At 63.2% G+C, this 115343-nt stretch carries 87 protein-coding genes and 1 pseudogene (2 of these 88 running past the window's edge); 46 read left to right on the top strand and 42 right to left on the bottom strand.

Features of this window, described 5'->3' with window-relative positions:
* The 4 genes from gmhB to glyQ form a co-directional block, all read right to left on the bottom strand.
* Positions 1 to 112, bottom strand: the 5' end (the start) of a protein-coding gene (gene gmhB, locus ACFOW7_RS14850; RefSeq protein WP_378165638.1) for a D-glycero-beta-D-manno-heptose 1,7-bisphosphate 7-phosphatase. 455 nt of this gene lie to the left of the window's left edge; 112 of the gene's 567 nt are visible here — the first part of the coding sequence; the start codon lies at positions 110 to 112; its stop codon lies off the left edge, out of view.
* Between the two features lie 405 nt (positions 113 to 517).
* Entirely contained in the window at positions 518 to 2596 is a 2079-nt protein-coding gene (glyS, locus tag ACFOW7_RS14855) for a glycine--tRNA ligase subunit beta (protein ID WP_378165640.1), read from the bottom strand.
* A gap of 43 nt (positions 2597 to 2639) precedes the next feature.
* Positions 2640 to 3113, bottom strand: coding sequence for a surface-adhesin E family protein (locus ACFOW7_RS14860; RefSeq protein WP_378165642.1), 474 nt, complete (start codon positions 3111 to 3113; stop codon positions 2640 to 2642).
* Positions 3114 to 3123: 10 nt separating this feature from the next.
* Positions 3124 to 4017: a glycine--tRNA ligase subunit alpha gene (gene glyQ / locus ACFOW7_RS14865; protein ID WP_378165645.1), complete on the bottom strand. Its 894-nt coding sequence runs from the start codon at positions 4015 to 4017 to the stop codon at positions 3124 to 3126.
* A 167-nt stretch (positions 4018 to 4184) separates the two neighbouring features.
* Between glyQ and recC the strand changes: the two genes are divergently transcribed.
* From recC to ACFOW7_RS14885, 4 genes are all read left to right on the top strand, one after another.
* Entirely contained in the window at positions 4185 to 7370 is a 3186-nt protein-coding gene (gene recC, locus ACFOW7_RS14870; RefSeq protein ID WP_378165647.1) for an exodeoxyribonuclease V subunit gamma, read from the top strand.
* 592 nt (positions 7371 to 7962) lie between these two features.
* Entirely contained in the window at positions 7963 to 10254 is a 2292-nt protein-coding gene (locus ACFOW7_RS14875) for an RHS repeat domain-containing protein (protein WP_378165649.1), read from the top strand.
* 53 nt (positions 10255 to 10307) lie between these two features.
* Positions 10308 to 12908, top strand: coding sequence for an RHS repeat domain-containing protein (locus tag ACFOW7_RS14880; RefSeq protein WP_378165651.1), 2601 nt, complete (start codon positions 10308 to 10310; stop codon positions 12906 to 12908).
* A 400-nt stretch (positions 12909 to 13308) separates the two neighbouring features.
* Positions 13309 to 13704 (top strand): hypothetical protein, encoded by a 396-nt coding sequence (locus ACFOW7_RS14885; protein ID WP_378165653.1) that lies wholly within the window; start codon positions 13309 to 13311, stop codon positions 13702 to 13704.
* Positions 13705 to 13875: 171 nt separating this feature from the next.
* Here the strand turns inward: ACFOW7_RS14885 and ACFOW7_RS14890 are convergent, their stop codons facing one another.
* The gene (locus tag ACFOW7_RS14890) at positions 13876 to 14805 is read right to left on the bottom strand and encodes a LysR family transcriptional regulator (RefSeq protein WP_378165655.1); all 930 of its coding nucleotides are present in this window, start codon (positions 14803 to 14805) and stop codon (positions 13876 to 13878) included.
* Between the two features lie 330 nt (positions 14806 to 15135).
* On the opposite strand from ACFOW7_RS14890, the gene ACFOW7_RS14895 reads away from it, so the two are divergent.
* The gene (locus ACFOW7_RS14895) at positions 15136 to 16560 is read left to right on the top strand and encodes an MFS transporter (protein ID WP_378165657.1); all 1425 of its coding nucleotides are present in this window, start codon (positions 15136 to 15138) and stop codon (positions 16558 to 16560) included.
* Positions 16561 to 16670: 110 nt separating this feature from the next.
* On the opposite strand, the gene ACFOW7_RS14900 is transcribed toward ACFOW7_RS14895, so the two are convergent.
* Positions 16671 to 17114: a hypothetical protein gene (locus tag ACFOW7_RS14900; RefSeq protein ID WP_378165659.1), complete on the bottom strand. Its 444-nt coding sequence runs from the start codon at positions 17112 to 17114 to the stop codon at positions 16671 to 16673.
* Positions 17115 to 17612: 498 nt separating this feature from the next.
* Here ACFOW7_RS14900 and ACFOW7_RS14905 point away from each other — a divergent pair, with 498 nt between their 5' ends.
* Positions 17613 to 19112 carry a carboxypeptidase M32 gene (locus ACFOW7_RS14905; RefSeq protein WP_378165661.1) on the top strand — a complete coding sequence of 500 codons (1500 nt, stop codon included), beginning with the start codon at positions 17613 to 17615 and terminating at the stop codon, positions 19110 to 19112.
* Positions 19113 to 19370: 258 nt separating this feature from the next.
* On the opposite strand, the gene ACFOW7_RS14910 is transcribed toward ACFOW7_RS14905, so the two are convergent.
* The 3 genes from ACFOW7_RS14910 to ACFOW7_RS14920 form a co-directional block, all read right to left on the bottom strand.
* Positions 19371 to 20384 (bottom strand): lipase secretion chaperone, encoded by a 1014-nt coding sequence (locus ACFOW7_RS14910; RefSeq protein ID WP_378165663.1) that lies wholly within the window; start codon positions 20382 to 20384, stop codon positions 19371 to 19373.
* 4 nt (positions 20385 to 20388) lie between these two features.
* Complete coding sequence (locus ACFOW7_RS14915) at positions 20389 to 21687, bottom strand: sphingomyelin phosphodiesterase (protein ID WP_378165665.1); 1299 nt, start codon at positions 21685 to 21687, stop codon at positions 20389 to 20391.
* A gap of 366 nt (positions 21688 to 22053) precedes the next feature.
* A complete protein-coding gene (locus ACFOW7_RS14920) occupies positions 22054 to 22638 on the bottom strand; it encodes a protein-methionine-sulfoxide reductase heme-binding subunit MsrQ (RefSeq protein WP_378165667.1) in 585 nt (194 codons plus the stop codon).
* 128 nt (positions 22639 to 22766) lie between these two features.
* Between ACFOW7_RS14920 and proB the strand changes: the two genes are divergently transcribed.
* Positions 22767 to 23882, top strand: coding sequence for a glutamate 5-kinase (gene proB / locus ACFOW7_RS14925; protein WP_378165669.1), 1116 nt, complete (start codon positions 22767 to 22769; stop codon positions 23880 to 23882).
* A 46-nt stretch (positions 23883 to 23928) separates the two neighbouring features.
* Here the strand turns inward: proB and ACFOW7_RS14930 are convergent, their stop codons facing one another.
* Entirely contained in the window at positions 23929 to 24792 is an 864-nt protein-coding gene (locus tag ACFOW7_RS14930; protein WP_378165672.1) for a lysophospholipid acyltransferase family protein, read from the bottom strand.
* Positions 24789 to 25745: a lysophospholipid acyltransferase family protein gene (locus ACFOW7_RS14935; RefSeq protein WP_378165675.1), complete on the bottom strand. Its 957-nt coding sequence runs from the start codon at positions 25743 to 25745 to the stop codon at positions 24789 to 24791. Before ACFOW7_RS14935 ends, ACFOW7_RS14930 begins: the two co-directional genes overlap by 4 nt.
* 3 nt (positions 25746 to 25748) lie before the next feature.
* On the opposite strand from ACFOW7_RS14935, the gene metK reads away from it, so the two are divergent.
* Together metK and parE are read left to right on the top strand one after the other, a co-directional pair.
* On the top strand, positions 25749 to 26918 hold the full coding sequence (metK, locus tag ACFOW7_RS14940; protein ID WP_378165678.1) for a methionine adenosyltransferase: 1170 nt from the start codon (positions 25749 to 25751) through the stop codon (positions 26916 to 26918).
* Positions 26919 to 27322: 404 nt separating this feature from the next.
* The gene (gene parE / locus ACFOW7_RS14945) at positions 27323 to 29296 is read left to right on the top strand and encodes a DNA topoisomerase IV subunit B (RefSeq protein WP_378165681.1); all 1974 of its coding nucleotides are present in this window, start codon (positions 27323 to 27325) and stop codon (positions 29294 to 29296) included.
* Between the two features lie 357 nt (positions 29297 to 29653).
* Here the strand turns inward: parE and amrB are convergent, their stop codons facing one another.
* The gene (gene amrB, locus ACFOW7_RS14950) at positions 29654 to 30460 is read right to left on the bottom strand and encodes an AmmeMemoRadiSam system protein B (protein ID WP_378165683.1); all 807 of its coding nucleotides are present in this window, start codon (positions 30458 to 30460) and stop codon (positions 29654 to 29656) included.
* 242 nt (positions 30461 to 30702) lie between these two features.
* Here amrB and mnmG point away from each other — a divergent pair, with 242 nt between their 5' ends.
* The 14 genes from mnmG (at position 30703) to glmU (ending at position 43423) form a co-directional block, all read left to right on the top strand.
* The gene (gene mnmG / locus ACFOW7_RS14955; RefSeq protein WP_378165685.1) at positions 30703 to 32607 is read left to right on the top strand and encodes a tRNA uridine-5-carboxymethylaminomethyl(34) synthesis enzyme MnmG; all 1905 of its coding nucleotides are present in this window, start codon (positions 30703 to 30705) and stop codon (positions 32605 to 32607) included.
* On the top strand, positions 32604 to 33248 hold the full coding sequence (rsmG, locus tag ACFOW7_RS14960) for a 16S rRNA (guanine(527)-N(7))-methyltransferase RsmG (protein ID WP_378165687.1): 645 nt from the start codon (positions 32604 to 32606) through the stop codon (positions 33246 to 33248). The genes mnmG and rsmG overlap by 4 nt, the downstream gene beginning before the upstream one ends.
* The gene (locus tag ACFOW7_RS14965) at positions 33248 to 34012 is read left to right on the top strand and encodes a ParA family protein (RefSeq protein WP_378165689.1); all 765 of its coding nucleotides are present in this window, start codon (positions 33248 to 33250) and stop codon (positions 34010 to 34012) included. Before rsmG ends, ACFOW7_RS14965 begins: the two co-directional genes overlap by 1 nt.
* Positions 34013 to 34022: 10 nt before the next feature.
* Entirely contained in the window at positions 34023 to 34868 is an 846-nt protein-coding gene (locus ACFOW7_RS14970; protein WP_378165691.1) for a ParB/RepB/Spo0J family partition protein, read from the top strand.
* A 148-nt stretch (positions 34869 to 35016) separates the two neighbouring features.
* Positions 35017 to 35361 carry an ATP synthase subunit I gene (locus ACFOW7_RS14975; protein WP_378165693.1) on the top strand — a complete coding sequence of 115 codons (345 nt, stop codon included), beginning with the start codon at positions 35017 to 35019 and terminating at the stop codon, positions 35359 to 35361.
* Positions 35362 to 35378: 17 nt separating this feature from the next.
* Positions 35379 to 36188: a F0F1 ATP synthase subunit A gene (atpB, locus tag ACFOW7_RS14980; protein ID WP_378165695.1), complete on the top strand. Its 810-nt coding sequence runs from the start codon at positions 35379 to 35381 to the stop codon at positions 36186 to 36188.
* A gap of 51 nt (positions 36189 to 36239) precedes the next feature.
* The gene (gene atpE / locus ACFOW7_RS14985) at positions 36240 to 36512 is read left to right on the top strand and encodes a F0F1 ATP synthase subunit C (protein WP_449252234.1); all 273 of its coding nucleotides are present in this window, start codon (positions 36240 to 36242) and stop codon (positions 36510 to 36512) included.
* Between the two features lie 53 nt (positions 36513 to 36565).
* Complete coding sequence (locus ACFOW7_RS14990) at positions 36566 to 37036, top strand: F0F1 ATP synthase subunit B (RefSeq protein ID WP_378165697.1); 471 nt, start codon at positions 36566 to 36568, stop codon at positions 37034 to 37036.
* A gap of 6 nt (positions 37037 to 37042) precedes the next feature.
* Positions 37043 to 37579 (top strand): F0F1 ATP synthase subunit delta, encoded by a 537-nt coding sequence (locus tag ACFOW7_RS14995; protein ID WP_378165699.1) that lies wholly within the window; start codon positions 37043 to 37045, stop codon positions 37577 to 37579.
* Between the two features lie 8 nt (positions 37580 to 37587).
* Entirely contained in the window at positions 37588 to 39129 is a 1542-nt protein-coding gene (gene atpA / locus ACFOW7_RS15000; RefSeq protein ID WP_378165701.1) for a F0F1 ATP synthase subunit alpha, read from the top strand.
* A 28-nt stretch (positions 39130 to 39157) separates the two neighbouring features.
* Positions 39158 to 40024 carry a F0F1 ATP synthase subunit gamma gene (gene atpG, locus ACFOW7_RS15005; protein WP_378165703.1) on the top strand — a complete coding sequence of 289 codons (867 nt, stop codon included), beginning with the start codon at positions 39158 to 39160 and terminating at the stop codon, positions 40022 to 40024.
* Positions 40025 to 40061: 37 nt separating this feature from the next.
* Positions 40062 to 41456: a F0F1 ATP synthase subunit beta gene (gene atpD / locus ACFOW7_RS15010; RefSeq protein WP_378165705.1), complete on the top strand. Its 1395-nt coding sequence runs from the start codon at positions 40062 to 40064 to the stop codon at positions 41454 to 41456.
* A 15-nt stretch (positions 41457 to 41471) separates the two neighbouring features.
* Positions 41472 to 41900, top strand: coding sequence for a F0F1 ATP synthase subunit epsilon (locus ACFOW7_RS15015; RefSeq protein ID WP_378165707.1), 429 nt, complete (start codon positions 41472 to 41474; stop codon positions 41898 to 41900).
* A gap of 146 nt (positions 41901 to 42046) precedes the next feature.
* A complete protein-coding gene (gene glmU / locus ACFOW7_RS15020; protein ID WP_378165709.1) occupies positions 42047 to 43423 on the top strand; it encodes a bifunctional UDP-N-acetylglucosamine diphosphorylase/glucosamine-1-phosphate N-acetyltransferase GlmU in 1377 nt (458 codons plus the stop codon).
* A gap of 318 nt (positions 43424 to 43741) precedes the next feature.
* Here the strand turns inward: glmU and ACFOW7_RS15025 are convergent, their stop codons facing one another.
* From ACFOW7_RS15025 to ACFOW7_RS15050, 6 genes are read right to left on the bottom strand one after another with little or no spacing between them, the layout of a single operon-like run.
* Complete coding sequence (locus tag ACFOW7_RS15025) at positions 43742 to 47536, bottom strand: pilus assembly protein (protein WP_378165712.1); 3795 nt, start codon at positions 47534 to 47536, stop codon at positions 43742 to 43744.
* 34 nt (positions 47537 to 47570) lie between these two features.
* On the bottom strand, positions 47571 to 48239 hold the full coding sequence (locus tag ACFOW7_RS15030; RefSeq protein ID WP_378165714.1) for a pilus assembly PilX family protein: 669 nt from the start codon (positions 48237 to 48239) through the stop codon (positions 47571 to 47573).
* Between the two features lie 7 nt (positions 48240 to 48246).
* Complete coding sequence (locus tag ACFOW7_RS15035; RefSeq protein WP_378165716.1) at positions 48247 to 49464, bottom strand: PilW family protein; 1218 nt, start codon at positions 49462 to 49464, stop codon at positions 48247 to 48249.
* 26 nt (positions 49465 to 49490) lie between these two features.
* Positions 49491 to 49982: a hypothetical protein gene (locus ACFOW7_RS15040; RefSeq protein ID WP_378165718.1), complete on the bottom strand. Its 492-nt coding sequence runs from the start codon at positions 49980 to 49982 to the stop codon at positions 49491 to 49493.
* Entirely contained in the window at positions 49979 to 50587 is a 609-nt protein-coding gene (locus ACFOW7_RS15045; protein ID WP_378165720.1) for a GspH/FimT family pseudopilin, read from the bottom strand. Before ACFOW7_RS15045 ends, ACFOW7_RS15040 begins: the two co-directional genes overlap by 4 nt.
* Positions 50588 to 50595: 8 nt before the next feature.
* The gene (locus ACFOW7_RS15050) at positions 50596 to 51048 is read right to left on the bottom strand and encodes a type IV pilin protein (RefSeq protein ID WP_378165722.1); all 453 of its coding nucleotides are present in this window, start codon (positions 51046 to 51048) and stop codon (positions 50596 to 50598) included.
* Positions 51049 to 51218: 170 nt separating this feature from the next.
* On the opposite strand from ACFOW7_RS15050, the gene ACFOW7_RS15055 reads away from it, so the two are divergent.
* From ACFOW7_RS15055 to glmS, 11 genes are all read left to right on the top strand, one after another.
* On the top strand, positions 51219 to 52217 hold the full coding sequence (locus ACFOW7_RS15055) for a serine/threonine protein kinase (protein ID WP_378165724.1): 999 nt from the start codon (positions 51219 to 51221) through the stop codon (positions 52215 to 52217).
* Between the two features lie 365 nt (positions 52218 to 52582).
* Positions 52583 to 56299: a DUF4132 domain-containing protein gene (locus ACFOW7_RS15060; protein WP_378165726.1), complete on the top strand. Its 3717-nt coding sequence runs from the start codon at positions 52583 to 52585 to the stop codon at positions 56297 to 56299.
* 450 nt (positions 56300 to 56749) lie between these two features.
* Positions 56750 to 60466: a DUF4132 domain-containing protein gene (locus ACFOW7_RS15065; RefSeq protein ID WP_378165728.1), complete on the top strand. Its 3717-nt coding sequence runs from the start codon at positions 56750 to 56752 to the stop codon at positions 60464 to 60466.
* 328 nt (positions 60467 to 60794) lie between these two features.
* A complete protein-coding gene (locus ACFOW7_RS15070) occupies positions 60795 to 64478 on the top strand; it encodes a DUF4132 domain-containing protein (RefSeq protein ID WP_378165731.1) in 3684 nt (1227 codons plus the stop codon).
* A gap of 103 nt (positions 64479 to 64581) precedes the next feature.
* Complete coding sequence (locus tag ACFOW7_RS15075; protein ID WP_378165733.1) at positions 64582 to 65682, top strand: ATP-binding protein; 1101 nt, start codon at positions 64582 to 64584, stop codon at positions 65680 to 65682.
* The gene (locus ACFOW7_RS15080) at positions 65679 to 68072 is read left to right on the top strand and encodes a DUF5682 family protein (protein WP_378165735.1); all 2394 of its coding nucleotides are present in this window, start codon (positions 65679 to 65681) and stop codon (positions 68070 to 68072) included. Before ACFOW7_RS15075 ends, ACFOW7_RS15080 begins: the two co-directional genes overlap by 4 nt.
* Complete coding sequence (locus ACFOW7_RS15085) at positions 68072 to 69211, top strand: VWA domain-containing protein (protein ID WP_378165737.1); 1140 nt, start codon at positions 68072 to 68074, stop codon at positions 69209 to 69211. Before ACFOW7_RS15080 ends, ACFOW7_RS15085 begins: the two co-directional genes overlap by 1 nt.
* A gap of 37 nt (positions 69212 to 69248) precedes the next feature.
* On the top strand, positions 69249 to 71288 hold the full coding sequence (locus ACFOW7_RS15090) for a hypothetical protein (protein ID WP_378165739.1): 2040 nt from the start codon (positions 69249 to 69251) through the stop codon (positions 71286 to 71288).
* Positions 71289 to 71916: 628 nt separating this feature from the next.
* Positions 71917 to 74253, top strand: coding sequence for a hypothetical protein (locus ACFOW7_RS15095; RefSeq protein WP_378165741.1), 2337 nt, complete (start codon positions 71917 to 71919; stop codon positions 74251 to 74253).
* A gap of 305 nt (positions 74254 to 74558) precedes the next feature.
* Positions 74559 to 76892, top strand: a complete 2334-nt coding sequence (locus tag ACFOW7_RS15100) for a hypothetical protein (RefSeq protein ID WP_378165743.1) — start codon at positions 74559 to 74561, stop codon at positions 76890 to 76892.
* A gap of 474 nt (positions 76893 to 77366) precedes the next feature.
* Positions 77367 to 79190, top strand: a complete 1824-nt coding sequence (glmS, locus tag ACFOW7_RS15105; RefSeq protein ID WP_378165745.1) for a glutamine--fructose-6-phosphate transaminase (isomerizing) — start codon at positions 77367 to 77369, stop codon at positions 79188 to 79190.
* A 159-nt stretch (positions 79191 to 79349) separates the two neighbouring features.
* On the opposite strand, the gene ACFOW7_RS15110 is transcribed toward glmS, so the two are convergent.
* On the bottom strand, positions 79350 to 79718 hold the full coding sequence (locus tag ACFOW7_RS15110; RefSeq protein WP_378165747.1) for a VOC family protein: 369 nt from the start codon (positions 79716 to 79718) through the stop codon (positions 79350 to 79352).
* Between the two features lie 216 nt (positions 79719 to 79934).
* A complete protein-coding gene (locus ACFOW7_RS15115) occupies positions 79935 to 80921 on the bottom strand; it encodes an MBL fold metallo-hydrolase (RefSeq protein WP_378165749.1) in 987 nt (328 codons plus the stop codon).
* Between the two features lie 118 nt (positions 80922 to 81039).
* Between ACFOW7_RS15115 and ACFOW7_RS15120 the strand changes: the two genes are divergently transcribed.
* A complete protein-coding gene (locus tag ACFOW7_RS15120) occupies positions 81040 to 81975 on the top strand; it encodes a LysR family transcriptional regulator (RefSeq protein WP_378165751.1) in 936 nt (311 codons plus the stop codon).
* Positions 81976 to 82093: 118 nt separating this feature from the next.
* On the opposite strand, the gene ACFOW7_RS15125 is transcribed toward ACFOW7_RS15120, so the two are convergent.
* The 4 genes from ACFOW7_RS15125 to ACFOW7_RS15140 form a co-directional block, all read right to left on the bottom strand.
* Positions 82094 to 82594, bottom strand: coding sequence for a DUF6328 family protein (locus tag ACFOW7_RS15125; RefSeq protein WP_378165753.1), 501 nt, complete (start codon positions 82592 to 82594; stop codon positions 82094 to 82096).
* 204 nt (positions 82595 to 82798) lie between these two features.
* Positions 82799 to 83905, bottom strand: a complete 1107-nt coding sequence (locus tag ACFOW7_RS15130; RefSeq protein WP_378165755.1) for a S41 family peptidase — start codon at positions 83903 to 83905, stop codon at positions 82799 to 82801.
* A 96-nt stretch (positions 83906 to 84001) separates the two neighbouring features.
* Entirely contained in the window at positions 84002 to 85561 is a 1560-nt protein-coding gene (locus tag ACFOW7_RS15135; protein ID WP_378165757.1) for a cytochrome c oxidase assembly factor Coa1 family protein, read from the bottom strand.
* 24 nt (positions 85562 to 85585) lie between these two features.
* Positions 85586 to 85972, bottom strand: a complete 387-nt coding sequence (locus ACFOW7_RS15140) for a BlaI/MecI/CopY family transcriptional regulator (RefSeq protein ID WP_378165759.1) — start codon at positions 85970 to 85972, stop codon at positions 85586 to 85588.
* 221 nt (positions 85973 to 86193) lie between these two features.
* Here ACFOW7_RS15140 and ACFOW7_RS15145 point away from each other — a divergent pair, with 221 nt between their 5' ends.
* The 5 genes from ACFOW7_RS15145 to ACFOW7_RS15165 all read left to right on the top strand — a co-directional run bounded on the left by ACFOW7_RS15145 (position 86194) and on the right by ACFOW7_RS15165 (position 90517).
* Entirely contained in the window at positions 86194 to 86400 is a 207-nt protein-coding gene (locus ACFOW7_RS15145; RefSeq protein ID WP_378165761.1) for a cyclic-phosphate processing receiver domain-containing protein, read from the top strand.
* A 212-nt stretch (positions 86401 to 86612) separates the two neighbouring features.
* Entirely contained in the window at positions 86613 to 87146 is a 534-nt protein-coding gene (locus ACFOW7_RS15150; protein WP_378165763.1) for a CbrC family protein, read from the top strand.
* Between the two features lie 94 nt (positions 87147 to 87240).
* Positions 87241 to 88545, top strand: a complete 1305-nt coding sequence (locus tag ACFOW7_RS15155; protein WP_378165765.1) for a DEAD/DEAH box helicase — start codon at positions 87241 to 87243, stop codon at positions 88543 to 88545.
* A gap of 306 nt (positions 88546 to 88851) precedes the next feature.
* Complete coding sequence (locus tag ACFOW7_RS15160; protein ID WP_378165767.1) at positions 88852 to 89652, top strand: substrate-binding periplasmic protein; 801 nt, start codon at positions 88852 to 88854, stop codon at positions 89650 to 89652.
* 289 nt (positions 89653 to 89941) lie between these two features.
* A complete protein-coding gene (locus ACFOW7_RS15165; protein WP_378165769.1) occupies positions 89942 to 90517 on the top strand; it encodes a TerD family protein in 576 nt (191 codons plus the stop codon).
* Positions 90518 to 90887: 370 nt separating this feature from the next.
* Here ACFOW7_RS15165 and ACFOW7_RS15170 read toward each other — a convergent pair whose 3' ends face one another.
* Positions 90888 to 91421, bottom strand: coding sequence for a peroxiredoxin family protein (locus ACFOW7_RS15170; RefSeq protein ID WP_378165771.1), 534 nt, complete (start codon positions 91419 to 91421; stop codon positions 90888 to 90890).
* Between the two features lie 159 nt (positions 91422 to 91580).
* On the bottom strand, positions 91581 to 92117 hold the full coding sequence (locus ACFOW7_RS15175; RefSeq protein ID WP_378165773.1) for a carboxymuconolactone decarboxylase family protein: 537 nt from the start codon (positions 92115 to 92117) through the stop codon (positions 91581 to 91583).
* 177 nt (positions 92118 to 92294) lie between these two features.
* Between ACFOW7_RS15175 and ACFOW7_RS15180 the strand changes: the two genes are divergently transcribed.
* From ACFOW7_RS15180 to ACFOW7_RS15190, 3 genes are all read left to right on the top strand, one after another.
* Positions 92295 to 93170: an AraC family transcriptional regulator gene (locus ACFOW7_RS15180; RefSeq protein ID WP_378165776.1), complete on the top strand. Its 876-nt coding sequence runs from the start codon at positions 92295 to 92297 to the stop codon at positions 93168 to 93170.
* A 198-nt stretch (positions 93171 to 93368) separates the two neighbouring features.
* Positions 93369 to 93821: a GNAT family N-acetyltransferase gene (locus ACFOW7_RS15185; RefSeq protein ID WP_378165779.1), complete on the top strand. Its 453-nt coding sequence runs from the start codon at positions 93369 to 93371 to the stop codon at positions 93819 to 93821.
* 217 nt (positions 93822 to 94038) lie between these two features.
* Positions 94039 to 94878, top strand: a complete 840-nt coding sequence (locus ACFOW7_RS15190; RefSeq protein WP_378165782.1) for a universal stress protein — start codon at positions 94039 to 94041, stop codon at positions 94876 to 94878.
* Positions 94879 to 95115: 237 nt separating this feature from the next.
* Here the strand turns inward: ACFOW7_RS15190 and ACFOW7_RS15195 are convergent, their stop codons facing one another.
* The 4 genes from ACFOW7_RS15195 to ACFOW7_RS15210 all read right to left on the bottom strand — a co-directional run bounded on the left by ACFOW7_RS15195 (position 95116) and on the right by ACFOW7_RS15210 (position 98528).
* The gene (locus tag ACFOW7_RS15195; protein WP_378165784.1) at positions 95116 to 95604 is read right to left on the bottom strand and encodes a TPM domain-containing protein; all 489 of its coding nucleotides are present in this window, start codon (positions 95602 to 95604) and stop codon (positions 95116 to 95118) included.
* Positions 95605 to 95612: 8 nt separating this feature from the next.
* Positions 95613 to 96455, bottom strand: a complete 843-nt coding sequence (locus ACFOW7_RS15200) for a TPM domain-containing protein (protein ID WP_378165786.1) — start codon at positions 96453 to 96455, stop codon at positions 95613 to 95615.
* Positions 96452 to 97066 carry a LemA family protein gene (locus tag ACFOW7_RS15205; RefSeq protein WP_378165788.1) on the bottom strand — a complete coding sequence of 205 codons (615 nt, stop codon included), beginning with the start codon at positions 97064 to 97066 and terminating at the stop codon, positions 96452 to 96454. Before ACFOW7_RS15205 ends, ACFOW7_RS15200 begins: the two co-directional genes overlap by 4 nt.
* Positions 97067 to 97850: 784 nt before the next feature.
* Positions 97851 to 98528, bottom strand: a complete 678-nt coding sequence (locus ACFOW7_RS15210; protein ID WP_378165790.1) for a hypothetical protein — start codon at positions 98526 to 98528, stop codon at positions 97851 to 97853.
* Positions 98529 to 98860: 332 nt separating this feature from the next.
* Here ACFOW7_RS15210 and ACFOW7_RS15215 point away from each other — a divergent pair, with 332 nt between their 5' ends.
* Positions 98861 to 100387 (top strand): sigma 54-interacting transcriptional regulator, encoded by a 1527-nt coding sequence (locus ACFOW7_RS15215; RefSeq protein WP_378165792.1) that lies wholly within the window; start codon positions 98861 to 98863, stop codon positions 100385 to 100387.
* Between the two features lie 5 nt (positions 100388 to 100392).
* Here the strand turns inward: ACFOW7_RS15215 and ACFOW7_RS15220 are convergent, their stop codons facing one another.
* The 7 genes and pseudogenes from ACFOW7_RS15220 to ACFOW7_RS15250 all read right to left on the bottom strand — a co-directional run bounded on the left by ACFOW7_RS15220 (position 100393) and on the right by ACFOW7_RS15250 (position 107474).
* Complete coding sequence (locus ACFOW7_RS15220; RefSeq protein ID WP_378165794.1) at positions 100393 to 100944, bottom strand: hypothetical protein; 552 nt, start codon at positions 100942 to 100944, stop codon at positions 100393 to 100395.
* A 175-nt stretch (positions 100945 to 101119) separates the two neighbouring features.
* On the bottom strand, positions 101120 to 101680 hold the full coding sequence (locus ACFOW7_RS15225; protein ID WP_378165796.1) for a hypothetical protein: 561 nt from the start codon (positions 101678 to 101680) through the stop codon (positions 101120 to 101122).
* Between the two features lie 224 nt (positions 101681 to 101904).
* Entirely contained in the window at positions 101905 to 102471 is a 567-nt protein-coding gene (locus ACFOW7_RS15230; protein WP_378165798.1) for a hypothetical protein, read from the bottom strand.
* Positions 102468 to 104591, bottom strand: a complete 2124-nt coding sequence (locus ACFOW7_RS15235; protein WP_378165800.1) for a protein kinase domain-containing protein — start codon at positions 104589 to 104591, stop codon at positions 102468 to 102470. The genes ACFOW7_RS15230 and ACFOW7_RS15235 overlap by 4 nt, the downstream gene beginning before the upstream one ends.
* 364 nt (positions 104592 to 104955) lie before the next feature.
* Positions 104956 to 105672, bottom strand: a complete 717-nt coding sequence (locus tag ACFOW7_RS15240; RefSeq protein ID WP_378165802.1) for a LysR family transcriptional regulator — start codon at positions 105670 to 105672, stop codon at positions 104956 to 104958.
* A 922-nt stretch (positions 105673 to 106594) separates the two neighbouring features.
* Positions 106595 to 107212: pseudogene (locus tag ACFOW7_RS15245) on the bottom strand (integrase core domain-containing protein).
* Between the two features lie 31 nt (positions 107213 to 107243).
* Entirely contained in the window at positions 107244 to 107474 is a 231-nt protein-coding gene (locus ACFOW7_RS15250) for a hypothetical protein (RefSeq protein WP_378165804.1), read from the bottom strand.
* 514 nt (positions 107475 to 107988) lie between these two features.
* On the opposite strand from ACFOW7_RS15250, the gene ACFOW7_RS15255 reads away from it, so the two are divergent.
* On the top strand, positions 107989 to 109257 hold the full coding sequence (locus ACFOW7_RS15255) for a tyrosine-type recombinase/integrase (RefSeq protein WP_378165806.1): 1269 nt from the start codon (positions 107989 to 107991) through the stop codon (positions 109255 to 109257).
* A gap of 328 nt (positions 109258 to 109585) precedes the next feature.
* On the opposite strand, the gene mobH is transcribed toward ACFOW7_RS15255, so the two are convergent.
* Positions 109586 to 111304: a MobH family relaxase gene (gene mobH / locus ACFOW7_RS15260; protein ID WP_449252235.1), complete on the bottom strand. Its 1719-nt coding sequence runs from the start codon at positions 111302 to 111304 to the stop codon at positions 109586 to 109588.
* A gap of 317 nt (positions 111305 to 111621) precedes the next feature.
* Between mobH and ACFOW7_RS15265 the strand changes: the two genes are divergently transcribed.
* Positions 111622 to 111987: a DUF3742 family protein gene (locus tag ACFOW7_RS15265; RefSeq protein ID WP_378165808.1), complete on the top strand. Its 366-nt coding sequence runs from the start codon at positions 111622 to 111624 to the stop codon at positions 111985 to 111987.
* 6 nt (positions 111988 to 111993) lie between these two features.
* Here ACFOW7_RS15265 and ACFOW7_RS15270 read toward each other — a convergent pair whose 3' ends face one another.
* The 4 genes in view from ACFOW7_RS15270 to ACFOW7_RS15285 are tightly spaced (at most 15 nt apart) and all read right to left on the bottom strand, a layout consistent with a single transcriptional unit that may run on beyond the window.
* Positions 111994 to 113508 carry a conjugal transfer protein TraG N-terminal domain-containing protein gene (locus ACFOW7_RS15270; RefSeq protein WP_378165810.1) on the bottom strand — a complete coding sequence of 505 codons (1515 nt, stop codon included), beginning with the start codon at positions 113506 to 113508 and terminating at the stop codon, positions 111994 to 111996.
* Positions 113509 to 113523: 15 nt separating this feature from the next.
* On the bottom strand, positions 113524 to 113877 hold the full coding sequence (locus ACFOW7_RS15275) for a hypothetical protein (protein ID WP_378165812.1): 354 nt from the start codon (positions 113875 to 113877) through the stop codon (positions 113524 to 113526).
* A complete protein-coding gene (locus tag ACFOW7_RS15280; RefSeq protein WP_378165814.1) occupies positions 113874 to 115256 on the bottom strand; it encodes an integrating conjugative element protein in 1383 nt (460 codons plus the stop codon). The genes ACFOW7_RS15275 and ACFOW7_RS15280 overlap by 4 nt, the downstream gene beginning before the upstream one ends.
* Positions 115253 to 115343, bottom strand: partial view of a TIGR03756 family integrating conjugative element protein gene (locus tag ACFOW7_RS15285; RefSeq protein ID WP_378165816.1) — the 3' end only. Its footprint extends 872 nt past the window's final position; the window shows 91 of its 963 coding nt (coding positions 873-963); its start codon lies off the right edge, out of view; it ends in the stop codon at positions 115253 to 115255. Before ACFOW7_RS15285 ends, ACFOW7_RS15280 begins: the two co-directional genes overlap by 4 nt.

Below are 115343 nucleotides of genomic sequence, written 5' to 3' on the forward strand. Positions count from 1 at the left end.
TGGCGATTGCCTCCAGGCTGCCGTTGATCGGCACCCATTCGGCCGCGTTTTTCACGAAATCGTCGCGATCGTGGTTGATCACGCCGTCGCGGTCGAGAATCACGAGTTTCATGACATGGCGCCAGAAAAAGTGAAGGCGGGAAGGCATCCCGGCCAACCACACGACCCGGGTGGCCGGGTCGCGACTCGATAGGATTTGCCTAAATCTCCTACAAAACACTCATAGGCTTTCAACGCAGAGACACCTCAGGCGCTGACAAGCCCTCTCCATCCTATGCGAGTCAGGAAGAAGCAATAAGCCTATCTGGCGCTCCAGGCCGCAAGGGCCAAAGCACCAGATAACCTACGAATCTTCCATAGTTTATTTATTGATTTTCTTGATTGGTGCCGCCACGCTGGCGTTCAGGCACGCCGACCTCGCCGGGGAATCCGTCGGCCCGTGCCGCAAATGGTCGGGTATGTCAGAGACGCCCTGCGCTGTGGCGGCCCTGAACGCCAGGTCCAGGGCAAATCGGTATTACTCGGCCAGCAGCGAGATATCCGCCACCCGGTTCATCAGCCGGCTGAGCTGCTCGAGCAGGGCCAGCCGGTTGGCGCGCACGGCCGGGTCTTCGGCCATCACCATCACATGGTCGAAGAAGGCATCGACCGGCGTCTTCAGGCTGGCGAGCTTCTTGAGCGCGCTGGTGTAGTCGCGCTGATCGAAAGCGGCCTCGACCGGGGTTTTCAGATCGAGCAGGGCGCCATGAAGCGCCCGCTCGGCGTCTTCGCTCAGCAGGGCGGCATTGAGCGTCGGTAGCGCGGTCTCGGTCTTTTTGAGGATATTGCGGATGCGCTTGTTGGCAGAAGCCAGCGATGCCGCCTCGGGCAGCGCCTTGAATTCGGCCACGGCGGCGAGCCGCTCGCCCAGGTCGTCAAGCCGGCCCGGCCGCTCGGCCAGCACCGCTTCGACATCGGCCTGCGGATAGTCGGCCGCCAGCAGATGCTTCAGCCGTTCCTGCATAAAGCCGAACACGCCCTCGACCGTGCCTGCAGCGACCACCCCGGCCGGGAAGGTCTGGGCAGCCCGCTCGAGCAGGGCGCGCAGATCGAGCGGCAGACGGGCTTCGAGCAGGATGCGCAGCACGCCCAGCGCCGTGCGGCGCAGCGCAAACGGGTCCTTGTCACCGGTCGGGATCATGCCGATGCCCCAGATGCCGACCAGCGTTTCCAGCTTGTCGGCCAGCGACACGGCCTGGGCCACGGCGCCTTCGGGCAGACTGTCGCCGGCAAAGCGCGGGTGGTAATGGGCTTCGATCGCGGCGGCTACCGTGGCGTCCTCGCCGTCGAGGCGGGCGTAGTAGGTGCCCATGATGCCCTGGAGTTCCGGGAATTCCCCGACCATGTCGCTGACCAGATCGGCCTTGGCCAGATGGGCGGCACGGCTGGCCAGTGCCGTGTCGGCGCCCAGTTCATGGGCGACGGCGGCGGCGATGACTTCGAGCCGGCCGATCCGTTCGAGCTGGGTGCCGATCTTGTTGTGGTAGACCACCTGGCCCAGCCGGGGCACACGGCTGTCGAGCCGCTGCTTCTGGTCCTGCTGATAGAAAAAGCGGGCATCGGACAGCCGGGCGCGCAGCACGCGGCCGTTGCCGTGGATGATCGGCGTGGGGTCGGCCGTCTCGAGGTTGGAGACGATCAGATAACGGTGGGTCAGCTTGCCTTGCCGATCGAGCAGCGGGAAATACTTCTGGTTCTGCTGCATGGTCAGGATCAGGCATTCCTGCGGCACTTCGAGGAATTCGGGCTCGAATTCGCCTTCGAGCACCACGGGCCATTCGACCAGCGCCGTCACTTCATCGATCAGGGCGTCGTCGCCAGCGATCGTGGCCTCACGGCGGGCGGCCATCTCGGCCAGGCGGCTGGCGATCAGGGCACGCCGTTCGGTGAAGCTCGCCACCACGCGGCCGACTTCCCGCAGCCGTGCGGCGTACTGGTCGGCATGGGCGATCTCGACCGGGCCTTGCGACAGGAAACGATGACCACCGGTCTGGCGGCCGGCGCGGAAACCGAGCAGTTCGACCTCGATCACCTGGTCGCCCCACAGGGCGATCAGGCCATGGACCGGACGGATAAACTGCCCGTCGCGGTCGCCCCAGCGCATCATCTTGGGTGCCGGCAGGCGCTTGATCGCCTCGTGCAGCACCGTGCCCAGATGCTGGGCCAGCGGCTCACCGGCCTTGTCGGCGCGGAAGACGAACACTTCCTGCTTGCCGTCGGAGCCACGCTCCAACTGGTCGAGCTGGTCGGGGCCAAGGCCATTGCTGCGGGCAAAGCCCAGCAGGGCCGGGGTGGGCTGGCCGTCCTTGAAGCCGGCGGCGACCGCCGGGCCTTTCTTCTCGATCACCCGGTCGGGCTGGCGGGCGGCAACGCCGGCCACGCTGACCGCCAGCCGGCGCGGGCTGGCGTATTCGGTGACGGCGGCGTCACTGGCGGCAAAGCCCAGTTTCTTCAGGTCGTCGGCGATCGATTGGGCGAACGCGGCGGCCAGGCGCGGCAGCGCCTTGGGCGGCAATTCTTCGGTGAATAGTTCGATCAGTAGGGTCTGGGTGGTCATCGCAGGCTGGTTTCGTAACTTTGTTCAGGGGCGGACAGCGCACTCAGCGCGCAGCGGCTTCCTTGTCGCGGGCGATCTTGCACACCTGGTAGACGAAGTTCTGCAAGTAGTTCTGCTGGGCGGTGGCCGGCTGGAATTCCCACTGATAGCCGGGCACATCGCGACGCATCACTTCGTCATCCTCATGGTCGTGCAGCTCGATGGCGATACCGGCGGCGCTCGATTTGGCGCAATCGACGGCAAAGCGGCTGTACTCCTTGCGGTAGGTGTCGCCTTCCTTGTTTTCCTGGTCCTTCTTGAACTCGCGCAATACCCAGACGTAGACATAGCTGTCGTCACCCGAGACATCTTCATGGCCGATCGAATTCCAATCGACCTTGACGTCGTAGTCGGGCATCTGGCCGAACAGCCGCCAGTCGGGTTTGTCGGGCACGGGCTCTGGGTCGCTGGCGTTGGCGTCGAACTTCTTGCAGGCCGACAGTGCCAGACAGAGCGCGAGCGGAAGGAGCCATTTCATGGGCGAAGCCTTATTGGGCCTTGGCGCACATCGGGAAGCCAAGCGCCTCGCGGGCATCGTGGTAGGCCTGGGCCACCTGCCGTGCCAGCTGGCGGATGCGTCCGATATAGGCGGCACGCTCAGTCACTGAGATCGCGCCGCGCGCGTCGAGCAGGTTGAAGGTATGGGCCGCCTTGAGCAGCATTTCGTAGCCCGGCAGTGCCAGACCGGCGTCGATCAGGCGCTGCGATTCGGCTTCGAAACCGTTGAACTGGCCCAGCAGGAAGTCGACATTGGAATGCTCGAAGTTGTACTTCGACTGTTCGACCTCGTTTTGATGGTAGACGTCGCCGTAGGTGACGCGCCGGCCATCGGGGGTCTGCACCCAGGTCAGCTCGTACAGGTTCTCGACGCCCTGTAGATACATGGCCAGCCGTTCCAGGCCGTAGGTGATCTCACCCAGTACCGGTTTGCAATCGAGACCGCCGACTTGCTGGAAATAGGTGAACTGGGTGACTTCCATGCCATTGAGCCAGACTTCCCAACCCAGGCCCCAGGCACCCAGCGTGGGGTTTTCCCAGTCGTCCTCGACAAAGCGGATATCGTGCACGGTCGGGTCGATGCCGAGTTCGCGCAGCGAGTCGAGGTAGAGATCCTGGATATTGTCGGGACTGGGTTTGAGCACCACCTGGAATTGATAGTAGTGCTGGAGTCGGTTGGGGTTTTCGCCGTAGCGGCCGTCCTTGGGGCGGCGCGAGGGCTGGACATAGGCGGCGTTCCACGGTTCCGGGCCGATGGCGCGCAGGAAGGTGGCGGTATGCGAGGTGCCGGCGCCCATCTCCATATCGTAGGGCTGGAGCAGGGCGCAGCCTTGGCGGCCCCAGTAGTTCTGCAGCTTGAGAATGATGTCCTGGAAGGTCAGCATCGGGACGGGTCTGATTCGTTGATTAAGGCCTGGATTCTACTGACTTTCGGCGGGTGCACCAATCGGACGGCCGTCCCGTTGCCGCCCGTCCGGCGACAGGCGCTGCCGGTGCGCCAATCGGAGCGCGGCTGTCGCATAATCGCGGCTCTGCCACCTTGGGCTGCACCGTGCTGCATCTTTACCAATCCGACCGTCTTGAGCATCTGGCCGAGCTGTTATCGGCCGTGTTGGCCGTACCGCCGTCCGATCCCTTCTGTCCCGAGACGGTGATCGTCCAGGCCAAGGGCATGGGACGCTGGCTGACGCTCAAGCTGGCCCAGCGTTTCGGGGTATGCGCCAATGTCGAATTCCCGCTGCCCGCCTCGTTTCTGTGGGACCTGATCGAGACCGCCCTGGGTCGCCAGCCGCGCCGGGGCGGTTTCAGTCCCGATGCGCTGGCCTGGCGGATTTTCCACCGCCTGGCCGCCACCCCGCCGCGCGGACTCGCACCCTATCTGGCCGAAGGCGATGAGCGGCGGCGCTGGCGGCTGGCGCGGCGGATTGCCGATATCTTCGACCAGTATCTGGTGTACCGGCCCGACTGGCTGACCGACTGGGAACGCGGCCAGTTGCTCGAACTCGGGCGCGACGAGCATTGGCAGGCCGAACTATGGTGCGAGCTGGCGCACGATCGCAGCGGGCCGCACCGTGCCGATCTGCTGAACCGGCTGGTGGCCCGCCTGAACGATCCGGCCCCGCTGCCCTTGCCCGACCGCATCGTGGTGTTCGGCGTGTCCTCGCTGCCGCCAGCGCTGATGACGGTATTGGAGGCGCTGTCCGGCCGGCTCGATGTCTGTCTGTTCGCCCTCAACCCCTGCCGCGAATACTGGGGTGATCTGGCCGACCAGGCCACCGTGGCCCGGCATGCCGAGGAAGCCGACAGCCTGTTCCTCAATGTCGGCCATCCGCTGCTGGCCGCCTGGGGCAAGCACGGCCGGGTGTTCTTCGACCAGCTCAGCAACCACGACCGTCTGGTCAATCTGTTCAGCGACGACGAGCAGCTCGACGAGAGCCGCCTGCTGACGGCCTTGCAGGCCGACATCCTGCGCCTGAAAACGCCGGATTCGCCCCGTCCGCTGGCCGACGACGATCACTCCCTGCAAGTCCATGTCTGCCACAGCCCGCTGCGGCAGGTCGAAGCGCTCAAAGATGCGCTGCTCGCCCGTTTCGATGCCGACCCGACGCTGGAGCCCGACGATGTGGTGGTGCTGTGTCCCAATATCGAAATCTTTGCGCCCTATATCGATGCGGTGTTCGGCCCGCGCGAGGGTGAACCGGCGGTGCCTTATGCCGTGGCTGACCGGGGCGGGCTGGCGGCCCTGCCGCTGATTGCCGGCTGGCTCGATGCGCTGCGGCTGGGCGAGCGCGAGTGGAGCGTGGAGCGGGTATTGGCGCTGCTGGAATTGCCTGCGCTGGCACGCCGCTTCGAACTCGATGAGCATGCGCTCGAAGCGATCCGCGACTGGACGGGCCGCGCCGGCGTGCGGCGTGGCTTGAGCGGCGACGAATACGGCTGGCAGGCGGGCCTGGGCCGGCTGTGGCTCGGCGCGCTGGCCCCGGCGGTCAGTGCCGGCGGGGCGTTGCCGCTGTTTGCCGATCTCTATCCGACGGGCGACCTCGATCTCGCCATGGGCGAGCGCGTGGCGGCACTGTCGGCGGCGGTCGATGCGCTGTCCGGGCTGGCCGCGCTGCTGCAAACACCCCGACCGCTGGCCGAGTGGGCAGCCTTGCTGGCGACTTCACTGGGCGAGCTGTTCGACCCCGATACCGAAGAAGCCGTGGCGCTCGATGCGGTCTACCGGGCGCTGACCGATCTGGCCGAATTGCAGCGATTGAGCGGTATCGATGCCCCGATCGGCTTTGCCCCGATCCTCGACTGGCTCGAAGAGGCGCTCCAGGCGCCTTCGGGTGCCGGGGGCTTTCTGACTGGTGGCGTCACCTTCGCCCAACTGGTGCCGATGCGCAATCTGCCGTTCCGGGTGGTGGCGGTGCTGGGCCTTGAAGATGGCGCCTTCCCGCGCGAGCGCGATCTCGATGGCTTTGACCTGATCGCCTGCCATCCCCGCCGTGGCGACCGTTCGCGCCGGCTCGACGAGCGCTGGCTGTTTCTGGAGACCCTGATGGCGGCGCGCGACGCGCTGCTGGTGTTCTATACCGGGCGCGATCCGCGCAGCGACAACGAATTGCTGCCATCGACCGTGGTGTCCGACTTGCTCGATACGGTCGAGCGCTGCTGGGTCGGCAGCGACGGTTCGTCGGTACGCGAACGCATCGTGCGGCAACACAGCCTGCAACCGTTCTCGCCGCAGCGCTTCGAGGCCGGCAGCTATGCCGCGCCGTGGCTCGGTGCGGCGCAATTGGTCGGGTTGGGTGACGACAAGCCCCCACCGTTTGCCGCCACGCCGCTGGCGGCCGAGGCGCCGTCCGATATCGAGCTGGCCGATCTGCTGGCGTTTGTGCGCGACCCCTCGCGCTGGTTTCTGCGTCGCCTGGGCATCCGTTTCGAGCGTGCCGCGCCTGATCTGCCCAACCGTGAACCTTATGCGCTGGGTCGGCATGAGGAAAAGGCACTGCTGGCGCTGGCGGGCGATCTGGCCGACGACGCCGCCGCGCTGGCCCAGCTTGGCCGCGCCTCGGGCCATCTGCCGCGCGGGGCGATCGGTCGGGCCTGGGCAGCGCGCCAGGCGGCTCAATATGCACCGTTGCTGGCGGCCTGGCGTCCGCTGGCTGCCCAGCCACGGGCGCCGCTGGCGGTCGATCTGGCGCTGGGGCGCTGGAGCGTGAACGGCCGCCTGCCCCAGGTCGGCAGCGACGGCCTCGCTTATCGCTTCGACGGTAAATTCGACAACAGCCCGCGCGAGTACGCGCTGGCCTGGCTGCGCCATCTGGTGCTGTGCGCCCAGGCGCCCGAGGGGATCGACCGCCGCACCACGGTGCTGGCCTTCGACGCCACCGTGACCTTCGAGCCGGTGGACAGCGCCCATCACCATCTGCGCGATTGGCTGGAAATCTACTACGCCGCCCATCGCCAGCCGCCCCCGCTCTTCCCCAAGACCAGCCTTGCCTACGCCGAAACCCTGCGCCGCCATGCCGACCGCCCCGACGCCGTGGCCCTGGCCGAACAGGAGGCAAGAAAGGTCTGGGTCGGCAACGACCGCTCGATGGGCGAGCGCGACTACGACAGCGTGCGGGCGGTCTGGCGCGGCAATGAACCGTTCGGCGAAACCTTCCATGCGCTGGCCGTGCAACTGTTCTCGCCATTGGTAGAGGCGAAGAGGCGCAGTGCAGTCGGGGAGAAGGAAGAACAGATGTAGAGGCCGGATATTGATAAAAATGTCTACATTTCGCTATAAATCTTGCGGAGATATTGCTGGAATTTTTATTAATTGGCTGCGATACCATTCGGCCTCGCTGGTGTGGCTTGGACGCTCTGATCGGCCACGCCAGGGACACTGCGCTCATCCCTCTCCGCGGCGTCCTTGCGCAAACGGTTGCCTCTTCCCGCTGAGGTATCTGCCGTTTTCTCCGGAACGATCCGCTATGCCATCGGACTGGCAGTGGGGCGGGTTCCGTTGACTGTCCAAGCCATACGGTCGGTCATAACGTTTCTCGGGTGATCCATCCCATACAGCTTGTCTGCCTGCTGCCGCTGGCATTCCCTTAGCGGCAACCGTGTCCGCCTGCTTGTCTCGGGTGGGACCGGTGGACGCTGGGGGCAGGAAACAGGGTGGCTGCAAAGGTAGCGGAAAACGCTACTTTCTCACCATCATGCAGCTGGCTCAGCTGGTGAGAAAGCGTGCATCGATTTTCTTTGGTTGACGATCGTTCACCATCTCCTCTAGCGTTGCGGTCGCGACAGGCTGTGATCACGGCCGGTCGACTTTTCATAAGCGTATGGAGGTTACGATGATGCGATCGATTCAAAGGACCGGATTGGCGGTCACGCTGGTCTGGCTGTTGCCCTCGGCGGCATGGGCGGGGGGGACGTGCAGTACGCTAGGTGGCCCGACGATTGTCGGGTTTGAATATATCTCCAGCGAATGTCCGGCTTCCAGCGACGCGCCGCTGCGTTACCAGCGCGTCGCCCTGCAATGCCTCGACGGCCGGCTCGAACCTCTGGGCGCGCCGGTCGAACTCCATCTCTCCCCCTTGCAGCTCGCCAGCAGCGAGCCCGCCGCCAGCAACGCCGAACAAGGCTTTATCAACCGCCTGGGCACCCAGGCCATCTTGATCGATCGCACCTTCCAGGGCCGCTTCCGACTCGACGACAGCGGCCAGGCCAATTCCACTCCTGTTGCGCTTTCCCAGGCCGGCCGCTGTGCCGGCACGCCCGGTGCGGGCGATCCGCCCAGCGGCGACAATCCGGGCTGCCAGTCGGACGCCTGCCTCGAAGCGGTGGCTGAGCGGCTGCCCGCGGTGAATCCGGGCTGGCGCGGCAATCTGTTCCATGTCGACAACGACTATCGTGGCGGCGGGGCCACACCGCTGCAATTCACCCGTTACTACAACAGCCAGCCGCTGGTGCTGCCGTTCGATGCGGCGGTGCTGGGCAGCAATGCCGCGCTGGTGGGCCTCGAATTCTTCTATGCCGGCTCGCCGGTCAATATCCCCAGCATCCAGTATCACGCCCCCTTGCCGACCGCCGAGCAGCGCCTCGCACGCGGCGAACTGGGCAATGGCTGGCGCGGCAGCCTGTCGCGGCGGGTGGTGCCGGGCGTGCTCGACGGTCGCACGGTGGTGGCGCTGGTGCGCGACGATGGCAAGTCCTATCTCTATCGGGAGCCGGAGGCCGGCCAGCCTTTCTGGCGTGGCGATCTGCCAAGCATCGGCCGACTTGAATCCGGTCCCGGCACCGGCTGGCGTTTTGTTAGCGACGCCGGCGAAGTCGAGCTATACGACCCGCAGGGCCGGCTGGTCCAGGTGAGCCTGCCCGATGGCCAGGTGCAGATGCCTGAGTACGATGCAAGCGGCCGGCTTCAGGCTATCCACAACCAGGGCGAGGGCCGTCTGCGCTTCACCTATACGGCCGAGGGCCAACTGGCCAGTATGCTCGACCTGAACGCACAGGAAACCCGCTATGAATGGCAGGACGGACAGTTGGTGCGGGTGCTGTCTCCCTACCGGCCACCGCTTGGCTACCGCTATGCACCGACTTCCCCGGCACGGCTGACCGAGCTGCTGGAGCGCGGCCAGATCGTGGCGTTCTACCGCTACGACCAGGAAGGCCGGGTCAGGGAAGGGGGCTTGAAGGAGCAGGCGCCGTTTCATATCGACTACAGCCTGGGCCAGAACCAGCCGGTGCTGGCCGGGCCGGCCGGGGTGACGCACTTTGTCTACCGCGACCATCCGCTGCGCCGACTGCTGTCGTCGGTCAGAACCGACTGCGTCGGATCGGCGGGCTGCCAGCCTGAGGACGCGCAATTCGACTACGACGAAGCCGGCTTGCTGCGCAGCTATCAAAGCGGTCCGCGGCGCAGCGAATACCAGCACGACCCGCAAAGCGGCCTCGAAGTGCTGCGCCGCGAGTTTGCCCCGGGCATTGGGATGGTGCAGACCGAGACGAGCTGGGACCATATGCTGCGCCGGCCGCACTGGCGCCAGACCGGGACGGAACGGACCAGCTACCGCCATGACTTCCTGGGCCGGCTGACCGACCGCGAGCTGTCGGTCGGCGGTACGGTGGTGCGCCGCTGGCATATCGAGCGCGATGAGAACGGTCGTCCGCTCGCCTTCTCCCTCAACAATTTCATCACCCGCTACGCCTACACCTCGTCAGGCGAGCTGATGAGGCTCGACAACCCCAATCGTTCGCTTATGTGGCGGCGCGATCAGGCCGGGCGGATCCAGGCGATCGAGGGCATGGGTTTCGATCCGATCAGCCTGGATCGCGATGCGCTGGGACGGCTGCGTCTCTATCGCCAGGGCAATACCTTACTGAGCCTTGACTACGATGCCGAAGGTCGTCTGAGCCGGGCAGAAGGGCCGCGCGGCAGCATCAGCTACCACTATGGCTGGTCGGGCCAACTGGAGGAAATCCGCAGCCCGAGCGGTGCTTCCCTGCGCTACCAGTACGGCGGCTCGCCGGCGGGCGCGACCGTCGGCGAGACGGCGTTCGATCCCGATGGCGAGATCGCTGCCATGCTGGCCCAGGTCCGTACCGCTTTCGATGCCCAGGCCGAACCTGTGCTGCCGCGCTGAGCGCCGTTTCCCTTGCTGACGGCCCGTAAGCGTGGGCCGGGAGGAATTCCAAGATGAAAACCGTTTATCGTTTATCCGCGATTGCCTTGGCAATGATGCTGGGGACCGCTCAGGCGGCCGATCAGGCCGAGCCTGGCGTATGGCGCTTCGGTGACGATCTGTACAAGATCAGCGACCCATCCTCGCCGTGGTACTACGGCTGGCGCCATGCCCTGGGGCAGCCGACGCAATTGCTCAACGGCGTGGTGACGCAGGGCAACCCGCGCGGTCGCTATACCCTCTACAACCTGAGCGGGCGGCGCGATCAGTTCCAGCCGGGCGTCTGGTTCAACGCCGGCACTGCCATCCTCAATTCGGTCAAGCCCGGTGAGACCGCACTGCGTCCCGGCCCGCAACGCCAACCGGTCTTTGCGCGCTGGACCGCCCCGGCGGCCGATACCTATACGATCGAGAGCCGTTTCGGTGCCGGCAACGCGCCGGCTGCCGATTGCTATGTGATCCATAACGGCAGGGTGCTGTTCTCGGCACTCAACGAGACGCGCGAGCGCGTCTTCAACACCGTGCTTGCGCTCAAGGCCGGCGACCAGCTCGAATTCGTGGCGGTCAATGCCTTGAATACCACCGACAACCAGGTGCCGCTCGAGGTGACGATCCGGGCCAAGACCACCGTGCCGCCGCAGCCTGAGCCGCCCGTGGTGGTGCCGCTGCCGGCCGATGGCCAGCAGATCCAGCGTGAAATCCGTTACGACGGCCGTGGCCGGGTGGTCGGCTTCCAGGTCGGCAATGGCCGCTATCAGGGCCAGTTGAACCGTCGCCCTGACGGCTCGGAAGAATTCGCCGTCCTGGAAGACGGCCGCGAAACCCGTTACACCGAGATGCCCGGTGCGCCGTGGCTCGAAGTCCTGCGTGACGGCAGCCGTTTCGGTCTGCTGTTCGACCCTACGGGCCGGATGGTCGAGCGCATGGACCAGCGCGGCGTGGCGGTGCGCTACCAGCGTTCGCTGACGCCTGATGGCACGATGCTGCGCATCGATGACGCCGACCGCGGCGCGTCGGAAATGAACTTCACTGCGGTGAGCGGCCGTCTGGCCCATACGCGCGATGCGCGCGGGATGTCGCTGTCCCCCAGCTACGATGCAAGAAATCGGCTGATCGGGCTGACCTACAGCAATGGCGAGCGGTCCACGTTCGACTACGAAGCCTCGGGTTTGGGTCGGATGGTTCTGCTGCAGAACGAGTCGGGCCGCCGGATCTACGAATACCTGAGCGGCGGCGGTCCGTTGCGACGGATCAGCCAGGTGGTCGGCAGCAAGAATCTAGAACAGCTGTTCGATTACCAGGAGCCGGGTCAGCGGCTGACGCGCCATACCTACCACAGCGGCCGGGCGGTCGAGTTTGTCTGGACTAAGCAGCGGATCACCGAGGTACGTTTCAACGGTATGCCGCTGCTGAGCCAGATCGTCTACCACGGCGACGGTCAGCCCAAGTCCTGGGTCTGGCCGACCGGCCAGATCTGGCGCGCCGCGCTCGATCAGGGCGGCCGCACCATCGGGGTCACCCTGGCCGATCGCAACGAGATTGTCGGCTACGGGGCGCAAGGGACGGTGCAGACCCTCAGCGCCGGTTATGGTGATCAGCTCTACCAGCATCAGGCAGCGGGTCCGCTGAGCGAGGCCAGGATCGGTACCAACCAGTACGCCTACGACTACGACCTGAGCGGCAACCGCAGTGTGCAACGGGTCAATGGCAACGAAATCCGCTACGACATCCTGCCAAACCGCCATCGGGTCAACCGGGTCACGGGGCTTGGCATGGATCGCCTCTGGAGCTACGACCCGATCGGCAATCGCGTCAGCGACGGCAACGGGGTGGCCGAGCTTTACAACGCGGCCAACCGGCTGGTGCGTTACGGCAACTGGACCTACAGCTACGGCGCCGACGGTGCCCGTCTCAGCAAGAAGGCTCCCGATGGCCGCGAGACGCTGTTCCTCTATGCTGCCGACGGCAAGCTGCTGGGCGAATACGACAGCAGCGGCCAGCCGATCGACGAGCTGGTCTGGTTTGCCGATCGGCCGGTGGCCCTGTGGCGGGCGGGCGAGCTGTATCTGATCCTGACCGACCATCTGAAGACGCCGCGCCAACTGGTTTCGCTGAGCAGCCGCAAGGTGGTGTGGAACTGGTCGATCGACGAGCCGTTCGGGGTCAGTACGCCTGATGAGGACCCCGACCGCGACGGCCAGCGTTTCGTGTTCAATCTGCGCTTTGCAGGCCACTACTTCGACGTCGAGAGCAAGCGCCACTACGCCTTCAGCCGCTACTACGAGCCGGCCAGCGGGCGCTATCTGCAACCGGAGCCGAACCAGCCGTTTGCGCTGACCAACCCGTATGCCTATGTCGGCGGCACACCCTTGCTGCACAGCAGCCCCTTGGGCGAGGAGCGGCTGGCCGGCAGCGGACGCATCCGGCTTGGCAAGCTGCCCGGTGGGGTGATGACCACTACCGGTGGTCAGGCGATCATGCAGGTCAGGGCCAATGCCCAGCCGCTGGTCGAGTCGTGGACGACCCGTCCGCTGGTCGATCTGGCCCCGGCGCCGATTGTCGAGCCATGGCGCGACGAAGATATCAATCGGCTGCGTTCGAGCTATCGTTATTGAGTGATGTCCGGCGCCGTGATGAGGATCGCGGCGCCGTTTTCCCTTCTGCGCTTGCCGTATGTCGGATCAGATCGAAGCGCTCAAGCACTAACTTGAATAAAATTTTCCTTTTGCTATTTATGCATAATTATATCTTGCAAAGATTTTGCAGATATTTTTATAAATAGAACTGCCTGGCATTGGTCAGCCCGAGGCGGCGCTGTGGAGGACGTGCTCCGTCGTTCAGTGCGCCGGGGCGGGCAAGATGCGGGGGCCAATCGGAAAAAACGGTGGGCAGAAAGTGTTGAGCAGGAAGTGGCCTTGAGTGGTCCGCTTCATGACATCGGCCTATTTTCTTGTCACCAATGGCTTGGCTCCGTTATAGTCGTCGCCCCTTGCGACAAGACAGGATCGTCGGCCCATGCAGCGTTATTTTTCCGATCAGGATTCCGCTTCCGACCCACTGACGCCGATTGGTCGGCTGGCCTCGCAGCGCGCCGCCATGGCGCTGATGCGTGCCCTGCGCGGTACGCTCTCTCTGGCCGAGATTCACGCCTTATTGTGTGTCTGGCGCGATATGGGCACACCGCTGACCGAAATCCGGCAGAACCTGACGGCCTGGCTTGCCGACTGTAGCGAGCCTTATCTGCGTGAACGGCTGGTGCAGGCCATCGATCTGGCCACCGGTTTTTGCGCCATCCGTCTGTCGCCGGTGGCCAAGTCAGGCCGGCGCCATGTCGGGATTCCCCACGTCGCCGCCTATGTGCCACGCGCCCGCCCAGGTGCCCGGCCGCACTACGCCACTTCCGGCAAATAAGCGGACCGCGCTGCCAGCGAGCGGACCCCACTGCGATGGTGGAGTCCGATCCGTCCATCTCCGCTTCACTTTGTTTCAACTCAGCCATGCCTGGCCGGTGCGCGCCAGTTCCGCTTGCTGTCTGGTCTGCCTGTTCTGGGCAGACAGCCTGACGGAGCGGGTGTGTAAGGTTTACCGACAGGTCCAGGTGGCGGCCCGGTGGCCAGGCAGCGGCTCGGCACAGACCTCCCGTACACAGGCCCGCAACCAGCGATGGGCCAGATCGGCGTCGAGCCGTGGATGCCACAGCAGCGACAGGGTGATCTCGGGCGTGGCAAGTGGTAGCGCAAAGGTATACATCCCGCTGCGCAGACCTGCTGTATGCCGCTGCGGAACCGTGGCGATCAGATCGGATGCCCGTGCCAGCGCCAGGGCCGTGGCAAAGCCGTCGACAATGGTGCTGACCTGACGCGACAGGCCAATCTGCGCCAAGGCGTCGTCAACCAGATTCCGATCAAGCCCGCGGCGCGAGACGCACAGATGGTCGCCAGCGGCATAGCGCTCTGCACTGATCTCGCCCTGGCTCAGCGGATGGCCAGTCCGCACCACCCCGACAAACTGATCGCGGAATAAAGCCTGGCTGCGCAATTCCGGCGCGGTCGATTCATCCACCACCCCCGTCTCCAGATCGACCAGCCCCTCACGCAGCGGCTGGCTGTCCTTATTGGGCTTTTGCATAAAGCGCAGTCGCACGCCAGGCGCTTCCTGGCGCAGCCGCGCCATCAGCGCCGGCCCGAAACTCTCGGCAAATCCTTCACTGGTCCGCAGCGAAAAGGTGCGTGCCAGTTGCAACAAGTCCAACTGCTCGCTGGGCCGCAGCACCGTTTCAATTTCCTGCACCAGCCGGCTGACCTGCTCGCGGATTTCCAGCGCACGCGGCGTCGGCACGAGCCCACGGCCGGCCCGCACCAGCAACGGGTCGCCCATGGTGTCGCGCAGGCGTGCCAGCGCCCGGCTCATGGCCGAGGGACTCAGCCGCAGCCGCCTGGCCGCGCCCGCCACGCTGCCTTCGCTCAGCAGCGCATCGAGGGTAATCAGCAGGTTGAGATCAGGTGGATTCATGGCGGACTGCGTTATCCCTTGGAAGAATTTCTTTTGTCATGGCGTCAAATGTCATCGCAGAAATGAGGCTGCATCCGTGGCAAAGCCGCGTGGAGAGTTGAAGCATGAGCCCCAGTTCGTTTCGTCGTGGAGACGAAGATCGGTTACGAGACTCGCTTGTATCTGTCCTCCGAGATGGGACTGTATGGACGCTACGTGTATGGAGAATAAAGGTCGGGTTACGACATGACGTCCCATGCACGAATAAAGTGCAATTGCTGCGTCTTCCGCCTTATATGGCGGAAAACTATAGTCCTCGCTCAGGGAATCACCAAATCAAGGGGACCAGCGATGTCGAGACTAGCCGTAGAAGAAAAACCCGCCGGGTGGCAGCAGGCGCGGCCCGCTGCGTCCTGGGCGCTGGCCAGCCTGTCCTTGGCGATCCTGTTGCCGTCCTTGGGCATCAGCATCGCCAATATCGGCCTGCCGACGCTGGCGCAAGCGTTCGCCGTGTCGTTCTCCGCTGTGCAATGGGTGGTGCTGGCCTATCTGCTGGCCATGACCACCTTGATCGTCGGGGTCGGCCGGCTGGGCGATCTGAGCGGTCGTCGGCGTTTGCTGCTGCTGGGGATTGTGCTGTTCAGCGGCGCTTCCCTGGTGTGCGGTCTGGCGCCGAACCTGCCGGTACAGATCGCGGCGCGTGCCGTGCAGGGCCTGGGCGCGGCCATGATGATGGCGCTGAGTATGGCGCTGGTCGGCGAGACGGTGCCGCGCGAGAAGACCGGCAGCGTGCTGGGTCTGCTGGGCACGATGTCGGCCATCGGCACGGCCTTGGGGCCGTCGCTGGGTGGCGTGCTGATCGCCACGTTTGGCTGGCCGGCGATTTTCCTGATCAAGGTGCCACTGGGTCTTCTGGCCTGGTGGCTGGCCTACCGGCATCTTCCGCCCGACCCGCCGGCGCCGGAGCGTCGAGCCCGTTTCGATACGGTGGGAATGATCTGTCTGGCCCTGACCCTGCTGGCCTACGCGCTGGCCATGACGGTGGAGCGCGGCAGCGGTCTGAGCCCGCTGTTGCTGCTGGCAGCGCTGGTCGGCGCCGGGCTGTTTGTGTTGATCGAAAGGCGGACCGACTCGCCGCTGATCGAGCTGACGATGTTCCGCGATCTGGCGCTGACGCTGAGTCTGCTGATGAGCCTGCTGGTGGCGACGGTGCTGATGGCAACGCTGGTGGTCGGTCCCTTCTACCTGTCGCGGGTATTTGGCCTCAATGCCGCCACCCTTGGCCTGGTGGTCGCTGCCGGCCCGGTGGTTGCCGCGCTGACGGCCACGCCGGCCGGGCGGCTGGTCGATAGGCTGGGCACGGTGCGGATGACGCTGATCGGGCTGGGCGGCATCGCGGGCGGCGCCATCTTGCTGACCTTTCTGCCGGGCCGATTGGGCATTCCCGGTTATATCGTCCCCATCGTCCTGATCACCGCCAACTACGCCCTGTTCCAGACCGCCAACAACACTGCGGTGATGGTCGGCATTGCAGCAAGCCGGCGTGGTCTGGTGTCGGGTCTGCTCAATCTGTCGCGCAATCTGGGGTTGATCAGCGGGACTTCGCTGATGGGCGCGGTCTTCTCGCTGGCAGCGGGAACGACGGATCTGGCGAGCGCCTCGCCTGAGGCCATCACCACGGCGATGCGAGTCACTTTCACGCTGGCAGCCGGTTTGATCGGGCTGGCGTTGGTGGGCGCTTTGGCGGTGGCCAGGCAGCGCAGGGGAAGGTCCTGAGGGAGGAGAAGACAGCGTCAGAACGCGCCGGCGGCAGAAGCCGCCGGCGCGTTCCAGGCGGAAAGTGGCTCCATGGGCAGCCTTATAGAGGGTTCAGCTACATTGGAGCATTATTTGTCCGACGACATGTTTCTCCACGACATATGATGGTCGCTGGTGCGGCCTTCGCGGACTTCAAACCGTTTGGTCTTGGTTTCGCCACCATAGTTGGCTTCGATTTCGTAGGTGCCCGGGTCCAGGTTAAGCATCAGCACCGGTCCGTCGGTCTTGTCCTGCACCACGATCTGGTCGCCTGACTTGATCTGGAAGTCCACACCCGAGGTCCATTGGTTGCGACCCTGTCCTGCCACCTGCTCGCTGAATTCGAAGCGGGTGTTGTAGTCGGAACGCATACCGCGGATTTCCTTCATTTCTTCTTCACCGACGCCACCAGACAGATAGGTGGCGCCCGGTGCTGCACCGGACTTTTCTACGATATCGGCCATCGGCGACACACACAGCGTGGCGACGGCGGCACCCCAGAACAGACGGCGGAGGGTATCGATACTGGTCATGGTATTTCTCCTGGCCGTAACGACCCCCGGCCGCCACGGCGTTGGTTTGCACCCGCGAACCTGGCTGACCGGCCCAAGCCGGTCGAAGGGTCCGCGCCCGTTCGATCTCTCATCCAGCCGGCCCGGACGGCAAGTCGTCTCCACCAGACCGGCGCGGGATGGGACAGTGGTGACCCCTGCAAGCGACATTCCCACTGACCGGTGGCGGCATGCTGATCTGGCCTATTCCACAGAGAGTCGGCATTGAGCCGCAGACAGTGACCTGAGCGATGAATCAGGCTGAAGCGTAGGCCGGGCGGCACCGAGTTTGGGTGGTTTATGGGGGTGCAACAAAATAAACTATTTGTGCCAATTTATTTCTAGATTCATAGCAATAAATATACAAAAAGGATAGAAAAGTGATGTTACGCTGCATGAGCGGGAAGCAGTCGTGAGCCGGTCCGGTCGCGGTTGCCCATTACCTGGCCTGTCTCCTTCTAACCTGCTGGAATGTTCGCCATGACTCTCTCCCCCACGCCCGCCTACCTTGAACTGTGTCGCCGCAATCAGCGCCATTACCGGCTGCATCACGCGATCGGCATCCTGCACTGGGACAGCGCCACCATGATGCCGCCCAGAGCCAGCGGCGCCCGTGCCGATGCGCTGGCCGAACTGGAGTCGCTGTTGCGCGAATGGCAGACCGACCCGGCGCTGGCCACGCTGCTGGCCCAGGCCGATGCCGAATCGCTCGATCCGCTGCAACGGGCCAATCTGCGCGAGAGCCGGCGCGTCTGGCTACGCGCCACGGCCGTGCCGCCGGCCCTGGCGACCCAGCGCAGTCTGGTGGCGATGCGCTGTGAACATGCCTGGCGCGAACAGCGCCATCGGCACGACTGGCCGGGGTTTCTGGAGAACTTCAAACCGCTGGTCGAACTGGTCCGGCGCGAGGCGGGCTGTCTGGCCGACGCGCTCGATGTGGGGCGCTACGACGCGCTGCTCGATATGCACGAGCCGGGGCTGCGCGATAGTGAAGTCAGCCGCTTGCTCGGCCATGTGCGCAACTGGCTGCCCGGGCTGATCGGGCAGATTCGCGAACGCCAGCGTTCCCAGCCTTGTCTGATACCGCAAGGGCCGTTTGCGCTGGCGGCGCAGCGCGATCTGTCCGAAGCCGTGATGCGGGCGCTGGGCTTCGATTTCCAGGCCGGCCGGCTCGATGTCAGCAGTCATCCGTTCTGCGGCGGCACCTTCGAGGATATCCGCCTGACCACCCGCTACAGCGAATACGATCCGCTGGCCGGGCTGACCGCCACCATCCATGAGACAGGCCATGCGCTCTACCATATGGGACTGCCCGAATCGCTGCGCGAGCAACCGGTCGGCGCGCCGCGCTGGGGGGCGATCCACGAAAGCCAGGCGCTGATGCTGGAAAAGCAGCTCGGCCTCTCCCCGGCCTTTATCCGTTGGCTCGCGCCGCTGCTGCGCCAGCATCTGGGCGAGCAGCCCGCTTTTGCCACCGACAATCTGATTCACCTGTTCCAGCGCGTCGAACCGGGCTTTATCCGCGTCGACGCCGACGAAGTGACCTATCCGGCCCATGTGATCCTGCGCTACGACATCGAACGGGCGCTGATCGAGGGCGAGATCGAGGCCGAAGATATCCCGGTGCGCTGGAACGCCGCCATGCGCGAGCTGCTGGGCATCGACCCCGGCGAGCTGTATGGCCAGGGCTGCTTGCAGGATATGCACTGGGCCTGCGGCATGTTCGGCTACTTCCCCGGTTATCTGCTGGGCGCGATGTACGCCGCCCAATGGGCCGCCCGCATCCGTCGCGAGCAACCGGACCTCGAACAGCAGGTCGAAGCCGGCGAATTCGGCGTGGTGATCGATTGGCTGCGCCAGCATATCCACCGCCATGCCAGCCGCTACGACAGCAATGAGCTGGTCCGGATAGCCAGCGGCGAAGCGCTCGACCCGGACTATCTGCGCCAGCATCTGATGGCGCGCTATCTCGACGATTGAAGCGCCCGCCGCCCGACCCGAACCCGCCCTCAACAGCCAGACCTTGCAAGATCCTCGTTAAAAAAGGCGTCCAGACCTGGCAAGCCGCAGGGTGCGTTAACCGCAAAGCGGCGTAACGCACCATTGCTGCTCTCTCACTACAATCTGTGTCGGATAGATCAATGGGTAACAGACTCGCGACTTGTCCGGGCTTGTGCTGCGGATTGGCTTGGACACCAACTTGAAGAGGAATCCACGCTTGGCGTCCTGGCCTCACCCCTAACCCGGATTTCCAAACCAACGCTGTCGCAGGGCCTGCAAGCGGCTATCGCGCTCGGCTGCCAACTGCGGATCGCGTGCCGGATCGCCGCGCTGGGCGATTTCCTTCGACAAGGCCGTGCGCGCCTGCCGATAAGCCGCGGCCCGGCTGGCCGCTGCGGCATCGAACGCATCCTGGGCCGCAAGCTGCCGGGCTTCCTCGTCGCCCAGGAAAACCTGACGCAAGGTCTGCAACAAGGCGGTCCGCTCCTCACCGCTGACGCCGGCCAATGCCACCGTTTCCGCCTGTCTTAGCCGCTCCCACCGGCTTTCCCCCGCATCGAGATAGTCGAAATAGCCGCCGTAATGCTCCCGGCGCAGCGCTTCCAACCGCGCCAGCCGCACCTCGAACGGCAGGCTGGCCGCTTCCTGGCGGGCAAAGTCGGCCAGGGCCAGCCGGAAGGCCAGTTGAGCCTCTTCCTCGCCGTAGAGGGTGCGGGCGATCTCATCGCCAAAGTGCTCGCGCCGTGCCGTCTTGACCAGGGCAAAGCGCTCGCGCAACGGCAAAACGGTGGAAAGCCGCAGCTCGGCCACCTGCCGCTCGATCTCGGGCCGGGCGGCCAGCGCGCGTTGCAGCAGGCGGCGCATCGCTTCGGGCAGGCCGGCCAGTTCGCTTTCGGGAAAACCGGGACAGCGGCCGCCGCAACGCAAGCGTGCCTCGGTCAGCAAGGACAGCAGCGAGCGCCGTCCGAGGCCGGCTTCGCGCAGCAGGGCATGGCGCTGCGCCGGATCGGCCCAATTGACGCCATCGTCCTGCACCACCGTGGCAACCGATGGCGCTGGAGGGGCCGATGCAGTGGATTCTGCCCGCTGCGGAGCGGTCTTGGCCGGAGCGGCAGCCTTCGGTTCGGCAGCGGTGGCCGGGGGCGGCGCGACCCGTCCTGCCACCGTCGCCGCCACCGGATCGCCGCCGCGCCACCAGCCCAATAACAGCGTCAGGGCGGTGGCGCCCGTGATCAACACAAGGCGGCGCATGGCGCTAGAACCGGAAACGCCCGGCCAGGGCGAAGTGATCCGACAGTTCGCGCAGTCCCCATACGGCCGGGGCCAGCGAGCGGTACACCATCACTTCATTGCTGCTGAGCTGCGGCCGGCGATGGTGGCGTGCCACCAGCACATAGTCGAGGAATTCCCGATCGGGCGAAGCCAGGGCATTGAGTTCGGGATCGTAGGTATAGCGCGGACCGCTGACAGCCGGATGCTCGGCGTTCAGCAGCCGCAGCATCTCGGCGTAGTCATCGGCCGTGGCAAAGCGATCGACATTGAGGTCGCCCGCATAGAACAGCGGCTCGCTGTCGGGCAGCGCGAAACCGTCGACGAAACGTTTCATCGTATCGAGCTGGCTCAGGCGCACGGCGCGCTGGCTGCTGCCATTCCACGCCTGGGTATGGGTTCCGACAATATGGTAGGGCCGGCCATGCTTGATCACTTCGACCAGCATCGCCCCCTTGTTGGCCAGACAGTCGGTGCCGGCGCACTGGCTGTAGACGGTCTGATGCTCGCTGCTGATCGGCCAGCGGCTGGCGATGAATACGCCGCCGTCCTCATAGATATTGGCTTTGTCGACGATCTGGCTCTGATAGGGGAACTGCGGTGCCAGTGCGGCCCGCAGCCGGTCACGACAGCCGTTGTCGAAGGCTTCCGAGAACACCAGCACATCGTAGTTGACGGCCCGCGCCGGCACTTCGGCCCAGCGGTCGCAGATCTGCTTGGCGCCGATCACGCCCCAGATATTCCAGGCCAGGATTTTGAGCTCATTGTCGGTCGAGGCGGTTTCCCGTGCCGGCGCTTGCTGGATCACATAGTGGAAGTCATCGAAGCCGCCGGTCGCCTGGGCGCGGTAGGACACCAGCGAGAGCTGGCCGCCGAAGCGGGTGTGGCCGTTGTGGATCTCGCGGTCGCTCCACCAGCCATGGGCGAAATCGGCGCTGCGGGCCGAATGCCAGATGCTGCTGCCGATCAGCTTGCCGCGCAGTTGCTGTTGCAGCACCACGGCGCCGTCGCCCTGGCGCAAGGTCGTCTCGAACCAGAAGTGCTTGCCGTTGGTGATGCCTTCATCGCGATTCATCCACAGCACCTTGCGGGTAGCGTAGGCCGGAATCTCGTCGGTATAGCGCCCCCAATGGGTGCCTTCGACCAGTGGTTTATCGCCGCTCTGCGCCACCGCCACCTGCACGGGCCGTGGCGTATCGTTGGTGACGAAAATATAGGTTTCTGCCTGGACGGCGAACGCCGTCACGGCCGCAGCAAGGGCTGCAAGCCAGCGGGTGATACGCATCGGGTTGTCTCCTGGATCGTTGGTATACGGCCCACCTGCGGCGGGTCCGGTGGACGTCTGCATGCGCGTCCGCTGTCACCATAGAAAGCGAATACGTTGTTACCAATCAGCACGACGGTACGAAGTCGGTGCTGTCGCGGTTTCGCATCGTCAGGCCGGCAAGGGGTACGGATGTGCAAAGCCGCCACGCCACAGACAGCCCACTGTGCCCAAGGCACATGTCAGGCCGATGAGCGGCGGATGAAGGCTTGGTGAAGGGAAAATGTCGGCGGAGCGACGGGGGAGGGCGGAAAGAAGACGATTGTTAAATTAATATGCAAAATAATTGCAAGGAAGATAGCGGGCTGTAACCGATTTGGAAAAATCCTACTTTCCACCGCGTCCCCAGCGCCACCACAGCCGCCAGCCCAGCAGCAGCGCCAGCAGCGCGCCATAGAGCAACGGTTCGGTCAGATCGCGTTTGACCAGCCACAGATAATGGAGCACCCCGAGCACCGCCACGGCATAGACGCTGTAGTGGAGCCGCTGCCAGTTGCGCTTGAGCCGGCGCATCATGGCATCGGTCGAAGTCAGCGCCAGCGGCAGCAGCAGCACAAAGGCGGCAAAGCCCACGGTGATAAAGGGCCGCTTGGCGATATCGCGCACGATATCGCCAAGGTCGAAGAAGCGGTCGAGCCACAGATAGGTCAGAAAGTGCAGGCAGGCGTAGAAGAAGGCGAACAGGCCGAGCATCCGCCGCAGCCGCAGCAACGTGGGCCAGTTGCCGATCCGCCGCAGCGGCGTGATGGCCAGTGTGAGCAGCAGCAGGACCAGCGTCCAGGTGCCGGTCGAGCGGGTGATGAATTCGATCGGATTGACGGCTTGGCCGCTCAGGACGATCCATGCCATCCGCCCCAGCGGCAGCAGGCTCAGGGCAAAGACCAGGGATTTGAGGTAGCCGATTCGGGTCATGGCAGGGTTCGCTGAGGCAGACGGACAGCCTTTGGTCGGGTCAGGCGGCCTGCGCTTACAGCGCCTTGCTTCGTGGTCGCAGCGGCCTGGATAATCGACCTTTGCCTTTCGCCTACGCAAGAGTGTTTATGCGCGCCCTACCGTCTGCCCATCGCATCGTCGTCAAAGTCGGCTCCAGTCTGGTCACCAATGATGGCCGCGGCCTCGATCATCAGGCGCTCGGCCGCTGGGCTGCCGAGATCGCCGCCCTGGCGCGGCTGGGCCGCGAAGTGGTGCTGGTCAGCTCGGGCGCCATTGCCGAAGGGGTGGCGCGACTTGGCTGGATCAAGCGGCCCCATGCCCTGCATGAACTGCAAGCCGCCGCCGCCGTGGGCCAGATGGGGCTGGTCGAAGCCTATGAACGCTGCTTTCGCCAGCATGGCCTCAAAACGGCGCAGATCCTGCTGACCCACGACGATCTGGCCGACCGCACCCGCTATCTCAACGCCCGCTCGACCCTGCTGACGCTGCTGTCGCTCGGGGTGATTCCGATCATCAATGAAAACGACACGGTGGTGACCACCGAAATCAAATTCGGTGACAACGACACCTTGGGTGCGCTGGTCACCAATCTGATCGAGGCGGACGCGCTGGTAATCCTGACCGACCAGCGCGGTCTGTATCGGGCCGACCCGCGCAAATGCCCCGATGCCGAATTCGTCCATGAGGCCGAAGCGGGTCTGCCCGAACTCGAAGCGATGGCTGGCGGCGCCGGCAGTGGAGTCGGCACGGGCGGGATGTACACCAAGATCATCGCGGCCAAACGCGCCGCCCGAAGCGGCGCCCATACCATCATCGCCAGCGGCCGCGAAGAACAGGTGCTGACCCGGCTGGTCCAGGGCGAGTCGATCGGCACCCAGCTTACCGCCCGCACCAGCCGTATCGCCGCCCGCAAGCAGTGGCTGGCCGACCATCTGCAATTGCGCGGCACGCTGACGCTCGATGCCGGCGCCGTGCGCGCCCTGCGCGAACAGGGCACCAGTCTGCTGCCGATCGGCGTCACCCGCATCGAAGGCGAATTCCATCGCGGCGAAATGGTGCGCTGCCTCGACCCGGCCGGCGTGGAAGTCGCCCGTGGCCTGATCAACTACGACGCGGCCGATTCACGCCGCATCCTGGGGCTGCCGACCGGTCAGATCGAGGCCGTGCTGGGCTTTGTCGATGAACCGGAGTTGATTCATCGCGATAACCTGGTGGTGCTGTAAGCGCTGTCCGCCGTCGCCTGGGTGCCCCGATGGCCTGAACACCATCTCAATAAAACCGTGCCTCCCCTTCCGGTCGGGTCTTGAAGCGCTTGTGCAGCCAGAAATACTGGGCCGGCCGGGCGCGGACCTTGGCTTCGATCAGGCTGTTCATCCCGATGGTGTCGGCCACCGGGTCGTCACTGGGGAAATCGGTGAGCGGTGCTTCGATCTCCAGCACATAGCCGTCCGCTTCGCGCCGCACGAAACAGGGCAGCACGGCGGCGCCACTGGCCCGGGCCAGGCGGGGCAGGCCGGTGATGGTGGCGGCTTCGACCCCAAAGAACGGCACGAACACCGATTCCTTGGGGCCCAGATCCTGGTCGGGCAGGTAGTAGAGGCGAAAGCCTTCCTTGAGCGCACGCAGCACCGGGCGGATGCCGTCCTGGCGCGAGATCAGCCGGCCGTTCTGTTGAAAGCGCAGCCGCTTCTCGTGGATCAGGGCATCCAGGCTGCGGTTTTTCTGCCGGGTATAGATATCGGCCATCGGCACATCGATGGAGAGGCGGATCCCGGCCATCTCCAGACCGGTGAAATGAGCGCCCAGCAGGATGACCGGATGCCCGGCCTGGGCTTCCAGATGGTGCAGACCTTCGATGCGCACCAGCCGCTTCATCTGCTCGGGCGTGGCGTACCAGCAGTAACCGTATTCGAGCAGCGTGCGGGCCATTTCGACGAAGTGGGCGCGCAGCAGCCGGTCGCGGGCGCGCTGGTCGAGTTCGGGCAGGCACAGCGACAGATTGATCCGGCCTACCCGACGCCGCTCCAGGGCAAACAGATAAAGCAGATGGCCCAGCAGCGTACCGAGCCGCCCCAGCAGCGAAAAAGGCAGCCAGTGCAATAGCCACATCAGGGCCTGGACAGGACGGGTCATGCCGCCTCCGGCGCGCCGGCTGGGCGCTTGTAACGGTTGTAGCTCCACAGGTATTGCGTCGGTGCCATACGGATCAGGTTCTCGATATTGCGGTTAAGGGTCAGGGCATCGGCCTCGCGCTCGCCGCGAAACTCGCCCTGCATCGGCAGGATATGGACCACATAGCCCCGCCCCCAGCTCAGCCGTTCGGCGAAAAAGAACAGCACCACCGCGTCGGCGGCGGTGGCAAGCCGGGGCAACAGGGTCATGGTATAGGCCGGACGGCCAAAGAAATCAGCCCAGACGCCTTCGCCGGCGCCCGGTGCCTGATCGGGCAGGATGACGGTGGCTTCGCCACTCTTGAGCGCCTTGAGCAATTGGCGTACCCCGGCTGCGGTGGCAGGTGCCGTGCGGCCTTTATCGCGCACCCGGCCGGCGTTCATCAGCGGTTCGAGCCAGCGCAGCTTGGGCGGTCGATACATGGCCGTCAAAGGATAGGGCAGACGGGTGCTGATATAACGTCCGGCGACATCAAAGGCGCCCAGATGGGGCGTCACGAAGATCAGCGGCCGTTGTGCCGCCAGCGCGGCATCGACCAGTTCCCAGCCCTGACAGCGCCGTACCAGCGCCGCCACGGCACTCGAAGGACGACCCCAGGCAGCCAGCAGTTCGAACGCACCTTTTCCGTGTTCGCGTATGGCCCTATGTAACAAACGGTTATAACAAACCCCTTGCGCGGCCAGACCACTCTGTCGCACATTGTCGCCCAGCCGGCGACGGTAGCTGCCGTCAGCCAGATAGGCCATCCAACCGGCCAGCACGCCGAGGCCTTGCAGCAGCCATAATGGCCACCAGGCCAAGAATTTCAGACAAACGGTCAGCATCCGGTAAGCCCATCGATCGAACGCGGCATTGTAGCGGCTTGCGGCGACGAATACCGTAGGCGGACCGTTCCAGAACCCAAGAGGAATCATCCCATGCGCGAATTTCTGTTCACCTCGGAGTCGGTCTCGGAAGGCCATCCCGATAAGGTGGCGGATCAGATTTCTGATGCCATTCTCGATGCCATCCTGGCCCAGGACAAACACGCCCGGGTGGCGGCCGAAACCCTGGTGAATACCGGTCTGTGCGTGCTGGCTGGTGAAATCACCACCCACGCCAATGTGGACTATATCCAGGTGGCACGCGACACCATCAAGCGCATCGGCTACGACAGCTCGGAACTGGGCTTTGACTACAAGGGCTGCGCGGTACTGGTGGCCTACGACAAGCAGTCGCCCGACATCGCCCAGGGCGTCGACGAAGGCCGCGGGATCGACCTCGATCAAGGGGCCGGTGACCAGGGCCTGATGTTCGGCTACGCCTGCGACGAAACCCCGACCCTGATGCCGCTGCCGATCTATCTGGCCCACCGCCTGACCGAACGGCAGGCCGAACTGCGCAAGGATGGCCGCCTGCCCTGGCTGCGCCCCGATGCCAAGAGCCAGGTGACCATCCGCTACGACGCCGATACCGGCCGTCCGCTGTCCATCGACGCCATCGTGCTATCGACCCAGCATCACCCCGATATCGCTTACCAGGTGCTGCAAGAGGCGGTGATCGAAGACATCATCAAGCCCGTGCTGCCGCCTGAGCTGGTCAAGGGCGATATCAAATACTTCATCAACCCGACCGGTCGCTTCGTGATCGGCGGCCCGCAAGGCGACTGCGGTCTGACCGGCCGCAAGATCATCGTCGATACCTACGGCGGGGCTGCTCCGCACGGCGGTGGCGCCTTCTCGGGCAAGGACCCGTCCAAGGTCGATCGTTCGGCTGCCTATATGGGCCGCTATATCGCCAAGAACGTGGTGGCAGCCGGTCTGGCCCGTCAGTGCCAGGTCCAGGTGGCCTACGCCATCGGTATCGCCCAGCCCGTGTCGATCATGGTCGATACCTGGGATACCGGTAAGATCCCGAACGAACAGATCGTCGAGCTGATCAAGCGCCATTTCGATCTGCGTCCCAAGGGCATCATCCAGTCGCTCGACCTGCTGCGCCCGATCTACAGCAAGACTGCCGCCTACGGCCACTTCGGCCGCGAGGAACCCGAGTTCAGCTGGGAAGCCACCGACAAGGCCGAAGCGCTGCGCGCCGACGCCAAGCTGTAAACCGGCCGCTGGCCCGTCCGCCAAGGCGCCCCGATTGAAATCGGGGCGTTTTTTATTTTTTGTTTATATACCGCTAGGAATCTTGCAGCCTTTTTGCTGATAATTTGTATTTTGCCGTAGATGCCTTCATTGAAGCGCAACGGGCCCGCCAGCATCGCCTCCCTCGTCTGCCTGGTTGCCGTAATGCTTTTCAACCGTCCGGCTTACAAAAAATTTCCGCGCCGTCGAAGGCGATAAGCCGCAGTCGGTAAACGAGCGTATTCCAGATCTGGCGCGCATCGGCGCGCTGTCATGAAGGACCGGCAGGGGGCGGACGGCCCGGTCAGGCCGTGCCGGAGCCGCTTGCACGCTGGCGCTGCGGTCCTTAGACTGCGCCCGACCTGCATTTCTCGAATTCCCATCCCATGGCTGCCGCTCCCCAATACGACGAATCCTCGGTCAAGGTGCTCAAGGGTCTGGAACCGGTGAAGCACCGGCCCGGCATGTATACCCGGACCGAGAACCCGCTCCATATCGTCCAGGAAGTGATCGATAACGCCGCCGACGAGGCGCTGGGCGGCTTTGCCCGCACCATCGCGGTGACGGTGCACCAGGACGGCTCGATCTCGGTGGCCGACGACGGCCGGGGCATTCCGGTCGGGTTGCACCCCGAGATGAAGGTGCCGACGGTCGAGGTGGTGTTTACCCAGCTCCACGCCGGCGGCAAGTTCAACAAGAAGGACGGCGGCGCCTATTCGTTCTCGGGCGGTCTGCACGGGGTCGGGGTGTCGGTCACCAACGCCCTGTCAACCCGGCTCGAAGTCCGGGTCAAGCGCGAAGGCATGGAGCACGCGCTGGCCTTTGCCGACGGTTTCGTGGTCGAGCCGCTCAGCGCGCTGCGTGAGGTCGGCAAGCGCAATACCGGCACCATGGTGCGCTGCTGGCCCGATCCCAAATATTTCGATTCGCCGACCATCCCGCTGGGCGAACTCGAACATATCCTGCGCTCCAAGGCCGTGCTGCTGCCTGGCATCACCGTGACCCTGGCGCTGGAAAAGCGCGACGGCTCGGTGGAGCAGAAAAGCTGGAACTACCCCGACGGCCTCGCCGGCTATCTGAGCGAGCGGCTGGCCGATATCGAACTGGTGGTTCCGCTGTTCAAAGGCGAGCGTTATATCAGTGAAGAAAGCGATAGCTTCGCTCAAGGCGAAGGTGCCGCCTGGGTCATTACCTGGACCGAGGAAGGCGCCACCGCGCGCGAGAGCTACGTCAACCTGATCCCCACCCCCTCGGGCGGCACCCACGAAACCGGTCTGCGCGACGGCGTGTTCAATGCGATCAAGAATTTCGTCGATCTGCACAATATGCTGCCCAAGGGCGTTAAGCTGCTGCCCGAAGACCTGTTCGCCCGGGCCTCCTTTGTATTGAGCGCCAAGGTGCTCGACCCGCAGTTCCAGGGCCAGACCAAGGAGCGCCTGTCGAGCCGCGATGCGCTGCGGCTGGTATCGAGCCAGGTGCGCGACCCGTTCGAGCTGTGGCTCAACGAGCATCTCGAATACGGCCGCAAGCTGGCCGATCTGGCGATCCGCCAGGCACAGAGCCGGATGCGGGCAGCCAAGACGGTGGTCAAGAAGAAAAGCTCGGGCGTGGCGGTGCTGCCGGGCAAGCTCACCGACTGCACCAGCGACGATGTCAGCCGGCGCGAGCTGTTTCTGGTCGAGGGCGATTCGGCCGGCGGCTCGGCCAAGCAGGGCCGCGACAAGGACTTCCAGGCCATCCTGCCGCTGCGCGGCAAGGTGCTCAATTCCTGGGAAGTCGACCGCGACGAGCTGTTCCTCAATAACGAAATCCACGATATCGCCGTGGCCATCGGGGTCGATCCGCACACGATCGAGCAACAGGTCGATCTGTCCAATCTGCGCTACGGCAAGCTGCTGGTGATGTCGGACGCCGATGTGGACGGCTCGCATATCCAGGTGCTGCTGCTGACGCTGTTCTGCCGCCACTTTCCGCAACTGGTGCAAAACGGCCATGTCTATATCGCCCAGCCGCCGCTCTATCGGATCGATGTGCCAGGCCAAGGCAAGAACAAGCCGCCCAGAAAGCTCTATGCGCTCGACGATGGAGAACTCGAGGCCGTGCTCGACAAACTGCGGATGGAAAAGGTACGTGAAGGCAGCTGGCAGATCAGCCGCTTCAAGGGCCTGGGCGAAATGAGTGCCGAGCAACTGTTCGACACCACCATGAACCCCGACACCCGCCGCACCCTCAAGGTCGAATTCGATCCGGTCGAAGGCGTCACCACCCGCACCATGACCATGCTGATGGGCAAAGGTGAAGCCTCGGCCCGCCGCGCTTGGCTCGAAACCAACGGCAATCTGGCGGAAGGCGATATCTGACCGGCAAGCCTGTTCTCATTCGTTATGGCCTCCACTTTTGCTCTGTCGGAGGCGGCGTGGAAGGCAAAGTGGCTTGATGCCTTATTGTCTGCGTTCAACAGTCAGCTTGTGACGAACACGAAGACGGTTCATGGGGCAACGATTCATTCCACCTCGGAGCTGCGCGTCCGGGCAGGCCATTCTGAGCGAGAATGGGTATAGGCTAGAGCCGAGACCGCTGAGGCCAGAAAAACAATAGCCATGCGTTTTTTGCATGGCTATTTTTTATATGAGCAATAGAAAGTAAAGCAGATAGGCTGTTATTTATGCGTAAAACGCATAGCTGAAGAGAGCCATCGGTAGAGTGGGAGGCGATTTTCAGGCGTGCGCCACCGGCTCGGTATAGGCCAGCGCGGCAAAGCCGACGACACAACCCGCTTCCCCGGCGGTATCGCCCGAATTGCGCAGATCGAGCAGATGCGGCCTGAGCCCATGGCGCTGGGCGGCGCGCACCAGGCCGTTGAGCGGGGTGGCGCCGCAGGCTTGGTCGTGGCTGATTATGCCGTCGAGCGTCAGCAGGGTATTGCAGGTCTGCTTGTCAACGCGCTGGGCCAGCGCATAGGGCAGGTAGTGCGACAGGTCGCTGCTGACCACGATCAAGGTCTCGGGGCCGCCCCAGACCTGTTCGAGGACATCGGCCACCTCGTCGGCCAGGGCAGCGCCCACGGCCAGCGGCAGAATGGTGAACTGCGGCAGCAGCCGCTGTAGAAACGGTAACTGGACTTCGAGCGAATGTTCGAAGGTATGGGCGCCCGGCACGGTCGTCACCTGGGACAGGGCCAGGGCGCGGGCGGCCAGTTCGGCATCGAGGGCGACTTCGCCAAGCGGAGTGGAGAAAGCAGTGACACCCGGCAGCGCCAGACCGCGCAGCGGGGCACGGTGGGCAGGTCCGAGCAGCACCACCCGTTCGATGGAGCGGCCGCGTAAGGTCCGGTAGGCGCAGGCGGCTACCGGGGCGCAGACCTGATAGGTCGCATGCGGCACGACCAGGATCTTGGCGCTCAACTCAGGTGCGGTCAGGGCGGGGTGCAGCAGCGCATCGACGGTGTCGAGCAGGACTTCGCGGTCCTCGGGGTAGAAAACCCCGGCCACGGCCGGCGGGCGGACGGTGTGGTCGGTCGGCATCGTGGGACTCCTCGACTCGGTGTTCAGGGCTGTAGTTTGCACTTCTGTCAGCGCCGGTCAACCGAAAATCCACATCGGACTTTCGAATTTTTAAGGAGAATCAAAGGCTTGTAAGTGGGCTGCCATGGCGCGCCGCAGCATGGGCGGCCACTGGTCCGGCAAGTCCGCTGCGCGAATCTGCCGCTTGCGGCGCTTTTGTCGTAGAATACCGACCCTTTATCATTTGTTTTCAGGCACTTGCCATGCATTATCCTGACCGGTTCGACGTTATCGTAGTCGGCGGCGGCCATGCCGGAACCGAAGCGGCGCTTGCTGCGGCGCGGATGGGCGTTAAAACCCTGCTGCTGACCCACAATATCGAAACCCTGGGCCAGATGTCGTGCAACCCGTCGATCGGCGGGATAGGCAAGGGCCATCTGGTCAAGGAAGTCGATGCCCTGGGTGGTGCCATGGCGCTGGCTACCGACCTCGGCGGCATCCAGTTCCGCATCCTCAATTCCAGCAAAGGCCCGGCCGTGCGTGCCACCCGGGCCCAGGCAGACCGGGTCCGCTATAAGGCGGCGATCCGCTCGATGCTGGAGAACCAGGCCAATCTCACCCTGTTCCAGCAGGCGGTCGATGATCTGGTGGTCGAAGGCGACCGGGTGGTCGGGGTCGTCACCCAGATCGGCATCCGCTTCGACGCCCGTGCGGTGGTGCTGACGGCGGGTACCTTTCTCGCCGGCAAGATCCACGTCGGCCTGGAAAACCATACTGGCGGCCGTGCCGGCGACCCGGCTTCGGTCACGCTATCGGCCCGACTGCGCGAGCTGAAGCTGCCCGTCGGCCGACTCAAGACCGGCACCCCGCCGCGTATCGACGGCCGCACCATCGATTTCTCCGGCATGACCGAGCAGCCCGGGGACGATCCGACGCCGGTATTCTCGGTCCGTGGCAACCGGGCCATGCATCCGCGCCAGTTGCCGTGCTGGATCACCCATACCAATGAACGCACCCACGAGATCATCCGCTCGGGCTTTGACCGCTCGCCGATGTTTACCGGAGTGATCGAAGGCGTCGGGCCGCGCTACTGCCCGTCGATCGAAGACAAGATCAATCGTTTTGCCGACAAGGATAGCCATCAGGTATTCCTTGAACCCGAGGGGCTCGATACCAACGAGTTCTACCCCAACGGCATCTCGACCTCGCTGCCCTTCGATATCCAACTGGCGGCCGTCCGCTCGATCCAGGGCCTGGAGAACGCCCATATCCTGCGGCCGGGCTACGCCATCGAATACGACTATTTCGACCCGCGCGCGCTCAGGGCGAGCTTTGAAACCAAGTCGATCCACGGCCTGTTCTTCGCCGGCCAGATCAACGGCACCACCGGCTATGAGGAAGCGGCTGCCCAGGGGCTGTTTGCCGGCATCAACGCCGCCTTGCAGGTGCGCGAGCAGGAAGCCTGGACGCCGCGCCGCGATGAAGCCTATCTGGGCGTGCTGGTCGACGATCTGGTCACGCGCGGCGTATCCGAGCCCTACCGCATGTTCACCAGCCGGGCCGAATTCCGTCTGCAACTGCGCGAGGACAACGCCGACCTGCGCCTGACCGAAATCGGCCGCCAGCTGGGCGTGGTGGACGATGCGCAATGGGCGCTGTTCTGCCGCAAGCGCGATGCGATCGCGGCCGAGCGGCAGCGTCTGGCTTCCACCTGGGCCAATCCGCGCCTGGTCGAGGAGGCAGAGGCGCAGCGTGTACTGGGGCAGTCGATCGAGCGCGAATACACGCTGGAGCAGTTGCTGCGCCGTCCCAACGTGGACTACGCCGCCTTGATGAGCCTCGCCTGTGCGGGGCCCGGGGTCGATGATCCGCTGGTGGCCGAGCAGGTGGAGATCCAGGTCAAGTACGCGGGCTATGTCGAGCGTCAGAACGACGAAGTGGCGCGGCGTGCCGAGATCGAAACGGTCAGGCTGCCGGCCGACCTCGATTACGCCCGGGTGCCGGGGCTGTCGAAGGAAGTGCAGCAGCGGCTCAATCAGCATCGCCCCGAGACGCTGGGACAGGCTTCCCGCATCCAGGGCATTACACCGGCGGCCATCGGCCTGCTGCTGGTCCATCTCAAGCGCGGCTTCAAGGAAGCGCGCTGCGACGACAGGAAGATCGTATGAGCGAGGCGCTACAGGCACAACAACTCGAACAGGGCCTAGACCGGCTCGGACTGACGCTCGATCCGGTCCAGCAACGGCAACTGCTCGACTATCTGGCGCTGCTGAGCAAATGGAACAAGGTCTATAGCCTGACCGCGATCACCGAGCCGTCCAAAATGGTGTCACACCATCTGCTCGACAGCCTGGCGGCGCTGGCGCCGATTGCTGCGCGCCACCCGGCGACGCTGGCCGATATCGGCTCGGGTGGCGGCCAGCCGGGCATTCCGTTCGCCATTGCCCGGCCCGACTGGCGCATCGTGCTGCTCGACAGCAATCACAAGAAGACCAGTTTCCTCAAGCAAGCCACTATCGAGCTGGGCCTTGGCAATGTCGAGGTGGTATGCGACCGGGTCGAGCAGTTCCGCCCGGCGCAGGGCTTCGATATCGTGACTTCGCGCGCCTTTGCCGATCTGGCCGACTTCGTGCGCTGGACCCGCCATCTGCTGGCGCCGGGCGGCCGCTGGGCGGCGCTCAAGGGCGTCCATCCGTTTGAGGAGATTGCGGCGCTGCCGGCCGATGTCCGGATGCTCGGGGTCGAACCGCTGCCGGTGCCGGGGCTTGAGGCCGAACGCTGTCTGGTCTGGGTCGAGGAGGCCGCCTGATGCGTACCATTGCCATCACCAACCAGAAGGGCGGAGTAGGCAAGACCACCACGGCCGTCAATCTGGCGGCCGGACTTGCCCTGCGCGATTGCCGTGTGCTGCTGGTCGATCTCGACCCGCAGGGCAATACCAGCATGGGTTCGGGTGTCGATAAGAATGCGGTACGGCGCCATGTTTACCATCTGCTGCTGGGCACGGCCACCTTGGACGAGGTGCGGGTCCGTACCGAGCACGGCTACGATTTGCTGCCGACCAATCGCGAGCTGGGCGGCGCCGAGATCGAACTGATCGAGGTGGAAGGCCGCGAGACCCGGTTGCGCCATGCATTGGCTACCGTGGCCGACGAATACGACTTCGTGCTGATCGACTGCCCGCCGGCGCTCAATCTGCTGACCGTGAACGGACTGGGTTGCGCGCAAGGGGTGCTGATCCCGATGCAGTGCGACTACTACGCGCTCGAAGGTCTGACCGATCTGGTCAATACCTTGCGTAAGGTGCGGCAGACGCTGAACCCGCGTATCGAAATCTATGGCCTGCTGCGCACCCTGTACGACGCCCGCTCGACCCTGGCGCAACAGGTGACGCAGCAGTTGAGCGAGCATTTCGGCGACAAGCTGCTCGCGACCACCATTCCCCGCAATATCCGGTTGGCCGAAGCACCCAGCTACGGCCGGCCGATCTTCGCCTACGACAAGGCATCGCGCGGCGCACTCGCCTATGGGGCGCTGGCCGACGAGCTGCTGGCGCGTCTGGCCGGAAAGTAGGAATCCCCTTATGGCAAAACTCAAAGGATTGGGCCGTGGCCTCGACGCCCTGTTGGGCGCGGTCGAACCGGTTGAAGAACGTTTGCAATCATTGCCGCTGCATTATCTGCAAGCAGGCAAATATCAGCCGCGCAGCCGGATGGACGACACCTCGCTCGACGAGCTGGCCGATTCGATCCGGGCCCAGGGCGTAATCCAGCCCGTGCTGGCGCGTGAGCTGGGGGTGGACCGGTACGAGATCATCGCCGGCGAGCGGCGCTGGCGGGCGGCGCAGCGGGCGGGGCTGAGCGAGATTCCGGCCGTGGTGCGCAAGGTCAGCGACGAAGCAGCGCTGGCCATGGCGCTGATCGAGAATATCCAGCGCGAAGACCTCAATCCGCTGGAAGAGGCACTCGGCCTGCAACGATTGATCGATGATTTCGGCCTGACCCATGACGCCTGTGCCCAGGCCGTAGGCAAATCGCGCAGTGCCGTCACCAATCTGCTGCGGCTGCTCAATCTGGCGGAACCGGTACAGGAGCGGCTCGCAGCGGGCGAAATCGATATGGGACACGCCCGGGCGCTGCTGAGCCTGCCGGTATTGCGTCAGATCGAGCTGGCCCGGCTGGTGGCCGAGCGGGAATTGTCGGTGCGCGAAACCGAGAAACTGGTGCAGCAGGCGCAGGACAACGCACCGGCCAAGCCAGTGCAGCGGGTCGACCCTGACCTTGCTCGCTTGCAGGAAGACCTGTCCGATCGCTTGGGCGCCAAAGTATCGATCGCAGCCGGCAGCAGGGGACGCGGCCGGGTGACCATCGAATATGCCTCGCTCGATCAGCTCGACGGGCTGATTGCGCGGCTGCGCGCTGAAGGCTGAGTGCCGCCGGGACCGGCGGTGGTGTTGAATTTTCGTCCGAAAAAACAGCCAATTAGGCTGGCTTTTTGGCTGTTTTGCTTGACCGATGCCACGACAGACCGCTAATATCCGCGAGTTTTCACGGCCCACCCCACCCGGGGCACAGCTCGTGAAGCAGATTCGCACCGTGCTGATCGCGATGTCGGCCCTGACAGTGGCCGTTGCCGCGACAGCGTTTTTTTTCGCCGGCCCCCAAGCGATGCTCGCCGCCCTAGGTGGTGGCTCGAGCCAGATCGTGGCGGTGTTGGCGTACGGATGGATCGTCCGATCCAAAGGAATTCCGGCCCCCAAGGAAATGCTGGCTAAGCATTTCCTCGGTGAAATCGTCAAGATCATGCTGGCGCTTGCGCTGATGGTCGTCGGTTTCTACCTCAGCGGGGCGAACGTTGCCTGGTTCGCCGGGGCGTTCCTGGCCGCTTTGGCGGCCTACTGGCTGGTACTGATTCTCAAATAATCAACTGCTAACTAACCATGTCGGCTGCACATCACCAACCCGCGAATCCTTCCGAATATATCCAGCACCACTTGGTCAACCTGCGCACGCCGCAGGAAGGCGGTGGCTTCAATACCATCCACCTGGACACGCTGGCCATCAGTTTGTTCCTGGGCTTCCTGTTCGTCGCGGTATTCGCTTGGGTCGCCCGTCGCGCCAGCGTCGACAAGCCTTCGCGTTTCCAGCTGTTCATCGAACTAGTGATCGAGCTGGTCGATAGTCACGTCAAGGAAATCTTCCACGGCAAGAGCAAGCTGGTCGCTCCGCTGGCCCTGACCGTGTTCGTCTGGGTGTTCCTGATGAACGCCATGGACTTTATCCCGGTCGACGCGCTGCCCTGGTTCGGCCAACACGTCCTGCATCTGCCTTATCTGCGCGTCGTGCCGACCGCCGATATCAACCAGACGCTGGCCATGTCGCTGACAGTGATCGCCATGGCCATCATGCTGGGCATCAAGGCCAAGGGGCCGGTTGGCTTCTTCAAGGAATTCGTCACCACCCCGTTCCACGCCGAAAACCCGATCATGGTGGCCATCCTGGTCCCGATCAACATCTTCATGCAGCTGGTCGAGTACGGCTCGCGCGGCCTGTCGCTCGCGCTGCGTCTGGTCGGCAACATGTTCGCCGGCGAGCTGGTGTTCATGCTGATCGCCCTGTTGCCGTGGTGGGGTCAACTGATCCCCGGTGCCGCCTGGGCCATCTTCCACATTCTGATCGTTCTGCTGCAGGCCTACATCTTCATGATGCTGACCATCGTGTATTGCAGCCTGGCGGTTGAAGAGCATTGATTTCGCTGTTTTTTTCTTGACTCACCATCCTCACTTTTAGGAGCAACATAAATGGAAAACCTGGCCCTGATCGCTAACGTCCAGAGCTTCACCGTGATCGCCATCGGCCTGATGATCGGCCTCGCCGGCGTCGGTGCCGCCATCGGCGTGGCCCTCGTTGGTGCCAAGTTCCTGGAAGGCGCCGCTCGCCAGCCGGAATCCGCTGCCGCCCTGCAACCGAAGCTGTTCGTGATCGCCGGTCTGGTGGACGCCATCTTCATTATCTCGGTTGCCGTCGGCCTGTTCTTCGCCACCGCCAACCCGCTGCTGGCTCGTCTCGGCTAATTGTCGCGATCTGAAACACTGCGAATTAGTCTGAAACCTGTCAGGGGATAAACATGGACATTAATGCGTCCCTTATCGGGCAAGCGCTGGTCTTCATCATCCTGATCGCCTTTGTGATGAAGTTTGTCTGGCCGCCGCTGATCGCGACCCTGGACGAGCGCGCCAAGCGCATCTCCGACGGTCTGAGCGCCGCGGAAAAAGCCAAGCATGACCTGGTGCTCGCCGAGAAAGGCGCCGCCGAGGAACTGCGCCGCGCCAAGCAGCAAGCGACCGAGATCATCGGTCAGGCTGAAAAGCGCGCTAGCCAGCTGATCGAAGAAGCGAAGGAACAGGCCCGGATCGAGGGCGACCGCCTGATCGCCGGCGCTCGCGCCGAACTGGATCAGCAAGTCCATCAAGCCAAGGAAGACCTGCGTCAACGCGTGTCGGAACTGGCCGTCGTCGGCGCCGAGAAGATCCTGCGTCGCGAAGTGGACAGCGCTCGTCATGCCGACCTGCTGACCTCCCTCAAAGCGGAACTGTAAAAGCTCATGGCAGAACTCATTACCGTCGCAAGACCCTACGCCGAGGCCGTATTCCGGCTGGCGAAGGAAGCGAACGCGCTGCCCGCCTGGTCCGATGCGCTTGCGGTGCTGGCTGTCGCAGCGCGTGACCCTTTGGCAGCCGAGTTCGCCGCCAATCCGCGATTCGGCGCCAAGCAGGTCCAGGCGCTTCTGATCGAGCTGCTGGGCGCCCGGGCGACCGAGCCGGTCACGAGCTTCCTTGCCGTGCTGCTGGAAAACCGCCGCTTCGTGCTGCTGCCGCTGATTGCCGAACTGTTCGAACAGTACAAGGCCACCGAGGAAGGCAGCGTGGAAGCCCAGATCGAATCGGCCTTCGAACTGACGTCCGAACAACTGGCCGACCTCACGCAGATGCTCGCAGAGCGTTGCAAGCGCCGGGTGACGGCCACCGTCAGCGTGGTCCCCGAGTTGATCGGCGGTGTGCGGATGACGATCGGTGATGACGTCATCGATGCTTCGGTGCGCGGCAAGCTCGCGAGCCTCAGTGCGGCCCTCACCAGTTAGGAGTAAACATGCAATTGAATCCTTCCGAGATCAGCGAACTGATCAAGAGCAAGATTCAGAATCTGTCCGGCGGCACTGAGACGCGCACTACGGGTACCGTGGTCTCGGTGACCGACGGTATCGTCCGCGTTCACGGCCTGTCGGATGTGATGCAGGGCGAAATGCTCGAATTCCCCGGCAATACCTTCGGTCTCGCACTGAACCTGGAGCGCGACTCGGTCGGCGCCGTGGTTCTGGGCGAATACGAACATATTTCCGAAGGCGCCGAAGTCAAGTGCACCGGCCGCATTCTGGAAGTGCCGGTCGGTCCGGAACTGATCGGTCGCGTGGTCAACGCGCTGGGTCAGCCGATCGACGGCCGTGGCCCGATCAACGCCAAGCAATCGAGCCCGATCGAAAAGATCGCTCCGGGCGTGATTGCCCGTCAGTCGGTGTCGCAACCGCTGCAAACCGGTGTCAAGGCGATCGACGCCATGGTGCCGATCGGTCGTGGCCAGCGTGAGCTGATCATTGGCGACCGCCAGACCGGTAAGACCGCTGTTGCCCTCGATGCCATCATCAATCAAAAGGGCACCGGCGTTATCTGTATCTACGTTGCCATCGGCCAGAAAGCCTCGTCGATCGCCAACGTGGTGCGCAAGCTCGAAGAGCATGGCGCCATGGGCCACACCATCGTGGTGGCCGCTGCGTCGTCCGAGTCGGCTGCCATGCAGTTCATCTCGGCCTACTCCGGCTGCGCCATGGGCGAATACTTCCGCGACCGTGGCCAGGACGCCCTGATCGTTTACGACGATCTGTCCAAGCAAGCTGTGGCCTATCGCCAGATTTCGCTGCTGCTGCGTCGTCCGCCGGGCCGTGAAGCCTATCCGGGCGATGTGTTCTACATCCACTCGCGCCTGCTCGAGCGTGCCGCCCGCGTCAACGCCGACTATGTCGAGAAGCTGACCAACGGCGAAGTCAAGGGCCAGACCGGCTCGCTGACCGCACTGCCGATCATCGAGACTCAGGCAGGTGACGTGTCCGCCTTCGTGCCGACCAATGTGATCTCGATTACCGACGGCCAGATCTTCCTGGAAACCGACCTGTTCAACGCCGGCATCCGTCCCGCCATCAACGCGGGTATCTCGGTGTCGCGCGTCGGTGGTGCCGCGCAGACCAAGGTGATCAAGAAGCTCGCCGGTGGTATCCGTACCGCACTGGCCCAGTACCGCGAACTCGCGGCCTTCGCCCAGTTCGCTTCGGACCTCGACGAAGCCACCCGTAAGCAGCTCGACCGCGGTCGTCTGGTGACGGAACTGCTGAAGCAGGCCCAGTACGAGCCGAAGAAGGTGTCGCAGTTGGCGGTGATGCTGTACGCCGTGGAAAAGAACCTGGCCGACGATATCAAAGTCGAGAAGGCCCTGGCGTTCGAAGCTGCGCTGTACGCCTATGTCAAGGCCAACCACCCGGCCATCATCGAAGAGATGGACACCAAGGGCGAGCTGTCGGGCGACAACGACAAGAAACTGGCGGAAGCCATCAAGTCGTTCAAAGCCACTGGCGCCTATTGATTTGAACTGACAAGGAAAGGTTCGAATCATGGCAGGCGGCAAGGAAATTCGCAGCAAGATCAAAAGCGTCCAGAACACGCAGAAGATCACCCGCGCCATGGAAATGGTGGCTGCCAGCAAGATGCGTAAGGCACAAGAGCGCATGAAGGCGGCGCGCCCCTACGGGGAGCGCATCCGCAACGTGACCGCTCACCTTGCGCAGAGCTTGCAGGACTACAGCCACCCCTTCCTGGTCAAGCGCGATACCGTCAAGCGTGTCGGCCTGATCGTGGTTTCCACCGACAAGGGTCTGTGCGGCGGTCTCAACACCAACGTGTTGCGTGCCGCCGTCAACCAGATGAAGTCCTGGCAACAGGCCGGCATCGAGACCCAGGTCAGCACCATCGGCGGCAAGGGCTTCGGCTTCTTCCAGCGCATGGGCGCCAAGGTGGTCTCGCATGTCGCGGGCCTCGGCGACACGCCGCATCTCGACAAGCTGATCGGGCCGGTCAAGGTGCTGGTTGATGCCTATATCGCCGGCGAGATCGATCAGATCCATATCGTCTACACCCGCTTCATCAACACCATGAAGCAGGAAGCGACGGTCGAACAGTTGGTGCCGATTCCGGCCGACCGCATCAAGCCGGTCGCCCAGCATACCTGGGAATATCTGTACGAACCGGCCGCTCAGCCGGTGGTGGACGATCTGATGGTCCGTTATCTCGACGCCATGGTTTACCAGGCCGTGGCCGAGAATATGGCTTCCGAGCAGAGTGCGCGGATGGTGGCGATGAAGGCGGCGTCCGATAACGCCGGGACCGTGATCGGTGAACTGAAGCTGGTCTACAACAAGACCCGTCAGGCAGCGATCACCAAGGAACTGTCGGAAATCGTCGCCGGCGCGGCCGCGGTATGACGACGCGAAACGAATTACTGAAATTAGGAAGGCAACGATGAGCCAAGGAAAGATTGTGCAAATCATCGGCCCGGTCGTCGACGTGGAATTCCCGCGTGACGGCCTGCCCAGGGTCTTCGATGCGCTGAAGCTCGAAACGCCTGAACTGACGCTGGAAGTCCAGCAGCAGCTCGGCGACGGTGTGGTGCGCGCGATTGCGATGGGCTCGACCGATGGTCTGAAGCGCGGCATGGCCGTGCTCAACACCGGCAACCCGATCTCGGTGCCGGTGGGCAAGGCCACGCTGGGCCGGATCATGGACGTGCTGGGTAACCCGGTGGACGAGGCCGGTCCGGTCGAATCCGAAAACCGCTGGGCCATCCACCGCAAAGCCCCGCAGTTCGACGAACTGAACCAGTCGGTCGATCTGCTCGAAACCGGTATCAAGGTGATCGACCTGGTCTGCCCGTTCGCCAAAGGCGGTAAGGTGGGTTTGTTCGGTGGCGCCGGCGTGGGCAAGACCGTGAACATGATGGAGTTGATCAACAACATCGCCAAGGCTCACTCGGGTCTGTCGGTGTTTGCCGGTGTGGGTGAGCGTACCCGTGAAGGCAACGACTTCTACCATGAAATGAAGGACTCCAACGTGCTCGATAAGGTGGCCATGGTGTACGGCCAGATGAACGAGCCGCCGGGCAACCGTCTGCGCGTGGCGCTGACCGGTCTGACCATGGCCGAGTACTTCCGCGACGAAAAGGACGAATCCGGCAAGGGCCGTGACGTGCTGCTGTTCGTCGACAATATCTACCGCTACACCCTGGCCGGTACCGAAGTGTCGGCGCTGCTGGGTCGTATGCCGTCCGCCGTGGGCTACCAGCCGACGCTGGCCGAGGAAATGGGCCGTCTGCAAGAGCGCATCACCTCGACCAAGACCGGTTCGATCACTTCGATCCAGGCCGTGTACGTGCCTGCCGATGACTTGACCGACCCGTCGCCGGCCACCACCTTCGCCCACTTGGACGCCACCGTGGTGTTGAGTCGTGATATCGCCGCCCTGGGTATCTACCCGGCCGTCGATCCGCTCGATTCGACTTCGCGTCAGCTCGATCCGCAAGTGGTGGGTGAAGAGCATTACCAAGTGGCGCGTGGCGTGCAGTCGACGCTGCAACGCTACAAGGAACTGCGCGACATCATCGCGATTCTGGGTATGGACGAACTGTCGGCCGAAGATAAGCTGGTGGTGGCCCGCGCCCGGAAGATCCAGCGTTTCCTGTCGCAGCCGTTCCACGTCGCCGAAGTGTTCACGGGCAGCCCGGGCAAGTATGTGTCGCTCAAGGACACGCTGCGCGGCTTCAAGGGCATCCTTAACGGCGAATACGACCATCTGCCGGAGCAGGCCTTCTATATGGTCGGCACGATCGAAGAAGCGGTCGAAAAAGCCAAGACCCTCTAATAAGGCAGGTGGAAGATGGCCATGACGATGCATGTGGACGTGGTAAGCGCGGAGCAGCTGATCTACTCGGGTACGGCCGAATTTCTGGCCGCCCCGGGAGAGCAGGGCGAAATCGGCGTGCTGCCGCGTCATGCCCCGCTGCTGACGCGTATCAAGCCGGGCGTGTTGCAGATCCGGGTGGCTAACTCGGGCGGCAAGGAAGAACTGATCTATGTGTCGGGCGGCATTCTCGAAGTGCAGCCCCATGTAGTCACCGTGCTGGCCGATACCGCGATCCGTGGCGCCGATCTGGACGAGGCCAAGGCCGCCGAGGCGAAGAAACGCGCCGAAGAAGCCCTGGCCAACCGTGCCGCTTCGCTGGACTACGCCAAGGCCCAGGCTGAACTGGCCGAGGCCGTTGCCCAACTGGCGGCCATCCAGAAGCTGCGCAAGCGCCCCCACTGAGTCGCGTCCGTGGCTCGACAGCCGAAAGGGCAACCGTAAGGTTGCCCTTTTTCCTTTGTGGCGCCGCCACCATTTACGGCGGCCGCGTCGGACCCGATAATCGCGCCCAACCCCATTCCCGCTATCGGCTGCCCTGGAGATCCGCCATGAGCGTTGCCCTCAATATCGTCGTCCTGGCCGCCGGCCAGGGCAAGCGCATGAATTCCCGTCTGCCCAAGGTGTTACAGCCGCTGGCCGGTCGGGCACTGCTGGCCCATGTGCTCGACTGTGCCCGGGCGCTGGCGCCGCAGCGTCTGGTGGTGGTGCATGGCCACGGCGGCGAGCAGGTGCGGGCGGCCTTTGCCGCCGAGACGGATATCGTCTGGGTGGAACAAGCCAGCCAGCTCGGCACCGGTCATGCGGTACAGCAGGCGCTGCCTGAGCTGGTCGAAGGCACGGTGCTGGTGCTCTATGGCGACTGTCCGCTGGTGACGCCGGCCACGCTGCAAAGACTCTTGACGGCCGCCGACGCCGAGGGTCTGGCGATTCTGACTGCCGAACTGGCCGATCCGACCGGCTATGGTCGCATCGTGCGCGATGCTGCCGGCCGGGTACAGCGGATCGTCGAGCACAAGGATGCCGATCCGACCGAGCGGCTGATCCATGAAATCAATACCGGCTTTGTCGCCGCCCCGCTCCATTGCCTGCGCGACTGGCTGCCCCGGCTGCATAACGGCAATGCCCAGGGCGAGTACTACCTGACCGATATCGTGGCCCAGGCGGTCGCCGATGGGCTGACGATTGCCACCGAATCGCCGTCCTGGCCCGGCGAGGCTGACGGCGTCAACGACCGTCGCCAGCTGGCCGCGATGGAACGCACGCTGCAACGGCGTCAGGCCGACGGTCTGCTGGCCGCCGGCGTCACCCTGCTCGACCCCGACCGTTTCGACCTGCGCGGCCGGCTGCGGGTCGGACGCGATGTGTCGATCGATGTCGGCTGTGTCTTCGAAGGCGAAGTCGAGCTGGGTGATGATGTCCGGATCGGCGCGCATTGCGTGCTCAAGGATGTCCGTATCGCCGCCGGCACCGAGGTGGCGCCGTTCTCTCATCTCGACGGCGCCGACATCGGCCGCGATGCCCGGATCGGCCCCTATGCCCGTCTGCGCCCCGGGACTCGGCTGGCTGACGCGGTGCATATCGGCAATTTCGTCGAGGTGAAGAACAGTGTGGTGGGCCATGGCTCCAAAGCCAATCACCTCACTTATCTGGGCGACGCCGATATCGGTGCCAGCGTCAATGTCGGGGCTGGTACCGTTACCTGCAACTACGATGGCGCCAACAAATGGCGCACGACGATTGAAGATCGGGTCTTCGTCGGCTCGGGTTCGATGCTGGTGGCGCCGGTGCGGCTGGGGGAGGGTGCCACCATCGGCGCCGGCTCCACCATCACGCGCGATGCCCCGCCGGAACAACTGACGCTTGAACGCTCGCGCCAGGCTTCTATCGCTGGTTGGGAGCGGCCGGTTAAACAGCCTAAGTCCTGAGTGATCCGGCTGTGCTGCGTGGAAGAAAGCACCGTGAGGTGCTTTTTTCTTTGGGCGATAGGCTGAGGAGAGGCGTCCGATGGCGGTCAGAAAGAGAGCCTGGACAGTTGGTACTTGCCGTTAGAGCACTTGTGGCCAATTTGACGCCAGTATGTCCCGACCCGAAAAACGGATGCGTAGGCTTGGTGAGCCCCAATGCCAACATCGAACAATATGAAAATATTCTGCAAACTGATCGCAAATAACAGCGCGGCATCCAGATAAAAAGGAAAAAAGCACCCGGAGGTGCTTTTTCTTGCTGCCAATGCTGCCTGACGATCAATTGTCCGGCAGGATCTCGCGCCAGGAAGCCCGTTTGGCGCGCAGGGTGCCGCTGTATTTGAGCTTGCCCAGATTGACCTTGACCCGGTTGCCGGCGGTATCGAGCAGGTCGAGCTCGGCGGTCGGTTCGCCCTTGGCATCGGTGGTGAGCTGCGGGTTGAAGCCGGCTGCCATCATGGTGTGCAGGTACACATCCACTTTGAGCTTGCCGTCGCAGGCGCCGAAGTAGTAGATCGACGAAGTACCGCCAGCCTCACACACATTGCCGCTGCTGTTCTGCGGTGTGTTGGTGGCGACAGCGATACCGCCGAGCAGCAGCTTCGGTGAGACATTGACCCGCTCGCCCGTCTTGCTCTCGAAGTCCATATACCAGCCGTTCTGGGTGGCGAAGTCGACCGGCTTCATTTCCTGCCGACTCATCGAACCGCGATCGGGACCGAGCTTGGTGTAGTCGAACACCTGCTGCACCATCTTGCTGTGCTTGTTGAGCAGTTGCTCGCCAGCGGGGACGTCCATCCGGAAGACATAGATCGACTGGTCATCCTTGTTCAGCAGATCGCTATCGCCCAGCAGACGGCCCGTACCGGCGATCACGACCGGCTTGTCGTTACACGACGACAGCAGCAGCGGTGTGGTCACAGGCTGCTTGACGCTGTTCTTCTTGAGTTCGGCCAGCTTGGTCGGTTTGGCGTTGGGGTTGGTCTGGCCCAGGTCGAACTGCCAGATATTGCCGTCCAGGTCACCGCCGAACAGGTGCTGTGCCGTCTTGTCGGTAAGCTGCTCTTCCTTGAAGGCCCAGCCGGTGATATGGGCCAGACCGTCACCGCCGCTGTCCATCTGATAGTAGGGCTTGCCCGTGATCGCATCGACCACGAACAGGCGACCCGGCTGGGTGCCATCCTTGCTGCCGTTGTAACCGCTGCCGAAGGCCACGACCCAGGTACCCGGCGAAACCGAGTTGGGCGGCAGCTTGAAGATCTGCGGACGGCCGAACGACAGACCCATCTTGTCGCTGTACTTCTCACCGCTACAGGCATCCTTGTCGCCGCAGAATTCCCACAGCACTTCGGGTTGACGCGGATCGGTGACATCGAGGGCATAGTAGCCGCGACCACCGGCATTCAGGCCGCCGACCAGGATGGTGCGCCACTTCTTGCCATCCCACACGTCTTCGATCTTCGGCTCGCCGTCGACGAAGAACTGGTGATTGACGGTGTATTCCTTCGAAGCGAGCTTGGGCATGTTCTTCATGACCATGCGCGGCACATAGGCCCACAGCTCGGCACCGTCTTCTTCCTGGTTTTGCAGCGTGATGCCTTTGGTCTTCTTGATAAAGGCGTGCAGCATGCCGTCGTTGGCCGGGACATAGACCATGGCCAGACGATTCTTCTGGGTCTCGCGGAACTTCATGTACTCGTTGTCCGAGTACTCTTCATTGTTCTGCTGCCAGAAGGTGGCTTGACCACCTGCGGTGTCGCCGAGCAGACCGGCACGCTTGCGGAAGATGCCGTTGGCTTCAAGGGTCTGATCACCGCGCAGGTACTCGACCATATTGATGCCGGAGTCGGCCAGGGTCCGTTGCGCGGTGGTCATCACATCGTACTGGCTGAGCTGCTTGCTCTGCTTTTCGAGCCAGAGCTTGGCCGTGCTGTCGAGGCTCTCGAACTTGAAGGGAACCTGCTTGCTGCCATCGTAGGTGAAGATATTCCGCCGCTTGGACGCCTGGCTCTTGTCGGCGCCACTGTTATAGGCCAGCAACTGGGCATGCGGCTCCCAGCCTGCGATCGGCTGCGTCACATACTGTTTGGTATTGGTGTCGAGCACGCGTTCGGTGCCGATGACCTTACCGGTCCAGCTGATGGTCTGGTAGGTGGTAGCGAAGGCAAACTGGTCTTCCGTGCCACCGTCACCGAATACCGGGGAAGTCGAGGTGGGGGCAGCGGCTGCACCAGGCGCGGCGTCGGCACGGTTCAGGATACCGCGCAGCGCTTCCACCACCTGTTGCGGCTGCTTGGCGCTCTGATAGCTGCCACGGCCGTTGACGGCGGCGTGCCACAGGTCATCCACGGCGCTGGCCCGGTTCTCTGCGGGCTTCGGCCAGTCGCGCTTGCCGTCGATGATGTCGCGGAAGTCACCCGTGCTGGCTTCGGTGTAGTTGGGCTGATACAGCATCTCGCCGTCCACGCCCAGGCCCAGCGTGAAGGTGGTCATCCGCTGAGCCTTGTTCTTGACGTCGCCCTTGTCCGAGGCCTCAGCGAGTGCTTCGCCGTACTTGTTGAGCGCGCGCTCCTTGTCGGTACCGGTGAGCGTGTTCTCGTCGAGCAGGTCGGTCTGATAGTAGTAGGCGGCGACATCGGCCAGGCTGCCTGAGGACAGCTTGCCGTCGTAGATACCGTATTTGCGGGTGGCGGGATCGCTGTCGTAGCTCTCGTTGAGTTGGCTGCCGTCGATCTTGAGCGGCGGGAAGGTATTGCTGCTGTTCCAGTAACCGTCGGTGGTCAGCAGCGCGAAGTTCTTCTGGCAGGCGTACTGGATGGCCGGGCTCTTGGCGGTGCCCGTGACCGCATCGGTCTTGCCAGCATAGTAGCGACCGACCCGTGCCAGAGCGCCCGGCAGCGGGGTGCCGCTGCCCGGAACTTCATTGATCAGCTTGTTGTACCAGGTATCGCGCTGGGTGCCTTCGAAGTCGCCCAGTTGCAAGAAGCTGTAGTTGTCGTTGGTGTTGTTGTGCAGGCTGATAAAGCCTACCCGGAAGCGCTCGCCCTTGACCGCGCTGAAGGCGATCGAGCCGGCCGACTTCATGGTCTGCATCCGGGTGCGGTAGTAAGTGAACCAGTTGGCGAAGTTGGTCATTTCTTCGTCATAGGTACAGGTAGTTCCCTTACAGTCGCTCCGCGTCTCGGCCTTGGGATAGCTTGAGCCGTCGGGTTTGATATCGACCCGCTGGAAGTTGTAAGGACCGCCCTTGCCCGACATATAGCCCGGGACCCGGTAGACGTTGTCGTCGCGTCGGCCGACACATTTGGCGCTGTTGCTTGCACTGTCACACCACAGTACCTTGACCTGACGCGGACGGTCCTTGTCCGGGCCTGCCTGCGTCTGGCATTGCATCAGGTCGTCCGAGCAGTAGATGCTCGACTTGAGCCGATAGTAGTACGGATTGGAGGTATAGGTGACCGTCACCGAGCGATTGGATGAGTCGGGGTAGACATAGTTACCGTTGGCGGTGGTGCTCTCGGTGCTGGTATTGCGCTTGCCTGCACCATAGATCAGGTCGGGATACTCTTTGGCCAGGTTGTACTTGTGGTAGTAGTTCGAGTTGGCCAGACGGTCGTAAAAGGCGTAGAGCGCCTTCCCGTAGGCGTCGGTCGTCACCTTGGTCCAGCTCATGGTTTCATCCCGGTCCATATTGGGATAGGTATCCTTGCCGTTGGACTTTTTCGGCGGCGAGTAGGTGATGTCCGGGTTGTAGTACTGGCTGTTGATATCCGAGCTGTAGTAGGGCGGCATACCGTCGATACAGTCGGTCCGGCCGTTGCCGCCGTTGAAGTCGAAGACACGGCACATATTTCCGCCGACTACCCAGTCTGGGGTATAGGCCCAGTTCATACTGCCTGAGTTGTCCAGAATGAACATCAGATTGTGCTTCACCTTCGAGCTGGCGGGCTTGGTGGCCAGCGGCTCGTTGGAGATATCGGTGGCCAGCGCCAGCTGACCGCCCAGCAGGGCAAAAGCGCCCAGCGTGCAACTGACGATATGGCGGACGCGGTGACGCGAGAGCTTGGGGTTCATAAAAATATTCTCCTAGTTCTAATCGCGGCGGAGGTCAGAGGGGCTGAGCCACCAGACTGTGCAACACAGTGCGGGTATTACGGGTGCCGCTGACCTGCACATAGATGGCGTAGTAAACCGAGCGGATGGTGGCCAGTTTGCCGAGCGAGGCTTCATTGCCGCCGTCAAGGGAACAGTCCGCACCGTTACTCTTCTTACAGTTGCTGCTGTCGCGCGCGCCGTCGGCGGGTTTGACGCTGATCAGGCAATGGTCGGGGCTGGCGGCCTTGGCCTCCCGGCATTGACGTACGATCAGATAACGAACGGTATTGCCAAGGTCATCGGCGGTGCTGCTGACCGGGTTGCCGCTGGCGTCCAGCGAGTGAGCGACCGGCGCATTGCTCCAGGTACTGTCGTTCTTGAACCATGCCGCATCGCCGGTCGGTGTGTTCGGGCGAACGGCCGAATAGCCGAGGCTGGCCTGGTTGGCATTGAACAGGGCCGGGTTGGTCTTGTGCTGTGCTTCGAGCCAGGCAAGGGCGGCTTCGAAGCCCCGGTCGCCCGCGGCCACGGCCGTCTGCTTGAGCGCCAGGTTGCCGACCACCGAGGTGCCGGCGTCCATGGTCTTGACCAGGCCCACGGCCGCCAGCGACATCAGCAGCAGCACCACCAGGGCGATAAACAGAATCAGGCCGTTCTGCTTGCGTAGAGATGCGGTTTTCATCGATACCTCACGAATTCCAGATGATGCTGCGCAGCGGCACCACGGTCTGGTAGATCTTGTAGCGGTAATGGTTTTCCTGGTCGCTCAGCGACAGGGCGACCTCGTCGCTGGTTGCGCTGCCCGGGAAGATCACCATCTTGGCGCGCTTGGTGCTCGGGTCGGCCGCCAGGATGGCTTCCTTCTCCAGCAATTCGCTGCGGGCCACCACGGCGATACGGATACCCACCACATTGGCCCAGGCGGTCGCCGCAGGCAGCGTGTTGCGAAACGAGCCGTCGCGGAAAGCGTATTGGGCTTGCAGGCTGACGATGCCCTCGGCGATGGTGGCGTCACGGTCGGGGAACAGTCCATCACGCATCACCAGCACCGAGCGCACGGCACCCGAAGCGCTGCTCGGATTGACGATCGAGTAGGTCGGATTGGCCGGGGACTGGCCCAGATTGAGCAGTACCGGGGTGGTGCGCGGCGAAGCGGTCAGCTCTTCCTGGCCCGTGTAGGGCTTGGCCAGCGGGCGGGCGAACGGGTGATTGGCTGTGTCGGGCGCCACGGTATTGACGCACCAGGGCTGGTTGCGCGAAGTGATATTCGGGCAGGCTGCATCGCCCGGCGGACGGATATCGCCCACTTGGGTCAATTCGCAGCTGGGGGTATTGGTGGTCAGATCGGCGACGATGATCAGGTCGCGATTATCGAGCCCCATGGCATTGCTGATCCGCAGCGGATTATTGCCGGCGGCCACATTGGCGCTCAGGGTGGGCGGGAAGGCATGGGCACGGGCCGAACCGAACAGGATGGTCAACTGGTCGGGGCGGGCGCTGCCGTTGGCATCGACACCGCCGTCCTGGATCAGCGCCGGCGCCATACGGAAGTTGAAGCTGGAACGTTTGCTGTCGCGGGCCTGGACGGTGCAGCCATAGGCGCGCGGCAGCAGCATGGCTGCGGCGCTCAGCATCGCGCCCTGGTCGGGCTCCTGCCACAGCAGACCTTGCAGGCCGTAGCCCGAGCGGCGCAGATCGCGCTCGATATAGTAGAGCGATACGGCGCCGGTCTCCTGGGCGGCACCGACTTCGGTGCTGGTACGGCGATAGCCCTGGGTGACGGTCAGCACGTGGTAGATCACCAGCATCCCGATCAGGGAGATGCCAAGACCGACCAGCAGTTCGATCATGCTGAAACCGGCCTGCCGCTGCGGCGAGGTGGGAAAGTGGGACACAGTGGTTTTCATCTCGTTTCGGCTCCGCAACTGTCGGCCTAGTTGGGATTGATATAAGCGGTGGCCTGATACCTACCCGTCATCGGGGCACCACCCTGGGTGCTTGGAACCGCCCAGTTGAGGGTAATGGTGACTTGGCGGCCGGCAGCGGAATTCACCACCGTGATCGCCGGGGCATTGGCCTTGCTGGCCAACACCACGCCAGGCAGCGCGCCCTGCACCCGGCCCAGCCAGGCCTTGAGTTCGACATTGCTGCTGTCGACGCACGGCGCGGCACAGGCGAAGGTATTGATCTTGGCCTTGTCGACGGCACCGGTTGCCCAGATCGTGCCGATCAGTTCATTGGCCAGATAGGCGGCATCGGCGCGATATTTATTGTCGCCGACCCGTTTCATGGTGTTGCCTTGCAGCGCCAGCAGTGCCAGCACGCCCAGGGAGAAGATCAGGATGGCGACCAGCGATTCGAGCAGGATCAGGCCATCCTGGCCCTTACGCAGCCGAGGCCGCTGGGAGGAGATACGCGGTGTCATTTACAGGCTCCGGCCTTACCGTCAGGAAGTTGGGGATCGCACGACTGCACCTTGCCGGCCTTGGTCAGCATGATGCGCAGGCTGCAACCTGCTTCGGTACAGGTCTTGCCGTGTACGGTCAGATCGATGGTGGCTTCGACCTGGGCGGTGCCGCTGAAGGTGCGGCCCAGGCTGTCAAAGCGCAGTTGCGGATGGCTGGCATTGACATCGACCAGGCTGAAATTCTTGTCACCCAGCCATTTGTCGAGGATATGCGGGGCTTGGCCCGAGACGGTCGGGTCGGCGTTGATATTGGGATTGCTGTGGCAGCTGCCGACCGGCGTCGTGAGGCTGACCACCCAGTTGCGGCCACTCGATGATGCCTGGCAGCCGGCCTTGAGGGTGTCGGTGACGGTGAACAGCACGCCGCCACTGTAGTTCTTGCTCACCGCCGTGGTGCGGGCCAGGCGCATGCCGTTCTGAATGCCTTCGGACATCGAACGCAGCTTGGCACTCTGCATCCACTCGCTGGCGGCAGCCACGATATAGGACATCAGGATGCCGAAGATGGCGATCACCACCAGCATCTCGATCAGCGTAAAGCCGCGTTGGGAAGAAGACTTCATGGCGGTTCTCAGCAGCTTGCGTTCTTCGAGGTGGTCCAGCAGTTCAGATTGACGGTGGCGCCTCCGAACTTGGTGGTCTGACGGACGTTCGAGTGATTGATCGTGTAAACATAATCACCGGCCGTCTTGCTGAGCTTGGTGGTGCTGCTGGCGGTGATCACATATTCATTCGGGGTGGCGGCGTTGGCGGCGCAGGCGTAGGTGAAGTACTTCACCTGGGGAGCAGTCGGCATGGTGCGACCACATTGACCGGCTGCGTTGACGTAGGTGCGGTTGTCCTGGAAGTACTGTTCCATCTGCACCCGCATGTCTTGCAGGGTGGTCGAGGATTCGACCAGCTTGCTGCGCAGCATATATTGCTGATAGTTGGGGATGGCGATCGCCAGCAGAATGCCCATGATCGCAACAACGATCATCAGTTCGATCAAAGTGAAGCCCTGTTGGCTTTGTGGTTTCGTCATGCTTTCTCTCCTTACCTGAGGATAGGATTATCCCTTTATCATAAGCTGTCTAGGAAACCTCGAAGATGAACGGCATCTCCAGCGAGATGAACGGTGTTTTCCCGCTAGCCGTTTATCAATAAGACAGCGTTTCTATTCTTTTGGCATTGTGTGCAATTACGGCGTACAGCATGGCGGCGTGGCACAATGACCGGATGACCTCCGCTCCCTATGCCCATCTGAGCCCCGATGTGGTGCTCGACGCCGTCGAGGCGCTCGGTCTGCGCTGTGACGGCCGCCTGCTTCCCCTCAACAGCTACGAAAACCGGGTGTTCCAGGTCGGTCTCGACGAGGCGGCGCCCGTGGTGGTCAAGTTCTACCGACCCGGCCGCTGGTCCGATGCGGCCATCCTTGAGGAACACGCCTTCAGTGCCGAACTGGCCGAGCGGGAAATCCCCGCCGTCCCGCCACTCTGCCTCGGTGGCGCCACACTGCATCGACACGCCGATTTCCGTTATGCCGTCTTTGCGCGCCGTGGTGGCCGGCTGCCCGAGCTGGACGACCCTGAAGTGCTCGAATGGCTGGGCCGCTTTCTTGGCCGGCTGCACGCCGTTGGCGCCACCCGGCCTTTCTCGGCCCGCCTGCGTATCGATATCGAAACGCTCGGTGAAGCCTCGCTGGCCTATCTGCTCGAACACAGCCTTCCCCCTCATCTGACTGCCACCTACGCTGACGTGGCCCGCCGCGCGCTCGATGCGGTGCGGCAGGGGTTTGACGGCGACTGGACGACAATCCGCCTCCATGGCGACTGCCACGGCGGCAATCTTCTGTGGACCGACGCCGGTCCGCATTTCGTCGATTTCGACGATGCTTGCAGCGGTCCGGCCATCCAGGACTTATGGATGCTGCTGAGCGGCGAGCGCGCCGACATGACCTATCAGCTCGATGCCCTGCTCAGCGGCTATCGCGATTTCCACCGGTTCGATCGTGCCGAGCTGCGGCTGATCGAGCCCTTGCGCACCTTGCGGCTGCTCCACTACAGCGCCTGGCTGGCCCGCCGCTGGAACGATCCGGCCTTCCCGGCCGCCTTTCCGTGGTTCGGTAGCGATGCCTACTGGCAGGAACAGATCGCCGGCCTTGAGCGTCAACTGCACCGGCTGGCCGAACCGCCGCTTGCGCTGTATCCCTGACGGGGTGTTCCCAGCGCGTCGTTATCCTAGTCGGGTTTGCCGGGGCTGCCGATGGTTGGGGGACGATAGGTAGGATCAGGGCGACGGCTGGAAGACCAGCGGCTCAGGCAGGCCGGGGAACCGGTGGTCAGAAGGCGGCGGCGCTACGGGGACTGTGATTTGTTGCGCTTCTATTTTATTTATTTTCCATTTTATATGGCACAGTATCTTGCGTCTGTTATGCCTGAAAATTGATATTTGCGCGGTGACTGACTGAATCGGGTGCGGGTGTGCCTATTGCCGATGCAAATGGCATCGCCCTCACTACAATGAGGCGCGATTTTGCCCCGCGTCCGGTTTGGCGCATCTTTGAGGAATTGCCTGTCATGTCCGAGCTTGCCAGCAAGCAGTCTGTTGAGAATCCCCAATCCGCCAGTCATCTCCTGCAACGGGCACTGGCCATCCTGGCGCCGATCGGTGCCGATCTGCCTGAAGCGATTCATCGCTTTGTGCTGAGCGGCGAGGGGCCTGAAGTGCTGGCGCAGCTGGCACCGATGCAGGACGAGGTGTTCTCGCGGCTGGGACAGCCCGGCAAGCTGTGGGACAGTCTTTATTACGCCAACAAGCAGCACAGTCAGGTCGTACAGCGCAGCCTGACCCTGCGGCAGCAGTTCTATGCCCAGGTCAGCGTGGAGCCCGATTTCGACGCCCTGGCATTGGCACGACTGGCGCGGGTGCTCGAAGCTGCCGACAAGCGCCAGACGCTGGAGCGGGCCGACAATGGCGTGCCCGACTGGCTGTGCTATCTGGCCAACGATCTGGTCTGGGGGACGCATCCCGAGCGCCAGCAGAGTCACCGCAAGGAAAAGCTGACTTTCGACCCCCTGGCGCTGTTGCAGCGCGCGGCACTGGCCGAGGGGCTGACGCCGCTTGAACTCGCTGCGCTGGTTTTCGAGCGCAAGGATTTATACGAGTGGTCGGGCAACCGCTATGACTTATTGATCCAGTCGCCGACCCTTCGGACCCTGTTCGGCCAACTGGGCGAAAGCGGGCTGGCCGCGCTGATGGCGCGTCTGTCGATGGCGGGTCGGCTGGTGCTGGTGGCGCCGCTGGGCCAGCCGGAGCTGGTGGGGCTCTATGGCACCTCATTGCTCAAGCTGGCGCTCGATGGCAGCAAACAGGTACGCAACGAGGCGCGCAAATATCTCGACCGGGTCGAACCGGAACTGCGCCGGCATGTGCTGGCCGAGGTGCTGCGCGAGGGGGGCAGCGCCGAGCGGGAACAGGCGGTGGAGTTGCTGGGTCAGGTGGCCGACCCGGCCAGCTTCACCCTGCTCGAAGCCCAGCGCGCCGTCGAGACCAGCCGGTCGGTGCTGGCGGCGATCCAGCGTGCCCTCAATAAACAAAGCGCCATGGAAAGCTCGCAGGCACTCGAAGCGCCGCCCTTTGAAGACGATCCGGCGCTGGCCGGCAGTCCGCTTGGCGAGTCGGCGCTGGCGCTGCTAGACAGCGTGAGCCGGGCCTACCTGGCCAAGCTCGAAGCGGCTGCCGTGCAGGAGGCCGAGAACAACCAGGCTTCAGGCAATACCTACACCTGGGAGCAACAGCGCTGGAAGCGCTATCAGAAACTCCAGCGGGCTGATCTCGAATCGCTGCTGAAATGGCTCAACGGCGACAGCAAGGTCAAGCTCAACGACTCGCATCGCGAAACCCTCAGTCAGGCGCTGGCCTTGATCGATCTGCCCGAATTCGGCCTGTCGCATCTGGTGCGCTGGCTCGTCAGCGACGACTATGCGATGAACCGCTGGTGGAACCACGCCGCCGTGCAGCGCTGGCTGGCCAAGGTCGATACGGAGCGGCTCGATCTGCGCGCTTTCGTCCACTATTTCCGTCTGGTCGGCGAGAAACCTGCCCGGATTGCCGAAGCCTGCCTGCGCGATAGCTGGGCACGCGAGCAGACCCCGTTCGACCGTTTGTCTGACGCTGGCCTGTGGCCCTTCTTTGTCGACTATCCGGAATTCCTCAACGAAGCGCTCGGTCTGACCCCCTCCAAGCAAGACAACCGCTGGGCCGCCTATTCGATCGACAAGGCGCTGACGCTGCTCAAGCGCTTTCCGGCGCTGCCGCCCAGTCTGCTGCCTTGCCTGTTCGATCTGGCGCTCAGCGAAGGCAAGACCTATCGGCGCAGTGCCCAGCAGGTGCTGGGCCGGCTGCCCGATCTGGGACCGCGGGTGGCGGAGGCGCTCGGTTCCTCCAAACAGGAATTGCGCGCCAGCGCCGCCAACTGGCTCGCCGATCTGGGCGACCCGGCCGCCATCGAGCCGCTGTTGGCCGCCCTCAAGCAGGAGAGCCGCGAAACGGCCCGTGCGGCACTGCTGACTGCACTGGAGCGACTCGGCGTCGATATTTCGCCGTTTACCGCGCCCGCGCTGTTGCTCGCCGAAGCGGTGAAGGGACTCAAGGCCAAGCTGCCGGCCGGCCTTGCCTGGTTCCCGTTCGACTCGCTGCCGCCGCTCAGGTGGGCCGATGGCAGCGCGGTGCCCGTTGAGATTCCGCGCTGGTGGGTGGTGCTGGCCTGCAAGCTCAAGGAGCCGGGCGGCAATCCGCTGCTGTCGCGCTATCTCGGCCTGCTTGACGCCTCCAGCCGGGCCGCGCTGGGCAGTCTGGTGCTGCGCAGCTTCATCCAGCAGGACACCCGTGGCCCGACTGCCGCCGAGGCGCTGCAAAAAGCCCAGGCCGATGCGCCGGCGCGTCTGGCCATGTACCACAGCTGGGTGCGCTACGAAGGCTATGAGCACTATGGCCAGATGACGCTCGAACAGGTGGTCGAGGAGCTGCGCCGCGAATACTCGGCCACCTATCTCGGCAGTGCGATCGGTGAGAAGGGCGTTCTGGCGCTGACAGCCGGTATCCCGGGTCATGAGGCCGTGACGCTGCTGCAAGCCTATATGCGCGACCACTACCAGCGTCGCGCCCAGATCGAAGCGATGCTCGATGCCTTGGGCGGCAGCGACGAGCCGAGCGTGATCCAGCTGCTGCTTGCCGTGTCGCGCCGCCATCGCACCGCCAGCGTGCAGGAAAAGGCCCGCTGTCTGGTGCAGCAGGTCGCGGCGCGCAACGGCTGGAGCCAGGAGCAGCTGGCCGACCGCACCATTCCCACCGCCGGCTTCGACGAACACGGCGTGCTGACGCTCGAATACGGCGAGCGCCGCTTTAGCGTGACGCTCGACGCCGATCTGAAGCCCGTTCTCTGCAATGCCGAAGGCAAGACGGTCAAGGCGCTGCCCGAGCCGCGCAAGCAGGACGACCCGGCCCTGATCAAGGAAGCCAAGAACCAGTTCTCCACCTGCAAGAAGGAACTCAAGCAGGTGCTGGAACTGCAAACTGCCCGGCTCTACGACGCCATGTGCGCCGGTCGGGTATGGCCGGCGGCCGAGTGGCGCGACTACCTGCAAGGCCATCCGATCGTCGGTCGCCTGATACAGCAACTGGTCTGGCTCTACGACGATGGCGAGACGGTGCGGGCGTTCCGGCCCACCGAAGACGGCAGCCTGATCGATGTCGAGGATGATGAGGTCGAACTGGGCGAAGGCACGCTGCGGCTGGCTCATGCGGCGCTGTTGGCATCGGAACAGGCCAAGGCGTGGCTGCGTCATTTCAAGGACTACAAGCAAAAGCCCCTGTTTCCGCAATTGAGCCGCAGCCTGCCGCTGCTGGACGACCCCAGCCGCTGCGAGATCAACGACCGGCTGGGCTGGCTCAGCGATGCCTTTACCCTGCGCGGCCATTTCAACAAGCTCAACTATCTGCGCGGCGAAAGCTGGGATAGCGGCTTCTTCTGTCAATACCACAAGTCTTTCCAGGCAGCCGGGCTGCGGGCCGTGATCGAATTCAGCGGCAATTGCCTGCCCGAGGAAAACGTCGCCGTCGCCCTGAAGGAACTGTATTTCGAGCGACTCGACGACAAGGCCTATCAACCCGCCAAGGTGGTGCTGTCCAAGCTGCCGCCCGTGCTGTTGGCCGAGGTGTACGCCGACTATCATCAGATCGCCGCGGCCTGTGCGGGCTTCGATCCCGAGTGGGAAAAGAAGATACCGTGGTAAGCAGCCAAGCGGCCGCCATCGGAGCCCGATAATCCTGCCGGCTCCGGCTCCGGCTCCGGCTCCGGCTCCGGCTCCGGCTCCGGCTCCGGCTCCGGCTCCGGCTCCGGCTCCGGCTCCGGCTCCGGCTCCGGCTCCGGCTCCGGCCTTGCTGTGCTGGTTGTTGGGTGTGGTCTGGAGAGGCTGGCGAGGCAGATTGCTGGATTTTTTCTAAATTTTCTTTTGTGGATAATTGGTATTGCAAAGATTTTGCATATTTTTTTCTAAATAGCCGGTTCCTGTCCGGATGCCGAATTCTGGACAGTCGTCGGACCCGAATGGCTGCGGCAATTGCATTGTCCCGTCTCGGATGTGCCTATTGCCGATGTAAATGGCATTGCCATCGCTACAATGTGGCCGATATCGCGCCGCCGCCTGGTTGGCGCTTCTTTGTGCTTTGAGGAATTGCTGCCCATGACTGACCTCGCCGTTGAACAGCCGCACGACAATCCCCGTTCTGCTTACCACGCTTTGAACAAGGCCCTGGCCGTTCTGGCCGAATTCGAAGCCGATCTGCCCGAGGTCACGCGGCGTTTTGTTATGCATGGCGAAGCGCCCGATGTGCTGGCGAAATTGATGGGGTATCAACGGTCGGCGTCGGACTGGCTGGGTCAGCCCGGCCGTCTGTGGGACGAGCCGCGCTATGCCGACAAGCGGCAAGTCCAGGCAGTACGCGAATCGCAGGCGGCACGGCATCTGTTCTATCTCCGGATCGCCGGTGAGCCCGGTTTCGATCCGCTGTCGCTGGTGCGGCTGGGTCGGGTCTTTGAAGCGGTCGATGGCCGGCTGACGCTGGAGCGTCCCGCCAATGGCGTACCCGACTGGCTGCAATATCTGACCAACGACATGGTATGGGGCACGCGTCGCAAGCGCTCCAGACTGCCTGATGGCGACGAGGTCCGTTTCAAGTTCGATCCCCTGGCCCTGCTGCGCCGCGCGGCGGCGGCCGAGGGGCTCGATCCGCTCGAAGTGGCCACGCTGGCTTTCGAGCGCCAGGATGTGGGCGATTGGTATCACGACCGCTATGACCTGCTGATCCAGCCGCTTTCGGTGCTGCCGCTGCTCGACCAACTGGGCGAAGACGGCCTCGCGGCCCTGGTGGCGCGACTCTCGACCGTGGGCCGGCTGACCCTGGTCGGCGTGATCGGTCGGCGCGAGCTGGCAGCGCGCTATGGGGCGGCGCTGCTGCGTCTGGCGGTGGATGGCAGCAAGCAGGTCCGCAATGAGGCGCGCTGTTATCTGGAGCGGATTCCGGCCGAGCTGCGGCGTCAGGTGCTGGGCCAGGTGCTGCGCGAAGGCAGCGCCGCCGAGCGTGAGCAGGCGGTGGAGCTACTGGGGCAGGTGGCCGATCCGGCCTGTTTTGCCGTGATCGAGGCCCAGCGTGCCGTCGAGACCAGCCGGTCGGTGCTGACGGCCATCCAGCGTGCGCTCAACAAGCAAAGCGCCATGGAAAGCGCCCGTGAGCTCGAAGCGCCGCCCTTGCAGGAAGACCCGGCCATTGTCGGCAGCGAGCTTGGCGAGTCGGCGCTGGCGGTGTTGAGGGAAGTGAGGCTGTCGCTGCGCAGCAAACTCGAAGCAGCGGCCTTGAGCGAGATCGAAGCGAACAAAAGCTCGGGCGACAAGTATTCCTGGGCGCAGAAGCGCTGGCAGAACTATCAGAAGCTCACCGAGGACGATCTGCAAGCCATCCTCAACCGGCTCCACGGCGACAAGAAGGGCTTGAGCGACCAGCAGCGCGACACACTGAACGCCGCCCTGGCGCTGGCCGATCTGCCCGAATTCGGCTTGCGGCATCTGGCGGCCTGGTTCGTCAACGACTATCACGCGATGCACCGCTGGTGGAATCACCCGGCCATGCAACGCTGGCTGACCCGGGTCGGCACCGAGCAGCTCGATCTGCGCAGCTTCGGCAATCATTTCCTTGCAGCGGGCGCGCCGCTGGCGCGCATTGCCGAGGTCTGTCTGCGCGACAACTGGTCGCGTGAGCAGACGCCGCTCGACCGTCTGCCTTCAGACAGGATCTGGCCTTTCTTTGTCGAACATCCGGAATTTCTCAGCGAAGCCTTCGGCCTCACTCCCTCGACCCAGAAGCACTGGCAGAGCTTTTCGGTGGCCAAGGCGCTGGCACTGCTCGACCACTTTCCCTCGCTGCCGCCCAAGCTGATCCCGCCCCTGTTCGATCTGGCGCTCGGTGAAGCCAAGACCCACCGGCTCGCTGCCCAGCGCGTGCTGAACCGGCTGCCTGATCTGGGGCCACGGGTGGTGGAGTCGCTCGGTTCTTCCAAACAGGAATTGCGTGCCAGCGCCGCCAACTGGCTGGCCGAGCTGGGCGACAGGTCCGTCGTCGAGCCGCTATTGGCCGTGCTCAGGAAAGAAAGCCGCGAGGCTCCGCGCGCCGCCATGCTGACCGCGCTGGAGCGGCTCGGTGTCGATATTTCGCCGTTCATTGCGCCCGAGCTGCTGCTCGGCGAAGCCGTCAAGGGGCTCAAGGCCAAGCTGCCGGCCGGTCTTGCCTGGTTTCCGTTCGACGCGCTGCCGCCGCTCAAGTGGGCCGATGGCAGTCCGGTGCCCGCCGAGATTCCGCGCTGGTGGGTGGTGCTGGCCTGCAAGCTCAAGGAACCGGGCGGCAATCCGCTGCTGACGCGCTATCTCGGCCTGCTTGATGCCTCCAGCCGGGCCGCGCTGGGCAGTCTGGTGCTGCGCAGCTTTATCCATCAGGACACCCGTGGCCCGACCGCCGAGGAGTCGCTGCAAAAGGCCCAGGCCGCCGCGCCGGCGCGGCTCTCGATGTATCACGGCTGGGCGCGCCACAAGGGCTATGAACACTATGGTCAGATGACGCTCGATCAGGTGGTCGAGGAGCTGCGGCGCGAAAACCAGGGCGTATATCTGGGCAGCGCGATCGGCGAGAAGGGCATTCTGGCGCTGGTGGCCGGTATGCCCGGCCACGAGGCGGTGATCCTGCTGCAAGCTTATATGCGCGACCACTATCAGCGTCGCGCCCAGATCGAGGCGATGCTCGATGCCCTGGGCAATAGCGACGAGCCGCCGGTCATCCAGTTGCTGCTTGCCGTGTCGCGCCGCCACCGCACCGCCAGCGTGCAGGAAAAGGCCCGGCTGCTGGTCGAACGGGTCGCGGCCCGTAATGGCTGGAGTCAGGAGCAACTGGCCGATCGCACCATTCCCTCGGCCGGCTTTGACGAACACGGCGTGCTGACGCTCGAATACGGCGAGCGCCGCTTTAGCGTGACGCTCGACGCCGATCTGAAGCCCGTGCTCTGCAATCCCGACGGCAAGGTGGTCAAGTCGCTGCCCGAGCCGCGCAAGCAGGACGACCCGGCTCTGATCAAGGAAGCCAAGAGCCAGTTCTCGGCGTGCAAGAAGGAACTCAAGCAGGTGCTGGAACTCCAGACTGCCCGGCTCTACGACGCCATGTGCGCCGGCCGGGCCTGGCCCGTGGGCGAGTGGCGCGACTATCTGCAAAAGCATCCCATCGTCGGCCGTCTGGTGCAGCGCCTGGTCTGGCTCTACGACGACGGCGAGACGGTGCGGGCGTTCCGGCCCACCGAAGACGGCAGCCTGATCGATGTCGAAGACGACGAGATCGAATTGGGCGAAGGCACGCTGCGGCTGGCCCATGCGGCGCTGCTGGCGCCCGAGGCGGTCAAGGCGTGGCTGCGCCACTTCAAGGATTACAAGCTCAAACCGCTGTTCCCGCAGCTGAACCGTTCCCTGCCCGAACTGAGCGATCCGCGCGGCCAGACGATCAAGGACCGCCAGGGCTGGCTCAGCGACGCCTTCACCCTGCGCGGCCATTTCAACAAGCTCTGCTATCTGCGCGGCGAAGCCTGGGATGGCGGCTTCTTCTGCCAGTATTACAAGCCCTTCCAGGCGGCCGGCCTGCGTGCGGTGATCGAATTCAGCGGCAACTGCCTGCCCGAGGAAAACGTCACCGCCGCCCTGAAGGCGCTGTATTTCGAGCGGCTCGACGACCATGCCTATCAGCCGGACAAGGTCGTCCTGGCCGAAGTGCCGCCGGTGCTGCTGGCCGAGGTCTATGCCGACTACCACCAGCTCGCCGACGCTTGCGCCGGTTTCGAGCCGGACTGGGAAAAGAAGACGCCGTGGTAAGTCCACCCGGCATCAGCCATGGCGCCGAGCGAGCCATCGCCGGGTGCGTTGGCTGCAAAGCGGCGTGACACACCATCGGCGGAGGCACGCTGTGCCCGTCGCAAGACTGAGCGTCTGGCTCGGACGCTGCCCTGACCAAGCGTGATTTCCGGTGTGTCCGCGAGCTGGTGTGAGCGGGGGGACAGATCGGCGGATGCTTCAAATAAATTTGGTTGAATTTTTTCTAAATATTATTTAACTGTTACCACGTCTTGCATGGGATTTGCAGATTTATTGCTAAATGGTTGGCGTCCTATCCAGTCGCCAATCGGACCGGAGAAGTCAGTCGATGAGTAGCGTCGAATCCTCAGTTGAGGCGGTGTTGCCGCCCGAACTGTGCCGTGCTTTGCGTAAATCGCTGGGGGGGCTGGGGCGGATCGATCCGGCCTGGCCCGAGCGGGCGCTGGCGTTTCTGGTGTTGGGGCGCGATGAGGGACTGCTGAGGGCACTGGCCGACCTGGACGGCGCGGCCGCTTGCTGGCTCGGCGAGCCGGGGCGCCTATTCAGTCGCTTCCACGATCCGGACCCTGACAAGACACTGCTGGTCGATGGCGCCGTGCGGGCGCGGCGCGAGTGCTATCTGCGCTTTGCCGCAATGCCCGAGGCCGATCCGCGCCTGCTTGTGCGGCTGGCCTATCTGTTTATCGCCGCCGACCAGGGCAAGACGCTCGAATGCGCCAGCAACGGTGCCGGCGCGATGCTGCAATATCTGGCCAACGATCTGGTCTGGGGCAGCCTGCCGCAAAAGTCGAGTGCGGCCGAACAGGCTTTTGACCCGTTCCGTCTGCTGGCTGCCGTGGCGCGACTGGAGCAGATGGCGCCGGAGAGGCTGCTCTCGCTGTGTTTCGAGCGCCAGGGCTTGCCCGAGCGCTTTATGGAACGCAACCGTCCGCTGCTCGATTCGCCGGCCTTGCGTGACTGGATGGCGAGCCATCCGCAGGCTGTGGTGCGAGTGCTGAGCACGCTGTCGGCGGCCGGCCGCGCCAAGCTCGCCGAAGTGATCGGCGAGGCGGCACTGATCGGCCATTTCGGTGCGCAACTGCTCCAGTTGGCCTTGGCCGAGGAAGCGGTGGTCCATGAAGTGGCCGAGCGCTTTCTCGATCGCGTCGAGGCCGGGCAGCGCTGTCAGGGGCTGATCGAGGCCCTGGCCGATGAATCGGCCGGCGTGCGGCAACGGGCCATTGTGCTGCTGGGGCGCTATCCCCATCCCGCTGCCCAGGCGCCGCTGGCGGCCTTGGCGGCGCAGGTCACGAAAGATAAGCGGCTCGCTGCCCTGCTGGCCAAGACGCTGGAAAAAGTCAGCGAACACGCCGCCAGCGCTGTGCCGACGCTACCGCCTGACAGCCTGGCGCTGCTGGGTGGCCAATTGGACGAGGCTGCCTGGACGGTATTGCGAGCGGCACGGCAGCGCTGGCGTGACACCCTGGCGCAGGAAGCCGACCAGGAAGCCGAGAACGAACAGCGCGGCCTCAGTCGCAGCCAGCAGGCGCGGCAGCAGCTCTGGCAGTACGAGCGGTTTTCCGACGAGGGTCTGGCCGATCTTCTGCGCTGCCTCAATGGCGACAGGGCGCCCCCGCTTGAGGCGCGGGCCTTGCGGACGCTGGCGCAGGTCGAGACCGCCGCGCTATTCGAAGTCCCCGGTTTCGGACTGCTGCCGCTATTGCGCTGGCTCGAAGCCCTCAGCCGCAGTACGGTGCTCGGTTGGGACGCCGAGCCCCTGCTGAGCTGGGTGCAGAAGGTCGGCGCCGAGCGGCTCGATCTGCGGCTGTTTGCCGAAGCCTACCGGCGACTCGGCTGGCCGCTCGACGATCTGGCCCGCGCTGCCTTGCGTGAGCCGCACAAACGGCTGTTGAAGCTGTTGCCACCCGCCGCCGTCTGGCCCTTCTTTGCCGAGTACCCGCAGTTCCTCGGCCGCCGCCTGGGCCTCGAGGATGACGAGGCACCCTACGATCCCGAGGCGCAGGGACAGGAAAGCACGGCCGCTGCGCTGCTGATCCTGTCCTGCTTCCCGCGCCCTCCGCAGATATTCCTGCCGGTCCTGCTGAAACTGGCCCTGGTCGGCAAGGAACAACGCGAGATGGCGCGCACGCTGCTGATGCGCTACCCGACACTCGACAGCCATCTGCTTGCCTGCCTCAAGGACAGCCGCCATGAATTCCGCAGCGGCGCCGCCGAGTGGCTCGGCGAGCGTGGTGACGCGGTGGCTGTGCCGGCGCTGCTTGCAGCGCTCAAGGCCGAGAAGCGCGAAACGGTGCGGGCGGCGCTGTTGACGGGGCTGGAGCGCTTGGGCGGCGACCTCTCCACCTGGCTTTCCCCTGAAATGCTGCTCGCGGAAGCCCAGCAAGGCCTGCGCGGCAAATTGCCCGTCGATCTGCTGGACTGGTTTCCGTTCGGGCAGCTTCCTGCCCTGTCCTGGCAAAACGGCCAGACTGTCGCTGCCGAGATTCCCAAATGGTGGGTGGTGCTGGCCTGCAAGCTCAAGGAGCCGGCCGCCAATCCACTGCTGACGCGCTATCTGGCGCTGCTCGATCGGGAGAGCCAGATGCGGCTGGGCCGCTTTGTCCTCGACGCCTTTATCGCCCACGACACTAAGCTGCCCGACCCGGTGGAAACCGAGGCCAAGGCACGCCGTCTGGCGCCGGCACGGCTTCAGACCTACCAGCGCTGGGCCTTGTCGCCAGGCTACGAGCACTACGCCAACTTCACGCTGGAACAGGTGATCGCCAATCTCATCGCCGAGGAGAATGCCAACTATGTCGGCAGCGCCATCGGGGAGAAAGGCATTCTGGCGCTGGTGGCCGCAGTGCCGGGCGCCGAGGCCGCTGCCGTGCTGGAGCGCTTCATGCGCCGCCATTTCCGCCGCCGTGCCCAGATCGAAGCGCTGTTCGAGGCGTTCGGTGGCTGTGACGATCCCGTTTTCCTGCAACTGCTGCTCGCTACCGCCCGCCGCCATCGCACCCCGACCATCCAGAACAAGGCCCGCCAACTGGCCGAGCAGGCTGCGCTGCGTCACGGCTGGAGCGCCGAGCAACTGGCCGACCGGACTGTGCCCAGCGCCGGCTTCGACGACAGCGGCCGGCAATCACTCGACTACGGTCGGCGCCAGATCGAGCTGTGGCTCGATGACCATCTGCAAATCCATCTGCGCCTGCCCGACGGCAAGCCGCTCAAGACCTTGCCGGCCGCCGGGCGCGACGACGATGCCGAACGGGTCAAGGAAGCCAAGGCGCAGTTCAACGCTGCCAAAAAGACGCTGCAACAGGTGCTGGCGCTGCAAGCCCAGCGGCTCTACGAGGCCATGTGCGGCGGGCGTGTCTGGACGGTCGAGCAATGGCGCGAGCATCTGCTCCAGCATCCGCTGCTGGGCCGGATGGCACGGCAACTGGTGTGGCGTTATGAAGCGGGTGGGCAGACGGGGACTTTCCGGCCCAGCGAAGATGGCAGTCTGATCGATGTCGAGGATCAGGCCGTGCTGCTGAGCGAGGGCACCGTGCGGCTGGCCCATGCGGTGCTGTTGAGCGAGACCGAGTGTGCGGCCTGGCAGCAGCATCTGGAAGACTACTGTCTGCGACCTCCTTTTGAGCAGTTGACGCACCGTCTGCCCGAGTTTGCCGCCGATGCGCGCCAGTTCGACCAGCGGCTTGGCTGGAGCAGCGACGCGTTCACCTTGCGGCAGCGTTTCGAGAAACGCGGCTATCAGCGCGGGGCGGCCAGCGATGGCGGTTTCTTCTACACCTATCGCAAGCCGTTCGCGGCAGGGGTGGTGGCCGTGGTGCGCTTCAGCGGCAACTACCTGCCCGAGAACAATTGCTTTGCCGCGCTGGAAACCCTGTATTTCGAGCAGGCGGAGCCCATCGCCTTGCCCTTGTCCGAGGTGCCGCCCATGATCGTGGCCGAAGCCTGGGCCGATTATCTGGACGTGGCGGCCGTGGCCAGCTTCGATCCCGACTGGCGCAGCAAGCTGTCGTGGTAGCTGGGCAGCCTGCTTGGATAGGGCGTTTTTGTAAATAAACGGGACGTTTTTCTGAATTGAATCGCAAGACAGGTCTTGCGTTGAAAGTATCGAGGAAACAAATATGCCAGAGCTTTCCCAGGCGGCGATTGTGCGCCAGAGTCCGGAGCTGCGTTATGCCGACGAACTGACGCGGCTGGCCGCGCTCGACGACGGGCCGCGGCCCGAAGGCTGGCGGCTGGCGCCGCGGGCGGTGCGTAAATTTATCCTCGGCGACGAAGCGCTGGGGATCCGTCGCAAGTTCTACGGCGACGACCCGCTGGTCGATCGCGCCATCGTCACCCTGATGGGCCACCAGGGCCTGATGCTGGTGGGCGAGCCCGGCACGGCCAAGTCGCTGCTGTCGGAACTGCTGGCCGCCGCAATCAGCGGCGACTCGGGCCTGACCATCCAGGGCACGGCCGGCACGACTGAGGACCAGATCAAATATTCCTGGAACTACGCCTTGCTGCTCGCCGAGGGACCCAGCGAGCGCGCACTGGTCGCCTCGCCGCTGTATCAGGCGATGAAGCTTGGCCGGCTGGTGCGTTTCGAGGAAATCACCCGCTGCCCGCCCGAAATCCAGGACGTGCTGATTTCGCTGCTGTCGGACAAGCAACTGATGGTGCCCGAACTCGGTGACGCGGCCCGTCTGCATGCCCGGCGCGGCTTTAATGTGATCGCCACGGCCAACCTGCGCGACCGTGGCGTTCATGAAATGTCCTCGGCGCTGAAACGCCGCTTCAATTTCGAAACCGTGCGCCCGATCGCCGACCCGGCGTTCGAGGTCGAGCTGGTGCTGAACCGGCTTCATGGCGAACTCCAGGGCGTCGGTGCCGAAGTGGCGGTCGAGCGCGAGGTGGTGGGCCTGCTGGTGACGGCATTCCAGGAATTGCGTGCCGGCAAGACCAGCGACGGCACGGCGATCAAGACGCCCGATGCGGTGATGTCGACCGCCGAAGCGGTCAACGTGGCATTTGCCGCCGCGCTCGAGGCGCATTATCTCGGCGACGGCCGCTTGAGCCCGGCCGAGCTGGCGCGCCAGCTCCAGGGCGTGGTGCTCAAGGACAATGCGGACGATCTGCGCCGGGTCCGCCACTATTTCGATACCGTGGTGCGGGAACGCGGCCGGCGCGATCCGAACTGGCAGGCGTTCCACGACGCCGCCCGGGCGCTGTGGTCGTGAGCGCGCTGCCGCCCAGGGTGGCGGTCGCCGCGGCGCGGCTGGCCGAGGGCCGGCTTTATTTCGCCCCGATCCGCCACCATAGCCCGGCCTGCGCCCGGGCCGTGGCGGCGCTGATCGCCCAGGTGCGCCCGGCCGCCGTGCTGATCGAGGGACCGGACAGCTTCGACAGTCTGCTGCCGCTGCTGCGTGACCCGCGCACCCGGCCGCCGGTGGCGGTGCTGGTCCAGGCGGCGCCCGAGCAGAGCGAATCGCTGGCCACTACCCTGTTTCCTTTCTGTGATTACAGCCCCGAGTGGGTGGCGCTGCGCACGGCCGAGACGGTCGGGGCGGCTGTGGGCTTTATCGATCTGCCGTGGCGCGACCCGGCCTGGCGCGAGCGTGGCGACGACAGTCTGGTGGCCGAACGCCATCTGGCCCATAGCGCCTACGTCAGCCGGCTGGCCCGCGACGCCGGCTGCCGCGATCACGACGAACTGTGGGAGCGGCTGTTCGAGCTGCGGCCCCGCGCGGCGCTCGACGACTGGCGCCGGCTGTTTGGCGATGTGTTCGCCTACTGCGCCATGGCCCGGCTCGACTATGAGCCCGAAGTGCTCGAAGCCGAAGGTTCGCTGCCGCGCGAGCGCCATATGGCCGGCCATATCGCCGCCTGGCTGAAGCGGATCGACGGGCCGATCGTGGTGGTCACGGGCGGCTTTCATACCCTGGGATTGATCGAGCTGCTCGACGGCGAGCCCACGCTGCCCGCCGCCTCCACCACCGAACCGGCCTGGCTGATCCGCTACAGCTTCGACCGGCTCGACGCCCTCAACGGCTATGCCTCGGGCATGCCGTCGCCGGCCTATTACCAGCGGGTCTGGGAAGCACTGGCCAGCGACGAAGCCGCGCCGCGTCAGCGGGTCGCCGCCGAACTGCTGACGGCGCTGGCCCACGACGGCCGCGCCCGCGACCTGGGCGACGGCCTGTCCACGGCCGGCGTCGAAGCCGCCTTGCTCCAGGCCGGGCGGCTGGCCGAGCTGCGTGGCCATCCGGGACCGGGACGCTACGATCTGCTCGATGCGATCCGTTCCTGCTTTGTCAAAAGCGCCGTCGACGATGGTCAGCTGGGTCTGCTGGCCGATATTCGCCGCGTATTGGGCGGCAGCCGGCTGGGCGAAGTGCCGCCCTCGGCCGCGTCGCCCCCCTTGCTCGAAGACGCCCGCCGTCTGGCACGCCGCTACGGTGTGCGGCTCGACGACAGCACGCCGCGCCAGACCCGGCTCGACCTCTACCGCAAGCCTTCTCACTGCGAACGCAGCCGCTTCTTCCATCTGAGCGACTACCTGAGCCTCGGTCTGGCCCAATGGCAGGGCGGGCCGGACTTCATGACCGGACAGCGGCTCGATCTGCTGTTCGAGGAATGGCGGGTGGCCTGGACGCCGCTGGTCGAGGCCAGACTGGTCGAATTGGCCTCGGAAGCCGCCAGCCTGGAAACACTGGCACTGACCCGGCTCCAGGCCGAGGAGGCGATGCTGGCCGCCAGCGGCCGGGCAGGGTCGGCATCGACGGCCGTGCAACTGCTGCTGCGTGCCTGCCTGATCGGCCTCCATGGCCGCCTGCCCATGCTGTTCGAGCTATTGAGTGCTCAGCTCGATCAGGATGCCGATTTCGTCTCGGTGGTCGATTGCGGCCATACCCTGCTGACCTTATGGCGGGCGCGCGAGCCGCTCGGGGTGCAGCGTCATCCGGCCCTGGCCGGGCTGCTGCAAAGAATCTGGCCAGCGGCGCTGTATCTGCTGCCGGGGCTGGCTGGCTGTGCGGAGGACGCGGCGCCCATGGTGGTCAGCCGGCTGCTGGCGCTGCGCGAGCTGGGCCGTCTGCTGGCGACGGATGCTGGCGTCACGGTCGAGATCGCGCTGTGGCAGGAAGGACTGGAGCGGCTGGCCCGCGAGGCCGGGCCGGAGTTGGCCGGGGCGGCCGGGGCGCTGCGTTATCTCGACGGCGACTGGGACGAGGCGGCGCTGGGTCGCCAGCTCGATATCCGTTTCGGCTTCGGTGCCGAGCCGCGCGAGGCGGTGCGTTTCCTGAGCGGGGTGATGGCGGCGGCGCCCGAGCTGCTGCTGCGCGTGCCGGCGCTGGCCGAGCGGATCGACAGCATCGTCACCGCCTGGGACGAACAGACCTTTGTGGCCCATCTGCCCGATCTGCGCCAGACCTTTACCCGGCTCAAGCCGCAGGAAACCGCCAGCCTGGCCGGCCAGCTCGCCCGGCGCCATGGCGGCGACGGCGAGGCCGACTGGCTCGATACGGCCGGCGAGTGGACCGAACAGGAGCTGCTGGCCGGCACCCGGCTCGAGCTGGCGCTCCATGACTGTCTGGCGGCCGATGGCCTGGCCGCCTGGAAGGAAACCTGATGGCGCAATCCCCAAGCGACACCGCTGCCTTGCGACGCTGGCGCCTGATCCTGGGCCGCTATGCGCAGGACCGGCTTGGCGGCAACACCGGCTTTGCGCTGGACAGCGAAGACTGGAAGCTCGAACGCACGCTCGATTATCTGTACGACCGCGAATACGAACAGCGCGGCCTGACCCGGGGTCCGGGCAGTCTCGACCCGAGCCAGATCCGGGCGCTCGACTGGTTGCAGCGCGCGCGCAAGTTGTTCCCGCAGGAAGTGTTCGAGCGGATGCAAAGCCAGGCCATCGAGCGCTATGGTCTGACCGATCTGCTGCGCAATCCCGCCACGGTCGCCGAGCTGGAGCCCAATATGGCGCTCGGCAAGGCCTTGCTGGCGATGCGCGGCCGCTTGAGCAGCGAGATGCGTGATGCGGTGCGTACCGTGATCCAGCGCGTGGTGGACCAGCTGATGGCGCGATTGCGCCATGAGTTCGTGACGGCGGTCGTCGGCCGGCGCCATCGTTTCCGCCGCTCGATGCTGGCCAGCGCGCAGAACTTCGACTGGCGCGCCACGGTGCGGGCCAATCTGCGCCATTACGACCGCGACAGTCGCCGTCTGGTGATCGAGCGGCCGCATTTCAATGCCCGAGTCAAGCGCAGCCTGCCCTGGGATGTGATTCTGTGCGTCGACCAATCGGGCTCGATGCTCGATTCGGTGATGTTCAGTGCCGTGGTGGCCGGCATCCTGTCGAGCTTGCCCACCGTGCGGGTGCGGCTGGTGGTATTCGATACCAGCGTGGTCGATCTGACCCATCTGGCCCACGACCCGGTCGAGGTGCTGCTGACCGTGCAGCTTGGTGGCGGCACCGATATCGGCCGTGCGGTGCGCTATTGCGAAACGCTGGTGCATAACCCGCAACGCACGGTGCTGGCGCTGATCAGTGACTTCTGCGAAGGGGCGCAACCGGCGCCGCTGTTTGCGGCGGTACGCCGTCTGGCCGAGGCGCGCGTGCGCCTGCTCGGTCTTGCGGCACTCGATGACCAGACCCAGCCGATCTACGACCAGGCGACCGCACAAAAACTCGCCAACTGCGGCATGGAGGTGGCGGCGCTGACGCCGCACCGCTTTGCCGAATGGCTCGCTGAAGTAATGAATTGAGCCGGACGCTTCCGGCACCCTGTCATTGGATTTCCCTATGCCCTGGTACGATATCTACCGCAGCTACGACGACGACGCCCTGACTGCCCTCGCCAATGCCGGTCTTCTGCGCCGCGCCGCCAAGGATGTCGAGGCGGGCAAGGTCGATTGGCTCGAACAGGGCGAGCAGGCCGGCGTGATCGGCGCCGATGGCCAGCGGGTCGAACTGGACAGCCAGGGCCTGCCGCAGGCGCGCTGCGATTGCCCGGCGCCGGGGCTGTGCAAGCATATTCTCGGCGCGGTGCTGTGGCTGCGTGGGCAGGACACGGCCGCGCCCGCGCCCGCTGCACTTCCCTCGGCACTCAACGAAGTGTTGGGGCTCGATCTGGCCAGCCTGTTCAAGACCGCCGGCCGGGCGGCAGTGCGGCAGGCGTTCGCCGCCGAGTCGCACGGAGCGGTCGAGATCGTCGAGCAGCCCGGCGGGTTCACGGTGTCCTGGCCCGAACTCGGCCTCTCCTGCCGCTATCTGGCGGGTCTCGGCTTGGCCGGCATGGTGTCGGAGCTGCCCGCCCGCGATCAGGCCGGCCTTCATCTGGCTGCCGTGCTGGCCGTGTGGCGTGCCAATGGCCGTGTCGTCCCCCGGCCCGACTGGCTGGAAGCCGAACAGCCGGCCGTCAGCGACGGTCGGCTCGATGGCGACGAGTCGGCGCTGCTCGATCAGGTCGAGGCGGCGCTCACCGAATTGCTGGCGCAGGGATTGGGTCATCTCGGCACGGTCGCAGCGGCCCGCCTCGGTGCGCTGGCCGTGTCGGTGCGTGGGGAGGGGCTGCCGCGTCTGGCGGCGATGTTGCGCAATCTGGCCGGCACCTTGACCTTGCTGGCCAAGCGCGATGACCGCAGCGACAGTCGCCATGCCCTGGCCATGATGGCGCGGCTTTATGCCCTGTGTGCCGCGCTGCGGGCCGGGGCCGCCGAGCCGGCGCGGTTGGGCATGCTGCGTGGCCGGCTGCGGCGTGACTATCGCGAGGGCGAAGCGCTGGAATTGCTGCCGCTTGGCGCCGAATGGTGGGAAACCCGGGGCGGCGCACGCGGGCTGACGCTGTGGTGCTGGGATGCCGCTGCGGGCGACCTCAAATCGGCCACGCTGGCACGGCCCGATGGCAACGACCCGGGCTTTTATCGCCATGCGGCGTGGAATCAGCTGGCGCTGTGGCCCGGCGCCGGTTCCGCCGAACATATCTGCCAGGGCAGCTTGCGGCTCGAATCACCCCGTCTGGCCGACGATCAGCGGCTTGCCGTGGGCGGCAGCAGCCGCGCGGAAGTGATGGCGCCTTGGGCGGCCGATGACCCTCGTCTCGAACAGTTGGGCGACCATGACTGGCAGGTGGCGGTCGAGCGGCTGCGCCAGGGGGTAGGGCTGACCGGGCAGCCGGTCGAGGCACTGCTGTTGCGTCCGCAGCGCTGGCTGCCGTTGCGGCTCGATGAGGTGGCACAGCGGCTAGACTGGACCGTCTTCGACGCGGCCGGTCAGGCGCTCACGCTGACGCTGCGCTGCGAACCGACCCAGCGCGAACGGCTCGAAGGGCTGTCGCGCCGGCTCGACGAGGCGACGCTCGATCTGCGCGCCGTCCTGGTGCGGGTCGATCGCCGCGAAGCCGTCACCCGGCTCGAACCGCTGGCCTTGCTCCATCTTGAGGCAAGCCAGTTACGCACGATTTCGCTCGATTTCGATCCGGCACCTCACCGGCGCGGTCGGGTGGCGCCGACCGAGGGCCGGATACTGCGGCTGCTCGAAGCCCGCCGCCAACCGCCGCTCGCCCAGCCTGGGATCGCCGGGCGCTGTCTCGATCCGCTGCTGGCTCAACTCGAAGCCTGGGCCGAGCTGGGGCGGCCGCTGCCTGGGGAATTCCAGCGCGAACGGCTGGCCGAATGCGCCCAGGCTGCCCGCCGTGCCGGCCTCGAACTGCCGGCCCGACTGACCGATACCCTGCTGGCCCGTCCCGATGTCGCGGGCCTGCTGCGGCTCTACTACGTCGCCCAACTGGCGATGACGCTCGAAGGCCTGACGGTGGCCGAGGCTGCGGTTGAGCAGGATTGATACGGTCGGTGGAAAAAACGTCCAGGTGAGGTGTCCGCATACCGCCTCACCTCGCTTCCCACCGTCCGGACCTCAACCCTCTTCCCCATGCCAATCATCCTTAGCAAAGTCGTCCAGACCTGCAAATCTGTAGGACAAACTCGTCGCAGAGCGGCGTAATGCCTAACTGTTCCTGTCCGCCAATAAGCTGACGTCGAACGCCTTGGCGACTTAGGCATCTCGGTCCGGATCAGTGAAATACCTTGGCTTCGATAACGCCAAGTTGAACACTAATTTTGCTGCCGTTTCCGCACTGCATCCTCCCTCAACACCGTCTTGCCGCACTGATCCGCCTCGCTGTCTCAGAACAGAACATCCTGCTGCCGGCGCTGCCCGATAGGCACGCCGTTGGCTGGTGAGAGGGGGCTGTCTTGCTGCTCATCCGTAGCCGGATGCCGGGCTGGGTCGTTGTGGCGGCTCAGTGGAGTCGGCAAAGCAGCGGTGGTCTGCTGGGCGGTGTGAGTGCTGGAACTGTCCACCCTCCTCGGTGCTTTCAACCGCTTGGGACCGGTTGAAAGCGTGCCGCAACCCATAAGGTGCGGAATCGCCGGCAGCTTTGCTGTGCCACCGTGCCGCGGGGAGAACGACGATGAAACGGTATGGATCTCTATTGCTGACCGCCTGGTTGGCGGTGGTGGCGCCGGTACTGGCTGCGACGGCGCAGTTACAGGGTGAAGATCATCACGCCTTGCTGCTGCGACAGGATGGCTCGCTCTGGTATTGGGGGGTGGGGGCGTTTGCCAACCCTGGGGGAGGGGTGGACCCGACCGTGCCGCAGCGGTTGGGCGATGGCTTTATCGCGGCCGGCACCGGTTTCGATTTCAACGTCGGACTGCGGGCCGATGGCTCGCTCTGGGGCTGGGGTTCGCTCGGCCTGCGGGGCAGCGGCGTGGCGCGGCGTTTACTCGATGGCATCCGGCAGATCGACGTGGCGCGCCATTCGGTGCTGGCGCTGGGCCTCGACGGGACGGTCTGGGGGCTGGGGCGGCTGCGGCGCGACTATAGCGAGAGCCATTTCCCCAGCTATCAGTGCAGCGAGGCCGGCGATACGGTGACGCTGCCGCAGCGGCTGGCGCAGGGGATGCGCCATATTCGCCATCATGCGGGCGGCTTTATGGCGATCGATGGCGAGGGCCGTCTATGGGCGCTCAATACTTATCAAGGCGGCACGTTTACCGTGGTTGCCGGCGGGCCGTGGCTGGGTTTCGAGCCGTATCAGGGCGACCGCATCCAGGCGACCGACAGCAAATGGTATCGGGTCCGCCCCGACGGCGTGCCCTATTGCCGCGATTCCAACAGCCGCCCCGGCAACACCTGGCTGACCGAAGCGGCCAGCGCGCCGGTCAGCGACCCTTATACCGCCTATGGCCGTGATGGGGTGCTGCTGGCCAGTTACGCCTACAAGCAATGCCGCAATCTGACCGGCGAACCGGGCTATTTCGGACCGGGTGAGCTGCAAACGGTCTTCCAGCCGGCGATGGCGAACGGCACACCGCCACCGTTCTTCCTGGCGCTCCATCGTGACGGTCGGGTGATCGGCTGCGGTGCGCCGCTGACCGGACCGCTGGGCTACGCCGTAGCCATCAACCAGCACGAACCGGTGGCGCTGGGCGGCCGTTATGTGGCGGTGGCTGCCGGGGTCGATCATAGCCTGGGGCTCGATGACCAGGGTGTGATCTGGGCCTGGGGCCATAACAACCAGGCAGGTCTGGCCCGCTCGCCCGGTGGTACGGGACGTTTCGCCGTCGGCAGCGGCTTTATCGCCGTCTCGGCCGCCCTGGGCTACCGGGCGGGTCTCAAGCGCGACGGCTCGGTCTGGCTGTGGGGCCCGGAAATGGCCAGCTATCCCGAGCGTGGCGCTGTGCTGCCGCTGACCCGGGTGATGGACGACGCCGCCAATATGATCGTCAACCGGGTGGCCGATCTGGCCGTTCGCCGGACCGACGGCAGTTGGTGGCTGCTGCCCTATAGCCAGACGGCCGACGGACTGCTGCGTAATCCGACCTGGACGCCCTTGCCGGGCCGCTATGTCTGGCTCGACCGCTTCGAGAATCTGGCCGTCGGCGAAGAGGGCGCCTTATGGACCTGGGCAGAGGACCCGCTCGGCGTATTCGACGGGCGGATGGAAACTGCCCCGCGCCGCTTCGAGATCGGCGGCGGACCGCCATTTGCCCGTGCCTGGATGGTCAACCGGACCTTGTTGTTCGCCCTGGGCCGCGACGGCCGGCTATGGTCGGCAACCCGTCAGTACGGCCAGCCCTGGGGCAGCCTGCAATGGGTGGATGAAGGCGTGGCCGATCTGGCTTCGCTCGAACAGACCGTGATCACGCGCAAGCTGGACGGCAGCCTGTGGCGCTGGCCGCGTCAGGATGAAATCGGCCAGATTGCCCCGCTGCGTGTCGGCAACGGTTTTGCCAGCCTGACCGAAGGAATGGCCCACCTGCTGCTGCGCCGCGACGACGGCTCCTTATGGGGCCTGGGCGACGATAGCGAAGGGCAGCTTGGCGTGGGTGGGGAGAAATTCCTCTATCGGCCGACCGAATTGGTTTTCGATACGGTGGGGCAGGTGTCGGCGGCCGTAAGCGGTCCCTTGTCACGGCAACGGCTCGAAGCACGCCTTACGCCGGCTGTGAGCGAGCAGGGCCGCGCCGGCCATTATTTCGTGGCGGTCACGGTGCCCGGTGTGGCGGGACTGTTCGTATTCGACGGCCAGGGCTGGCGGCCCGATGCCAGCGGCACGCCGCAGCCGCTCAACGCAGTGGGTCCGCTTGGCGAGCGCCGCCTGCTGCTGGCGGCGGACATCGACCTCAGCACCATCGCCGGCACCACGCTCTGGCTCGGCTATGGCGTCGGCAACCACCCCGACCAGTCCCGTGCCGATATGCTGACGCGCGGCCTGTGGCGGGCGGTGCATCAATTGCAATAAACGCGGCAGCAGGAAACTTTTGCTCGGCCGACGGTTCTGTTGCCGTCGGTCGAGCCTTGTCGGCTGGACCGTCAGCCCCCGTGCTGAGCGAGGGAAAGTCTGACGCGGTGGTGGCTAGCCGATGGGCTGATAAGGAACGGGTTCGGGTATGCTGTGCATATTACGAGCCATTTTTTATTGGTACTTGAGTGCATCTGGCGACTTATTTGCTGATTATTTTCTAATCAGTAATTTATGGCTGATTTTCCCTTCTAATTGACTCCTGCGCCGGTCGCTGCCGACCGCCCATCGAGGTTGCTATGAAAATGAAAACACATCGTTTATCTGCGCTTGGTCTATCGCTGCTATTGGCTGCTGCAAGCTGGGCAGCACCGGGACTGCATCAGGACGGAACCACCGTCACCTTGGTGCGTGACGACGGCTCCCTGTGGAGCTGGGGTGACTACAGACCGGTCTTTATCAGCGATTACCTGGAAGCACGGCTGCCGACCCGCCTGGGCGATGGGTTTATCGAGGCGGTCTCGGGCGGCGACTTCAGCCTGGGTCTGCGGGCCGATGGCTCCGTCTGGGGCTGGGGGGCGCTGGGGACGGCAGAGCGGATACCTTTCTCGCGGGCCAGACGCGTGATGGAAGGCGTGAAAAGCCTCGACGCCCGCAACGGCGTCGCCTTGGCGCTGGGCCAGAATGGCGACCTGTGGCGCTTGCGCGGCCTCTGGGCCAACGAGGCCGTTCGCTCGGTCTGCGGGGCGGAACGGTCGATCTCCCAGTCGCCGCAACGGCTGGGACGCCATATGCGCGAAATGCGCAGCGCGGCAGACGCCGTGTTCGCCATCGGCAACGATGGCCGGCTATGGGGCCAGTCGCTGTCGAAGGGCGACCCATTCGTGGCCATCGGACTCGACCCTGACGGCGAGCCCTGGCAAGGCTTCGAGCCAGCTGGCGGCAGTCGCATCCAGGCGGCCTCGGGCAAGTGGTATCAGGCCGAGATGCAGCAGCGCGACGATTGCACCACTCCCCTGGTGGGCTGGGCAGTCAAACCGGCCGAGGCGCCGGCAGCCGATCCGTTGGCCGGCATGGTCTACCCCAATGCGGTGCTGGCCCAGTCGAACGGTCTGCAATGTCTCAATCAGCCTGGCCAGCCGGGCTATCTGAACGCCGCTGCGCTGCGTAGCGTCACGCTCAATCGCGCCGGCGATACCTTCCTGGCCCAGGATCGCAGCGGCCGGGTGTTCGGGTGCGGTGCATCGCAGTCCAATCTGCTGGGCACGCTACGGCTGGACGAAGTGAACGAGCCGGTCGAACTGCCAGACCAGTATGCGGTGGTGGCGCCGGAAGCCAGCCATACGCTGGGCATCGACGCCCAGGGCGTAGTCTGGTCCTGGGGCGAGGGCAGCCGGCGCGGGATGGACACCGACCCGCAACAGCCCTGGCAGCGCTACGAGCGACTGCGCATCGGCGAGGGTTTCCGTGCCGTGGCGGCCGGGCCGTGGTTCGATGCCGGTATCCGCGAAGACGGCTCGCTATGGGTGTGGGGTGCGGGCGCCGAGGGAAAGACTTATCTGGCCCCGACCAGAATCCTGGCCGGCCAGACCTTCCAGGCCGTGATCGAGCGCAACAGCCTGCTGCGCGGCAAGCAACTGGCGGCACAGCGCAGCGATGGCCGCTGGGTGGTGCTGGACTACCCCACCTCGCCCGAAGCGTTGGCTCAGGGCCGTTTCACCTTGAAGGAGATGCAGGACGAATTCCGCAGCATTTCCCGCCGTCACGAATGGTTCTGGCAGCACGATGGCCAGATCCTGCGCTGGGGACTCGATATGCCCAATGGCCAAATCCTGAAGGTTGAGGGCGTCGGTGCACTGAGCAAGGTATGGCTCGACGACCCGCTGATCCGGGTACTCGACGTCAATGGCCGTCTGATAGTGATGAAGCAGGCCGACGGCAAGCTGACCCCGAGCGCCAGACTGGAGGAAGTGGCCGACAGCGTGCTGGAGCGCGAGAGCCGGATTCCGGGCAACGGCACCTATCTGGTAGTCAGACGCGATGGCAGTCTGTGGCGCTGGTTCAGCGATTTCCCGGAAAGCCCGTCCGGCCCCTATGCCAATCCGGTCAAGCTGGGCGAGGGTTTCCAGTCGCTGCACGGCAATGGCAGCTCCACGCTGCTGCAAAAGCGCGACGGCCGGCTGTGGGGGATGGGGCAGAACCAACAGCGCCAACTGGGCGTCGGTCCGGTCGCCTATCAATTCCGCCCGAGCGAAATTCCACTCGACGGCACGGCACAGTTCTCGGCCAAAGTTGACGGGCCGATGAAAGCCCAGAGCCTGAGCGCCCGGATCACCCCCGCCCAGGCCGACCTGGGCCAGAAGGGCCACTATTTCGTGGTGGCCCAGGCCAAGGACCTGGCCGGCCTCTTCAGCTTCGATGGCAAGGATTGGTATCACCATGCCGACACCACGCTGAAAGCCTTGGACGAGCCGCGCGCCCTGAGCGAGCGCAGCCTTGAGCTGCTGCAAAAGGCCGATATCTCGGCCCTGGCCGGCGCCACGCTCTATCTGGGCTACGGCCTCGGTGACACGGCCGAAGCCGCCCAGCGCGACATGATGGCGCGCAAGCTGTGGAACGAGGTCTACGTGGTGCAGTAAACAGAAATCTGCCGCCAAGCCCGCGCCTAGGGTGCGTTAGAGCGAAGGTCGTCACGCACCATTGCCTCCTTCGGCACAGAAGGTTCCCACCGGCAGCAGACGGACAGGGCTTGGACAGCAGACTGAAGAAGCCCCGACCTGCATCTTCCTCAAAGAAAAACAGCCGACCTTGTGGTCGGCTATTTTTTTATGGGAGGGACTGTGCTGTGGAGGACTTGGCTAAGGCGGATTTCTTTTCCTAAAGAAATATGTGTCTTATGCACAAGATATAAGACTGAAAATTTGAATTTAAGAGTGTTATATGCCTGATTCTTCTTCTCCATCTGAACAAGCCCTGGCATAAGTCTCCCCTATCCACACTACCCATTCTGCATAAACTCAACCATGAAATTTCGACCGCAAAATATCGTCCCGCCATAGAAATTATGACGTAGACTTTTTTCATTGAAACCTGTGTATGACAAAGGAATAAACATGTGCGGCATTGTCGGCGCCATTGCGCAACGTGATGTGGTTCCTCATCTGATCGACGGTCTGAAGCGGCTGGAATACCGGGGCTACGACTCGGCCGGCGTGGCGGTGCTGGGGCAGGGGATTGAGCGGGTACGCCGGGTCGGCCGGGTCGCCGAGATGGAAGCCGCCGCGCGCGAAACCGGCCTGAGCGGCCGGCTTGGCATCGGCCATACGCGCTGGGCCACCCATGGCGGCGTGACCGAACCCAATGCCCATCCGCATGTCTCGGGCGGCATTGCCGTGGTCCACAACGGCATTATCGAAAACCACGACGCCCAGCGGCAGCGGCTCAAATCGCTGGGTTACCAATTCACCTCGCAGACCGATACCGAAGTGATCGCCCACCTGGTCGAACACTACGCCCGCGACAGCGAAGACCTGTTCGCGGCCGTCAGCCGGGCGGTGCGGGAACTGACCGGCGCCTACGCCATCGCCGTGATGAGCGAGGCCGAGCCGGACGTGCTGATCTGCGCGCGCATGGGCTGCCCGCTGTTGATCGGTTACGGCGAGGGCGAACAGTTCGTCGCCTCCGACGTCTCGGCCGTGATCGCCGCGACCCGGCGGGTCAGCTTCCTCGAAGAGGGCGATGTGGCGGCGCTGCGCTGCGACGGGGTGCAGATCCACGACCGTTCGGGCCAGCCGGTGGAGCGGCCGGTGCATCTGTCGGAGGTGTCGCTGGCTTCGCTGGAACTGGGACCGTATAGCCACTTTATGCAGAAGGAAATCCACGAGCAGCCCAAGGCACTGGCCGACACCATCGAGCAGGTGCTGGAGCAGGGTTTCTCGCCCGCCTTGTTCGGTGCCGAGGCAGCCAGCCTGCTGGGCAAGGTGGAAGGGGTACAGATCCTCGCGTGCGGCACCAGTTACTACGCGGCCTCGGTGGCCCGCTACTGGATCGAGCAGATCGCCCGCCTGCCCTGCCAGGTCGAAATCGCCAGCGAATACCGCTACCGCGACGCGGTAGCGCTGCCCAATCAGCTGGTGGTGACGATTTCCCAGTCGGGCGAGACGCTCGACACGATGGAAGCGCTGAAGCATGCGCAACAGCTTGGTCACGATCTGACGCTGTCGATCTGCAATGTGCGCGAGAGTGCGATTCCCCGGGCGAGCCGGCTGGTGTTCTACACCCGTGCCGGCGCCGAGATCGGCGTGGCCTCGACCAAGGCGTTCACGACCCAGCTGGCGGCGCTGTTCACGCTGGCGGCGACGCTGGCCAAGCTGCGCGGTCATCTGTCGGCGGAGGTCGAGGCGAATTATCTGGACGATCTGCGCAAGCTGCCCGGTTCAGTCCAGCACGCGCTCAATCTGGAGCCGCAGGTCAAAGCCTGGGCCGAGCTGTTCAGCACCCGCCAACACGCGCTGTTCCTGGGCCGTGGCGTGCACTACCCGATTGCGCTCGAAGGGGCGTTGAAGCTCAAGGAGATCACCTATATCCATGCCGAAGCCTACCCCGCCGGCGAACTGAAGCACGGCCCGCTGGCGCTGGTGGACGAGCAGATGCCGGTGGTGGTGATTGCGCCGAACGACAGTCTGCTGGAGAAGGTGCATTCCAATATGCAGGAAGTGCGGGCACGCGGCGGCGAACTGTTCGTCTTCGCCGACCTCGACAGCCATTTCGGCGAATCCGACGGCCTGCACGTCATCCGCACCCCCCGCCACGTCGGCGTGCTGAGCCCGGTGGTCCATACCATCCCCGTGCAACTGCTGGCCTACCACACCGCACTGGCTCGCGGCACCGACGTCGATAAGCCGAGGAATTTGGCTAAGGCGGTGACGGTGGAGTGAGGGGGAGTCTGGTGACTTGTCTTGGGACGAAACAGTCCCAAGACAGAACATCAGACCCTGAGACATGACAGTTGATGTCCAGGGCAGAAAGCTGGCACGTGTCTCCAATGACTGAAACAGGGGCATGTGCCTCCTATGGGCGTCCCACCACTGGAAAACTCAAGCCTCCGGTTCGTGGCAAACCACTTCAATGTTGTGCCCATCGGGACCAATGATGAAAGCGGCGTAGTAATGGGCATGATAGTGCGGGCGCAGGCCAGGGGCGCCGTGGTCTTTGCCGCCGGCTTCCAGTGCTGCGCGGTGGAAGTCTTCGACTTGCTGGCGAGTCCTGGCGGTGAATGCCAAGTGAAGATGCGCCGGCTTTTCCTCGGTCTGGAACAGGCACAAGGAACTCTTGCCGTCTGCGCTGAGCTCGATGCCGAGCGGCCCCTCCAGAACCACCTCTATACCGAGCGGTTCGAGTGCCTTGAGGAAAAATGCCTTGCTCGCTGCATAGTCACTGACGCCGAATACGACGTGGTCAAACATGCGTCCTCCTGAAGTGGGTAAGTCGGGTCGAAGCCTGACAGTGATCTGAATTTAACCGATCTGCCGGTCCACACTCTGGTGGACTTTCTCATCCAGTGACCTGGACCCTTATCTGGAACGGCTCACGCAAATGGTAGCAACAAAGCGGGACAGCCCTTTGAGCCTGTCCCGCTTCGCTTTTGCCGATTCCGCGCACAGAGGGCGCCCATCCTTCTGTCAACGCGGAATCGCGTAATTCGCCGGCACCCAACTGAAGCCCGAGGTTTCCTTGCGCAGATGGCCGATGCCCGGGAAAGCGATATGCGAGGCCGCCACCCAGTATTGCCTGGCGGCGGCGTCGGCAAACACGCGCTTGCGCTGCTTCGCGGCTGCCGGGCTGTCGATGTCGAACTGGATCGTCACCGCCGGGTTGGGGAACTGCACATGCTGGGCATGCACGGTATCGCCCCAGAATTGCAGTTGCTGGCCTTGGCTCTCCACCACGTAGAAGGTGTGACCCGGCGTATGGCCCGGCACAGCCATGCTGCGCACGCCAGGAAACAGTTCGGTGTCCTGGCTGATGGTCTTCAGGCGGCCGGCGGCAGCATAGGGGGCGAGGGCGGTGGTGGCTTCGGAAAAGCTGTGTCGATGGCGCTGCGCCGCCTTGGCCTGATTGGCCGGGTTGAGCCAGAACTCGGCTTCGCGCTGGTCGGTGTAGACGGTGGCGTTGGGAAAGACCCGCTTGCCGTCCACCGCCAGGCCGCCCGAATGGTCGCTGTGGACATGTGTCACCAGCACCGCGTCCACCTCCTCGGCACGGTAGCCGGCCGCTTGCAGGCTGGTCAGCAAGCGGCCGCCCTGTTCTCCGAACAGTCGGCCGGCGCCGCTGTCGACCAGCAGCAATTGCGAGCCTGTGTTGATCAGAAAGGCGTTGATCGACGTCTCCACCTCGCTGCCAAGATTGGCGCGCGCCTGGAGGCTGCGGATTTGCGCAGGCGTCGTATCGGTCAGCAGTTTTTCCAGCGGCAGCGTGATCGTGCCGTCCGACAGCGCCGTGATTTCAAAGTCGCCCAGCATCATGCGGTAGAAACCGGGCGCCTGGGTCTTGACCTGTGGGGCGGCGGCGTGGCTGCTTGGCGGGGTGAGTGTCAGACCGACTGCCGGCAAGGCCGACAAGGCGGCGATCAGGGCGGAGCGGAGCAGGGGAGTGGGCAGAGCGGGCATGGACTTATCCTGTCGATTCAATGAGTAGCCGGGCCGTCCGTAGGCATCAGACCTTGCGTCGGCGGGTGCGGCAATGATCCAATCGGCCCATCCATTACTCAAATCGATTGAAAAGATAATGACCATCAAGGAAATCGATTTTCGTCGGGTCGATCTCAATCTTCTGGTAACGCTGCTGGTGCTGTTGCGTGAACGTAGTGTGTCGCGCGCCGCCGAGAAGCTGTATCTGGGCCAACCGGCCGTCAGCGCGGCCTTGGGGCGTCTGCGCGAGCTGTTCGACGATCCGCTGCTGGTGCGCACCGCCCAGGGCATGGTGCCCACAGTCAAGGCGCTGGAACTTGAAGCTGCCTTGAAACCGGCTGTGGCGAGCCTCCAGTCGGTACTGTTCGAGCCAACCGTGTTTGACCCGGGCAAGGCCGAACGGACTTTTGTGCTCGGGATGCCCGATTGGGTGGAAATCTGGCTGATGCCGCTGCTGTTCAAGCGGCTACAGCAACTGGCGCCGGGACTGCGTATTGCCGTGAAGACTTCCGATCCGATGCGGGTCCACGACATGCTGGACCAGGACGAAATCACGCTGGCGATTCTGCCGTCGTGTTCCACCTTCGACAGCGAGGCGTCGCCACGCTATGCCCTGCCGCTGCGCAAGATGGGTTTCGCCTGCGTCTATGACCCGCAACAGGTCGCTTTGGTCTTGCCGTTGACGCTCGAACAGTTTCTCGATTTTCCCCATCTGCTGGTCACATACCGCGTGGCCAATGAAGGTGTGGTGGACCGTATCCTGTCCGAACAGGGTCTGACACGCCGTCTGGCCTATACCACGCCGCATTTCGGGGTGTTGCCCAATCTGCTGCGTCAGTTGCCTGCCCTGGTCTGTGTGCCCGAAGTGCTGGCCGAGCATTGGCGCCAGCATTTCGGTCTGGCGACTTCCCCGATTCCTTTGACGCTGCCGGGCTTTACCGTCGGCCTGATCTGGCATGCCAGCCGCGACCGCGACCCGGCTTTGTGCTGGCTGCGGGCGCAGATTGAGGCGGTAGTGGCGGAGGCGATTTAATGGAAAAAATAAAGACAAATGTTTGCAAGATAAATAAATGTTAAGAAAAGAAAATAATAAAAATAACCTTCTGATTGGCAAAGGGTAGCCAAGCCGTCCAAAACCGTTATTTGCACCCTCACACGTCCTTGCGTGACTTCCAGATACAAGGCACCACCAGCCATATCGAAACGATCAGCACGGCAATGATGACGGCGGCGACGTTACCGATCGTGCGGCCGAGCGCCTCGGACAATACGAGCTGGGTGGCCAGCACCAGGGCGGTTCCCAACAGGGTCGCGCCCACCAGCATCTGGCGGCTGGCAAAGGTCTTGAAACGTTCGCGCTGCTGAAGCGGGCGCATCAGTCGATGCTGGACTGCCGGTCCGCAGAACATCACCAGACTCGCCACCGCCAGCAGAAAGGTCGCGAAGAACACCTGCTTCTCGGTCTGAACGATATTGGCAAAGCCCGGCGCGAAGGGCACGGTAATCAGGAAGGCCGACAGCAACTGCGCCGTGGGAAGCAGAATCCGCAGCTCGCCCAGCATATCGGTGAGGTCGCCGTCTTCATCCTCCTCGACCAATGAGGGGGAATGCCTGTGTTTGTTGGGGGTGTCATCCCGGACATCATTACTCATACAGGTTCCATTGGGTTGGGAAGGCAGGAGTCGTCTCGTTCCGCGACGGGTCTGCTGTGGGCACGGATGCGCGTCAGCAGTGCTGTGACCAGCTCGGCAAGTGCTGTGCCCGGGAAGCGGTCGGGGGGAATTGTTCTGATCCGGATTCACCCCTCGACCCCACGGCGCAACGCTCAAGGAGCGCTGCGCCGCTGCGACTGGGCTTCAACGTTTGGTGGGACGGTAGGCAGGTAATTCCAGCTCGCCTTTATCCAATCGTGCCAACACCCCTTGCAGGCTCTGCCGACGGTCCGGGTCGGACGCCTCCTTGAGCAGCCCGCTCAGCGCGGCGCGCCAAGCCGTTTCGAGTGCTTTGGCGGCTTCCACCGGCACATCGGGTTTGACGCCCACCCGTTCCCAATTGGTCTTGGTGATCGGGTTGATCGGTCGGCCGATGGGAATGGCGACCACGAAGCCATGCGGCAAGACGAATGGCCCGACCGGATTGGCGGCGCCACCGGTGGTTTCGCCGACCAGCGTGCCGCGCTGCTGGGTCTGGAAGTCGTAGGCACATTCTTCGCCGCCCGAGAAGGTCTGCGACGAAGTCAGCACATAGACCGGCCGTGCGTAATGCAGGCTGACGGCCGGATTGGTCCAGAAAGCGCGCGTGGTATTGCTGGTTCGCGTGTAGATATCGTTGAGATGGCGCTCATCACCAGGCGCGAAGAAGTAGCTGAGCAGTTGCGCGACGCTTGCCGGATCGCCGCCCCGGTTCTGGCGCAGGTCCAGAATCAGCGCGTCGGTGCCGGACAGCAGCGACAGCACCGACTGATAAGCCGGGCCGACCAGGTAGGACGGCGGAAAGCCGCGTAGATCGAGATAGCCCACATTGCCGGCCAGACGTTCCACCCGCCGTATGCCCCAGGCCATCTGTGCCACGTCCTTGCGTTCTTCCGCGACCTGTTCGGTGGACGGTACGGTATTGCCTTCCGGCGTGAACGAGGGCGCGAATTCGAGGCGGAAATGCTTGTCTCCGGCCAGGCGGCGCAGATCCTCGGTCAACGCGGCAGCGAACTGCTCGCTCGACCTCATCTCGCGATAGGCGCCGCGTTGTGCCTTGTCCTTGAGCGCGGCGATGGTCTGGCTGGCCGTGTCGGGAAAGATATAGTTCGCCTCGATTTGCCGGGCCAATGCCTCCAGCACGGCGTTCTGCGACTGGGCGTCGAGCTGGGGCTTGGCTTCGGACTCCGGCGGCGCTGCCCAGGCCGACGCGGCCATGGCCAGCCATATCCCTGCCACGACGGCGGTCTGCTTCAGTTTGGCGGCGATCATGATTTGAGCCTTTCCGGGCCTCACGGCCCTGTTTTATCACTACTAATTGATTAGTACTTCTGCCTGAAAAAAACGGCGCACCAGGCGCCGCTCTGCTCAGCGCTGGGTGAGCAGATTGCTTACTTCATGGTTTGTCTCCGATTCGAGTTGCAGCCGCGTAAACCGCCAGGTGCCTTCGACGCGCTCACCGACTGCCCGCAAGGTCGAGGCGCCTTTGGCGCCACGGATGGAGAAATGGAGATCGACGGAGTCCACCTTCCGGCCAAGCCAGTCATGGGTGCGGATCGAACCACGCAGGTCGTCGCCCGCACTGACAGGTGCACCGAGCTTTGCCAGCAGGATCGGGTTGTTGAGCGCCAGCTGTTTGATTTCCTGGTAGAGCGGGCTATCGACCATCGCTGGAGGGACCGGCGGTGCTGGTGGCTCGGGCGGAGCCGGCGGGGGCGGTACGGCGGCCACGATGCGGGCGTCGATCCACTGGCGCGCGGCAAGGTCGATGGTGGCGGGCCTGCCTTGCACGCTGTAGGACTCGGTCGCGGGGCCGTACCAGGGCGTCAAACGCCGGTATTCGCGTGCTTTGCCGCCTTCGGTGGCAACGATATGGATATTGCCGCCTTCGATATCGACCCGTGCTGCCGGGTTGACCAGTTCTACCCGCGCCGGAGGGCGCTTGGCGGGCGCCGAGCCCGTGTCGGCGACGCTGGCTTGGGCGACCAGCAGCAGGGTGAGGCCGATCAATCCCAGCGGCAGCACGGGCCAGCGGACCGGGGGCGATTCTGCCTGGAGCAGCCGCTCTATGCGCTGCCGCAGCGAGCCGCCGGTTGCGGCCGGCGCCAGCATCGGCCGCCGACCCCGCTCGAGCGACAGCAGGGCTTCGGCCAGGGCAATCGGATCGGCACAGGCGGCCACGGCCAGATCGTCGCAGGCGTGTTCGCGGTCTTTTCGGATTTGCCGGCTGAGCCACCATACCGCCGGGTGATAGAACAGGATCGCCTCGATCGCGCATTGCAGGCCATTCCACAGCCAGTCGAGACGACGGATATGCGCCAGTTCGTGGGCGATCACCGCTTCGAGCTGATCCTGGCTGAGACCGGTCAGCATGCGGGCCGGCAGCCAGACCAGCGGACGCCAGGCATTGGCCGTACAGGGCATTCCGGCATCAGGTGACAGCAAGACCCGGACTGCACGGCGGATGCCCATCGCCTGGGCCAGGCCATCGACCCGACGTTGCCAGGGGGCCGGCAGGGTATCCGTGGCTGTGCGGCTCAGACGGCCGACTTCGCGCAGGCCCAGTGTCAGACGCGCGAGCATGACCGTCACGCCCAGAAGCCATAGATAGGGCAGCCAGTCAGGCGCCGGGACGGCGGCATGCAGCACGACCGGCAAGATGTCCACTTTGCTGATGGGCGGGACGATGGGACGCAGCGCGGCGTCGGTTTCGATCACCACGACGGGGCCGGCCTGGAAAAAACTCAGAATCGGCGCGGCGGCCATTGCCAGCAGGAAAACCATCCCTACCGCATGGCGCAGGCTGGCGCGCCGCCGATCGATACCGGCCAGCACACAGGCGGCCAGGATGCCGAGCGCGCTGACCTGGAACAGAGACTGCAAAATCGCCCCGCTCAGCGCAGCGTTCCATTGATGAAGCACGAGCATCTCACTCCTCCTTCGGATTCTGTGTCAGTCGCCGCGCCGTGCTCTGGCTTGTCGGATCATCTCTTCGATTGCGTCCAGATCCTCGGCGCTGGCCGCTTCCGAATCGAGCGCCCGTTGCACCAGCTGGACGGCGGAGCCGGCAAAGGCACGGCGCATGAAATCCTTCAGCATGGCCGACTGCACCTGTGGCTCGTCATGGGTGGGCAGATAGCGGTGGGAGCGCTCGGACTCGTCGCGAGCCAGCAGCCCTTTTTCCGTCATGATCGTCATCATCTTGAGCACGGTGGTGTAGGCCGTGTCCTTATGACGCGACAGCGCTTCGTGGACATCGCGGACGGTGCAGGGCTGCTTGCGCTCCCACAATACGCGCAGGATGGCGAGTTCGCCTTCGGTAGCTTGGGGTTCGTTCATCATCGGCTCTCCATGTACTAATCGAATAGTACTATGGGTTTAGTAGATGTCAACCGAGCCAAGTTTGACAAGGGCGGGCAAGGGCTTTTGCCTGCCACTTCCTTTCCACCACGCCGCAGCAGCTTGACGACGGGGCGAGGAGGGGGTAGGTACACAGCGGCGTAGGCTCAAGGCAGCGCTTCCCCTCTTTGTGCCGGATTACCCACCAGGAACGTATCAAGATGCGTCTCTACCTCGATGATGAACACAGCACCGGTTACGACGTCGTGCCCGGGATAGAAGAGGCGGTCGCCCTGCATGGATTTCGCCCCGCCAAGATCAGCGTGCATTCGGCCAATTCCTCCGCGCGCGACAAGATATTGGCTGGTATTGATAAGATTTGTAGAATGCTAGCTAAAAATATGGAAGGTATTGGGCGTTTTATTTGATTTCTGGCCGGTTTGACCCGTCTGCTGCGCCACCTCGTCGATGCCTTCCTGGGCAGAGCCACGAGTAGACGGCCGACGCTGCCGCCAGCAAGGGAAACTCTCTGCGTGCCCATCCGGCATTTGGTCTATGACGGATTTCAGGTCAGCAGAAAACAGGATGACGCCTGGGTTGGTCAACGACGAACCTGAACTACGAGCCTAAGTCCCCAGTCATGAGCCACGATCTCCCACTGTTTCGCTATCATCCCGACCCCATCGCAACCGGCGCGGTCGAGCCGAGCGACAGCATATGCCAATGCTGTGGCCAAGCACGCGGCTATCTGTATACGGGCTCGATCTATGCGCTGGAGGACTTGGATCACATCTGCCCCTGGTGCATTGCCGACGGCAGTGCCGCCGCCAGGTTCGATGCCTCATTTATCGATGACTATCCGCTCTTGACTGCCGGTATGCCGGCCGAGGTGGTCACGGAGGTTTCACGCCGCACGCCGGGTTATCTCTCCTGGCAACAGGAAGCATGGCTGACGCATTGTCACGACGCCTGTGAATTTCATGGCGATGCTTCGCTGGCGGATATCCGCAATGCCTCGGACGCAACCAAGGCCGCCTGGATGGCCGATTACCGGCTGGATGAGGAAGTATGGCAGCGGATCGAGGAGGGCTATCAGCCCGGTGGCAATCCGGCCATCTACAAATTCGTCTGTCGGCACTGCCAACAAATCCTGTTTGCCTGGGACTGCTCATAAGCCGCTTCTGAAGACGCCTGAGCTTGCCGTTTCACTGGTCAACGTCGTCACGTTGACCATCTCTATGACTGATTCTGAGGACCGTGGTCATCCAATGACGTTTGTTTCCCTGGGTTTGATCGAACCTTTATTGCAAGTGACCGAGCAGCTCGGCTACAAGAAACCCACCCCGGTGCAGTCGCAGGCCATCCCGGCCATTCTGGCCGGCCGCGACCTGATGGCCTCGGCCCAGACCGGTACTGGAAAGACCGCTGGTTTTGCCCTGCCACTGCTGCACCGGCTGGCGATCGATACCAGGCCAGTGGCCAGCAACGCCGTTCGCGCCCTGGTGCTGGTGCCCACCCGGGAGCTGGCAGAGCAGGTCTATGAGAGCTTCCGTACTTACGGCCAGCATCTGCCCTTACGCTATCTGGTGGCGTATGGCGGGGTCAGCATCAATCCGCAGATGATGAAATTGCGTAAAGGCGTCGATGTGCTGATTGCGACGCCGGGACGCCTGATCGATCTGTACGGCCAGAACGCCGTCAAATTCAACCAGGTGCAGACGCTGGTGCTCGATGAAGCCGACCGGATGCTGGATCTGGGTTTCTCGCGCGAACTGAACGCCGTCTTTGCGGCGGTCCCGAGACGGCGGCAGACCTTGCTGTTCTCGGCCACCTTCTCCGATGCTATCCGCGCCATGGCCGGGGAGTTACTGGTCAATCCGGTCTCCATCGATATCAGCCCGCGCAATACCACGGCCAAGCGGGTGACGCAGTCGGTGATTCCGGTCGATAAGAAACGCAAGGTCGCCCTGTTCTGCCGGCTATTGAAGGATCGGCGCTGGGGACAGGTGCTGGTATTCGTCAAAACCCGTAAAGGCGTCGATCAGCTGGTCGAGACCTTGCTCGCCAAAGGCGTCACGGCCGATTCCATCCATGGCGACAAGGCACAGCCGGCCCGTTTGCGCGCGCTTGAGCGTTTCAAGGCCGGTGAGGTACAGATACTGGTGGCAACCGATGTCGCAGCGCGTGGCCTCGATATCGACGACCTGCCGCTGGTGGTGAATTTCGATCTGCCTATCGTTGCCGAAGACTACGTCCATCGCATCGGCCGCACCGGCCGGGCAGGGGCAGCCGGTGAAGCGATTTCGCTGGTCTGTGCCGATGAAGTACAACTGCTGGCGGCGATTGAAACGTTGACGCGGCAGACGCTGGAGCGCTTCGAGGAACCTGATTTCGAGCCCGAACACCGGGTACCGATGACGGGGCCGAGTGGGCAAATCCTGAAAAAGCCGAAGAAGCCCAAGCAAGCCAAGCTCGCCAAACCCATCGGCAAACCGCCCAAGGCGCCGACACCTGTCCAGCAGCGTCGAAAGCCGGCCATCAAGAAGCCTGGCCGGACGCCGCGCTCTTCCTGATCGGACGACCCCAAGTGCCGGCCCAGGCCGGCACTGTCTTGTTGGGCAGCCAAGCTCTGCAATTGCCCCGGAGTGCCAGATAGTCCGGTCTACAATGGATCAGGGCCTTGCTGCTGGCGTGTCGCTCAAGCGCGTTGCTGCTCGATAAGGCGATTCAGGGACGGCAACAAACCGGGGAATGGCGTGATGGGGAGCGTGCTTTTATCTGTACGGCGCTATATCAGCCGGTCCTGCCCCACGATCCTGCCTCGCTGGCTTGTTCTGCTCTGCCTCTGCGGCACCTGTTGGTCAATCCCGGTCGAGACGGTGACTTACCCGCAATCGGGCACCGCCGGCGACGTGCGCGATATCTATCCCCTCAAGTTATTGCAACTGGCTTTGGACAAGGCCGGCGCTACCCACTATGTATTGCGGATGTCGTCGGTGCCCATGCTGCAAGGCCGGGCGCTGGTCGAATTGGAACGCGGCAAACTGATCCGGGTCGGCTGGGGCATGACCTCGATCGAGCGCGAGGCGGCGTTATTGCCGATCCGTATTCCGATGTTCAAAGGAATGATTGGCTGGCGTATTCCACTGGTACGGCAGGACCGGTCCGAATTGCTCGGCTCGGTACGTACTCTGCAAGACCTGCGGCGTTTTGTGGTGGGCCAAGGCCATGATTGGCCGGATACCGAAATTCTGCGCGGCAATGGCATCGAGGTGGTCGGCGTACCGTTATACGACAGCCTGTTCCAGATGCTGATCTCGAACCGCTTCGATTATTTTCCCCGTTCGATTGTCGAGATTTGGGCAGAAGCAGAGCAGTATCGTAAAGATGGGGTGGTGATTGACCAGAATCTGCTGATCCGCTACCCCACGACCTTCTATTTCTTCGTCAACAAGCGCGATACGGCACTGGCTGAGACCTTACGCACCGGCCTGGAGCAGGCGATTGCCGACGGCAGTTTTGATAGGCTGTTCTGTCAGCACTATGGCCAATTGATCACTCAGGCAAAACTGGAACGTCGCACGCTTATCGAGCTGGTCAACCCGATCCTGCCACCAGAAACCCCGCTGGCGCGCAAGGAGCTGTGGTTCAGAGTGGGCTTGTGTGCGGGGGGTAAGTGACTGTCCACCGTTTACAGCGCTTGTCTGTCCGATCCGAAGCAAGCAACGAAGTCTCTTAGAGCTAAAGACATTTGCCTGCTTGCCTTGGCTTCTCCACTTTTCCCTTGTCTCTGCCATGGCGCAGGGCAGCCAAACCCAGCAAGCGATTGAGCATCACGCCCGACAGCCTTACAGTTCGGCCGGAGCGGGCGGACCGGTCTGCTCGGCCAATCGTTGTCTGGCTGTTCGGCGCGGCAGCGGTTGATTTGCTGAATCGATGAATCTTCCGTCCTTCGGAAAAGGAAAACTTATGATCCATTTGGAAAAAGGCGGTCGCATCAATCTGGCCAAGAACCATCCTGGCCTGACCAAGATCAAGGTGGGCCTAAGCTGGGATGCCAATGCCTATGGCAGCGGGCCTGATTTCGATATCGATGCGTCGGTATTCGTGCTGGGGCAGGGCAAGCTGCTCAGCGATGAACATTTCGTGTTCTACAACAATCTGCAAACCCCGGACGGCTCGGTCAGCCATTCCGGCGACAACCGCACGGGACAGGCCGAAGGGGACGATGAAAGCATCACCATCGACCTGGCCGCGCTGCCGCCGCAGGCCGATGAATTGTCCTTTGTGGTGACGATCCATGATGCCGCCGACCGGCGGCAGAATTTCGGGCAGGTGCGTAATAGCGCCATCCGCCTCTATGACCTTGAGCAGGGGGCGGTGATCGGCCAGTACAAGCTCGAACAGGAATTCAGCACGGAAACCGCACTGCAATTCGGTTCGGTCAGAAAAAACGATGTCGGGGAGTGGAGTTTCGTCGCAGTCGGCGCCGGCTACCGGCGCGGGCTGATCGACTTTGTGCGGGCTTACGGCGGTAACGTCTGATTGCCTCTCTCTCCGGAGAGAACGGCCAAGCCCGCCCAATCATACGGTGCGTCAGCTGCAACGCGGTGTGACGCACCATCGTCTCCGCTCGCCTGAGCGATTGTGACTGCGGCGACCGGAACGACGGTTTGTGGCCTGATCCAAGCCGCAATATCTGCCGTTATCTCGCGGATGGAATAAAAGTAAAGAATTAGGAAATTTATTCGCAAGAACAGTTCTCGGTTTATTAAAAAATAACAAAAATTAGGAAGTGACTGATCTTACAGATTTCCTGCTGAAAATCTCCCCTCCCACCAACCAGTCATCAAGGACGAGCCAGCAACGAGGCCATCGCTGCCGGCTGTTGGATCATCCTGTCCAAGCAATCCTGCTAAGCCAAAGCACAAGCCTCTGCATCACAAGTCCCGGCGGCCGGACCATTCGTCTCCACTGCGTCTGGCAGGCCCGCTTCTGCCAGCAACAGGGCAATCGAAGCCCCGAGGTGCATATCCTCCACCCGACCGAAGAATTGCTGCCGGATATGCCCCTGACGGTCGATCAGCACCAGGCTGGGCGTACCGCGCAGCCGCAGGGCCGCCATGGTGAGCGGGGTGGTGCGGTCGGGTGACGGTTGGTCGATACCGATGGGGATGGTCAGACGGTACTCGTGCACGAAGGCACGCAGCGTAGCCGGATTCATCGCGGCGTGGTGCTCGAATACGGTATGAAGGCCCAGCACCACCACCTCCTGGCCGGCAAAGGTCTGGGCGATCCGTTCGGCCTGCGGAATACCATAGGCGACGCAACCGGGGCAGAGCATCTGGAAAGCATGGATCACCACCACCCGGCCACGCAGCTCGGCCAGCCGCAACGGCGCGTCGGTGTTGAGCCATTCGCTTACAGCAAGTTCAGGGGCTAAAGACATGATCTGCTCCTGCAAAAGGCGGCGGGGTCGCCGCCGCGATAAGGTGGGCCAATCCCTATTGGCTTTGGAGACGGCGTCAGACCCGTAAACCGTATGACGGGTCATGGCTGCTGTTCCCTTGGAAACGGGTCTGGACGCCGTAGGGAAAGCGAATCGGCATCAGGCCGTCAGGGCGACGCGCGGGAAATCCACCGGGACGTCGAATGCAACATTGACGTAGTTGGTGAAGAGGTTGAGCGCCACATGGGCCATGATTTCGACGATCTGCTCATCGCCGAAACCGACGGCCCGCAGGGCGGCAATATCGGCTTCGCTGATCTGGGCACGATCGCTGACGACCTTGAGGGCAAAGGTCAGCGCTGCGGCGGTTTTCGGGTCGGTGGAGCGGCCGGTCTGGGCGGCTGCCATGTCCTCGGCACTGGCGCCGGCTTTCTGGCCGAGAACGGTGTGGGCAGCCAGACAGTAATCACAGCGGTTACGGTTGGCGATGGCCACGGCGATCTGCTCGCCCAGGCGGGCGCCCAGCGTGCCGCCACCGAGGGCACCGAATGCGCCCCACATGCTTTGCAGGGCGGCGGGCGAGTTGGCGACGGCCTTGAACATATTGGGAAGTGTGCCGAGGGTACGCTGAATCTGTTCCAGAATCACTTGGCTGGCGGCTGGAACGATGCTGGGGTTGGTGTTGACGCGGGACATGGGGCATTCCTTTCTGTGAAGGTCGAACGGGAAGAAGACGGACATCAGGGCGCGATCTGCGACCGCCTCTCGAAGCGATGTGGCCTGATCGACCGCTGATCCGAATGCTTGGCAGTGTGCCGCGTGCTTCGGTACGATTGGGTTCATTCAGTACAGAATTGATACCTAATCGTTCAGATGACCCTTGTTCCTGCACTTGACCGTCTATCGGGCCTGCTCGAACGCCTGCGTGTGCGGGCCAGGCTGTTTCATAACGGGATGCTGTGTGGCGTCCAGCATTTCGATGCGGCGACCGGTCACGGTTATCTCCATGTTCTGCGCCGTGGTGAGCTGACGGTCAGTCACCCGCCACACCCCGGCGTGCCCGAGCGGCTGCATATCGATCAGCCCAGCTTGCTGTTCTACCCCTTGCCACTGAGTCATTACTTCCATAATCCACCGCGCGAAGGGCCGGATTTCACCTGTGCAGCGGTCGAGTTCGAAGGCGGGGCGGCCAATCCGCTCGCCAGCGCCCTGCCGCCACTGCTGGCCCTGCCGCTCGATGCCGTCGAAGGACTGGAACCGGCACTGATGCTGCTGTTTGCCGAGACCGACCGGGTTCGCTGTGGCCAGCGTCTGCTGGCAGACCGGCTGTTTGAGGTGGTGCTGATCCAACTGCTGCGCTGGCTGCTCGATCATGGCGAGACGGCTGGGTTGAAGCCTGGTCTGATTGCCGGTCTGTCCGACCCGAAACTGGCGCGGGCGCTCACTGCCATCCACGAATCGCCTGGCGAATCGTGGACGCTCGACCGGATGGCGCGCTGCGCCGGCATGTCGCGTACCGCCTTCGCCATCGCCTTCAAAGCGCAGGTAGGGCAGGGGCCGGCAGCCTATCTGGCGGACTGGCGAGTTGCCTTGGCGCAGAACGGTTTGCGCGAAGGTCGACCGGTCAAGCTGTTGGCGGACGAATTGGGCTATGCCACCCCTTCCGCCCTATCCCGGGTCTTTGCTGCCCGGACCGGCCTGTCGCCACGCGATTGGCTGCGCAGTGTAGAAGGCGAACAGTGCCGATGAATTTCGTTGCAAATGGTGTCCTGACTGCCAAAGTCCATAACGTGGGGCAAGTCGAGTTCTGTCATTCAATATGGCCTGGAGAGCTAGATCCAGGGGGGACACTCAATAGCGTGTGATGCGGCTTGGCGGCTGATGGACTCTGGGTGGAACGGGAGTCGGATGCCCTATCGAAGCAGAAACCAATAAGAGGAGGTAAGGATGAATTCGGAAATCGTCTGGTCGGTCCACGACGAAGTGCCTGCCGAGGCCGGCAAGATCGTGGATGAAGGGCTGGGAGTGTCGAACGACAAGGCGGCGCCGCTCCATGAGGTCCAGTCCTTGTCGAGCTTTGCCCGCAGCTCGGATGGCACGGTATTGGGCGGGGCGGTCGGGCGGACCTGGGGGCGTTGCTGCGAGCTGTTGCAGTTATGGGTCGATCCGGCCCTGCGGCGCCAGGGCATCGGTGCGCGGCTGGTGCAGGCGTTCGAGCAAAGGGCTGAGGCGCGTGGCTGTACCACCTTTTATCTGGAAACCTTCAGCTTCCAAGTCCCCTCGCTCTACCGTTCGCTGGGCTATGAAGTGGTGCTGACCCTGGAGGGTTTTTCGCCTGGGGTAGTGAAATACACGATGGTGAAACATAAGGCTGAAGCGGCCATGGAGCGGGCACGCTAGGTTTGGGCAGGGTCGGAGACATGGCCGGACTCCTGAAGGGATAAAGGCAATATCCGACCGTACTCCGCCGCTTTGTGCCAGCACCTTGTGCTAGCGCAAGCATTTACCGTTTTTCTGTGCAGTCTTGAAAAGCCGGGCCGGACTTGATCGAGGTCAATAAGCGCTGGCTGTCTGCGCGTATAAACCTTTTCTATTTCCAAGAGCTGAGGAGGCGACCATGCACTACAAGAGTTTGCTTGTTCATGTCGATAGCGATCCACGTTCCGCCGTCCGGCTGCGCTTGGCGGTGGAGCTGGCAGAGCGGTTTGATGCTCGTATTACCGGGCTATTCGTGGCGTTGGCGCCGACGTTTTCCGATCCGGTGGCTGATGTGAGCCAGGCGAGCTTGTACGAGGTGCTGCTGGCGGAGCGGCGTCGCGCGGCCAAGGCGGCTCGCGAGACCTTCGAGCGTGAGACGGCCGGTTTCGATCCTCAGCGGCTTGAATGGCGTGAGCATGTCGGGATGCCCATCCATACCACCTGTCAGCACGCCCGTTATCACGATCTGGTAGTGCTGGGGCAGGCCAACCCGGATATCCAGATCGACGGCCTGCCCGCCAGTTTTCCTGAAGACGTGGTGTGTGCCAGTTGCCGGCCGGCCTTGATCGTGCCCTACCGGGGCGAATTTTCGCGTATCGGCCGTCGGATACTGGTGGGCTGGAATACCAGCAACGAAGCCACCCGGGCGATTACCGATGCGCTGCCACTGTTGCAGGGCGCCGAGCGGACCACGGTGCTGACGGCCGACCCGGAAAACAGCGGCGATGACCACGGCCAGCAACCGGGCGCCGATATTGCGCTGTATCTCGCCCGCCATGGCGCCAAGGTAGAGGTCAGAACGCAGAAATCCTCTGGTCGCGATGCTGGGGAAGTGCTTCTGGATGTGGCCAATATCGCCGAGGACGACCTGATCGTGATGGGGCTATACGGTCATTCGCGCATGCGCGAGCAGATTCTCGGCGGCGCCAGCCGTACTGTGCTGCGCCATATGACGCTGCCCTTGCTGGTATCGCATTAAGTGGTAGTCAACCATGGTGCCTGACACCGCTTTGCGACCAATGTCTCGCCGCGCTGAAGACGAATGGCAATAAGCCGCTGGAGCTGGATGCCTTGGGCATCCGGCCCAGGGCAGCCGAGTGTGGGAAATTTTGGAAAGTATTGCGGACGGAGGCGTAAATAGATACTTTTTATCTATTTGCGGCCATGGATATTGCAGATAGTCTTCCTGAAATTTTCCTTTTCTTCTCCCCACTATTCAAAGCAACACCGGTTTATCCGCCACTTCATTGGCACCCGGCTGCGGCGGGAAATGGTCGCCCAGTAATCGGCCGATCTGTTCGATGCTGTGGAGGATGCCGTTCCGGTAGTCTCCACGACGGAATGCCGCCTCCAGCTCATGGCAGACGGCATCGAGCGCCGTGGTGCCGACCTCGGCCACGACTGCCCGGTCGGCCACGATTTCGACGGCATGATCGGCCAGCAGCAGATAGAGCAGGACCCCGTTGTTGCCGGCCGTATCCCATACCCGCAGTTGGGAAAACACCTCGACCGCCCGCTGTCGGGCCGACAAGCCGCGTATCAGTTGCCAAGGCGACAGGCAATCCTCGATCGCCACGCAGATCTGGCCGCCATGGCTGCGTTCGCTGCGGGCCACGCTCTCCTCGATGGCGGCGAGCACCTTTGGCGGGAAGGTCCGGCGTCGTTGCACCCAGCCGGTACAGAGATGTTTGAATACGCGCGTCATGGCCATTGTCACCATCTTCCCGAGGCACCACCGCCGCCGAAATCGCCGCCACCACCGTGAAAACCGCCTCCACCACCGCCGCCGCTGTGCCAGCCCATAAAGCCGATAGCGCTACCGAGCCCGAGCAGCGTCAGAAAAAACACTACCAATCCCGCCCCGACGGCCAAAAATGGCGCCCCCGCGCCAAACCAGACTAGCGCCCCGGCTCCGCCTGCACTCAGCAGTGCCGCCGGCAGACGGCCCAATAGCGAGCGCAGTACCGCCCCGGCCACCACAGCGATCATCAACAGCGGCAGCAGCCGGTCCAATCCGCCGCTTTCGCGTTCTCGACCAGACGCCTGCCGCTTTGATGGAGGCAGTGCTTCGCCGTCGATGACCTTGATCATCGCGTCGATGCCCGCCTCGATCCCACCGTAGAAGTCGCCGCGTTGGAAGTGGGGGGTGATGAGGTCGCTGATGATCCGCTTGCTGGTGGCATCGGTCAGGGCACCTTCGAGCCCATAGCCGACTTCGATCCGTAAGGCGCGGTCGTTTTTGGCGATCAGCAGCAAGGCGCCGTCATCGATTTGGTCGCGGCCGAGTTTCCATTGCTCGGCCACCCGGATGCCGTATTGCTCGATCGATTCCTCCCCGGTGCTCGGGACCAGCAGCACGGCGATCTGGCTGCCCTTGCGCGCTTCGAAGGCTGCGAGCTTGCTGTCGAGCGTCTCGCGTTGTGCTGCGCTTAAGGTGGCGGTCTGATCGGTGATACGGGCGGTAAGCGGTGGCACCGGGACGGCCGCCTGACACAGCACGGTCAGGCTGAGCAGCAAGGCCGCCAACCATGGCCAGAAGGCCAGCCGCTCGTTCATTGCGCCACTCCCGGCGGCTTTGGCGCGCTGCCGAAATCGACCTTGGGCGGCGTGCTGACGGCTTTTTCATCGACAGTGAAATTGGGTTTGGTGCTGAAGCCGAACATCTTGGCCGTCAGATTGGTGGGAAAGCTGCGGACCGTGGTGTTGTAGGCCTGGACCGACTGGATATAGCGGTTGCGCGCCACGGCAATCCGGTTCTCGGTGCCTTCGAGCTGGGCCTGGAGATCACGGAAACCGGTATCGGCCTTGAGCTGCGGGTAGTTCTCGCTGACCACCAGCAAGCGCGACAGTGCGCTCGACAACTGGCTCTGCGCTGTCTGGAAGCGCTCGAACGCTTGGGGGTCGTTGAGCAGTTCCGGCGTCAGGCGCAGATTGCCGACCTGGGCGCGGGCAGTCGTCACCTGCTCCAGCACTTCGCGTTCGTGGGCCGCATAGCCTTTGACGGTGGAGACCAGATTGGGCACCAGATCGGCGCGACGCTGGTACTGGTTCAGCACTTCGCTCCAACTGGCGTTGATCTGTTCGTCCTGGCTTTGCATGGTGTTGTAACCGCAGCCGGACAGGGTAAGCGTCAGGCTGGCCAGCAGGATGATCCATAGACGACGCATGACAGTTCTCCAGCAATGGATGGGATCGACGCGACAGGCTCCCAGAACGGGGCCTGTTGACAACAGTCAAGTCCACGTCAGCAAACGCTGTGCGCGTGGGAGCGATGGGATGGTTCCGGTTCATTTCATTACTAGCAGATTGGGATAAAAAAGAATCTTTTTAGGCAGATTGCATTAAAAAATTATCAGAGGGCATGGCCCGGTAATGCTTGTAGGTCCTTTCTGCAAGTTTTTCTTTGTGAAATCTTCCCTTTGTCGAGTGCCAGATAATATGGCTTGATTATATTCGGCAGTGATGGATTCTCCAGAATCGGTGTCGTGGAATAAAATGAAGACATAGTGATCTCCCCAAGTTCCCTACAGACATCGGCATCCATATAAACATTTCCGATCCTCTTATAGAACTGCCTGAGTTATTCAAACAGCCCGATCCGCTACATCGTGTGCCTCTAATAGGACACAGCATCAGTATTGCGAGTTTTCCTCGTCCCATTCGACGGCTGAGCTACCTGGCCACTTTGCCCATCTAGCTGGGTTCTTCCTCTTCTTTCTAGCGTTCACCGGTTCCTCAACGACGCTGTCTCGGTCGACCATTTCCTGATAGTTGGACCTGGCTGCATTTACAGTTAGGCTGCGCGTCCCGCAGATGGCCGACGGGCGGGGGCGCCATTGGGCGTCAGAGGCGCTACAACGCAAAAAGGAGCCGCTTGCCGTGGCCTGGACGGATTGTCCAAGGTCCGTGTCGCGGCTCTGTCAAAACCTCATCCTGGAGCGTTGCTGCGGCTTACATCACGGGTTCGACCCGCCAGGTGCCGTCGCTGAGGTAGTCCACATTGAAGAAGGTGACGCCTTTGGTGGCATCGCAGACGGCGGCGTTGACCGAGGCTTTGGTGTAGTTGATGACCTGGCCGGGCTCATGGCTGCCGGTCTGGACGTAGAACACCATGATGGGCTGGCAGTCGATATTGAGCGACGGGCCGGCGTCGGTGAAGCTCGACAGCACCGAAGCACGGGTCTTCGGATGCTGTACCGCCAGCCCGACGTTGTAGTAGGACACGGTCGAATCGAACGCCGCCGTGGTGACGCGGAAAGAACCCGGCTCGACCACATCGGAATACTGCGGCACGGACAGCCCCAGATCGGGCAGCAGCATATTGGTGGCGTTGTTAGTGGGATCCCCGGACGCCAGGGTCAGGTCGATCGGCTGCACGGCGATGGTATGACCCGAGGCTTGGCCGGGCTTGATCACTGCCTGGCTGCGTTGTTCCACCCCGGCATAGAACTGCTGCTCGAACTCGAAAATCAGGGTGGCGCCTTCCTTATTGGGACGCAGTTTTTCCTGATAGATGGAATTGCTGTAGATCGGTCCGCCGCCGAGATATTGCGCCGGCTTCTGGAAGAAAAAGAATTCCTGCTTGTTCGGGCTGAGATTGCGGACCTGGATGGTGTAACGAATGCTCATGATGGCCTCCTGCTGGATAGTGATATGGCTGGGTGTGTCCAATGTCGCTTAATTCCAATTATTTCTGACAAATCTCTGCCTGTTCGAAAGAAAGTCTTCGACTCATGGATTAAGGCGCTGCATCAAACAGATGATTCGTCTGCTTAATGCTGATCGGATCGACATATTCCTGATCGGCGCAGGAGGGATATATCAACATCCGTGCCAATCGAAAATAAAGCAAAAACCCCGGTTAACTAGGCTTTTTCGGCTGGAAATCTGAAAAGCACCGTTAATTCGACATGTAAATGCCAGGCAATCGCTGTCGATTTGACGTCAAGGAGGAAATCACCATGTCCGACGCTGACAAAACCCTGACTTCGCCCATCGATACCGCTTTGCAACGCGGCCCCAAGGCGGTGGGATTGACGCTGCTCTGGCACCCGGAACTCGACCGGATCGGTGAACAGGCCATCGGTCCCAATAGCGCCGGCGAATTGGCACTGCATCGCTACGCCCCGCTGTTTTTTGCGCCCGGTGCCGCCGAGGGTCAGCCGCTGGCGGCGCAGACCATCAGCCGCTCGGCACTGCAACTGTGTCGCCATCCCGACGACAGCCTGACGCTGCGACCGGGGTCGGGGCGGATGCGGGTCGAGGTGGACGGGCAAGCCATCGATGAGGAGATCACCCTGAGCCGCGAGCGGCTCTACCGGGGCGTGGTGGTGGGACTGGGCGGGACGGTTCTGCTATGCCTGCATTGGCTGACCACCTTGCCGCGTCCCAATATGCTGGGCGGGCTGGTCGGGGTCAGCAGCGCGATGGTGGCCTTACGCGATCTGATCCAGCAGGTGGCGGCAACCGAAATGCCGGTGCTGCTGCTGGGGGAAACCGGCTGTGGCAAGGAACTGGTGGCGCGGGCGATCCACGACACCAGCCGGCGAGCCGGGGCGCCGCTCGTGGCGGTCAATATGGCGGCGTTGGGGGAATCCCTGGCAGCAGCCGAGCTGTTCGGTGCCACCCGGGGCGCTTATACCGGGGCGCAGACGGCCCGGCAGGGGCTGTTTGCCGAGGCGGGGGCGGGAACCTTGTTTCTTGACGAGATCGGCGACACTCCGCCCTCGGTGCAGCCGATGCTGCTGCGAGTGCTGGAAACGGGCGAATACCGCCCGCTGGGTGCCAGCCGCAGCGAAGTGACGCGGGCCCGGCTGATTGCTGCCACCGACCGTGACCTGGGTCCCGGCAATTTCAACCAGCCGCTGCTGCGCCGGCTCGAAGCGCTGGTGATCCGGCTGGCCCCGCTGCGCCAGCGCCGCGAAGATATTGGGCTGCTGCTCGCCCATCTCTTGCCCGAACCCAAGGCCAGGCATGCCGCCAGCCTGCCCTGGTCGTTTCTGACCGAACTCTGCTGCTACGACTGGCCCGGCAATGTAAGGCAACTGGGTCATATCGTGCGGCAGGCCGTGATGCAGTGCGAGCGCGGCGGCATACCCGAGCTGGCCGAGCTGACCGGTGAGGCGCAGCCGCTGCCGGTGCCGTCCGAAGCCATCGCTGCGACCCCCAGTGCCCCAGGAAGCAACCGCCCATCGCGTCCGCAGCGACTGCCACCGAGCGAGCTGAGCGAGCAGCAGGTGATCGATGCGCTCGATCGCTCCGGCTGGTGCATTCAGACCGCTGCCAAGGAATTGGCCATCTCCCGCCCCACGCTCTATGCGCTGATCGGCCGCAACAGCCGCATCCGCGACCCGGAAGGGCTGAGCCAGCAGGAACTGGCCCAGGCTCTCGCCGATAGCGGCCAGCGGGTCGAGGACTGCGCCCGCAGTCTCCAGGTGCCGCGCGAAGCCTTGCGGCGGCGGCTGCGTCATCTGGGGCTGATCACTTAGCGTCCTTAATCATCCTGTGAGCCATTGTTGACTTCGAGTTCTGGATCGAAGCGGAATATACGCAGATGACTGAGGGCATGGTCTTTCGGATAAATACGGACAGTTAGATACATATAAAGCTCCCACATGCCTTTTGTATTGATACGCAAGGCTTTGGACGGGAGCCATTGTGAAACGCCGCACGGATTAGGGGGGCTGAAATTTTCGAACAGATGCATGGCGTATTTCTGGCCCTTAAAAGGTGACGGTGGATAACGGAAGATACGGTCTTTAGGCGACTTTTTATGGGGGTTGATATGCGGTACTGTAACCATTCCGGCTTGGATGATTTTGTAGAGACGAAACGGATTGTTTTGTTGGTAACCCGTCACCTGAATTCGCATCACGGCGCTTTGATTAACGGCAACGCTCCCAGAGTTTGCGCCTTTGCGCTGGTAGATATCGTGGTTGTTCTCTTCAAACATCCAAGCCAATTCCTGGCTGCGCTGTGAAATATCAAAACTGATCTTCAGCCAGACAATACGGTCGTCAGGACCTACGGCGTCGTGATGGCTCACAGGAGTTCCTCCTCCATCGCAGTTGAGATAAGCGGACTGTGACCACTGCGGATCTCTTAGCCCGATCCAGCCGCCATAACAGGCGGTTCTTGCTGAGGCTGTGCAGTTGGGCGCGCTGACGCAGGGAGAAAGAGGCATTTTGTTCCGCCGAAGCGGAGGGCCACGGCTTTCCCGGCTACTTTGGTTCGGCTGCTGCTTGGAATGGGGTTTGCCGCTGCGAGCCATTGCTGACTTCGAGTTCCGGGTCGAAACGGAACAGGCGCTGTTGGCCGGGGCGGATGTCCGGGTAAAACAGAATCGTCAGGAACATCGACGTTTCCCACAGACCGTCGTGGTGGAGCTGTAGCGGGGGGCGGGGAATGCACAGGGAGACGCCGTTCGGGTCGGGTCTGCCGAACTGAAACAGATGAATCGCCCCGCTGCCCGGTCGGAACGGCGAGGGTGGGTAGCGTTGCGGGTTCGGGCTGTAACAGGGTTTGGGATAGGGAATCGTGACCATACCGGCCTGAATCACCTGGTAATCCCGGAACGGCAGACCGGCCTGATAGCCGGTCAGCGAGAGCTGGAAGTAGGCGTACTGCTCGATCGACACGGTGCCGGAATAGCGGCCTTTGTCTTTGTAGCTGTTGCGCTTGTCCTGCTCGAACAGCCAGACCAGTTGCTGGCTCTGCTGGACGGTATCGAAACTCATCTTCAGCCAGGCGATAGGGGGTTTGTGCTCCAAGGCGCGGGTCACGGCGGCTCCTCCGTCAGTATCCGGAATGGTGGGCCATGGCATCGATCGACCGACACCGGCCCGACCGTATGGACAGCCTCTATAGAGAGCCTATGCAATTCGCTGCGGAGATGCCGAGGAGGCGATGGCTCGCGCCGTGTGGAGGCGGCGGGAGGGTCGGCGTCGTGGGCAACACCGGTTGAGTGGTGTCCGGACCCGCTGACGCCGAGTGTTCCGGAAATGTCCTAGCGCGGCGGGTCGTCCGTCTGCGACCCGTTATTGACCTCCAGCTCCGGATCGAAACGGAACACGCGATATTGCGGCCTGTGCTTGCCCCCGGCAGCCGGAATCTCGATGGTCAGGTACATCGACATTTCCCAGTAGCCAAACTTGCACAGCGGCGGCAGCTCTGCCGCCACGGCGATGCCCTGATCGTCGGGTTCGCCGAACATCACCGGGGTAATGGCCGTCTCGACCGAATCGAACGGTGAGGGAGGATAGTGCTCGATCTCGCCCCGGCGCGGTGGCAGCAGGACTTTGGGCACGGTGACGATGGCAGCCTGGATCACCCGATAGTCGCTCAGTAGTTGCCGCTGCTCGCGATGACGGCTATCGCAGCCTTGCAGCGAGATATGCAGACGTGAGGCCTGCTCGAACAGGATCAGCCCGGTAGCCTCGCCCGTGGTGGCGTACAAGTCCTGCCCCTGGTGCAGAAACTGCCAGAACAACTTCTGGCTGCGCTGGGCAAGGTCGAAATGCAGGTTCAGTTGAATATCGGTGATTGGCTCGGTAGGCCGCATCGAATGGTTCAAGCAGGGTTCTCCATCAAAAGTTGGTGGTAGCGCAGATCGCGGCGCAGTGCCGCGAGTGCCGGTTCGCTGGCGATGGCCTCGCGTGAGTAGCCGGCCTTGAGTGCCGCTTGCAGCGCGGTCAGCGCTTGGGCACGGCGGCCGCTGATTTCCCAGGCCAGACCGGCCCGGAACAGCACATCGGGGTTGTTCGGCGCTTTGGCGAGTGCTGCCTCGGTATAGCGGGTCGCGCCGGGATAATCGCCAAGCCGGGCCAGGTACAGGCCGGCCTGGCTCAGGGTCTTGGGTTCGGCCGTGGGGCCGGGCGGTGGGGACATGGTGTCGAGCGCGTAGCGGTAAGCGGCCAGCGCATCCTTTTCGCGACCGGGGATCAGGATCAGGGTATCTGCCAGATTGGCCCAGCGCTGATAGTAGTTCGGACTGCCCTTATTGCCCGACAGCGCGCGCTCAAAGGCGTCCGCCGCTTCGACATAGCGCCCGCGCTCATAGAGCAGCACGCCCAGATTGGTATAGAGCCGGCTGTCCGGCCGATGACGCATGCCTTCCTGCAAGACCGCCAATCCCTCGTCTCCCCGGTTCTGCCGCAGCAAGGCGGCGCTGAGATTGGAATAGGCGAGCGCAGTATCGGGCCGGATGCGGATGGCCTGCCGAAACAGAGGCTCCGCTTGCGCCGGCCGTCCTTGCTGGAAATGCAGCATCCCGAGCGCATTGAGAAAAGCCGGCTCGTCCGGATAGCGCCGCAGCGCCCGCTCCAGCACTCCCCGGGCCTGTTCGTAGCGGTTGAGCCGCATCAGCAGTCGGGAATAGCCGTTGAGACCGTGGAATTCCTGCGGATCGAGCGCCAGCGCCTTGTCGTAGGCGTGTTCGGCATCGCTGTGCCGACCTTTGGCTTCGAGCACCCAGCCCTGCGCGGTATGGGCCAGCGCCAACTGGTCTTCGAGCCGCAGGGCAAGCTGGGCGCTGGCGTCGGCGCGCTGCAGCCATAGCGGGTCGCGGGCGTCGCTGACATAGCGCAGGCAATAGGCCACGGCCAGTGCCGCAGCGGCCCAGGCATTGTCGGGCTCGCGTCCGAGCGTGGCTTCGAGCAGGGCGATGGTGCGGCGGTGCGACTGTGGGTCGTCGTAGCGGCGCAACTGTGCCTCCGCCTGTTGCAGGCTGGCCGGGGTCGGCAGCAGCGGACCCGAATCGAGCGCCAGCATGCCAAACAGCGGCATCAGCAGCAGCAGGCGCAGCAGCCGTTGCAGCTTGATGGTTGGACGGGGCCAGTGTCGTGTGGCCGGTGGGGGAGGCAGTACCGGAGCCGCTGGTGGCGGCGCAGCGAGCTGCAAGGCTTGATCGAGCCTGGTTGCAATTGCCGCCATGCCAGGCGGCCGCTGCTCGGGTTGGCGGTGCAGCATGTCGCGCAGCAAGCTGGTGAGACCGATCGGTAGCGCCAGCGTGCCCAGGTCGATCTCGCTATGGAGCTTGCGCCAGGCCAGCGTCAGACCGTCATCGTCGAACAGGCGTTTTCCTGCCAGCAGTTCGCTGAATACCAGACCGAGCGCGTAAATATCACTGGCCGGTGACGCCGGGGCGCCCAGCAGTTGTTCGGGCGCCATATAGGCCAGCGTGCCGGTCGAGGCATCCTGGTCGGCGGCACCGGTGGCCAGCGGGTCGAGCCGGCGCGAGACGCCAAAGTCGAGAATCCGCAAGGCCCCGCGCCGGTCGATCATCAGATTGCCCGGCTTGAGGTCGCCATGTACCACTCCCTGCTCATGCGCCTCTGCCAGCGCCTCGGCCGCTTCGCGCAGCCAGCGCAGCGCCTGGGCCAGGGTGGGCGGGGTGGCCAGTTCGGCCAGGGTGTGGCCGTCGACCAGGTCCATCACGATAAAACCGATGCCGTCTTGCTCGATCACATCGTGTACCGCCACCACGGCCGGATGGCGCAAGGCACTCGAAGCGCGCGCTTCCTCCAGCAGGGGCCGGCCGTTGCCATCGGGCGTCAGCCATTTGAGTGCCACCTTGCGGCGCAGCCGGGTATCCCATGCCTCGAAGACTGCGCCCTGGCCGCCCTGACCGAGCTGGCGGCCGATCACATAGTGGAGGATATGCTGTCCTGGCTCGACGACCGTGGCGATGGTCATGGCTTCCTCGAAACGTGGGCAGGCTGTGGCCGGGCAAGCGGGCGCTCGGGTAAGCGCAGCAGCCTAGTGGTTGGGATGGCGGCAGAAATGGCCCGACAGTCGGCGGCGCAATGACGACGGCCAGCGTCACCGTGCTTTCAGAAGGTTCTTCCGGAACGCCAGGAATATATGGGTTTCTTTTGGGGCTGGGTAGGCGTCCGGCGCTTTTTGGAAAAAAACGTGCAAAACGTCTGCAAGATGGGAAGTCGAGTTCGATTAAAAATAATATATTATCGAAGGCGCTTCGGTTGCGGAGGCAAAGGTTCAGCAGACATTGCAGTAGTCTCCCTGCAGGACAGCCCACTCGGAACAACCGCCATCAGCACTATTCCAGCAAAATCTTGCCGCAATCGGTAGTCAGAACGACCAGTGGAAGCCCGGTTGCCGGCAGGCGCCTGCGGTATGATACACGCCGCGTCGCGCCTGCCGCGCCGACCCGAGCTGTTTCATGCGTACCCTGTTGATCGATCAGTGGGTATCGCAGCGCTTCGGTGAGCGGGATATGGCGATGGACCAACAGCGGATGTCGTGCGGGCAGTGCGGCGACCAGCTCGTCGTGCCACACGGGCTGGGACTGCAGTCCTGGCTCGTTGCCGGGCGAGCGGGAAAACCCCACGTCGTAGAGATCCGACAGCAGACCTTTCACCTGCTGTGAGTACGGCACTTCGTAGAGGCGGATGTCGACGTCGGGTTCGTCGATGCGACAGTTCGCGAGCACCGTGGCCAGCCGGTCGGCCGGGACGCAGTCAGACAGTGCGACTCGGAGCACGCCGCGAAAGCCCAGCGCGGCACGCTTCACATTGGCGCGCGCCTGCTCCAGCTTCGCGAGGAGGCGGCGCGTGTCGTCGAGAAAGCGCTCACCGGCCCAGGTGAGGCGTACGCCGCGTGAGTTCCGCTCGAACAGCACGGCGCCCAGGTCCGATTCCAGTTCCTTGATGGTGCGCGAGAGCGGCGATTGCTCGACATGGAGCCGGGTCGCTGCCCGGGTGAAGTTCAGCTCCTCCGCGACCGCGACAAAACTTCGAAGATGACGCAGTTCCATGGCGGGCACCTCACCAGCCGGCCTTGACTGCACCGCCCAGGTGGCAAGTCGGCGTCACTGGTCGCCCGCTCGCCCCGCTGATCGGCCGGAGGCGCCGATGAAACATCGCTGCCTCATCGAGCACGGCATTGGGGGACGCCACCGCTAAACGTGGGGGTGGCAGCACGGTGCAGGCGGGTGAGACGACAACCATGAGGGTACGAATCGCGGATTCCATCCTTGGCTCCAGTCTTTCGAGGGTCGTGTCAACAATGGCCGCTCCCCACAGCAGCTCAGAACCGAATGGCCGTAGGGGCAACAGGCAGGTGAGGCAGGTGTCGTCTGGGTCGGCCCCCCCTGGAATAGATGACGTGTGAGTTTTCACATTGCGATGGCACCGGGTGCGGTGGGGCACTGCGATGACAGTGCCCAATGCGGCGTGGCTCAGCGTCAGTGCTTTGGAGAGTGGGGGGAGCTGGCGGACATGACGCAGGGTGACGTCATCAGGAAGAGAGGTCGGAAACTAGCATCGGACAGAGAAAGCGGCTCGCCGATTTCGGACATCAATGCAATGGAGGGCAAATCGTCAGAACCTCCCCTCAATCCGATCAACGAGTGGTCAGCGCAGAAAAATGCCGGCGGCTCGTTCGGAACGCGTGAGCGGCACTTGGAATCGGCCCAGCCTATTTGCCACCTCCTATGCCAAATGGCATCGCGGTGAAATTTGGCGGACACGCGTTCCCTATAAAGACAGGTCAACGCCTTGTATCTGTCCCTGGCATATGAAAAGCGGGGGCGGTCTCAAATCTGAAGTGCAACATCCTGCGATTAATGGATAGTCGCGGACTGCATGGCTGACTGAGCCGCCAGTATTTCAGCAAAAACCTGCATCGGCGAGCGGTAGTTGTGAGTGGCGTGACCTGCCTGATTTCTTCGGTCCATTTCAAACTTGGAGAATGGCCTCAGTGACGGCTGTTGAACAATAAAGCTGTTTGAACTGATCGGGCGTGAGATAGGCAAGACTGGAATGTGGCCGCACCGCATTATAGTGGCGCCGCTATTGCTCAATGACCACCTTTGCCTCCGCCCGTGTCCGAAACCATTCAAGGCTCAGGCACTCATCGCGGAACTTGCCGTTAAAGCTCTCGTCGGTGCCGTTCTGCCAAGGCTTGCCTGGATCGCTAAGCGCCATGACCATGCCGTTCTGTACCGCCCACTTCAGGAGCGCTCGCGACACGCCTCTCTGACAGACCACGCGCTTTCGCATACGTGACCTGCTCACGTCGAGCGGGCGCGCTCATCACTTTTTTGCGTTGATCTCTTTCATCACGTCTAGCTCAAGGTCGCGTTCCGCCAGCATCTTCTTCAGCCGCGCATTCTCTTGTTCCAACTGCTTGAGCCGCTTCACATCCGTGGCTTCCAAGCCGCCGAAATGTTGCCGCCAGTTGTAGATCGTTTGCTCGCTGATCCCGTGCTTTTTCGCTACCTCTGCGACCGACTCCTTGTCCGCCTCTCGCAGGATCGTGACCAGCTGCTCTTCACTAAACCGACTCTTCTTCATGACTTCCCTTTCTTCTGGGGAAGCCATTCTCTCAACTTTCTTCTGGTCCGAAAATTTCAGGGCAGGTCAGTGTAGGCTGACGGGTCACGCCCACCTCAGGAAAGAGTTCGCTGATCGAGAGACCCTCGGCCATAGCCAAGTCGATGCACTTCTGCCGTACGCTCGCGCGCTTCTCATATACCAGCTTGTCGCGCAGGTGCTCCGCTGCTTCGATCAGCTCACGGAGCTCGTCAGCGGAAAGGTGGTCTATGTTGACGGTCATGCTGATGCATCCAGTAGAGATGTTGCAGCATATGGCACAGCACCGAGAGTAGGTAGTGACCGCTGGCTTTGCGGTAGGCCCATCAAGTGTGCGCGGGTTGTGCGCAAATCTTGCATACATGTGCTCGTCTACGTGAGACTCACGGATTGCGGTCTGAGGGCGAGCCATGCGTGGGCGCGATAGTAGAACGCTCTGAGCATTGTTGCCGTTCGTCGGGATGGTACGCCGGCTGTCGTTCCACCGAGATCCACTGCATACGTGTGTAATGAGGTGTGTAACGTTGGCTGTTTATGGGTGAAAATCCGTTTTAAAATCAATGAATTGATTGCGCAATGGTATTGATGATCGATAACTACGATTGACGTCTACAGAAAGCCAGGGAAGGCCATCAATCCATCATAAGCCGTTGAAAAAACTAAGGAGGTCTGCCAGGGAGAGCCATGGACTTCCACTGCAATCCACTGCAATTGTGTATATTTCTGTGTATAGGGACCACACGGAACGGCATATACACATGGCCTCGAATCTCCTCACCGCACGTAAGGTTGAGACTGCCACGGCTCAAGAAAAGGACTACTGGCTGCGAGATGGAGCAAGCCTCTTCCTCTTTGTCACCCGCAGTGGTGGAAAGCTTTGGCGTTATCGCTACCGGATTGACAATTCGCCCCAAATCTATGCGATTGGGCGCTACCCTGAGGTAACGCTTGAGGCTGCTCGGAAAGAGCGAGATCGAGTGCGCGAGCTTGTCAAGCGGGGGATTCACCCGCGCCAAGAGAGACAGGCTCGTCTAGCTGCTCAAGTCGAAAGCAATTCGCAAACGTTTGAGGCAGTAGCCCGAGAGTGGATAGCTTCAAACGCATGGGGGGATGGTTATGCAGATCAAGTTAGGAAAAATCTGGAAAAAGATGTATTTCCAACGATTGGCAATATCCCTATACGGCTGATTAATGTTTCCCACCTGCGGCCCGTCATTAAAAAGGTGGCGGAGAGAGGTGCTCCCACTATTGCGGTACTCATTCGGCAGTGGGCCGGTCAAATATTCAGATACGCCTCTACTAATGGACTTTGTGATTACGACCCCTCTTCCCTGCTTAAGGGATTGGTAAAAAAGCCCCCCACACGACATAACCCACCGTTAAAATGGGTAGAACTATCCCCTTTTCTTATTAAGTTGAATGGATGGTCAGGTTACCGAACCACTGAAATTGCATTACGTTTGGTTGCGCTCACGTTTGTTCGTACTATTGAAATCCGCAAGGCCACTTGGGATCAGTTTGATCTCGATGGTGCACTATGGGAGCTCCCTGGTGAGATGATGAAAATGGGCAAGCCTCACCTTGTCCCCTTATCCAGACAGGCAGTTGCTCTCTTACGTGAGCTCCAGAAGATAACCGGGTCAGGAAAATTATTGTTTCCTAACTATCGCCGACCCCAAGAGCCAATGTGTGCAACCACATTAAATCGTGTTCTTGAGCGACTCGGATACGGCGGGCAATTTTCTACACATGGCTTCCGGTCGACCGCTACTACAATTCTTAGCCTATTAGGCTACCCGGATAATCGAGTGGATCTGCAGCTGGCGCATCAGAAAAAGAGCAAGGACACATCACGTGCGCCGTATGACCATACGAAATTTATTAGCTCAAGGCGGATAATAATGCAGGATTGGGCGGACATTCTTGATGCATCAGAGCGTGGGGCGACGCCCGAGAAAATTACTCAGGATTTTGGGCCGCTATCTGCACGGCGACTGGCTTTGCTGAGGGTGGTTGAGCGTGAATAACTGACTTAAGAAGGTTGGATGCAAGTAGTCGTCCCTGAGGAATCAGCTCCGCAGCCATAAGTGCTGATCCACGGATCGTGCGCATCCGCAGCGTTGTGACGGTCGTGTCGTCAGGCTCGCAGCAACAAAAGTGGTAATGTAACCGCTGAAAACACCGATGAGCTGGCATCTGATGATCGGCGCCTATCAGATCGATACGTTCGTGAACCGGCCAAGCGTGTCGCTCGAAGAGGCGCGGCGTGTGAAGACGCTCAATGATTCTTGCGGCACAAGGCGTCACCGCGCATTGCAGCCGCAGCAAGCCGATGAACCAAGCCCTGTAGCGGAGCTAATCCAACAGGCGCAGATAGGGGTTGTTGGGGGGCGTTTGGTCGAACAACAGGCTGGGGTCGACAAGTAGATAGCCATGGAGCCTGCGTGACTTGCGCGGACCGTTCACTTCGCACCGCCATATATTCAACCCGTTCGCTTGCTTGCGATGCAGATGCAGTCGTTCCCACTGCTTCTGAACCCATTGCCATGCTTGCACACCGTTTCGTGCTGCCACGATAGCGACATGAGGATGCTCCTGGGCATAGCGCTGAAAGAGGCCGGGCGATGCTAGGAAAGCGGTATCGGCTACGGTGTGCACCAACGCTTTCGCGTCGTTGATGATGAGCGTACGGGACTGAATATGCCGCTTCAGCCAGTGAATGAAGTGGTTACCAGGTAGAGTCTCGTCGGTAGAACTTGCTTCCGCGATTTGGGTTGCGGTGATCTGACTCGCTTGGGGGACGGCCACAGGGGCCGACGAGTCCGGCGTCACCTGCGATACGGGCTCTGCGTTCCCGAAAAGCTCAAGCAGTGCATCGACATTGTCGTGGCGCGCAGCCGCCCTCTGCGGCGCAGATGGAACGGCTGAAGTTGGCAGAGCGATGAGCGGTACGGCATCGTCACTTGGCACGCTCGTGCCGGCAGGAGCAGGTGCCCGGTCGTCCGGACCGTCCACGCAAACGGTCCCGTCGAACATCGTCGGGCGGTCTCCGTCCCATATCAGTTCGGGCACGATCCGCAGGAAGGTGAAGCTGTGCGACCAGCCGGTCGTGCTGGTTACTGTAGCCTTCCAGATCGCCTTGCCGTCGTGGGTTGCTATTGCGATGCCGTGTTCCTGCAGCACATCGAACACCGCGGTGTTGTTGGCCGGGATGCCATCAACGCCCTGAGACAGCAGATAGGCCCGCAACTTGTCCGCGACGGTTTTCGAGACAAGCCACAACGCCTCATCGGTGAGCCAGCCGTCGGATGCCTGCGGCTGATTCAGCTTCAACTCGCCCGACCGTACAAGGTGGCGTAGGCCATCGAGCAGCTTGCGCTGCAGCGCGTTCCGCGGTGCCGTCAGTGCCTTTGCCGGATCGCCGCCGAGTGCTTGCGCCACGGACGCCTGATCCGCCTTGGTAACCAGCTCGCCCAACACGCCCGCACGCTCGGGTTGACCAGCAAGGACATAGAGCAGCGCCGCCCATAGCTCGGGATACCCGGCCAGCCAATCCATGATGTCGCGGCCGAGCACGACGGCATAGAGCAAACCCGTGGCGGCCCCATGGAGGCGGTACTCGCGATCCTCGCGGTACCGAAAGCGGTACGGCCGAAGCAGCGGACCGTGCCATGGGTGCCAGCATGAGCCATCTGCGTACTCAACGTGCATGTCGACAGCGATCTTGCCGACGTCGTGCAGCAGCGCGGCGTAGGCGACGGCTGCCGTCCACGCTTCGGCCTGGGATGCCTGCGCTTCTGGTGTTGCTCCGACCGGCAACAGATGGGACTGGCGGAGTTTCAGCGCATACGCAACGACTTCCAGCCCGTGATCGAGCATGCCGCCGGTGTGCGAGTGATGGTGCGCCTCAGAGGCCGGGAACTGCTGGACCAACCCGGCGTATCGATTGAGCGGTGCCTGATACAGCAGATCGAACTGTGCGCGCGAGAGCGAAGTACGTTGCCAGATTTGTTCCAGCAGTTTTCGCCGACGCGCCGTCGAGAGCAGCACGGCAGCGGACTCGGGTTCGATCAATCCAGCCGGCGACGACGAAGGCGGTGCCGGTGCAATGGCCGTGGCAGCCTTTTCACTGCGGAACGGGAGGAGCCTAGCGAACCAGGCCGTAGGGCTCGCGGGACCTTTTGCCTTTTCGGGTAGGGCCTTTCCCCTTGTCGCCATTCCGTTGCTCCCCTTTCCGAAGCCCTTAAACCATTCGACCTTTTGAGACCGCAGGCCAAAGCTGCCGGCTCAGCGCAGAGGAACCGCATCGGGTCGCCGACAGGAGGGCTTGCCGATGATCGCGTCGCGGTATTCAATCGTGGTGATCGCGATGCGCTCGAAAGGAGCCGGCCATGAAAGCAACTGCGCAAATCAGTAGCGCCGAGCGTGTTGGTCGGGTGGTAGGCCGTATCGCGCGTGCGCTTAATCGGCTAGATCAAAAGGTGCAAACGTGGCTTGTCGCGCGAGGGATGGCATCCTATGCCGCACAAGTTCTTTCGACAGCCGCCAAGCTCATCGTAATCAGTGCGCTGCTTTACGTGGCGTTCTGGTTCGCAGTGCTCGGCGTGTTCGTAGTTGCCGCAGCGTACGCAGGAAGACATACGAACTTCAGCGACGTTGGAAAGACCGAATGGCGAAACGGCCCTGCTGGCTATGGGCTCTACGGATCTAACGGATACCGAATCGATGCTCACGATCCTGATGACGAGAACGGCTGAGTGCATCTACTTGGCAGCTTGGATGAGCGCTCCACTCCCTTTTGCGCCCGCAGCTTGCACGTCCTTCGTGCCTGTCGAAAGTCCCTGAATAGCACCTCCAGCGCGAACTCCAATCCATCCAAGTGCAGCTACCCAGAACGTGGGCAACACAATGAACATCGTCGCCATGACGAAGTTCAGCGCCATGTCGCCAAAAGCGTTGTTGAGACCCAACAGCGGGTCGAAATTACTGTGCGGCCGATCCCAACCGAAACCCCAGCCGTACAGCGCATCGAGGATGGTCGAGTCGATCCATCGGGCAAGCTGGAACCAGAAGTCCACGAAGAACAGCGCAAACTGGACACAGCTCACGGTGACCACGGCTTTCAGTTCATAGGTGCCGATCAGGAGCACGAGCGGGATGCAGACCACCATCGCCATCTTGAGCAGCGATAGCACCATGGGCAGTGCCTGACGCACCACGTCCATCGCGGGGAAGAATCCGAGCGAGCCGAGGGCCATGCCCACATCCCCTGCACCGCGCGTCACGACGTTCGGCAAGGTCTTCTCGATCTGCCCACCGTAGTCGGTGTACACGGCTCCTTGGTTCATCTTCTGCTGTCGCGGCGCAATGGCTGCACGGATGACGCCATTGTCGATGTCCTCGCGTGACAGCGCGGCCCAGCGGCCAATGCGCGTCAGCAGGTCCGGATCGATCTGTGCCAGCAACCGGCTACGCAAGCCGGCGCGCGCATCGGTCCACCACTGCCGGCACGTCGGGTAGCCGCCGCCACTCTCCACCTGGGCCAGACCCGCATCGCGGTTGGCGTCATAGGGCCATCCGGTGCGCGGTGAGCGGGAGCGATACTGGTCGTAGTAGCCCGGTGTCCCGATGAAGAAGCGCGAGCCGGCCCACGACACATCGTGCATCTGTTCCTCATCGAGCGATGGCCGGCTCATGAACAGCTTGGCGCGAGCCGGTCCATAGCAGTCGTGAACGAAGTCAGCGACTTCCTGCGCGAGGAGCGGATCGTCGATGCGCTCTGCATCCACGTCGATCCGGATTTGTCGGAGATCATTCCCGCACGGAATCGCGGCAACCGCCGCGCTGGTCACGGCCCGCGACAACGCATGCATGAAGAACCACCACACCGGCACCAGCGCGTTCTGATTGTTGAGCGAGGTGTAGGCATTGGCCCAGCCTGTGTTGCCCGGCTGCGGCACGTTGACCTGGCATTGCGCAGAACGGCTGGTGTCGAACTTGATGGTGGCGAGATTCACGGGAACGAAGGGCATGCCCGCGAACAGGATGACGACGATCGCCACCCATACCCGATTCTCGATGCGCAACGACGACAGCACGCCCTTGTTGCCCTCGTCGGCGCCTTCCGTTCGTGCCCTGAGCCACTCCTGCACGATGATGGCCACGAACGGCAGGGCAAATGCGCCGCTCGCGACGAGGATGTTCCAGATCCCGTTGCTGACGATCCAGCCCACGAGGGTCAGGTAGTACTCCAGGTAGTCCGTGGTGTAGAGCGTCATGGCCCGGCTCCTCCCTCAGCGTTGCAGCAGCAGCTGGCTGCTCTCGAGCAGCACGACCGTCGTCAGCACGGCAATCTCCACGCGCAGCAGGCGTTGATGTGCATCCGGGGCGGATTCGCGCTGGCGCAGCCGTCGTCCCATCCACCACCAGCCATAGGCGACCAGTGCATAGAGGCAGAGCCGCCAGGTGAAGAAGTGCAAGGCGTGGTGTCGCAGCCAGTCAGCCCAGGCTCCGATACCACCGACGACATGGACACCGATGACATTCACGAGCACGGCGACGCCAACGATGCCCACAATCCACAGCAACACGACGCCGACGGTACGGTTGAACAGCCAACGCGACCTCACCTGCCCGAGAGAGCTCATGGCGTGCGATTCCGTGGCTGCTGGATCTCCTTCATCCGATCACGGGTGGGCGTTCCCTCAAAGATGCGGTTCGAACCCGTCGCGCGCGTGCTGTGCCGCTGGATGATGGTCAGCGCCGCGCTGCTCGCCAGCGTACGACGCAGCTCCAGTTCGCTCTGGAGACTGTCGATCTCGCGGGTGAGCAGTTCACTCTCTTGATCGATCGCGTCGACGGCCACCTGGTTGGCCGCCACATTCGGCTCCTTCCTGCCGGCCAGCAGCACGCGCTGCAGCAGCAGGGCCTTCTCCAGCGTGCTTGCCAAGGCCACTTCGGACGCCAGACGCTTTCCCAGCACCTCCTGGTCCGGCTCGTCGCGAAGCGCTTCAATCACCCCGCGGGTAATGGGGAGCGAGCTGGTGCCGACGGCGTCGAGATTGGCGACCGTCATCGGGCGCGCGCCGCGGACGAGTTCCTGGAGCCCTTGCAGCCGTTTCTCGTACTCGTCCTGGATCAGGGGCGTGAGGCCAACGCCGGGGGTGGTCTGCGTTTTCGTGCAGTCCTCGCAGGTCCGCTGTTCGCGCTCGCCGAGCACGCGGGTGGCCCATGTTGCGGCGGCTTGCGGCGACGACCAGGTCTGACAGGTAAGACGGCTGCCACAGCTTCCGCGCGAAATCGACGAGGCGTCGGTGGCGCTGCGTCCGTTGAGCAGGTTGTAGCCCGCACGCGTGATGTCCTGCACGACCTTGATCGGGGGCTGATTCGCGCCCCCAGCATTGCTGCCGCCGACCCAGGGCACGCCATTCTTCCCCTTGTTCGCCTCGGCCTTCTCGATCGCGGTGACGGCATCCGTACGGTCAACGGTGTCACGCAGCGCCATGCCCTCGGCGATCTGGTCCCAGCTGGCCTGCCCTCCCGCCATATCTGCCATGCGGGTGGCCATCGCGCGGCAGGTCAACTTGCTGCGATCGAAATCGAGCCGTGCCTGGAGCACGCCATTCGTCAGCAGGTTGTACAGGCCAGGGTCCGCACGCTGGATGATCAGCGCCGGCAACGACGCGACGGCTGCGGTCGCGCTCTGAATCACACCGCTCATGATCTGCTGGAAGCCCTTGCTGATTCCGTTGAGCTGATTCTTGACGGTCGTGGAAATCGACATGTCCCCACAGATCAGATTGCTGTTCCAGCCAACACCGACGCCGATGCTCTGCATGTCGCCCGCTGGGGTCATCGACACGGCCCGACCACCACCGATGCTGTAGAGCACGTCGTCACCGATGACGGCGCCACTGGCGCTGAATCCGTCGCGGTCGAGTCGCGTCTGCGCCGATGCGCAATGGATCGGCAGAACGAGAAGCAGCAGAAGCTCGGCGCCAAAACGCCTGCGATCGAATGCGCTCATGGTGAGGTTCCTTGGTAGAAGTCGACGCTGCCGAGAAAGATCTGGCCGCGGCGGCGGCAGCAGCTGTAGGGCCGCCACAGTGCCCAG

The organism is Chitinimonas lacunae, assembly GCF_042650885.1.
Taxonomy (GTDB): domain Bacteria; phylum Pseudomonadota; class Gammaproteobacteria; order Burkholderiales; family Chitinimonadaceae; genus Chitinimonas_A; species Chitinimonas_A lacunae.

What these genes read in the sequence shown, in the direction of transcription:
- ACFOW7_RS15205 (WP_378165788.1), bottom strand. Translation starts at nt 97,066, where the DNA reads ATGCGTCGTCTATGGATCATCCTGCTGGCCAGCCTGACGCTTACCCTG.
- metK (WP_378165678.1), top strand. Translation starts at nt 25,749, where the DNA reads ATGCGCGAATTTCTGTTCACCTCGGAGTCGGTCTCGGAAGGCCATCCC.
- ACFOW7_RS14900 (WP_378165659.1), bottom strand. Translation starts at nt 17,114, where the DNA reads ATGACCAGTATCGATACCCTCCGCCGTCTGTTCTGGGGTGCCGCCGTC.
- ACFOW7_RS15035 (WP_378165716.1), bottom strand. Translation starts at nt 49,464, where the DNA reads ATGAAAACCACTGTGTCCCACTTTCCCACCTCGCCGCAGCGGCAGGCC.
- glmS (WP_378165745.1), top strand. Translation starts at nt 77,367, where the DNA reads ATGTGCGGCATTGTCGGCGCCATTGCGCAACGTGATGTGGTTCCTCAT.
- ACFOW7_RS14970 (WP_378165691.1), top strand. Translation starts at nt 34,023, where the DNA reads ATGGCAAAACTCAAAGGATTGGGCCGTGGCCTCGACGCCCTGTTGGGC.
- ACFOW7_RS15015 (WP_378165707.1), top strand. Translation starts at nt 41,472, where the DNA reads ATGGCCATGACGATGCATGTGGACGTGGTAAGCGCGGAGCAGCTGATC.
- ACFOW7_RS15200 (WP_378165786.1), bottom strand. Translation starts at nt 96,455, where the DNA reads ATGAACGAGCGGCTGGCCTTCTGGCCATGGTTGGCGGCCTTGCTGCTC.
- ACFOW7_RS15090 (WP_378165739.1), top strand. Translation starts at nt 69,249, where the DNA reads ATGCCCTGGTACGATATCTACCGCAGCTACGACGACGACGCCCTGACT.
- ACFOW7_RS14915 (WP_378165665.1), bottom strand. Translation starts at nt 21,687, where the DNA reads ATGCGTATCACCCGCTGGCTTGCAGCCCTTGCTGCGGCCGTGACGGCG.
- ACFOW7_RS14885 (WP_378165653.1), top strand. Translation starts at nt 13,309, where the DNA reads ATGCAGCGTTATTTTTCCGATCAGGATTCCGCTTCCGACCCACTGACG.
- ACFOW7_RS15180 (WP_378165776.1), top strand. Translation starts at nt 92,295, where the DNA reads ATGACCCTTGTTCCTGCACTTGACCGTCTATCGGGCCTGCTCGAACGC.
- atpG (WP_378165703.1), top strand. Translation starts at nt 39,158, where the DNA reads ATGGCAGGCGGCAAGGAAATTCGCAGCAAGATCAAAAGCGTCCAGAAC.
- glmU (WP_378165709.1), top strand. Translation starts at nt 42,047, where the DNA reads ATGAGCGTTGCCCTCAATATCGTCGTCCTGGCCGCCGGCCAGGGCAAG.
- ACFOW7_RS15275 (WP_378165812.1), bottom strand. Translation starts at nt 113,877, where the DNA reads ATGAGCTCTCTCGGGCAGGTGAGGTCGCGTTGGCTGTTCAACCGTACC.
- ACFOW7_RS15210 (WP_378165790.1), bottom strand. Translation starts at nt 98,528, where the DNA reads ATGAGCATTCGTTACACCATCCAGGTCCGCAATCTCAGCCCGAACAAG.
- rsmG (WP_378165687.1), top strand. Translation starts at nt 32,604, where the DNA reads ATGAGCGAGGCGCTACAGGCACAACAACTCGAACAGGGCCTAGACCGG.
- ACFOW7_RS14890 (WP_378165655.1), bottom strand. Translation starts at nt 14,805, where the DNA reads ATGAATCCACCTGATCTCAACCTGCTGATTACCCTCGATGCGCTGCTG.
- ACFOW7_RS15270 (WP_378165810.1), bottom strand. Translation starts at nt 113,508, where the DNA reads ATGACGCTCTACACCACGGACTACCTGGAGTACTACCTGACCCTCGTG.
- ACFOW7_RS15185 (WP_378165779.1), top strand. Translation starts at nt 93,369, where the DNA reads ATGAATTCGGAAATCGTCTGGTCGGTCCACGACGAAGTGCCTGCCGAG.
- ACFOW7_RS15240 (WP_378165802.1), bottom strand. Translation starts at nt 105,672, where the DNA reads ATGGAACTGCGTCATCTTCGAAGTTTTGTCGCGGTCGCGGAGGAGCTG.
- ACFOW7_RS15170 (WP_378165771.1), bottom strand. Translation starts at nt 91,421, where the DNA reads ATGTCTTTAGCCCCTGAACTTGCTGTAAGCGAATGGCTCAACACCGAC.
- ACFOW7_RS15250 (WP_378165804.1), bottom strand. Translation starts at nt 107,474, where the DNA reads ATGACCGTCAACATAGACCACCTTTCCGCTGACGAGCTCCGTGAGCTG.
- ACFOW7_RS15140 (WP_378165759.1), bottom strand. Translation starts at nt 85,972, where the DNA reads ATGAACGAACCCCAAGCTACCGAAGGCGAACTCGCCATCCTGCGCGTA.
- ACFOW7_RS15190 (WP_378165782.1), top strand. Translation starts at nt 94,039, where the DNA reads ATGCACTACAAGAGTTTGCTTGTTCATGTCGATAGCGATCCACGTTCC.
- ACFOW7_RS15145 (WP_378165761.1), top strand. Translation starts at nt 86,194, where the DNA reads ATGCGTCTCTACCTCGATGATGAACACAGCACCGGTTACGACGTCGTG.
- proB (WP_378165669.1), top strand. Translation starts at nt 22,767, where the DNA reads ATGCGCGCCCTACCGTCTGCCCATCGCATCGTCGTCAAAGTCGGCTCC.
- ACFOW7_RS15255 (WP_378165806.1), top strand. Translation starts at nt 107,989, where the DNA reads ATGGCCTCGAATCTCCTCACCGCACGTAAGGTTGAGACTGCCACGGCT.
- ACFOW7_RS15115 (WP_378165749.1), bottom strand. Translation starts at nt 80,921, where the DNA reads ATGCCCGCTCTGCCCACTCCCCTGCTCCGCTCCGCCCTGATCGCCGCC.
- ACFOW7_RS15065 (WP_378165728.1), top strand. Translation starts at nt 56,750, where the DNA reads ATGACTGACCTCGCCGTTGAACAGCCGCACGACAATCCCCGTTCTGCT.
- ACFOW7_RS15165 (WP_378165769.1), top strand. Translation starts at nt 89,942, where the DNA reads ATGATCCATTTGGAAAAAGGCGGTCGCATCAATCTGGCCAAGAACCAT.
- ACFOW7_RS15215 (WP_378165792.1), top strand. Translation starts at nt 98,861, where the DNA reads ATGTCCGACGCTGACAAAACCCTGACTTCGCCCATCGATACCGCTTTG.
- parE (WP_378165681.1), top strand. Translation starts at nt 27,323, where the DNA reads ATGGCTGCCGCTCCCCAATACGACGAATCCTCGGTCAAGGTGCTCAAG.
- glyQ (WP_378165645.1), bottom strand. Translation starts at nt 4,017, where the DNA reads ATGCTGACCTTCCAGGACATCATTCTCAAGCTGCAGAACTACTGGGGC.
- ACFOW7_RS14905 (WP_378165661.1), top strand. Translation starts at nt 17,613, where the DNA reads ATGACTCTCTCCCCCACGCCCGCCTACCTTGAACTGTGTCGCCGCAAT.
- glyS (WP_378165640.1), bottom strand. Translation starts at nt 2,596, where the DNA reads ATGACCACCCAGACCCTACTGATCGAACTATTCACCGAAGAATTGCCG.
- ACFOW7_RS15125 (WP_378165753.1), bottom strand. Translation starts at nt 82,594, where the DNA reads ATGAGTAATGATGTCCGGGATGACACCCCCAACAAACACAGGCATTCC.
- ACFOW7_RS15030 (WP_378165714.1), bottom strand. Translation starts at nt 48,239, where the DNA reads ATGAAAACCGCATCTCTACGCAAGCAGAACGGCCTGATTCTGTTTATC.
- atpE (WP_449252234.1), top strand. Translation starts at nt 36,240, where the DNA reads ATGGAAAACCTGGCCCTGATCGCTAACGTCCAGAGCTTCACCGTGATC.
- ACFOW7_RS15040 (WP_378165718.1), bottom strand. Translation starts at nt 49,982, where the DNA reads ATGACACCGCGTATCTCCTCCCAGCGGCCTCGGCTGCGTAAGGGCCAG.
- ACFOW7_RS14990 (WP_378165697.1), top strand. Translation starts at nt 36,566, where the DNA reads ATGGACATTAATGCGTCCCTTATCGGGCAAGCGCTGGTCTTCATCATC.
- ACFOW7_RS15025 (WP_378165712.1), bottom strand. Translation starts at nt 47,536, where the DNA reads ATGAACCCCAAGCTCTCGCGTCACCGCGTCCGCCATATCGTCAGTTGC.
- ACFOW7_RS15085 (WP_378165737.1), top strand. Translation starts at nt 68,072, where the DNA reads ATGGCGCAATCCCCAAGCGACACCGCTGCCTTGCGACGCTGGCGCCTG.
- atpA (WP_378165701.1), top strand. Translation starts at nt 37,588, where the DNA reads ATGCAATTGAATCCTTCCGAGATCAGCGAACTGATCAAGAGCAAGATT.
- ACFOW7_RS15055 (WP_378165724.1), top strand. Translation starts at nt 51,219, where the DNA reads ATGGCGGCGTGGCACAATGACCGGATGACCTCCGCTCCCTATGCCCAT.
- ACFOW7_RS14930 (WP_378165672.1), bottom strand. Translation starts at nt 24,792, where the DNA reads ATGACCCGTCCTGTCCAGGCCCTGATGTGGCTATTGCACTGGCTGCCT.
- ACFOW7_RS15050 (WP_378165722.1), bottom strand. Translation starts at nt 51,048, where the DNA reads ATGACGAAACCACAAAGCCAACAGGGCTTCACTTTGATCGAACTGATG.
- ACFOW7_RS15175 (WP_378165773.1), bottom strand. Translation starts at nt 92,117, where the DNA reads ATGTCCCGCGTCAACACCAACCCCAGCATCGTTCCAGCCGCCAGCCAA.
- mnmG (WP_378165685.1), top strand. Translation starts at nt 30,703, where the DNA reads ATGCATTATCCTGACCGGTTCGACGTTATCGTAGTCGGCGGCGGCCAT.
- ACFOW7_RS14995 (WP_378165699.1), top strand. Translation starts at nt 37,043, where the DNA reads ATGGCAGAACTCATTACCGTCGCAAGACCCTACGCCGAGGCCGTATTC.
- ACFOW7_RS15130 (WP_378165755.1), bottom strand. Translation starts at nt 83,905, where the DNA reads ATGATCGCCGCCAAACTGAAGCAGACCGCCGTCGTGGCAGGGATATGG.
- ACFOW7_RS15095 (WP_378165741.1), top strand. Translation starts at nt 71,917, where the DNA reads ATGAAACGGTATGGATCTCTATTGCTGACCGCCTGGTTGGCGGTGGTG.
- ACFOW7_RS15135 (WP_378165757.1), bottom strand. Translation starts at nt 85,561, where the DNA reads ATGCTCGTGCTTCATCAATGGAACGCTGCGCTGAGCGGGGCGATTTTG.
- ACFOW7_RS15150 (WP_378165763.1), top strand. Translation starts at nt 86,613, where the DNA reads ATGAGCCACGATCTCCCACTGTTTCGCTATCATCCCGACCCCATCGCA.
- atpB (WP_378165695.1), top strand. Translation starts at nt 35,379, where the DNA reads ATGTCGGCTGCACATCACCAACCCGCGAATCCTTCCGAATATATCCAG.
- amrB (WP_378165683.1), bottom strand. Translation starts at nt 30,460, where the DNA reads ATGCCGACCGACCACACCGTCCGCCCGCCGGCCGTGGCCGGGGTTTTC.
- ACFOW7_RS15155 (WP_378165765.1), top strand. Translation starts at nt 87,241, where the DNA reads ATGACGTTTGTTTCCCTGGGTTTGATCGAACCTTTATTGCAAGTGACC.
- ACFOW7_RS14875 (WP_378165649.1), top strand. Translation starts at nt 7,963, where the DNA reads ATGATGCGATCGATTCAAAGGACCGGATTGGCGGTCACGCTGGTCTGG.
- ACFOW7_RS14880 (WP_378165651.1), top strand. Translation starts at nt 10,308, where the DNA reads ATGAAAACCGTTTATCGTTTATCCGCGATTGCCTTGGCAATGATGCTG.
- ACFOW7_RS15280 (WP_378165814.1), bottom strand. Translation starts at nt 115,256, where the DNA reads ATGAGCGCATTCGATCGCAGGCGTTTTGGCGCCGAGCTTCTGCTGCTT.
- ACFOW7_RS14920 (WP_378165667.1), bottom strand. Translation starts at nt 22,638, where the DNA reads ATGACCCGAATCGGCTACCTCAAATCCCTGGTCTTTGCCCTGAGCCTG.
- ACFOW7_RS14935 (WP_378165675.1), bottom strand. Translation starts at nt 25,745, where the DNA reads ATGATTCCTCTTGGGTTCTGGAACGGTCCGCCTACGGTATTCGTCGCC.
- ACFOW7_RS15075 (WP_378165733.1), top strand. Translation starts at nt 64,582, where the DNA reads ATGCCAGAGCTTTCCCAGGCGGCGATTGTGCGCCAGAGTCCGGAGCTG.
- ACFOW7_RS14965 (WP_378165689.1), top strand. Translation starts at nt 33,248, where the DNA reads ATGCGTACCATTGCCATCACCAACCAGAAGGGCGGAGTAGGCAAGACC.
- ACFOW7_RS15060 (WP_378165726.1), top strand. Translation starts at nt 52,583, where the DNA reads ATGTCCGAGCTTGCCAGCAAGCAGTCTGTTGAGAATCCCCAATCCGCC.
- ACFOW7_RS15110 (WP_378165747.1), bottom strand. Translation starts at nt 79,718, where the DNA reads ATGTTTGACCACGTCGTATTCGGCGTCAGTGACTATGCAGCGAGCAAG.
- ACFOW7_RS15100 (WP_378165743.1), top strand. Translation starts at nt 74,559, where the DNA reads ATGAAAACACATCGTTTATCTGCGCTTGGTCTATCGCTGCTATTGGCT.
- ACFOW7_RS14895 (WP_378165657.1), top strand. Translation starts at nt 15,136, where the DNA reads ATGTCGAGACTAGCCGTAGAAGAAAAACCCGCCGGGTGGCAGCAGGCG.
- ACFOW7_RS15265 (WP_378165808.1), top strand. Translation starts at nt 111,622, where the DNA reads ATGAAAGCAACTGCGCAAATCAGTAGCGCCGAGCGTGTTGGTCGGGTG.
- atpD (WP_378165705.1), top strand. Translation starts at nt 40,062, where the DNA reads ATGAGCCAAGGAAAGATTGTGCAAATCATCGGCCCGGTCGTCGACGTG.
- ACFOW7_RS15235 (WP_378165800.1), bottom strand. Translation starts at nt 104,591, where the DNA reads ATGACCATCGCCACGGTCGTCGAGCCAGGACAGCATATCCTCCACTAT.
- ACFOW7_RS15070 (WP_378165731.1), top strand. Translation starts at nt 60,795, where the DNA reads ATGAGTAGCGTCGAATCCTCAGTTGAGGCGGTGTTGCCGCCCGAACTG.
- ACFOW7_RS15195 (WP_378165784.1), bottom strand. Translation starts at nt 95,604, where the DNA reads ATGACGCGCGTATTCAAACATCTCTGTACCGGCTGGGTGCAACGACGC.
- ACFOW7_RS14860 (WP_378165642.1), bottom strand. Translation starts at nt 3,113, where the DNA reads ATGAAATGGCTCCTTCCGCTCGCGCTCTGTCTGGCACTGTCGGCCTGC.
- ACFOW7_RS15120 (WP_378165751.1), top strand. Translation starts at nt 81,040, where the DNA reads ATGACCATCAAGGAAATCGATTTTCGTCGGGTCGATCTCAATCTTCTG.
- ACFOW7_RS14910 (WP_378165663.1), bottom strand. Translation starts at nt 20,384, where the DNA reads ATGCGCCGCCTTGTGTTGATCACGGGCGCCACCGCCCTGACGCTGTTA.
- ACFOW7_RS15045 (WP_378165720.1), bottom strand. Translation starts at nt 50,587, where the DNA reads ATGAAGTCTTCTTCCCAACGCGGCTTTACGCTGATCGAGATGCTGGTG.